Raw genomic sequence first — 115,343 nt, forward strand, 5'->3', positions numbered from 1 at the left:
GTTTTCGGACTCCCGTGCGGCCATGAGAACCCATGACAATCAGATCTGCATTTAAGTCTTGAGCAGCCTGAATGATTTCCTCGTGTACAACAAAGCCTTCCAACAGTTTGGTTTCAACAGTAATGCCTTCGTTGGCAAATTCTTGTTTTGCTTTTTCTAAAATGTCGAGCAAATAAGTTCTTGTACGTTCAATCAACTCATTAGTTTGGCCAGTTTTTACGTAGACATCAGCAATAAATGGATCAAGTGCCATCACTTGTACAACTGTAATTTTACTATTTAACGCTTTTCCCAGCTTAATGGCCTCTTTCATGGCGACCATAGAGGTTTCAGAACCGTCAATTGGTACTAGAATATGTTGATATAACATGAGTATTTTCCTTATTGTAATGATGCTTATTTATTAATACTTTATACCTATTTTTTGACGATTTAAATTCAAGCAAGTAATCATTTGTGATTTTATAACGACAAATTTTGTAGATAAATTTTTATAAATTGCGCAAATTTTCTATATGTGTAGATAAAGCATCAATATCGTCAGTTTGAAGATATTCACGTATTTTCAAAATTTGCTTCTCATCTAAATCATAAAGTTTTAAAGCAAGTAGTTTGTCGATTTGTTCTTGAGGAAAGCGATATTTAATAATTTTCGCAGGCACTCCACCTACAATTGCATAAGGAGGAACATCTTTAGTGACTACGGCTCCAGTGGCGACCACTGCACCTTCACCTAGTTTGACACCTTGCATAATCATGGCACGGCTACCAATCCAGCAGCCATCAGCAATTACAGTATCGCCAGCCACCAAAAAACTTCGAGTATCAAAAGGAAAAGTTGAAATCCAGTCTGGTCTGTGAAGTTGGTTACCACCCATCATGATCACACACTCAGCGCCAAAACAAACAAAATTACCAATATAAAGCTGGTCAATTGGCTTGTCTGGAGTAGAGGGCTTGTCATGTAAATAGCGTACGACACAACGTTCAAAACCCTGATCCCAATAAGCTGAATAGTAAGAATAATTTCCTTTAATATGGATATTTGGATTTCTCACAGTTTTGGAAATAAACTCAAATTCGCACCAATGACGAACAGGGGAGCCAATTAACTTTTCAGCCATAAGGGAAATATAAAAAAGAGAATACGCCATTATACCGAATTGCGATTCAAGCTGAACCCATAATCTCAGCCCAGCCAATGAATCGAATGTTAAAGCGCGTGCTAATTTGAACTAATTATTATGAGGAATACGTGCAATAACTTTAATCTCAAAATCAAAGCCTGCTAACCAAGTTACGCCCACAGCGGTCCAATTAGGATAAGGCTTTTGTGTAAAGATCTGATTTTTAACTTTCATAATGCTTTCAAACTGCCGTTCTGGATCGGTATGAAAGGTGGTGACATCAATAATATCATCGAAAGTACAACCAGCTGCTTTCAGTGTCTCTGCTAAGTTCTTAAAAGCTTGGATCACCTGTTTTTCAAAATCAGGTACAGGTGAGCCATCTTCAAGGCTACCAACCTGTCCTGAAACAAAGAGTAAATCCTTCGATTGAATTGCGGCTGAATAACCATGCTGTTCATATAAGGCATGGCGGTCTTTAGGAAATATTGCAGTTCTCATCAGGTTTGTTCTCCTTCAGTATTTAAATACCAATCAGTAAATGTCGCTCAGGTTTCACATACGCCTCGTATGTAAACATAATTGACATACGAGACGTATGTCAATTAAAATTTTTTGTGATGATGAGCTGGTGAAATACATGTCTGTTCGTGAACAAAAGATGGCGGAAACCCGCAAGAAACTGATTGAAGTAGCACGTCGTGCATTTGCTGAATATGGCTATGCAGATACTTCAATGGATAAACTCACGGCAGAAGCAGGGTTGACCCGTGGGGCGCTGTACCATCATTTTGGTGACAAGCGTGGTTTATTTGCTGCAGTGGTCGATCAAATTGATTCACAGATGGCAGAATATGCCCAGCAGCATTTAGAGCAGCCTGATGATCTTTGGGAAGGATTGCTACTTGAAGGGCAGACCTATATTCAAAGTGCTTTAAATCCTGAGTTTCAGCGTATTGTGTTACGTGATGGACCTGCAGTGCTGGGCGATCCAGCGCATTGGCCAAGTCAAAACAGATGTCTGCAGTCTACTCGTAAGTGCGTTGAACAGCTATTGACAGCAGAACAAATTAAAATTGTAGACCCAGAAGCGGCAGCAGTGCTTTTAAATGGGGCTGCCATGAACGCAGCATTATGGGTAGCTTCTAGTGAATATCCTGAACAGGTACTTCCTGAAGCCTTAAATGCTTTTAAAATCTTTGCATCAGGCTTTTTAAAAATGCATAGTGAACTTTTTTAATAATTGTTTGAAATATAAAAAACCCCTCAATTGAGGGGTTTTATAGTTTCAGTATATCTATTTATAAATTAAAGATATTCTACACTTACGATTTCATATTCCACTTCGCCTTGAGGAGTAACGATTTTTACTTCATCACCTTCACTCTTGCTCAAAAGGCCACGTGCGATTGGTGAGTTCACTGAGATTTTATTGATTTTAAAATCAGCTTCATCATCACCAACAATTTTATAAGTCTTGCGTTCTTCAGTATCAAGGTTTTCAATCGTTACCGTAACACCGAATACAACACGACCGTTTTGTTCTAAGTCCTTAACATCGATGACTTGTGAAGCACCCAATTTTCCTTCGATATCTTGGATGCGTCCTTCACAGAAACCTTGCTGTTCACGAGCAGCATGGTATTCTGCATTTTCTTTTAAGTCCCCATGTTCACGTGCTTCAGCAATTGCTTGAGTAATACGTGGACGTTCAACAGATTTCAGATGTTGTAATTCTTTCTCTAAGGCGATTTTACCTTCAGGGGTCATTGGATAACGTTGCATTTCGGTCCCTCTTAAGTTGAGAAAACACAGTTAAAAAAATGAAAAAATCCCGCCACCGATAAGGTGACGGGACTTATCGGTAAAAAAATTAACCTACAGTTAAATCTTGCAAGCGGTATACATCCATTGGCAATTTCACAGCAAAGGCTTGGCAAACAGCTTCTGCGCCATTGATAGTCGTTGTGTAATACACTTTGCCTTGTAGGGCAGCACGACGAATCATTGCAGAGTCATATTGAGCCTGTTTACCTTCAGTGGTATTGACAATAAGGTGTATTTCACCATTTTTCAAGCGGTCAACAATATGTGGACGACCTTCAGTAACTTTATTTACAGATTCACATTCTAAACCTGCTTCTTTAAGCACTTGGTAAGTACCACCTGTTGCAACAAGCTTGAAGCCATATTCAACTAATTTCTTAGCGATATCAGCGATATATTTCTTGTCAGATTCACGTACTGATAAGAAAGCATGTTTTACTTCGCCTTCAGTTGGTAAACCAGGTAAGCGTTCATTTGAGCCTAAAACAGCTTTATAGAATGCTTCACCAAATGTTTTACCTACGCCCATCACTTCACCTGTAGATTTCATCTCAGGTCCAAGCATAGGGTCTACGCCTTGGAATTTAGCGAATGGGAAAACGGCTTCCTTCACAGCAAAATGAGTTGGAATGATTTCTTTAGTAAATCCTTGAGATTCAAGAGATTGACCTGCCATACAACGCGCAGCAACTTTCGCTAAAGAATCACCAATACACTTCGATACGAATGGAACTGTACGTGAAGCACGTGGGTTAACTTCTAGAACGTAAATATCGTCACCTTTTACAGCGAACTGAACGTTCATCAAGCCAACAACGCCAAGTTCTTTTGCCATCGCAATCGTTTGACGACGCATTTCATCCTGAATTTCTTTTGATAAAGAATAAGGAGGAATCGAACATGCAGAGTCACCTGAGTGAATACCAGCTTGTTCAATATGCTGCATGATACCGCCGATCACAACGTCTTTACCGTCAGATACACAGTCAACATCAACTTCAGTTGCGTCATCTAGGAAACGGTCAAGAAGAACAGGGGCTTCATTAGATGCTTGAACTGCTTCACGAAGGTAACGTTTAAGTTCTTCTTCGTTATATACGATTTCCATTGCACGACCACCTAATACATAAGATGGGCGAACAACAAGCGGATAACCTACTTTTGCAGCTTCAGAGATACCTTCTTCAGCAGATTTTACAATGCTGTTGTTTGGTTGACGAAGCTGTAAACGTTGAATCATTTGTTGGAAACGTTCACGGTCTTCAGCACGGTCAATCGCATCTGGTGATGTACCGATAATTGGAGTACCTGCTTCTTCTAAAGCACGTGCCAATTTAAGCGGAGTTTGACCACCGTACTGTACGATTACGCCTTTAGGCTTCTCTGTACGTACGATTTCAAGTACATCTTCAAGTGTTACAGGCTCGAAGTATAGACGGTCAGATGTGTCATAGTCGGTAGAAACAGTTTCAGGGTTACAGTTCACCATGATTGTTTCGTAACCGTCTTCACGCATAGCTAATGCAGCGTGTACACAGCAGTAGTCAAATTCGATACCTTGACCAATACGGTTTGGACCACCACCAATGACCATGATCTTGTCACGGTTTGATGGATTTGCTTCACATTCTTCATCGTAAGTTGAATACATGTATGCAGTACCAGACTCAAACTCTGCTGCACATGTATCAACACGTTTGTAAACTGGATAAACACCCAAGTTCCAACGTTGTTTACGGAATTGCTTTTGTGAAATGCCCATGAGGTGAGCAATACGAAGGTCAGATAAACCTTTACGCTTGAACGAACGGATGTTGTCAGCGTTTAAGTCACCAAAACCTAAAGTTTTCACTTGAGCTTCAGTTTTAACGATGTCTTGAATCTGAATAAGGAACCAACGGTCAATTTTAGTTGCTTCGAAAACTTCATCTAAAGAGAAACCATGACGGAAAGCGTCCGCTACATACCAGATACGCTCAGGACCCGGAACTTTAAGTTCTTTTAGAATAATTTCTTTTGCATTTGTTGCACCAGCTTCGATTTTTTCATCAAAACCGCTTACACCAACTTCAAGACCACGTAATGCTTTTTGTACAGATTCTTGGAAGTTACGGCCAATTGCCATCACTTCACCAACAGATTTCATCTGAGTGGTAAGAACTGGTTCAGCTTGCGGGAATTTCTCGAAGTTAAAACGAGGAATTTTCGTTACAACATAGTCAATTGATGGTTCGAAGCTTGCAGGAGTTACGCCACCAGTGATGTCATTTTTCAATTCATCAAGAGTATAACCAACAGCAAGTTTTGCTGCGATTTTAGCAATCGGGAAACCTGTTGCTTTAGAAGCAAGTGCAGATGAACGAGATACACGAGGGTTCATCTCGATAACAACCATACGGCCGTCTTTCGGGTTAATACCGAACTGAACGTTAGAACCACCTGTCTCAACACCAATTTCACGAAGAACTGCAACCGAAGCGTTACGCATCAATTGGTATTCTTTGTCAGTTAATGTCTGAGCTGGTGCTACAGTGATTGAGTCACCAGTGTGTACGCCCATTGGGTCGAAGTTTTCGATCGCACATACGATAATACAGTTGTCATTTTTGTCACGAACAACTTCCATTTCGTACTCTTTCCAACCAATTAAAGATTCATCGATCAATAACTGGTGAGTAGGAGAGAGATCAAAACCACGTTCACAAATCTCAAGGAATTCTTCACGGTTATATGCAATACCGCCACCCGAACCACCCATTGTGAATGATGGACGGATAATTACCGGGAAACCAAAGCGTGACTGGATTTCTAAAGCTTCTTCCATTGTTTCAGCAATGGCAGCTTTTGGACATTCCAAGCCAATTTTACGCATAGCGATATCGAAGAGTTTACGATCTTCGGCTTTCTCAATTGCGTCTTTAGTTGCACCAATTAATTCAACATTATATTTCTCAAGAACGCCGTGCTCATCAAGTGCAAGAGCACAGTTCAACGCAGTTTGGCCACCCATAGTTGGCAATACTGCATCTGGACGTTCTTTTTCAATAATCTGTGCAACTGTTTGCCAAGTAATTGGCTCAATATAAGTTGCATCAGCCATTGAAGGGTCTGTCATAATGGTTGCTGGGTTAGAGTTAACCAAAATAACACGGTAGCCTTCTTCACGAAGCGCTTTACACGCTTGAGCACCTGAGTAGTCAAACTCACATGCCTGACCAATCACAATCGGGCCAGCACCAATAATTAAGATGCTTTTAATATCCGTACGTTTAGGCATTATTCGCTCCTTAATTACTGTTTAGATGCTTCGATAAGTTCGATGAAATGATCGAACAATGGGGCACAATCATGTGGACCAGGGCTTGCTTCAGGGTGACCTTGGAAGCTGAAAGCTGGTTTGTCTGTACGATGAATCCCTTGTAAGGTGCCATCGAACAATGATTTATGCGTTGCTTTTAAGTTAGCCGGTAAAGTTTCAGCATCTACAGCGAAACCATGGTTTTGTGAAGTAATCATCACTGTACCATCTTCAAGATTTTGTACAGGGTGGTTAGCACCGTGGTGACCATGGTTCATTTTTACAGTTTTTGCACCAGAAGCGAGTGCCAAGATTTGGTGGCCTAAGCAAATACCAAATACAGGTAATGTTGTGGTTTCAACAATAGTTTTTACAGCTTCGATTGCATAATCACAAGCAGCTGGATCGCCAGGGCCATTTGAAAGGAATACGCCATCCGGATTAAGTGCCAATACTTTTTCAGCCGGAGTTTCTGCAGGTACAACGGTTAATTTGCAACCGCGGTCTGCAAGCATACGCAAGATGTTGGTTTTGACACCGTAATCGTATGCAACTACATGATATTTTAATTCAGGTTGAGAGAAGCCTTGGCCTAGAGTCCATGAACCTTCAGACCATTCAAAACCAGTTGGATCACAACATTCTTTTGCAAGGTCTAAACCGTTTAAGCCACCAAAAGCGCGAGCTTTGGCAATTGCTTCTTCTTCAGTAATATTTTCGCCAGCAAGGATGCAACCATTTTGTGCACCTTTGTCACGCAAAATACGTGTTAATTTACGTGTATCAATATCCGCGATTGCAACAACATTGTGTTCTTGCAAATATTCACTCAAAGACTGCTCAGCACGGAAGTTACTGTGTAGTAGAGGAAGGTCACGAATAATTAAACCATTCGCCCATACTTTATGGATACGACCAGATTCAACGTCTTCTGCGTTGCAGCCAGTGTTTCCGATATGAGGGTAAGTTAATGTCACAATTTGTTGTGCATAACTTGGGTCAGTCAAAATTTCTTGATAGCCTGTCATGGCTGTGTTAAAAACGACTTCTCCAGTCGTACTTCCCGTTGCGCCGATTGACGTTCCTTTAAAGATCGTTCCATCTGCGAGGGCTAAAATGGCGGGGGTGCTCAAACCAAAGCTCCTGAATTTCGGCTGTAAAAAAGCGAGTAGACCCAAAAAAGATAGGCGATGTTGTGATAAAACATGCCCCTCCCTATCGGTCTGCTCGCTTGTAACTTAACAGCGTATTATACGCATGGAACCTTAAAAAGTCTATTTATTTTCTGCTAAAAAACATAATTCATTGCTTGATTTTTACAAAAAAATTATCCGCTCATCCGAATCAGTTACTTTTGATAAATTGTCTAACAATTTGCTGGCTGAATTTTTAGAACTGGATTTATTGTATTGCTAGTTAAAAAATAAACAATATGAGGAAATAGTATGAGTAATGATCAAGTTTCAAAAGATGTAAGGGAGAAAGCTCAAGCAGTTGTTGATTCGGTAAAAGCTGAGGTGAATGAAGTGAAAAAAACCGTAGCAGCTACTACAACTAAAGCAAAAAGAACAGCAACTGCTAAAACTGCGCAAGTAAAAGAAAGTGTTGCCGAGAAAACTGAGCAGATTAAAGAAGTTGCTACAGAAGCGAAAACTCAGGTGAAAGAAGCTATCACTGAAACTCAAGAGCAGGTCAAAGAAGTTTTAAGCGAAACTCAAGAAAAAATTGAAGCTGAAACTCATGAGTTAAACAAGAATATTCAAAATCAATTTGTTCAAATTAAACAAGATATTCTACAACGTCTTGATGTGATTAAAGCTCAGTTTAGCACCTCACAAGAAGGACTATCTGAACTTAAAAATGCTTTGAAAGCAGAAATTAACGCACTTATCGAAGATTTGACTAAAGTCAGTAAAGAACTTAAAGGTGATATTAGCCAGATTTCTTTGAAGCACAAAGATTCTTTAAGTGAAAGTATTAAGCGTACTAAAAATAATGCAGTTGAAGCTTGGAATAAAGCACGAGATAACTAATGATCTTAGCTTTTAGCCAGCTATAAAAAAAGCGAGAATTAATTTCTCGCTTTTTTACTTTTAAAACTGATGTAACCAGTCACGCTTATTATGGAAATCCGCACTTTTTCCACTATGCTGCATTGCATAGTACTGCATACCTTCTTTGGTTTTTAAAACTGCAGTTAAACCTAAATAAAGGTTTGCCCATTTCAAGCGATGCTGTTGCATAAATTGTCCCAAATCAAGACTAACATTTAAGCCATAATGAGTACGCTTGAGATGGTTCAGTTCGATATCGTAAGCAGCAAGGGGAGGCATACTTTCTGGATAGCGATATTCTTCAAACTGATAAGACTGCCATGCTTGAGAAGGGGAAAGGTTAATTTCCCGATAATAATCTTCATCATGCACGCCAACAAAAATTTCGAAACAAGTTTCTTCCCACAAAAAATCCTGACGCGGATGAGCCGCGACTTCTTGGGGCCAGACAATGAGTTGATTTGGATCACGAATCCAAAAACCGACATTTAAGGTGTGCGGTGCTTGCTGTTCAATTGCGCCAACAACAGAAACAGCATGAAAACGATCAAAAGCTGAAAGTTCGTAACTTGCCATAGTTTGTCAAATCAACTTAGTTTGCTAAATGAGCGTGGCGAACAAGATTAGACAAATGCTGGTTTTGCTTAGCTGCTTTTTTGTAAAGTAAAACAATTTTACCAATCTTTTGCACAGCTTCTGCGCCAGTCGCTTCTACAATTGCATCAATTACAGCAGTACGTGCTTCACGGTCTTCACCAGCAACTTTAACTTTGATAAGTTCGTGGTCGTTTAAAGCACGAAGAGTTTCTTCGATAACAGCATCTGTTAAGCCTTGTCCACCAATCATGACAACCGGATTAAGCACATGACCAATTTGACGTAAACGTTTACGTTCATGGATAGATAAAGCGGCCATTAAAAATACCTGATTTTAAAAACGACTTAGTATAGCAAAAAACTTAAATTCAGATGTACGAAAAACTGTATAAATAATCGATCAACATTATTGGAAAAAAACTGTAAAACTTGGTGAGATTACGCTACATCCGTACTGTAATGAGAGTAATTTTCACGTACAATGAACGATCAGAAGTTTTTTTGATATTTAGTGAGTTATGGCAACACGCATTACAAACCAGAAATTGTCGAAAAGTAGTCGTGCGTGGATGAGGGAACATCTAGACGATCCTTTTGTAAAAAAAGCACAAAAGGAAGGGTATCGTGCGCGAGCAGCATATAAACTTCTTGAAATCCAAGAAAAATATAAGTTGATCAAGCCAGGCATGACGGTAGTCGATTTGGGTGCAGCTCCTGGTAGCTGGTCTCAAATTGCTGGAAAACTTGTGGGTAGCAAAGGTTTAGTGATTGCTTCCGATATTTTGCCCATGGATGCTTTGCCTGATGTCACTTTCTTACAAGGCGACTTTAGAGAAGAAGCTGTATTTGAAAAATTGTTAAATATTTTAAATGGGCGACAAGTAGACATTGTAATTTCTGATATGGCCCCCAATACATCAGGTAATAGGGCTGTTGATCAACCTAGACAGATTTACTTATGTGAACTGGCTTTAGATTTTGCTCAAAAGGTTCTTGGTCCTAATGGACAGTTTGTGGTTAAAGTGTTCCAGGGTGCAGGATTTGATGAGTTTCGTAAACAAGTGGTTGATAGTTTTGATGTGTTAAAGACAGCAAAACCAGCAGCTTCTCGGGCGCGCTCTAAAGAAGTTTTTTTGGTTGGACAAGGGCGTAAGAAAGCATTGCAATAAAGTTTACTTGCCAAGCTCCTAAAAATTGTGCATTTTGTACTTTTAGGTTATCCGCAAGCAATACAGTTGCTGTTTTTATGACGATCAGCCAAGATTGGGCATGATCAAATTAGATCGATATGGGAATAAAGCTTTGAGCGATTACTTCAAGAATGCCGTATTGTGGCTAATAATACTTGGTGTTCTGATTTTAATTTTCAGTAATATCAGTGACCGCAATAAGCCTACTGCGATGAAATATTCAGATTTCGTTGCAGCGGTGAATGCTGGCCAAATTAAGCAAGTCACAATTGACGGTTTAAATATTAATGGTGAAAAAACTAACGGATCACAGTTTGAAACTGTTCGTCCGCAAGTTGAAGACACTGAGCTTATGCCGAGCTTAAATAAGCAAAATGTTGTTGTAGAGGGAACAGCTCCTCAACGTCAAGGCATTTTGATGCAACTTCTCATTGCTAGTTTCCCTGTACTGTTAATCATTCTGTTATTCATGTTCTTTATGCGTAACATGGGTGGTGGTGCAGGCGGAAAAAATGGACCGATGAGTTTTGGTAAGTCGAAAGCAAAAATGCTTTCTGAAGACCAAATCAAAGTTAATTTTTCTGACGTTGCCGGCTGTGATGAAGCAAAACAAGAAGTTGTTGAAATTGTAGATTTCTTAAAAGACCCTGCAAAATTCAAACGTTTGGGCGCTACCATTCCTCGTGGCGTACTTATGGTTGGTCCTCCGGGTACTGGTAAAACGTTATTAGCCAAAGCAATTGCTGGTGAAGCTAAAGTTCCTTTCTTCAGCATTTCAGGTTCTGACTTTGTCGAAATGTTCGTGGGTGTGGGTGCGTCCCGTGTCCGTGATATGTTCGAGCAAGCGAAGCGTCATGCGCCTTGTATTATCTTTATTGACGAGATTGATGCAGTAGGACGTCACCGTGGTTCAGGTACAGGTGGTGGTCATGATGAGCGTGAGCAAACCTTGAATCAAATGCTCGTAGAGATGGATGGTTTTGAAGGTAACGAAGGTGTAATCGTAATTGCTGCGACGAACCGTGTTGATGTCTTGGATAAAGCATTATTACGTCCAGGTCGTTTTGACCGTCAAGTAATGGTGGGTTTACCTGACATTCGTGGTCGTGAGCAGATTCTGAATGTACATTTGAAAAAATTACCTTCAGTTACGGGTGTGGATGTTAAAGTTCTATCTCGTGGTACTCCAGGTTTCTCTGGTGCACAGTTGGCAAACCTTGTTAACGAAGCTGCATTATTTGCTGCACGCCGTAATAAGAACACTGTTGACATGCATGACTTTGAAGATGCAAAAGACAAAATCTACATGGGACCAGAGCGTAAATCGATGGTTTTACGTGAAGAAGAACGTCGTGCAACTGCTTATCATGAAGCTGGTCATGCGATTGTTGCTGAGATTTTACCGGGTACAGATCCTGTTCATAAAGTAACGATTATGCCGCGTGGTTGGGCTTTAGGTGTAACTTGGCAGTTACCTGAACAAGACCAAATTAGCCACTATAAAGACAAGATGCTAAACGAAATTGCAATTTTGTTTGGTGGTCGTATTGCTGAAGAAGTATTTATCCAACAGCAATCTACTGGTGCTTCAAATGACTTTGAGCGAGCTACTAAAATGGCACGTGCAATGGTTACGAAGTACGGTATGTCTGACAAAATGGGTGTAATGGTTTACGAAGATGAAAACCAAAATGGTTTCTTTGGTAATGTGGGAAGCCGTACGATTTCTGAAGCAACTCAACAGTTAGTTGATGAAGAAGTACGTCGTATTCTTGATGAGCAATATAAAGTTGCACGTAATATCTTAGAAGGTAATAAAGATATTGCACATGCGATGGTAAAAGCTTTGATGGAATGGGAAACTATTGATCGTGATCAAATCCGTGACATTATGGAAGGCCGTGAGCCACAACCGCCTAAAGTATATGTTGCTGAAAATCCAGTGGCTGCATTTGAACCACCAAAAGATGGTCCATCTACACCACCACCATTGCCAGCAATGAACTAATAATTAGTTAATTAAAAAAGCCACAGTCATGTGGCTTTTTTTATGGGCTTGAGTTTGTTAAAAGCTAAAAACAAATCAACACTATATATAGAGGATAATTGCTAAAATACAGCCTGATTTTAAACTGGAGCTTTTTATGCAACTAATGCCTTTGCCTCAACAGATTTTACAGTGTGGACAGCTTCAGTTGGATCTATCACAGCCTCACGTTATGGGCATATTAAATGTCACACCAGATTCTTTTAGTGATGGTGGAAAGCATAATCAAGTAGATCAAGCGATTGCTTATGCGCTAGCCATGGTAGAGCAAGGCGCTACCATTATTGATATTGGTGGTGAGTCTACCCGTCCAGGAGCATCTGAAGTAAGCGTAGAAGAAGAAATACGAAGAGTTGTGCCCGTAGTTGAAGCTTTAGCTAAACATAATATTGTTCTATCAATTGATACTAGTCAGCCTGATGTTATTCGTGCAGCGAAAGAAGCAGGAGCACATATTTGGAATGATGTACGTGCGCTTACTCGTCCCAATGCTTTAAAAACGGCAGCAGATCTGGATATACCCGTAGTGATCATGCATATGCGTGGTGAGCCGACTACAATGAATCAGTTAGACCAATATACGGACGTAACCTTAGATGTTATAGAGGAGCTCCAGCAGCGCGTGAATGAAGCTTTAAATGCGGGCGTGAAAAAAAATAATATTATTATTGATCCTGGGTTTGGTTTTGCAAAAAATGCTCAGCAAAATTTAAGACTATTAAAAGAATTTTGGAAGCTTGGTGAAATGGGTTATCCGATTTTATCTGGCCTTTCTCGTAAACGTTTTATTGGTGAAGCATTAAAAGGTGCAACTGCAGATCAGCGTGCGGTAGGAAGCGTTACGGGGCATTTGCTTAGTATTCAGCAAGGAGCATCTATTGTTAGAGCGCATGATGTCAAAGCAATGACTGATGCAATTCTAGTTTGGAAGGCGATGATACAAGCTTAACAAAGTAGGCTTTATAAAAATCAGGTAGTAGCTCATTAATTTAATGAGCTAGATGATTGAGTCAGGGAAAAATATCGTTATTCTTTTGAAAATATGTTATAAGCGGCAAGTTTTTGCTGTTGTGTAAACTTTTGTATGTTCGAAGACTTACTTCTCCCGATGTTTGATGATGAATATTATCCAGATATTTTGGTCGCTGAACTCAAGCAGCTCATTGAACAATTTGCTAAAAAAGTTCAGAAGCCTGCCTTAGCTGAGCAGGATATCTATCGATATGCTCATCAAACTGTGATTGAAATTAATGAGATGAAACCTCAGTTCGAAGATCTAGATTCTTCTTTAGATGATAGTGCTGCTGACTATATTGCTGAAGCAATGATGATGGTAGCACAGGAAGCTGGATATTTAGATCTAGAAATGGAAGAGCTGGTGATGAATCGAGAGTGGTGATTACTCTCGATTTTCAATATCTTCAAATGCATCTAATAAGTGGCAAGATGCCTTTAAATGTATTTCGTCTATTTCTTTAATTTTTAAAATTAAAACACCATTCTCTTGATAATCTGCGTCCGCTAACAAACTGACCCAATAAGTTTCTCGTTTTTGTTCCAGCGTTTTAAATTTATCTATTATCTGTTCGGGTGCTTTAACTAAATAATCATCTTTGGTAATAGAGCAACGTGAAAAATACCAATGGTTGTCTTTGAGAGAAAGGGTGCCGGAGAAAAGATCTATGGCGTAAACCTTTGTTATAAAAAGGGTAGTGTAAACGAGTAATAATATTCTTATCATAAAATTCATTTTGATTAGGCATAAAAAAACCAGCATACGCTGGATTCTTTGTAGCACCAAATTCAATATTTGAAAATGGTGCCCGGGGCCGGACTCGAACCGGCACGCTTTGTGGGCGGGGGATTTTAAATCCCCTGTGTCTACCTATTTCACCACCCGGGCATGTGCGCAATAATAGAGGACAAGTGCGCGATTGGCAAGAGAAAATCAGAGTGTTTGCTTTATTTTCAATCAGTTCTTGTTGGTATTTATATAAATTGACCAGTTTATGTCATGATTTGTTCATTAAACTGAGATCAGTTGTTCATCTTATCTACCTAAATTTAAGACACTCATTGCTTAAAACTTAGGTAATTTTATGTCAGAGAAAATTTCACGCCGAGAATTAATTCAAAAAAGTTTATTTGGTTTTGGGGCGCTATCTTTGCCTGTAGCTTTTACGGGGTGTAACGATGGTTCCGATGATGAAAGTCCAGAAGCACAAGCAGATTTCCTTCATGGTGTAGCAAGTGGTGACCCATTGCAGGATAAAGTAATTTTATGGACGCGTTTAACACCAGTAGACCTTAGTGCACCTCTTAAGGTGACTTGGGAAATTGCTACCGATGATCAGTTCAAGCAGAATTTAAAGACTGGTACGGTTCAAACGACTAAAACTGACGATTTTACCGTGAAGGTGGATGCAACAGGTCTACAAGCAGGTACGACTTATTATTATCGCTTTCGATTTGGTAGTAAAGTCTCGCCAATAGGGCAAACTAAAACTTTACCTGTAACTACTAATAAGGTTAGCTTTGCAGTATGTTCTTGTTCTAATTATCCTGCGGGTTATTTTTACGTTTATCGTGAAATGGCAAAACAGAACGTGGATGTAGTGATTCATTTGGGCGATTATATTTATGAATATGGGGCTGATGGCTATGCGACAGAAGATGCTGCAAAGCTGGGCCGTACTTTACCGTCCGATAATAATAAAGAAATTATTGAGTTAGATGGTTATCGCAAGCGTTATGCGCTGTATCGTCAAGATAAAGACTTACAGGCCGCTCATCAGCGTCATCCTTTTATTGTAATTTGGGATGACCATGAGTTAGCAAATGATACTTGGCGTGAAGGGGCTGAGAATCATACGGAAGAAACTCCAAAAGCAAAGAATGAAGGTAAGTTTTTAGAAAGAAAGCTAGCGGCTTTACAAGCTTATTTTGAATGGATGCCTATCCGTCCTATCGATGATCAGCATACTAAGATTTATCGCCGGTTTGATTTTGGGGGGCTTGTCAATTTAATGATGTTAGATACTCGCATTATTGCCCGTGATGAGCAGTTGGATTATGGCAAGTATATAACAGCAAATGGTTTGGATATTGCAAAATTCCAAGCAGATTTGACTAATCCAATGCGGACCTTAATGGGTGAAACTCAGCGTGAGTGGTTATTAGGTAGTAAAGAGAAAAATATAGTAGGTGTCTTACAAAGTTCAACTGCAACATGGAATGTTGTGGGACAGCAAGTCTTAATGAGTAAAATGTGGATTCCTGCTGAGTTGTTGGCATCGCTGGGGCAAATTACTTCAGGCGGAACATCGCCAGATACGTTAGCTAAAATGAATGCGCAAATTACAGAATTAGTCACATTAAAATTACGATTAGAGCAGGGTGATCCAACTTTAACTGTTCAAGAAAAAGCTCGAGTCACAACTTTAGTTCCATATAACCTTGATGCTTGGGATGGTTACTATGCTGAGCGAGAGTTCTTTTACACTAAATTGGCAGAGTTTAATAAGAAAATTATTGTTTTGGCAGGCGATACCCATAATGCGTGGACATCTTACTTATATAGCCAAAAGGGTGAATATGTCGGGGTTGAACTGGCGACAAGTTCGGTTTCTTCACCGGGTCTTGAAAAATATTTAAGTATTCCGCTAGCTCAGTTGCAGCAATTTGAATTTGCCTTTACGACGCTTATCGATGAATTGGCATATTGTAATTTAAATCAGCGGGGTTATTTGATGGTTACACTAGATGATAAGCAGGTGCTGTCGGATTGGATTTTTGTAGATTCAATTAAAAATGCAGAATATAAAGTAGATTCTAGTCGAGGTTATCAATTGGTGTTGGATGCGAATTTAACACCTGAAAAAGATAAGCAAAAAACTGCTTAAATATATGGGGCGAGAAAGGGATGCTAATAAGTATCCTTTTTTTAGACATAAAAAAACCAGCTTTCGCTGGATTCTTTACGACACCAATTTCTGTACTAGAAAATGGTGCCCGGGGCCGGACTCGAACCGGCACGCTTTGTGGGCGGGGGATTTTAAATCCCCTGTGTCTACCTATTTCACCACCCGGGCTTTACCAAATTTGGAGGCGGAGGTCGGAATCGAACCGGCGTCCACGGAGTTGCAGTCCGCTGCATGACCACTCTGCCACCCCGCCTACATTTGGTGATGCACATATTAGCAACCTTTACAAAAAAAACAATACTGTTTTGAGATAAGATGAACATAAAAGCAACATCTAGAATAAATTTGTCCAAATAATCATGTATTATTGGCACATTAAATTCATGTCTACCTTGGAGATGTGCTGTGGCATTGGTTTTAGACGGTCGCGCATTAGCAAAGCAAATTGAAGAAAATTTGTCAGTACGTGTTGAAGCTTTAAAAGCTAAAACAGGTCGTACCCCAATTTTGGCGACTATTTTAGTTGGGGATGATGGTGCATCTGCAACTTATGTACGCATGAAAGGAAATGCTTGCCGTCGAGTAGGCATGGATTCTTTAAAAATTGAATTGCCACAAGAAACGACAACAGAACAATTATTAGCTGAAATTGAAAAACTTAATGCTAACCCAGATGTACATGGCATTCTTTTACAACATCCAGTTCCAGAGCAAATTGATGAGCGTGCATGTTTCGATGCAATCTCATTAGCTAAAGATGTTGATGGTGTAACCTGTCTTGGTTTTGGCCGTATGGCTATGGGTGAAGCGGCATATGGTTCAGCGACTCCTGCTGGCATCATGACCATTTTAAAAGAAAACAATATCGAAATTGCTGGTAAACATGCGGTTGTGGTTGGCCGTTCTGCAATTTTAGGTAAACCAATGGCAATGATGCTTTTGCAAGCCAATGCAACAGTAACGATTTGCCATTCACGCACACAAAACTTACCTGAGCTTGTGAAACAAGCTGACATTATTGTGGGTGCAGTTGGTAAAGCTGAACTTATCCAAAAAAACTGGATTAAACAAGGTGCAGTGGTTGTAGATGCTGGTTTCCATCCTCGTGATGGCGGTGGCGTAGGTGATATTCAATTACAAGGTATTGAAGAAATTGCTTCTGCTTATACACCAGTACCAGGTGGTGTTGGTCCAATGACCATTACAACTTTGATTCGTCAAACTGTAGAAGCTGCTGAAAAAGCTTTAGGTTAATTTAATTAACGCTAGGCTGTTATTTGATACGCGTAACCGTCATCCGCAATTGTTTGAGGCAGAAATACGTTAAAAATTTAATGTTTCTGCGATGCTTTCGATTCTAGAGAGTATCTGCCGAGTTTTGCGGATGACAATGGTTTTGCCTACTTTTCCCGAAAGAAAAGTAGGTCCAACCGAAGGTTATTCTAAAAATTCAAATCATAATGGAATGACTCTGTTATGCTTGTTATAAAAATGAATTAAAAGAAATCTGATGAGCTGCACCTTTCAACTGTCCAAAGCCCCTGAACATTTACTTCAAGCACTGAATGAAGTTATTCCCAATTGTGAGTTGATGGCACAACAGTTGCCTGAAACGCCTATTTCTTTATGGTTAATTCCACCAGTTTTTTCAACTGATCGCTTAGATGATGAAGTTATTCGTCGTATTTGGAATGATACGCCGTATTGGATTTTTTGTTGGGCATCTGGTTTAGCGATGGCGCAGTGGTTACTTGCAGAGCCGGACCATGTTAAGGATAAAGTTGTTTTGGATTTTGGAGCGGGTTCTGGTGTCGTCGCAATTGCTGCAAAAATGGCAGGAGCGAAACGAGTCATCTGCTGTGATATCGATCAAGTTAGTTTGAATGCTTGCCGTGAAAACGCTTTACTTAATAATGTTGAGCTAGAATATTTAGATGATTTATATAAGGCTGAGCAAGTTGATGTTTTATTGGCAGCTGATGTTTTATACGATCAATGTAACCGCTTTTTCTTAGATGAATTTTTAAAGTTTGCGCCAGAAGTCTGGGTGGCTGATAGCCGTGTTAAAAACTTTAGTCATCCCAAATATGAAAAAATTGAAGAAAGAAGTGCTTCTACATGGCCAGATCTAGATGAAGCTAAAGAGTTTAGAAATGTAAGTTTTTATAAGACGCTGTAAAAGAACAGCGTCTTTTTTATTTTATGAACAAGTATAACGAACAACTTTTAGTGTGCTTGGACGTGCTTCAAGCGCTTGGCGAGTCGCATAGTCTTCACCATTATTTAAGCTAGGTGTATTTGATAAGCCAAAAGAAGCACGAGTTTCGCCGAGTTGAATTCCATAATGCTCATCTTTCGCTGGATTAGGAATTTCATTGATACTCAAAATTGATAATTTATAAACTTTCTGAGCACCTAGCACATTCTGACAAGCGCGTTGTAATTTACGTTCATCGAGTTGCTGGTTATTACGACCCGCTAAAGTGTAAGCTAAAGTCGCCGAAGTTTTTGTTTGGTTTTCAATCTGGTATCCAGTTGAACCATTATATTGTCGAGGGGTAGTCTGACAAGCAGTTAAAACAAACATACTACTTAATGCCAAGCATAAAATACTTCTATTCATCAGTATCGTCCTTATTTTCTTATAGCTAGTATCTCATAAAATACAAAGGTTGTTGGGGCTTAATCTCATGATTTGAGCTAACATCGGCGAACGATATTAGCCCTTATTGATAAAATATTAGTGTTCTTTAATTTTTGAGTGATGCTTGGTGTCTTTCATAAAAATATAAATAATGAGAGAAATGAAGATCATGATACTTACATAAATAAAGTACCAAGATTCATGCCCAGCTTCTTTAAAACTTAAAGCAAAGAACTCTGCTGTTCCGCCAAATAATGTATTGGCAATCGCGTAAGGTAATGCAACACCTAGAGCGCGAATGTGTGCAGGGAAGAGCTCGGCTTTAACTACAGCATTAATTGAAGTGTAACCAGTCACCATTACGAGACCCCCAAAACATAACCAGAAAGCTGTCCAGTAATTATGTGTATTTGCAAGTGCATCAAATAAAACGTATGTGAATAAAACACCTGTTATTCCGAAGAAAATCATAAGGGGTTTTCGACCAATGCGATCCGACAGAGCACCCGCTACAGGCTGTAGACACATAAAAATAAATAGCGCTAAAGTTGTAATTTGAGTGGCTTCAGGTTTAGTAAATCCAGAAGTATTGACCAAATATTTTTGCAAATAAGTCGTGTAAGTATAAAAAGCTAAAGTCCCGCCAGCGGTTAAAAACAATACTGTAAAAGCTTCTTTAGGGTAATGTTTAAATAAAGCAAACATGCCTGATTTAGGCTGGTCTGTTTCTGCCTGAGCATTTTTAAAAGATTGAGTTTCTAGTAGGCCACGTCGAATACGGAAAACTACAATAGCAAGTAAAGCCCCAATAAAGAATGGGATACGCCATCCCCAATCATGTAGTTGTTCTTCAGTTAATACCATTTGTAATATTAATAGAACACATAGGGCTGTGAGCTGGCCAGCAATCAATGTTACATATTGGAAGCTAGAGAAAAAACCACGTCGATTTCTTTCAGCCATTTCACTTAAATAGGTAGCACTAGCACCATATTCACCGCCTACACTTAAGCCTTGAATTAAACGGGCGACAACTAAAAGAAGAGGAGCAAATACACCAATACTTTCATAACTTGGCGTCACGGCAATAAGCAGCGAACCTATACACATTAAAGTGACGGAAAGCGTAAGACCCGCTTTGCGTCCTTTACGGTCTGAATAGATTCCCATAATCCATGCGCCGATGGGACGCATTAAAAAGCCTACAGCAAAAATTGCGGCCGCTTGAAGGAGCTGAGCCGTCTGGCTACCTTTCGGGAAAAAAGCATGAGCAAAATAGAGCGTGAATGCTGCATATACATACCAGTCGTACCATTCAACAAGGTTACCGGCAGAACCGCCCAAAATTGATTTTAGACGAGTTTTTGTATCTAAATTAGAATGTGGAGTTGTTGCGGTAGAAGGTTGATCAACCATGAGTCGCTCCATGTTTCGCTTGGGTTGAATGCTAAAAAAGAGAAGATTTATTCCGTTTTTACATATTTTCTAGAGGAGTATTTCACTTTATTTTTTTTATGTCTGTAAAACAATGTTTATTATTTAAGCAAAGGAATAAGTTGAATATTTATGTGATTTCAATTTAGCCGATCAATATATTTTCATCATCTAATTCTCATATGTTGCATATTATTTTTCTCAAGTAGTAAAAAACTGATAAAGAATGAGTAATGTTTGGGCGAAGAATTCCTGTATATCTTAAAAATAATGATATATTCCAAAGAAAATTTTGAATAAATACAGTTAGACATAATGTTTTGGCATTGTGGACTAGATGTGTGTGAATAATGAAAGGGACATTCAGATGTCAAATTGCCCGAAAAAATATATTGTTGCTTTTGATCAGGGAACAACAAGCTCAAGAGCAATTGTTTTAGACCATGATGCTAATGTTGTCAGTATTGCTCAAAAAGAATTTACTCAGATTTATCCTCAGCCTGGCTGGGTCGAGCATGATCCTATGGAAATTTGGGCTACGCAAAGTGCTGTTTGGGTAGAAGCTTTAGCTCAAGCAGGTATTAAGAGTGAACAAGTTGCAGCAATTGGGATTACAAATCAGCGGGAAACCACAGTTGTTTGGGATAAAAAAACGGGCAAGCCGATTTACAATGCGATTGTTTGGCAAAGCCGACAGACGACTGAAATATGCAATCAACTACATAAAGCAGGATGGCAAGAATACATCCGTAAAACAACGGGATTGGTAATTGATCCATATTTTTCAGCCACAAAAATTAAATGGATTTTAGACCATGTTGAAGGAAGTCGTGAACGCGCTGAGCGAGGAGAGTTGTTGTTCGGTACAGTGGACACTTGGTTAATTTGGAAACTCACCAATGGTGCGGTCCATGTTACTGACTTTACCAATGCTTCGCGAACCATGCTTTTTGATATTGAAAAGCTTGAATGGGATGAAAAACTTTTACAAGTTTTAGAGATTCCTCGAGCAATGTTACCCGAAGTACGTAGCTCATCTGAGGTTTATGGATATACACATACCATTAGTGGGCAAGAAGTTGGTATTCCAATCGCAGGAATTGCAGGTGATCAACAAGCCGCACTGTTTGGTCAAATGTGTGTTGAGTCTGGTCAGGCAAAAAATACCTACGGCACAGGCTGTTTTCTATTAATGAATACAGGTAAGAAGATTGTCCGCTCAGAACATGGATTACTAACTACTATTGCATGTGGTGCGAATGGTGAGGTGAACTATGCCTTAGAGGGTGCTGTGTTTAATGGTGGTTCTTGCGTTCAGTGGTTACGCGATGAATTAAAGGTCATTAAGAATGCTAAAGACTCTGAGCTTTATGCAACACGTGTGAAAGACAGTAACGGTGTATATGTTGTACCTGCTTTTACAGGGTTAGGCGCACCGTATTGGGACCCAACAGCGCGTGGAGCTATTTTTGGACTTACGCGTGGGGCTAGTATTGAACATATTATTCGTGCAACTTTAGAGTCTATTGCTTTTCAAACCCGAGATGTTTTAGATGCAATGCAGCAAGATGCAGAAGAAGAGCTCCGTACACTCCGTGTTGATGGGGGAGTGACGGAAAATAATTTCTTAATGCAATTTCAGGCTGATATTTTAGCAACACCAGTAGAACGTCCAATAATGAAAGAAACCACAGCTTTGGGTGCAGCTTTTCTTGCTGGACTGGCGACGGGTTTCTGGCAAGATCTACATGAGTTAAGGAATAAATCTGCTATAGAAAAGGTATTTGAGCCAAAAATGTCTTCTGAACAATCAGAAATTATTTATAAGGGTTGGCTCAAGGCAGTTAAGCGTAGTCAAAGTTGGGCTGAGGATTAATTCGTTCTTTAACTGGTTGAATTCAATAGTAGGGTAATTAATTAACGGTTAAATACTTGGTTATTTAAAATTGATTATTCTACTTTTTTGATTGTTGTTTCTTCAATTTGGTGTTTTAATTTTTATAAGATCAACAATAAAAAGAAAATGAGAAATGAAAATACAGCCTAATGATTATTCAAAAATATATGACATTGCCGTGATCGGTGGCGGTATTAATGGTGTTGGTATCGCTAATGATGCTGCAGGCCGTGGACTATCGGTATTTTTATGTGAAAAAGATGATTTAGCTAGTCACACTTCATCTGCTAGCAGCAAATTAATTCATGGTGGTCTGCGCTATTTAGAACATAAAGAATTTAGATTGGTTAGAGAAGCTCTAGCAGAGCGTGAAGTGCTATTGGTTAAAGCTCCACATATTATTAAACCCATGCGCTTTATTATGCCTCATCGACCACATTTACGCCCTGCATGGTTGATTCGTGCTGGGCTGTTTTTTTATGATCACTTGGGAAAACGAGAAAAATTATTAGGTTCAAATCTTATTTACTTCAAAGAAGATAGTCCTTTAAAACCAGCTATCACACGTGGCTTTGAATATTCTGACTGTACTGTAGATGATGCACGTCTTGTGGTGTTAAATGCATTACAGGCCAAAGAGAAAGGTGCCAAAGTCGTAACCCGTACGCGTTGTATTAAAGCTTATAGGGAACAAGAGTTGTGGCATCTGGAGTTACAAAGCGGAGCAGAGTTTTATCAGGTACGTGCAAGAGCTTTAGTGAATGCAGCTGGTCCTTGGGTTGAAGAAATTATTAGTGAAAATCTGAAGCTAAAATCGCCCTATCGAATTCGGCTGATCCAAGGAAGTCATATTGTTGTGCCAAAATTATATGACTGTCATAAAGCCTTCATTATGCAAAACGAAGATCGACGCATCGTGTTTGCAATTCCATATTTAGAAAAATATACACTGATTGGTACGACAGATCAAGAATATATAGGTGATCCACAAAAGGTAGAGATCACAGAGGTAGAAATTGATTACCTCTTAACAGTGGCCAATTCACATTTTAAAAAGCAGTTAACTCGAACTGATATTGTAAGCCAGTACTCCGGTGTGCGTGCTTTATGTGATGATGAGTCTGATAATCCTTCAGCGATTACACGTGACTACACTTTGGCGCTACAAGCAGAAGAGAGAAAGGTGCCATTATTATCTGTGTTTGGTGGCAAGATCACAACTTACCGAAAATTAGCCGAAGCTGCTTTAGATCATCTGTCTGCATTTTTTAATGATATGGCAGAAGAGTGGACTGCAGATGAGCCATTACCTGGCGCTGAAAACTGGACAACCTTAGAGGATTTAACGCATCAGATTCAGTCACGTATAAGTGGAGTGTCTGAGTCACTTGCCAACCGTTGGGCGCATGCATATGGTACAAGAGTCTGGAATATGCTCCAAGAGAGAAATGCAGTAGAGCAATTAGGTCGGAATTTTGGACATGACTTATTTGAATGCGAAGTCAAATATTTATGTGAATATGAATGGGCAACTACTGCTGAGGATATATTGTGGCGTAGAACAAAACTAGGTCTGGCATTTGATGAAAAACAAGTAAAAGTATTAGAAGCTTATTTATCTGAGCGTCGACAAAAAGATGATGCCGCATAATAAAAAAGGTCGCATATAGCGACCTTTTTTATATATAGCAATTAGAAGCCAGTTTTTACAGCTTCAAGTAAAGCTGCTTGACGTTCTTTTAATGCTTTCGGTAAGCGATCACCGAGTTTATTAAATAAATCAGTGTGGCTTTCAATTTCAGTAATCCACTGATCTTTATCTTGAGCTGTGATTAGGTCAAATTCTTCTTTAGAGAATTCAGTACCTTCCCAGTTCAAGTCGTCATATGTTGGAACAAGACCAATTGGTGTTTCAACAGCGTTTGCACGACCTTCACAACGATCAATGATCCACTCAAGAACACGCATGTTTTGACCGAAACCAGGCCATACGAAGTTGCCTTCAGCATCACGACGGAACCAGTTTACATTGAAGATTTTTGGTAATTTATTACCAGCTGCTTCAGCTTTTGTGCTTACTTGTTGACCAAGGCTTAACCAGTGATCAAAGTAGTCAGCCATGTTATAGCCAGCAAATGGAAGCATCGCGAATGGGTCACGACGAACGATACCTTGTTGACCAACAGCAGCAGCAGTAGTTTCAGAACCCATAGTTGCCGCTTTATATACACCGTCAACCCAGTCGAAAGCTTCAGAAACTAAAGGAACCGTATCTGCACGGCGACCGCCGAAGATAAATGCAGAAATTGGAACGCCTGCTGGATTTTCCCAGTCAGCATCGATAGAAGGGCATTGACCAGCTGCAACAGTGAAGCGAGCATTTGGATGCGCTGCTTTTTCACCATTTACGTGAGGTTGACCTTTCCAGTTAGTTAAGTTTGTTGGAACTTCTTTAGAAAGACCTTCCCACCATACTTGACCATCTTCAGTTACCGCTACGTTTGTATAGATAACATCTTTATGAAGAGTTGCCATACAGTTCGGGTTAGTCTTGGTGTTTGTACCAGGAGCTACACCGAAGAAACCAGCTTCAGGGTTAATCGCATATAAACGACCATCTTCACCTGGTTTGATCCACGCAATATCGTCACCTACAGTTTCGATTTTCCAACCTTCATAACCTGCTGGTGGAATTAACATTGCAAAGTTTGTTTTACCACATGCAGACGGGAATGCTGCAGCGATGTAGTGTTTTTCACCTTGAGGGTTAGTCACACCAAGAATAAGCATGTGTTCAGCTAACCAACCTTGTTCGCGTCCCATGACAGAAGCGATACGAAGAGCTAAACATTTTTTGCCAAGTAATGCGTTACCGCCGTAACCAGAACCGAAAGACCAGATTTCACGAGTTTCTGGGTAATGAACGATATATTTTTCAGGGTTACATGGCCAAGCAACGTCTTTTTGGCCTTCAGCAAGTGGAGCACCTACTGTATGTACACAAGGAACAAACTCGCCGTCTGTACCTAATACGTCATAAACTGCTTTACCCATACGTGCCATTTTACGCATGCTAACAGCAACGTAAGGAGAGTCAGTTAACTCAATGCCGATATGAGCAATATGGCTACCTAAAGGACCCATTGAGAAAGGAACAACGTACATGGTACGGCCTTCCATTGAGCCTTCAAATAAACCATTTAATTTTTCACGCATAACAGCTGGGTTTTCCCAGTTGTTTGTCGCACCAGCATCTTCTTTATTTTGAGAGCAGATGTAAGTACGGTCTTCAACACGTGCAACGTCAGATGGGTCAGAATTTGCAAGATAAGAACCAGGATGTTTTTCTTGGTTTAATTTCTGCATGGTGCCGTTAGCGATCATCAAGTCGATTAGACGTTGATACTCTTCTTCGCTTCCGTCACACCATTCGATTTTTGCTGGTTTGGTTAAGTTTGCAATTTCTTCAACCCATGCGATAAGCTTAGGATGACGAACGAATTCTGGTGCGTTCACTGTGGTCATGGTGAGGCCTATTCAAAATATGTACAACGTACAAGTCATTCATTGAGAGGTACAATGAAAGATCAAATAAAAAAGTGGCTGTATTAAAGCACAAAATCATAAAAAAAATAAGACTAAAGACTAAGAAATAGATATTTTACTTTTTTGAATTTTTCTTATTTAAATCATTAACTTGCAGTTTTTTTGCAATATCTTATACTCAATATTTTTATGTTGTATGTGTGTTATTTATATTATTTATTTCTTTAAAAATCAATATCTTGATTCTTATTTTTTTCTTGAGAATTATTATTGATTAAACAAATGATCTTCATTCAAAATTTACATAAAGAGACTTTTATTAGGTGTTTTTATATACAATATTCAGGATGAATCCCTCTAAGATAATAAAAATGCGGACTTTAAAACCTCTCTCTATCATTTATAACCAAAAGTCGGGTTTTCATGCGTCAAAACATGAAGATATGTATGAACAGTTAATGACCGTGTTCACCGAATTTGGTTTTGAAATACAAGTTTTTGAATTAGCGGAAGATGTTTCTTTTGATGATTTGATGAGTCAAGTAATTCATCGGCATAGCCAAAATGCAAACTTAGGTGTTGTTGTTGCAGCGGGTGGGGATGGAACATTAAATGCGGTAGCATCAAAACTTAGACATACTCATATCCCTATGGGAATATTACCTTTGGGAACTTTTAATTATGTCGCTAAAGTTTTAGATATTCCTTTGGATTTGTTAGAAGCTGCTGAAGTCATCGCTACAGGTACACCACGCTCTGTACATATTGCGACAATTAATGACCATGTTTATTTAAATAATGCAAGTTTAGGACTTTATCCATTATTTATAAAAAAACGTGAGCTTTATAATAAATATTTAGGACGCTTACCTTTACATGCCTATACCTCAGCTCTGGATGTTTTATTAAGAGAAAATAAATCCATGAAACTTTCCGTCACAGTTGATGGGAAGAAATATCCAGTTAAAACCCCTCTAATTTTCTTTGGTAATAACCAGTTGCAGTTGTGTGATATGAAATTAAGAATTGCCGAATGTGCAGCACAAGGTCGAGTCGCTGGAGTGGTCATTACGAAAAGTGATAGGCTTAGTTTATTAAACATGTTGTGGCAGTGGATTCAAGGCAAAGTAGAAGAGACACAAGATGTTTATAGTTTTTGTGCAGATCATGTGGTGGTAGATTGTGCAAAAAGATCAAAACTTACAGTAGCTTTAGATGGTGAAATATTAGAGATGAAAGCACCTTTAAATTTCTCTGTAGAAAAGAATGCTTTAAATATTATGGTGCCAAATGTTGTTACATCTGTCTGATCTGCATTTTGGAACAGAAGTTGAGGCATGTTTAGATGCAATCCGACTTTTTTGCACTCAACATAAACCTGAAGTCATTGTGGTGAGTGGTGATATTACTCAACGTGCCCGATATCAACAGTTTTATAAATGCCGTCAGTTTTTAGATAGCCTTAATATTCCTTATCTTGTTGTTCCTGGTAATCACGATATTCCGTTGTACCATGTCTGGAACCGTTTTTTCTCACCATTTACTCGCTACCAATATTTTTTTGGCCAGCTTGAACCAACTTTAGAAACTGAACATTTTTATATTGTTGGGGTGAATAGTATTCGCCGTCGTTATCATACTCGTGGACATATTTCGATTGAGCAAATTCAAACTACATATGAGCGATTACAGCAAGCGCCAGCGGATAAAATCAAATTAGTTGTTTTCCATCAACCTTTTTATACTCCACCTGATGATGAGCATGGTATTAAAGATTGTCCTGTATTAGGAAAAATGGCACTCGAAAAATGGAGTACAACGGGACTATTTGGAATGTTACACGGTCATTTACATAAAACCGCTGTATATGATTTAACGCAAATTTATCATTTAAAGATAAATCATCCTATTTATGATATTCATGCAGGAACAGCGACTTCTAGCCGTTTGCATTATCATGTTCCAAATAGTTTTAATGTCATTTCAAATGAAGGAAAAATTAATCATTATTGGTTTAATTACGATTTAAAGATTTTTCAATTAATTTAATTTATAAGAATTCTCTAAGACATTTAACTTAAGAGTAGATTGATAAAATTTTATCCATTACAATGCCTAAGCTTCAAATTCTATATATGGGGAATAGGAAAACATTCTAAATGTTTTATCATTTTAAAAATAATATTAATGGATACATAAAAATTTTTAACTATATAAAAAGCCGCGATTTAAAGTAGCTACAATAAGGGTTTAGTGTTTTATGATAGTTAATAGTATTTGATTAAATGAGTATCTATTTATCTTAATATTTTAGAATAACTTAATAATATTTAAAATTTCATGGTGGAAAAATGGTACAAGTATCATTAATGGCAAATAATGCTTCAAAAAATAATACAGTTGATATTAATGTAGGCCAGACAAAAAATATTGTAGTAAATCCTAAAGAAGTCGTAAAAATCGATATAAATCCAGAAAAAATTTCTTCAATAACAAGAGAAGGAAACAGTGCAATTGTTCATCTAAAAGATGGAACTGAAATTGTTTTAGAAAACTATTTTATTAGCGAAAACCCGCAAATTCTTTTAAATGAAGGGCAGAGTTATTGGGCTGCTAATCTGGGAGAAGATGCTAGCGGACAGACCACTGTTAATTATTTAGAATTAAAAGATACGCCAAAGCTTATTGATAGTTCATCTTCTGTACCCCTCTGGTCGTGGGTAGTCAGCGCTTTAGCAGGAGCAGGAACAATTGCTTTATTGTCTCGGAACGATTCTAAAGATACGACGCCTCCTGAGCCAGGTACTTTGAATCTCAAAAATCTTTTGGATTCAGGGGCTTCTACAATCGACCAGATCACTCAAGATAAAAACTTCACTTTAAAGATTGAGGGACAGGAAAGTGGCAGCCGAGTAACGTATTTGGTCTCTACCGATGAAGGAAAAACCTGGCAGGAAACAACTGCCGCTCAAAAAGATTTGGTCGATGGTGTTTATCAATATAAAGCTGTAGTAACCGACGTTGCAGGCAATACATCAGAAACCGCTATACAAAAAGTTGTTGTCGATACAACAGCACCGCAAGCAGGCGAACTGACTTTATCTGCTTTGGCTGATACGGGTATTTCGGCAACTGATCAAATTACGCAAGATAAAACTTTTGATTTAAAGATTAGCGGACAAGAAGTAACTAGCCAAATTACTTACTGGATATCGAAAGATGATGGTAAGACGTGGCAGGAAACAACAGTTGAACAAAAAGATTTAGCTGATGGTATTTTTCTCTATAAAGCTGTAGTAACCGACGTTGCAGGCAACATATCTGAAACCAGCGTGCAAAAAGTCGTTGTGGATACCACAGCGCCGCAAGCAGGTGAACTGACTTTAGCTGCTTTGACTGATACGGGCATTTCAGCAACCGATCAGATTACGCAAGATAAAACTTTTGATTTAAAGATTAGTGGACAAGAAGTAAATAGCCAAATCACTTACTGGATATCTAAAGATGAAGGAAAGACTTGGCAGGAAACAACAGTAGCTCAAAATGATTTGGCGGATGGTGTTTACCAATATAAAGCAGTAATAACAGACGTTGCAGGCAATACATCAGAAACCACTATACAAAAAGTTGTTGTCGATACAACAGCACCGCAAGTAGGTGAACTAACTCTATCTGATTTAAGCGATACGGGTGTTTCGGCAACTGATCAGATTACGCAAGATAAAACTTTTGATTTAAAGATTAGCGGACAAGAAGTAACTAGCCAAATTACTTACTGGATATCGAAAGATGATGGAAAGACGTGGCAGGAAACAACAGTAGCTCAAAAAGATTTAACCGATGGTGTTTACCAATATAAAGCTATAGTTACAGATATTGCAGGCAATACATCAGAAACCGCTATACAAAAAGTCGTTGTAGATATTACCGCACCACAAGCAGGTGAACTAACTTTATCTGATTTGAGTGATACAGGTGTTTCAGCAACCGATCAAATTACGCAAGATAATAATTTTACTTTGAAGCTAGCTCAACCGATTGTAATCGGAGAGCAAGCTGTTTTATTAGACCACTATGAAGTCTCTACCGATGAAGGAAAGACATGGCAGGAGACAACAGCTGATCAAAAAGATTTAGCTGATGGAAGTTACCTCTATAAAGCTGTAGTGACAGACCTCGCAGGCAACACATCAGAAACTGGTGTGGAAAAGGTAATTATAGATAATTCTTTAAATATTGAATCAACTACAGTAACTGTAAAGTCGATTACTGAAGACAATACAATAAGCCTAGTTGAAAAAGACCAAGTTATTTCTATAAGACTGGACGTAGATAATCTACCAACAGACTTAAATAGCTCACTGACCTCAGTAAATACGACTTTAAACGATGTTGTTTATAACTTTCATTTTGATGAAGTCACCCAAGAATGGGTTACTGAAATTCCAGCAGAGTTTTTGTGGTCAGAAGAATCGCAAACCAATATATCAATTGATATTAGTCTTACTGATCAAGCTGGCAATACAGCCATTATTAAACAGACCCAAAATTATAATGTAGATCATACTCCAAATTCGCCAACTCTAGATTCACTAACTTTCAATAATATAGATGGAGCTATCATTTCAGGTAGCGCATATAAAGGAAGTAAAGTTGATATCTACAATAAAAATGGTGATTGGCTTGCAACTACAATAGCTAATGAGGAGGGTAAATTTACTTTAAAAGACCTTTCTATTAGTACTAATCAAGAAATTTATGCGGTCGCTACTTATAATGGATACAGCAGTGAAAATTCGTCAATTAGCCTAGTTACTGAAGTTCCTGCTATTAGTATTACAAGAATTAGTCCAGAAGGTGTGATCACTGGTTATGCGACCGAAGGCAGTCATTTTATTGTAAAAGATCAGAATGGAAATATTCTACAAGAGTTTAACTCCATTGCATTTGAGGGTTCAGGTATTACGCCTTTTAGTGTAATGGCATTAGGTGAGGTCAGACCATTTACTTTGACCCTCAACCAACCTTTAGAGGAAGGTACTCAAATTACTATCTCTACAGATAAAGATAATATTTCAGGCCATCCACAATATATTACCGCAGACTATACTCCAGCAGTATTTTTAGAAACTCCACAATTTGATATTAGTGGTGAAACTTTATCAGTACATGTTAATGAGCCGAACAGCTTTATTCGTGCATTTTCTGGAGAGGGCAATTTAATTGCTACAGGTTTTACCGATGAACAAGGCTTTGCAAGTTTACAGGTGTTCCAATTTTTAAAAGAAGGTGAGTCGGTTACCGTACAAGTAGTAGATAAAAATCAAAATACGAGTGAAGCCCTAATCGAAGTTCCAAACTTTGCTTATATTCCACATGTTGAACGTATTACACAAGAAGGCTTAATTTCTGGGTTTGCTGAAGATAATAGTACAGTAATCGTGCGTGATGCTGACGGTAATGAATTAGGAAAGGTTACATTAGGTGATGACAATAGTTGGAATGAATTTAGTCATTTTAGCTTGAGTGTAAACCGACCTTTAATTGATGGAGAGCAAATTTCCGTTCAAATTATTGATAATAAAGGATTGATAAGTCCTGAGCAGAATATCATTGTAGATCTGACTCCTCCACCTGTCCCAACAGATTTAAATTTCAATGATGCTGGCGATTTAGTTTATGGTCATGCAGAACCTTTCTCTGAAATTTTAGTTAAAGATGGGCAAGGAAACATTCTTAATAAATGGTTCTGGAATAACTGGACCGATGAGAGTGGAAGTTTTTCGATAGAACTAGGTATGTTTTTAACTAATGCTGAGACGGTTTATGTCACGGCTACCGATGTGAATGGAAATGTAAGTTTAGCAGCGCAGATACAGGCGCCTAATTATGCTTTTGCCCCTCATGTAGATAGCTTTACTTCGGATGGAGTGATAAGTGGACAAGCTGAAAATAATAGTACTCTTATTGTTAAAGATGCCAAAGGTGAAGTCGTAGCTGAAATTAAAGTCGGTGAAGATAACGGTTGGAATGGATCAAGTTATTTTAAACTCCAGCTTGACCGCCCTCTTGTTGATGGTGAGCAGTTTTTCTTATCAATTAAGGATGCTCGTGGGCAAGTAAGCACCGATACTGTAATTACCGCTGATACGGTTGCTCCTACACCAGCCAGCAATTTAGTTTTCTCAGAAGATGGTTCATATCTTACAGGCGTAGCAGAACTGAATACTACGATTCAGGTTTTTGATCATAATGGTCAGCTCGTGAATATATGGAATAACACCATTAGCTCTGACGGTACATTTACTATTTACTTAGGTAGCAACAATTTACATGGAGAAGCATTCACGGTCACAGTTAAAGACCAAGCCGGAAATGTGAGTGAAGCTGTTTCAATAAATGCTCCACTTGATGATATTGCACCAGATCCAATTAAAAATATTTTACTTGATGCAAACGGTCAAAACTTTACAGCGCAAGCAGAAGCAAATAGTCAGATCGAAGTTTTTGATTCATTAGGTAATCAGACGGGTTGGGGCTCTACAGATAGTGCTGGTAATGCTTCTGGTTCTTTCAATCAAACTTATTTACACGGTGAGGAACTCACTTTTGTTGTTATAGATCGAGCAGGTAACCGCAGTATCGAATTTAAGCAAAATGCTTTAATTGATACCATTGCACCAAATCCGATTGAAAATATCATCTTCAACGAAGATGGCCAAAGTTTTACAGCTCAGGCAGAAGCTGGAAGCTCTATTGATGTATTCGATCAGGATGGAAATAAGATTGGTTTTGGTTACACCGATAGCTCAGGTAATGTATCTGGTTATTTTCAACAAGTTTACTTACACGGTGAGGAACTTACTTTTGTCGTAATCGATCGAGCAGGTAACCGTAGTGCAGAGGTCACGCAGAGTGCTTTGAATGATGATGTCGCACCAAATCCGATTGAAAATATTGTATTAGATCTCAATGGTCAGAACTTTACAGCTCAGGCAGAAGCAAATAGCCAAATTGAAATCAAAAATAATAACGGTGACGTCGTAGGTTATGGATCAGCAGATAGCGCAGGTAATGTTTCAGGATATTTGTATCAAGTGCATTTACATGGCGAAGAGCTTACTTTTGTTGTCGTTGACCGAGCGGGTAACCGCAGTACAGAGGTCAAGCAGAATGCCTTGATTGATGATACTGCGCCAAATCCGATTGAAAATATTATATTAGATATCAATGGTCAAAACTTTACAGCGCAAGCAGAAGCAAATACTCAAATTGAAGTTAAAAATGCTGTTGGTGAGATTGTTGGTTCAGGTTATGTGGATGGCGCTGGTAACGTGTCAGGTTATTTTAATCAAGTCTATTTACATGGAGAAGAACTCACTTTTGTTGTCGTTGACCGAGCGGGTAACCGTAGTGCAGAGATCAAGCAAAACGCTTTAACTGATGATATTGCACCAAATCCGATTGAAAATATTGTATTAGATATCAATGGACAGAACTTTACAGCTCAGGCAGAAGCAAACACTCAAATTGAAGTCAAAAATGCTACTGGTGAAGTCATAGGATCTGGTTCAACCGATAGCATGGGTAATGTTTCTGGTTACTTCTATCAGGTCTATTTACATGGTGAAGAACTCACTTTTGTTGTAGTTGATCGAGCTGGTAACCGCAGTACAGAGGTCAAGCAGAATGCGTTGATTGATGACATTGCTCCGAATGTGATTGAAAACATTATCTTTAATGAAAATGGTCAAAACTTTACAGCGCAAGCAGAAGCAAATAGCAAAGTTGAAGTTAAAAATACTGTGGGTGAGGTTGTAGGTTTTGGTTATGTGGATGGTGCTGGTAATGTCTCGGGTTACTTGAATCAAGTTTATTTAAAAGGTGAGGAGCTCGCTTTTGTTGTGATTGATCAAGCTGGTAATCGTAGCGTTGAAGTAAAACAAACAGCCTTTCTTGATAATACGGCACCAGAAAATGCGACTAATTTAGTATTTAGCGAAGATGGTTCATATCTAACTGGTATGGCTGAGCCCAATTCTACGATTCAAATATTTGATCAGAATGGTCAATTATTAAATCTTTGGAATAATAATGTTAATTGGGATGGAACATTTAACCTCTATTTAAATAGTAACTACATGCATGGAGAAGTATTTAAAGTAGTTGTAGTTGATCAGGCTGGTAATTTGAGTGACGGAGTTACTGTAAAAGCACCGCTTGATGATATTGCTCCTGTAGCTGCAAGTAATCTGGTCTTTAGTGAAGATGGTTCATCCCTTTCTGGTGTAGCTGAACCAAATACCTTCATCCAGATTTTTGATCAAAATGGTCAGCAGATGAATACGTGGAGTCAGAGTGTAAATGCTGATGGTACATTTACTATTTTTTTCGGTATTTACAATTTACATGGTGAAGAGTTTACAGTCATTGTTAAAGACCTTGCTGGAAATGTCAGTGAAGCTGTTTCAGTTAAGGCGCCGCTTGATGATATTGCGCCTAATCCGATTAAAAATATTGTACTTGATGCGAATGGCCAAAACTTTACAGCACAAGCGGAAGCAAACAGTCAGATCGAAGTTTTTGACTCATTTGGTAACCAGATAGGTTGGGGCTCTACCGATAGCACTGGTAATGTGACGGGTTACTTCTACCAAGTTTATTTACATGGAGAGGAATTAACTTTCGTTGTCATAGATCGAATGGGTAACCGCAGTGTCGAACTTAAGTTAAATGCTTTGGTGGATACCATTGCGCCAGATCCAATTGAAAACATCATCTTTGACGAAAATGGGCAAAATTTTACGGCACAAGCAGAAGCCAATAGTTTTATTGGTGTCAAAAATGCTGCGGGTGAGTTTGTCGGTTATGGTTATGTCGATAGCACTGGTAATGTGTCCGGTCACTTCAATCAGGTTTATTTAAAAGGTGAGGAACTCACTTTTATCGTTATAGATAAAGCAGGTAATCAAAGTATTGAATTTAAGCAAAATGCTTTGATTGATGATATTGCACCAAATCCGATTGAAAACATTGTCTTAAATGAAAATGGTCAAAACTTCACAGCGCAAGCGGAAGCAGATAGTCGAATCGAAGTTAAAAATGCTGTTGGTGAGGTGGTAGGATCTGGTTCAACTGATAACATGGGTAATGTTTCTGGTTACTTCTATCAAGTGTATTTACATGGAGAGGAGCTTACTTTTGTTGTAGTTGATCGAGCTGGTAACCGCAGTACAGAGGTCAAACAGAATGCCTTAATTGATGATATCTCGCCAAATCCGATTGAAAATATTGTGCTCGACTCAAACGGTCAAAACTTTACTGCGCAAGCAGAAGTAAATACTCGGATTGAAGTCAAAAATGCTACGGGTGAGGTTGTAGGCTATGGTTATGTAGATAGTACTGGTAACGTGTCAGGTTATTTTAATCAAGTCTATTTACATGGAGAAGAGCTTATATTTGTTGTAATTGATCAAGCAAGTAACCGAAGTATTGAGGTTAAACATAATGCTTTAATTGATGATGTTGCACCATCAGCTGCTTCAAATATTACATTAACCTCGGACGGATTGCTTTTTGGTGAGGCTGAGCCAAATGCAACGATTGAAATTATTGATCAATATGGTGCAGTTATCGCAACAACTTATGTTTGGTACGATGGCACATTTAATCAATGGATTAATCTGAGTCAATACCAGACACAAAATTTGAGTATTGTTGTCAAAGATATTGCTGGCAACCGAAGCGAAGTTGCTCATGAATTAGTACCAGTATTTACCAACTCACCAATTACTGCAACAGAGCTAAAACTGGATGTAGATGGTCATATTCTAACAGGAAAGGCAACAGCAGGAATGTCGATTGTTGTTACATCTACTGATAGTCAGATCATTAATGGAGGGTGGAATAATGTTGTGAATGAAGATGGTAGTTTTACTATTCAGTTAATTGATTACTATCTACAGGGACAGACATTACAAGTTCGAGTTTATGACCAGAATACGAATCAATACAGCCTAATCTCTGAAATTATTGCGCCTTTAGACAATATTGCTCCAGTAATTAATGATGTGGTGATTAGTAATGACGGTTATGGTATTACCGGACAAACTGATTCAAAAGCAATCATTCAGGTAATGGATGCGGATGGAGATTTACGAGCAGAATTTCAAACGGATGAGACTGGATATTTTAACGCTAGTATTTATCCACCTATATTACGTGGAGAGCAGTTATTCATCACTGCGATAGATTTAGCCAAAAATATAAGTAAGCCATTTAATATTACTTTTAATGCAGATACTAATGCACCGCCATCAGCAGAGCATATTGTGGTATCTGAAAATGGTTTTTTTATTGAGGGAACTGCTTCGCTCAATAGTGAGGTGCGTATTTATGATGTGTATAGTAATTATATTGGTGGTGGTTCTGTAGATGAAACAGGGCATTTTAATATCCAGTTATACTCACCTCAGGCGAATGGGCAAACTTTACGCATTGTTGTGGAGCAAAATGGCTATCAAAGCGCTTACACCGAAATTACCGCACCCATAGACATCGTCGCGCCAAATGCAGCAACTCAGCTTGTTTTAGCAGATGGAAATGTACTTTCAGGACAAGCGGAAGCATATTCAACAGTTAATATTTTTGATGCTAATAATAATTTAGTTGGTCAAACTACTGTCAGAAATGATGGAAGTTTCACAACATACTTATGGTCACAATATTGGCATGGTGAAACATTGACGGTAAAAGTAGTTGATGCCAATCAAAATGTGAGTGTAGGTACAACGATTATTGCTACAAATGATACAACAGCACCGAAAGTGGTCACCCAGCTTGCCATAAATGGATGGGGAGAGCTCACGGGACACGCAGAAAGTAAGGCTACTCTTGAAATTACATATTATTTTGCTGATCAAGAACCTTCCGTAACGAGTACTACGGTCATGGCAGATGGAACTTTCTCTACTTATGTGTATGGGACTGCAATGTCATTTGACCTTACCATTATTGATCGTGCAGGAAATCGTAGTGAAACTATCAGCAAAGCGATTAATGATTTACCTACAATCACTGTCGATCAATTTAAAGGTGATGCTACGGATAATACGTATATAGTTGATCATATAAGTGATTTTGTTGAAGAATATACTGTTGAGCCGTATGCAACATATAAAGATGTTTGGATTGATAATAGCTATATGTATCCAGAATGGATTAATGAAGGGCATTATGAACAGATATGGCTTGTTGATGGATATTATGAACAACAATTAATAACAGATGTATATTATGAAAAGCAGTGGATCATAAGTGGTTATTCGACTATACAAAAAATATATATAAATCAAGATAATATAACTTATATAGATAATGGTACGGCAGAGAGCGACTATAGTCGATATGTAGAACAACATTATGATGCTGTAAATGAACAATGGCAAGAAGGCTACGAACTGACCTATATACGTTCAGAAGAAGGCTGGGTTGATACTAGTCATTTTGAAGATATCTATTTTGATACAAGTCATTATGAAGATGTTTGGGTGGATGCTAGCCGTTATGAAGATGTTTGGGTAGATACTAGCCACTATGAAGATGTTTGGGTAGAAAGTGGCTATTGGGAGAACCAGCTTATCGAATCAGGCTACCGAGATGTCGATTTTGGTGGAAACGATAAAATAGTTAGCTCTGTGAGTTATAGTCTGGTTGGATATTCTGATTGGTCGACAGGTCTAGAAAGTGGTCGTTATGTTGAAGACTTGGAGTTGGTTGGTTCTGCTCATCTAAATGCAACAGGCAATGCTTTAGATAATCTTTTAACAGGTAACTCTGGTAATAACGTTTTGAATGGGCGTGAAGGTAACGATACCTATATGACTAATGAAGGTACTGATTCCATACTGTTCCAATTGCTAAATAGCCAAGATGCGACTGGTGGGAATGGATATGATACGGTGTTAGATTTTACTTTAGGTGATGTAAGAACTGATACTCAAGCAGACAAAATCGATTTAAGTGAACTATTAATTGACTATTCTAAAGACGTGAGCACATTAGCGAAATTTATTACTGTAGAGCAAGATACTGGAAACACGACTATTAGTCTTGACCGAGATGGTGAAGGTACAATGTTTAGTAGTGTTTCATTGATAACTTTAAATCAGGTAAATACAACATTAGATGAATTGTTAAATAACCAGCAACTCTTTGTTTAACATTAATATTTATCTTTATAAAAGAGGCTATGAAAATAGCCTCTTTTATTTTGTGCTTTAAATTTAATAAAAACTCTTCACAACTTGTTAAAAAATGACCAAAAAAGATAAGTTTTTTTCATTTTCCCCTTGAAGCCTTTTTTTTCATCCCCACAAAAGTGACATCTAAATATTTTGTTATTGCTCTGGATTAAAGCAATAACGATTAATCAAAAAGACTTAGTCTGATGGAGTTAATTATGAGCAACATTCGTCCATTACATGATCGCGTTGTAATTCGTCGCGTAGAAGAAGAAACCAAAACTGCTGGTGGTATTTTACTTCCAGGTTCTGCTGCTGAAAAACCATCTCAAGGTGAAGTAATTGCAGTAGGTAATGGTCAAATCACTGAGAATGGCGTACGTGCTTTGGATGTTAAAGTTGGTGACAAAGTATTGTTTGGTACTTATGCAGGTACAACAGTGAAAGTAAGTGGTGAAGAACTCTTAATCATGAAAGAGTCAGACATTTTAGCTGTGTTGGAAGGCTAATCAATCCATAACTCAATTCATTATCAGATTCAGTATTTAAAAAGATTCGGAGTTTAATATGTCAGCTAAAGACGTAAAATTTGGTGATTCAGCTCGTTCAAAAATGATTGCAGGCGTAAACGTACTTGCAGATGCGGTTAAAGTGACTTTAGGCCCTAAAGGTCGTAACGTAGTAATTGACCGTTCTTTCGGTGCTCCGCACATCACTAAAGACGGCGTAACTGTTGCTAAAGAAATTTCATTAAAAGACAAGTTTGAAAACATGGGTGCTCAACTTGTTCGTGAAGTTTCTAGCAAAACTAACGATATCGCTGGTGACGGTACTACAACTGCAACTGTACTTGCTCAAGCAATTTTAAATGAAGGGATCAAATCTGTAACTGCAGGCATGAACCCAATGGATTTAAAACGTGGTATTGATATCGCAGTAAAAACTGTAGTTGAAAATATCCGTTCAAATGCAAAACCAGCTGACGATTTCAAAGCGATCGAGCAAGTAGGTTCTATCTCTGCTAACTCTGACACTACTGTTGGTAAACTTATCGCTCAAGCGATGGAAAAAGTAGGTAAAGAAGGCGTAATTACTGTAGAAGAAGGTTCTGGCTTCGAAGACGCTTTAGACGTTGTAGAAGGTATGCAGTTTGACCGTGGTTATATCTCTCCGTACTTCGCAAACAAACAAGATACTTTAACTGCTGAACTTGAAAATCCGTTCATTCTTCTTGTTGACAAGAAAATCAGCAACATCCGTGAATTGATTTCTGTTTTAGAAGCAGTTGCAAAAACTGGTAAACCACTTCTTATCATCGCTGAAGATGTTGAAGGTGAAGCGCTTGCTACACTTGTTGTAAACAACATGCGCGGTATTATCAAAGTATGTGCTGTTAAAGCTCCTGGTTTCGGTGACCGTCGTAAAGCAATGCTTCAAGACATCGCAATCTTGACTGGTGCAACTGTTATTTCTGAAGAAGTTGGTATGTCTTTAGAGCAAGCAACTCTTCAAGATTTAGGTACTGCGCACAAAATCACTGTTTCTAAAGAAAACACTGTTATTGTTGATGGTGCTGGTGATGCTGCTGGTATTGCTGAGCGTGTTCAACAAATCCGTGCTCAAATTGAAGAATCTACTTCAGAATATGACCGTGAAAAATTACAAGAACGCGTTGCTAAATTAGCAGGCGGTGTTGCTGTAATTAAAATTGGTGCAGCGACTGAAGTTGAAATGAAAGAGAAGAAAGACCGTGTAGATGACGCGCTTCATGCAACTCGTGCAGCAGTTGAAGAAGGTGTTGTTGCTGGTGGTGGTGTTGCTCTAGTACGTGCGGTTAATGCATTAGATGGCTTAAAAGGCGCTAATGAAGATCAAACAGCAGGTATCAACATTTTACGTCGTGCGATCGAAGCTCCACTTCGTCAAATCGTTGCAAATGCTGGTGATGAGCCATCTGTAGTGATCAATGCTGTTAAAGGTGGTGAAGGTAACTTTGGTTACAACGCTGCAACTGGTGAATATGGCGATATGTTAGAAATGGGTATCCTTGACCCAGCTAAAGTAACTCGTTCTGCACTTGAGCATGCAGCTTCTGTTGCTGGCTTAATGTTAACTACAGAATGTATGATTACTGACATTCCTGAAGATAAACCAGCTGTTCCAGATATGGGCGGTATGGGTGGTATGGGCGGCATGATGTAATAACGCATCAACGCTTTAACCAAAAAATCCCTGCTTATGCAGGGATTTTTTATTTTTCACGTAATTTTAAGAAATAATTAAGTTCCATTATTTATATTAAAAACAGGAACAGCAGCTAGAAGTTCCTCTTTTGTTACAACCATGCTTATTTACTTGTAGGCATGGTTTTTTTTTAGCCTAATAAAATAATTAACCATGTAATAGCAATGATAGAGAGTGCAACAAATTGGGCTGCACTTCCCATATCTTTTGCATTTTTAGAAAGCTGATGTTTTTCAAGTGAGACTCGGTCAACCACAGCCTCAATAGCAGAGTTGAATAGCTCAACGATCATTGCAAAAAGACATACAATAATCAGTAACACATGCTCACTACGGCTCACATCAAGAAAAAAACTAACCGGAATCAAAATAATGTTAATCAAAACAATTTGGCGAAAAGCTGCCTCATTTTTATAAGCTGCTTTAAATCCTGAAATAGAGTAGCCCGTTGCATTTAATATGCGCTTAAGACCGCTTTTACCCTTATAGGGAGAATAGCTATTCATATACTTATATTTCTGACACTTTTCATGCATTATATAATTTGGGTCTTAAAAAATTATTAAATCTTTTTTAAAGATTTCGACTTTATAACTCAATAGAGAAGAAAAGATGAAAAAATTATGTGTAGCGTTGGGCCTTGCAATTGGAAGCATCCATGCAAGTTATGCTGAGCCAACAGCAATCCCGCAAGTACCAGGATATTATCACCATCAATTTGGAAACTACCGCGTAACTTCTTTACTTGATGGTACGATTTATTTAAATCCTGATTTATTCAAAAATTTAAATCAGGCCCAGAAAACTAAAATCTTAACCAAATATGCTGCTGTTAATGAGAAAGGGATTCAAACCTCGGTAAATGCATTTTTAGTTGATGATGGAAAAAGTTTAACGCTTGTAGACAGTGGGGCAGCAAGTTGTTTTGGCCCGCAACTTGGCTCGATTGCAAAAAATATTGAATTGGCAGGTTATAAGCTTGCTGATGTAAAAACTGTTTTACTTACTCATCTACACCCAGACCATGTGTGTGGTATTGCTCAAAATGGAAAAGCTGTATTTCCAAATGCAACTGTATATGCACATGAGCGTGAAGCTGATTACTGGTTAAATCCAGCTTCTGAAAAAACAGTGCCAGCAGACAAAAAAGAAAATTATTTGGGCACTGTTAAAAACGTAAAAACTGCTCTTGCTCCATACCAAGCAAAAAAAGCATTCAAGACATTTAAAGATGGCGACGTCATTCAAGGTTTTGAGGTAATCGATACTCGTGGTCATACACCAGGTCATCATAGCTTCCGCTTAAAAAGTAATGATCAGCAAATTATTTTTGTTGGAGACATTGTCCACTCACATTCATTGCAATTTGATGCTCCAAAAACTGGGGTAGATTTTGATGTGAATTCTGAGCAGGCGATTAATACACGTTTAAAAATGTTTGCTGAAATTTCAAATAAGCAACAATGGGTTGCCGCACCACATTTACCATTTCCGGGCATTGGTCATGTTTATAAAGTAAATGCCGAGCAATATCAGTGGATCCCACTTTATTTTGATAATGTTGTAGAGAAATAAAAAAACAGGGCATTTATTGCCCTGTTTTTTTATTAAAAACTTTATTTATTTTGCGGTTTTTTCATAATTAATAACGGCTTCACGGCCAAGTGCCGGGTCATCTGTAAAGACTCCATCAACACCCGCTTTGAAATAGGCTTCGAACTCTTTTAAAGCACCAGATGGACAGCGCTCCGCAGGTTTATCTTGACTGCACTTTAAATGCGTTGGTAAATAATAATTTTCTGGGCGGAAAGTATAAGGATGTACTTTTAAGCCAGCTTTATGCGCATCAGAAATAAACGAAGTTGTTTGAACTGAGCCACTGTCATTAAAGTTAAGAATATAGCCTTTGCTTGGCCCTACACCGTTTGCATATTTAGCCACGTCTTTTAAGCCTTGTGCTGTGGCTAAATCGGCATAAGTTTTAGTTTCTCCCGATTCAACGAAGTCGGCTGGTTGAGAGGTTTTAGCGTCATATAATTGAATGATTTGTGCATATTTAATCGTTTTATGAAGGTCGAGCTGATCTTTTAAATATTTTAGATTACTCACTTCAAAAGACTGTAAATAGACAGGTGCAATATCACGTGTATATTCGTATTTGGCTAAGGTTTTAAGAAGGGTATCTTCCATTGCCAGTTTCTGATTTTTAAAGTAAGTCGGATGTTTGGTTTCAATATATAAACCAATAATTTTTCCCGTTTTCTTATAATTTGCTTCAGCCAGTTCAATCACTTGCTCTAGAGTCGGGACAGGGTAGAGGTCATTATAGGCTGTGTTTGCTGGTCGGAACTCTGGAATACGTTCACGCGCTTTAAGCTGCTGTAATTCACTTAAAGTGAAGTCTTCTGTAAACCAGCCTGTTAAGTCTTTACCATCAATATTTTTTGTTGTTTTACGATCTGCAAACTGGCTTAAAGTGCTTACATTGGTTGTTCCACCAATCTCATTTTCATGGCGAGTAACCAATACGCCATCTTTTGTAGAGACTAGATCAGGTTCAATGAAATCTGCGCCATCATCAATCGCTTTTTGATATGAAGCTAACGTGTGTTCAGGACGTAAAGCGCTCGCACCGCGGTGTCCTACCACTAAAATTTTAGGAAGTTGATATTCTGGTGTGGTTGGTGAGTTTTCAGTTTTATCGTCATCATTACAACCAACCAAGCTAATTAAACTTAAGCATAAAAGTGCTCTTTTAAACATAATTCTACTCATATTGTTTTAGTCGAAACGTATTTAGTCTGATGATTGAACTTGACGTGATCATGAAGAATTCATGAATTTTCAGTGACACTTGTTAAAACCTTGTTTATGGGTTTGTAGGAAATGCCAGTTCTTGCTTTGTTTTTGTTCTAATTGCATTTATTGTGTTAATTCTACTTGTCTTTTTTATATCGCTCGTTGATGATCAAGAGGGCAAATTTGGTATTGCCATCTATTAATTGACGACCTAATTCTGAGCAGCCATGCTATCTAAATTTTTTATTCAGCGTCCCATTTTTGCCAGTGTACTCGCAATTATTGTTATGGCATTTGGTATTTTCTCGGTGCTGAATTTACCCGTAGAGCGCTATCCTGATATTGCCCCTCCTAAAATTACAGTATCGGCAAGTTATAGTGGTGCGGATGCGCAAACGGTTGAGCAAAGTGTTACTCAGATTTTAGAACAACAAATACAAGGTATTGATAATTTACTTTATTTCAGCTCTACCAGTGATTCATCAGGACGTAGCCGAATTACCATTAGCTTTGATAATGGCACAAATCCAGATACAGCACAGGTCCAAGTACAAAATAGTATTAGCGGCGTCATAAGACGTTTACCCGATGAAGTACAACGCCAAGGGGTGACCGTGAGTAAGTCACTCGGCGATACTTTTATGGTGGTAGGCTTATATGACTCAACTGGTAAATCGGGCAATATTGAGCTATCGGACTATTTAACTACGCATGTGGTAGATGACCTGAACCGTATTGAAGGGGTGGGTGAGTCTGATGTTTTCGGTTCGCAATATGCTATGCGAATCTGGCTAAATCCAGAGAAATTAAAACAATATAATTTAATGCCAAGTGATGTAGCGAATGCAATCACTGCTCAAAATACACAAGTTGCCGCAGGTGCAATCGGTGATTTACCCGTCATTGATGGACAATATTTAAATACGAAAGTCACCGCAGGATCTCGACTAAAAACAGTCGAAGATTTTAAAAATATTGTAGTGAAAGCAAATCAAACAGCGAGCTATGTCTACTTAAAAGATATTGCTAGAGTGGAGTTGGGTGCAGAAAATTATCAGTCTTTTAATACTATTAATGGCTATCCAGCCGCTGGTTTAGGCATTTCACTATCTTCTGGTGCAAACGCGATTCAGACCTCGAAACTCATCCATCAAACTCTAGATCAGCTTACAACTAAGCTACCTGCGGGCTATATAATTGTTTATCCACGAGATAATACGCCGTTTGTTCAAGAGTCTATTAAGGAAGTTGTAAAGACGCTTATTGAAGCTATTATTTTAGTTATTTTGGTGATGTTCCTGTTCTTGCAAAGCTGGCGCGCCACACTCATTCCAAGTATTACCGTTCCTGTTGTTATTTTAGGAACTTTTGCTGTTTTATATGTGCTCGGTTTTAGTATTAACACCTTGACGCTGTTTGCATTGGTGCTCGCCATTGGTTTGCTGGTAGATGATGCGATTGTGGTCGTTGAGAATGTTGAACGGCTCATGCATGAACAGCATTTAACGCCGAAAGAAGCAGCCATTGAGTCGATGGGAGAAATTAGTGGTGCCTTAGTCGGAATTACATTGGTTTTAACTGCTGTTTTTATTCCAATGTCGTTTTTAGGTGGTTCAATTGGCGTGATTTACCGTCAGTTTTCCATTACTTTGGTTGCCGCTATGGCGTTATCACTCGTCGTGGCATTAGTCTTAACACCGGCTTTATGTGCCTTAATTTTAAAACCCAATCCAGAGCCTATGCGCTGGGCAGTTTGGTTTAACAGAAAAATTGATCAACTTAAAAATCAATATATAAAAATCGTCCAAACAAGCATTCGGTACAGTAAATCGGTTATCGTGATTTTTGTGGCTTTGATTGCTGTTTTTGCACTGTTCTATAGTGGTTTGAAAAGTGGATTTATTCCTAAAGAAGACCAAGGCATTTTAAGTGTTCAAATTAAACTTGTTGATAGCGCTCCAATCTCGCAAAGTCAGAAAATTGGAGAACAAGTCCGCCAATATTTCTTAACTCAAGAAGATAAGAATGTGGATCTGGTTTTGATTCGCTATGGCCGAAATTATTCTGGTACAGGCCAGAACTTGGCTCAAGGATTTATTGCCTTAAAACCTTGGGATGTACGTACAGGTAAAGAAAATTCGGCTGACGCTATTCAAAAGCGTGCGATGAAGTATTTTAGTCAATTTAGTAATGCACAAATTAATGTGACATTGCCTGCTTCGGTCAATGGTTTGGGCCAAACTGATGGGTTGGATTTATGGATTCAAGATTTAAATGGGCAAGGGCAAGATTTTCTAGATAACACTTTCCTCCAGTTGCAAACACAGAGCAAAAACTATTCAAGTTTTGAAAACTTTGATAAGCAATCCACTAACAGTAAAGCAAACCTCAATATCAAAATTGATCAGAAACAAGCATTAGCAAATGGATTAGAACTACCCGCGATTAACAACACTTTGTCGAGTGCATGGGGTGGAACCTATGTGAATGACTTTATTGACCGTGGTCGTATCAAGCGCGTTATGATTCAAGGTGATGCCCAGTTCAGATCAAAACCGGAAGATTTATATAATTGGTCTGTGCGTAACAACCAAAATGAAATGGTGCCTTTTAGTTCATTTGCTAACTTTAGCTGGGGCGGCGCTCCTGAAATCGTAAAGCGCTATATGGGTTATAGTGCCTTGCAGTTACAGGCAGATGTTGCGAGTGGCAGCAGTTCAGGTCAGGCAATGAAAGATGTTGAACAACTTGTAAATCAGCAAAAGGATGTTGGCTTGGCGTGGACAGGTCTATCTTTTGAAGAGCAGAAGTCGACAAATCAGGCCGTCTGGTTATATTTAATTTCGGCAGGCTTTATTTTCTTATGTTTAGCTGCTCTATATGAAAGCTTGAGTATTCCAGCCGCTGTAATGACCTCTATTCCGTTAGGTGTTGGAGGAAGTGTCATTTTCTCTTATATTTTCGGACTACCCAATGATGTGTATTTCCAGATCGCACTGTTAACCACGATTGGCTTGTCATGTAAAAATGCAATTTTAATTGTTGAGTTTGCTGCTTTGGCTCAGGAAAAAGGTAAGAGTGCAATTGAAGCAGCTTTAGAAGGGGCGAGCTTACGTTTAAGACCGATTTTAATGACATCTTTGGCTTTTGGTGCAGGAGTGATTCCTCTTGTATTTGCACAAGGTGCAGGAGCTGTAAGCCGTCAAGAAATCGGTATTAGTATTTTAGGTGGGGTTATGTTTGGTACAGTACTGGTTCTTTTCTTTATTCCCGTCATGTACGTGTTGCTGCGTTCATTGTTTAGATCGAAAACTACTAGTTAAAAGTAAACGATTTAAAAAGAGGTATTAAATCAAGTATATTAAGATTAACTTTCTCTTTATATATTTGATTTAGATGCCTCAAGAAAAAAAATTAACAGAGCAACAGGTCATCGCACTAGAACGAGATCTGGCTAAGTTTGCAACCATGATGGATAGTGCGGTTCGCATTCCTTTTACAAAGCAAGGTATTGGTGCCGATGCTGCGCTCAGTACTATTCCAATTGCAGGTGATGTCGCTGGTTTCGCATTGACCTGTTATGCCATCTATAAAGCCAAACAAATTGGTGTGCCTCAACATAAGTTGACTCCAGTCATCAAACTAGCAGTTGTAGATGCTGTAGTCGGATTTGTTCCAGTGGCTGGGACTATTTTTGATATTTTTATAAGACCAAGTCGAAAAGCACTAGATGTAGTTCATACGCATATACGCGAAGAATATGCGATTCAAAGTGATATTCATGTCGTTCATCCGTACTTACATGAAAAGCTCGAAAAGAAGCAACAGAACTCAGCTTTCTGGCGCAATCCTGTTGTCAGTTGGTTATGGTTGCATATACCCGATTTAGTAGGTGCGCTTGTACTGCTTTTAATTGGTTTAGCTGTTTGGTGGGGAGCAAGCTATCTTTGGAGTCTCTATCAAACCATGCAATAAAAAATAAAGCCTCCATTTGGAGGCTTTATTTTTACATTAAACGTTTTATGGGCAATCTAATTGATGTAAAGCTGCCACACGTTGTTCAATTGTTGGGTGGGTTTGGAACAAAGCAGCTAAGCTGAAACCTTGTTCTTTACCTTCCGCAATTGCGAAGGCTTTCATTTCTTTTGGCATTTGATCTGGCATTTCTGTCTCAGCTTGGAGACGTAATAATGCAGAAATCATTGCTTGTTTACCTGCTAAACGTGCACCTGCTTCATCAGCACGGTATTCACGATAACGAGAGAACCACATCACAATGGCAGAAGCGAGAATACCAAAGACGATATCCAATACCATGGTAATAATGAAGTAACCCATACCTGGGGCTTCATCGTCTTGACGACCAAAGACATTACGGTCGATAAAGTCACCAACTACACGAGCAAAGAACATAACAAAGGCGTTCACAACACCTTGGATGAGCGCTAGGGTAACCATGTCACCATTCGCAACGTGACCAATCTCGTGCGCAAGCACAGCACGTAGCTCATCTTTGTTCATACGTTCAAGTAGACCAGATGAAACGGCAACTAAGGCATCATTTTTGTTCCAGCCTGTTGCAAAGGCATTGGATTGATATGATGGAAAAATACCAACCTCTGGCATGTTGATACCAGCACGTTGAGAAAGTTCAGCGACTGTTTGCAATAACCAGCTTTCAGCTTGGTTACGAGGAGCATTCGGGTCGATCAGTTCTGTACCGGTCGTTTTCTTAGCCATCCATTTTGACATGAATAACGAGATTAAAGATCCCACCATACCAAACACAAAACAGATCACTAAAAGGTTGCCTAGATTCAAGCCACCCGCGCCATGGTAACTACCGACACCGAAGAGTGACAAAATAATGCCAGCTACAACCAGTACCGCGAGGTTGGTAAGCAAAAACAAACCAATCCGCATCATTGAGAAAATCCTCTTATAAATAAAATGTTATCTGATTTAAAAATTCGAAATCATGAAGCTAATATGCGGGGCTTGGGGGAAAAATTCAAGAAAAAAATAAGGAATTGATACATTCTTTCATTTAGCAGAATGTGCCTAAATTTAAAGAATAATTGGCTAAATTCGTCAAAATGGTAAAGATCAGGTAATAGATCATTACAATTTAAAACATCTGAACTTACCTAAATAGAACTGCGAGCCGCCGTTCTTCTTTACTGTTTATTCAATTCGTATATGGGCAATTGCGGTGGCATTATTGGTGACATAAGTGCCTGTTGGTGCATCGGTATAGGTACCGTCAGATAAAGTCACGATTTGACGAGAAGATGAATATTTAGGTGATTGAGTCGTAATTTGAGCTGTTGTGTTTTCTGCCAAATTAGAAGGATGTGAAACGGTTTGTACTGAAGCATTAGTAAAAGATGAAAAACCTGAACCCGATGCATATAGGTTTTGGTATCGACTTGTTACACGGCGCACATAATCTTGTGTTTCACGAAAAGGGGGAATACCGCCATATTTGTCGACATTACCTTCACCGGCATTGTAAGCCGCAAGCGCCATTTGTGTGTTTCCATTAAAACGCTTGAGTAACCAGCTTAAATATTTAGCGCCTGCAAAAATATTTTGTTGCGGGTCATAGGCGTTAGAGACATTAAAACGACGTGCAGTCGCAGGCATTAACTGCATTAAGCCTTGAGCACCTACTGGCGAACGAGCTCTTACGTTAAATCCTGACTCGGTGTGCATAACGGCTTTAATTAAACCTTCTGAAACACCATGTTGTTGTGCAGCTTGTCTAATAATGTGGTCGAAAGCATTCTTATTTTTATTGTAGCTTGGCAGAACAGAAGCTTCTGATGCTCCCCAGTTTGTATAACTGTGAATATTACTATCAGGATAATAGGTCACTTTTACTTTTTTAAGAGAGTGGTCATAGCTTTTTCGGTTGGTGAGTAATGTACTACCGTTTTTATCTTGGTAAATATACATTTGACCCGCTGAACTCGAAGTTGTACCGACCGTAAAAGTGGTCATCCCCAGCAAACAAGAAACAAGAAATTGAACCGAATTTTTCATTTTATGTTATTCACAATTTTTAGGTACTCAAAACTTGGAAAAGAGTTTATCAAAAAATATTACTTAAAGAAGATTTGTGTAATTTTTTTATTTCGACTCTTTCAAAAAATCAAGCTGATTTGTTCGAATGCTCATCAAAAAAATTAAAAATTTTTTTTAAAATGATTCTATTGACATGGTTAACATGTTGATTATTAATAATAAAAAACATTGGTTAAAAAATGATCAATTTAAATAAAACCCTTAATAGAAGGCCAAAACAGTTTGTCAAGTAGGAAGAAATCCACAATTTTATCCACAGGTTTTGTGGAAAACTGTGGAAAAGTCCAAAAAGTAAGCATTTTGCACAAATTTTGAACGCTTCAGTCAAAATAGAGCATGTGTTTTGCATCATGCACGAGCAATGTGACGACTTCAAGAATTGAAACTATTCTTTTGATGCGATTCTCTTCTGAATCATATAAAATTGCGCGGTATTTTTATTTATGGGTATATCTCGTCTATGTACGCGCCAGTTGAGTCCAATCAGGGATTTAATTTTAAGCCTGAACTTCCAACAAGCTCGGCCTATTACCGTTTGCTCAAGAAGCTTCGCCGTCAAGTTGGGCATGCTATTCGTGACTTCAATATGATTGAAGATGGCGATAAGGTCATGGTGTGTGTGTCTGGTGGTAAAGACAGTTATACCTTGCTCGATATTTTGTTGCAGTTTAAGCGTATTGCACCAATCAATTTTGAGGTGGTTGCGGTTAACCTCGACCAAAAACAACCAGGCTTTCCTGAAGATGTTTTGCCTCGTTATATGGAAGAGAACAACATTCCATATTACATTTTAGAAAAAGACACCTATACCATTACTAAACGCTTAACGCCGGAAGGTAAAACCTACTGTGCAGTATGTTCACGTTTACGCCGTGGTTCTTTATATGGCTTTGCACAAGAGATTGGTGCCACTAAAGTTGCTTTAGGTCACCACCGTGATGACATCATTGCAACATTCTTCTTGAATTTGTTCCATGGCGGTAGCTTAAAGGCGATGCCTCCAAAGCTTTTATCGTCAGATAAAAAGAACATTTTGATTCGTCCTTTGGCATATGTTGAAGAAAAAGACATTATTAAATATGCCGAGATTCGTCAGTTCCCAATCATTCCATGTAACCTTTGTGGTTCGCAGGAAAACCTACAGCGTGCCATGCTTAATGAAATGCTACGTGAATGGGATAAACAATATCCGAAGCGCTTACACAGCATTTTCGGGGCATTACAAAACGTATCGCCGTCTCAGTTAGCAGACCGCGAATTATTTGATTTCGAGGCTCTAGATTCTCAGCGCGAGTTGGATATTAAAGATCCGGAAGAGCTTAAGAACCGTTTAGATGTCGTGAACTTAAGCTTCGCTGCTGAATAAACGCTAGCATAAAGAATGTTAAAGGCACTTTATAAACAAGTGCCTTTAATGTATCAAAATACTAAAAAATGAATGTTCCGTACAAAAAGTCATAGCCCAAAATTTAAATTACATGCTATAACAAGCCACAAGCAGAATTGCTTCACATGATGTTGTCTGGATAGACAACCAGAGAAATTGAACAAATAAATTTGAGGAAGAATCATGCCTGCATTTTTAACTGAAGATTGGTTTGCGACTGTCGAAAAATTAACTGCTGAAGCAGGTGATCTTAATTTGCCGCCCGCTCTTGCGAACTTGGCAATTAATTTAGTAGTTACAGATGCTTCTGGAAATACCGAATTAGCTTTAGATGGGGGTAAAATCCAAAAAGGTTTGTCTTCAAATGCCAAAACAACTTTAAATATGGATGCTGAAACTTTACGTAAAGTATTCTTAGAGTTTGATATGGCTGCTGCTATGCAGGCATTCATGACTGGTAAAATTAAAGTTCAAGGCGACATGTCTCAATTAATGGCTTTACAAACAGCTAAGCCAAGCCAAGAACAAAAAGATTTGTTTAAGAAAGTATTAGAGCATACTGCTTAAATCTAAAAGAATTCATATAAAAAGCTTACCCAAAGAGGTAAGCTTTTTATTTGTACAAACAATGAATTTATCAACTTTTAAAAATAAAAATTAGATATTGATTCGTGTTTGCGCCGTTTTGATATGTTCAAGATAAGCACGGATACGAGTGACATATTGAACTGCTTGCTTATATCGACCATTTCGCGTTTTATTACTTTGCAAATAGTCATAGAGATTGACCCATTTGTTCGGATCTTTTCCTTGAGATTGCAAGCGCTTCTGAATCTGACTTACCGCACCCGGTCCCATGTTATATGCTACCAGCGCATACCAGTTTCGATCAGGGAACGGAATATTATCAAATTCAGTTAGCATCAGATCGTAATACTTCGCGCCGCCCTGAATACTCTGAGCAGGATCGCTACGATTGCTTACACCCATTGCTCGAGCAGTGCTATTGGTTAGCATCATTAAGCCACGCACACCTGTGGGAGAAACAGATTCTGGCTTTAAATATGATTCTTGATAACCAATTGCAGCAAGTAAATGCCAATCTAGATCATACTTCGCTGCGCTTTGTTTAAAGCTCGCTTTGTAAATCGGTAAACGTGTGCTTAAGTCACGTTGAATGGTTGACCATGCTTCTGGTTTCACCACATTGCGGTTATAAAAAGAGGCAAGCTGTTGGGTCACACCATTTTGCTTACTTTGGCATACAAAGCCGCTGGCGGTCTGTGTGAGTGGGTCATCAGCCTGTTTAAATACCCAACTTAACTCAGGATTTAAGCCATTTTTTTGCAAATTTGCTGTGTCACCACAACTTGCAGAAAACGACATTAAACCTTTGTTTTCGATTGTGCTTAAACCTGCTGTAGTCATCGCAAAGTTTGCTTTACCTTGCTGAACCCATCTAAGTGCAGTGGCATTGTCTGCCACGATTTTAAAGTCCAGCTTTACATTTAGGTTCTGTGCATAGTTACGTGCTAGGTCATAACCAAAACCGTGTAAAAACTGATCTTCTTTGAAAACGGTTGTCGGGCTTTCTACCGCAACAACAGTTAAAGTGTTTGTGTTAACTACAGTATTGTACTGTAGGGTTTTTCCTGCATTAAGACTATGAAATGGGAGAAATATAGTACTGAGTGCAAGAGCTTTTAACGGGAGAGAAGAAAATAAAGAGTTAAGGCAAAGCCTCGACCCAGAACTTGAATTACTGTGCATGTTGTCTCCGCTACAGATAATTTATGCCCTAAAAGTCAGACAAAAAGCTGCCATAACTTCTAAAAGTTGATAAATTCAATAAGGGGTGGGCAGTCATGACGTCATTCAAAATGACATGAAATGAAAAAAACAAACTGTGTAGAAAATCTACATAGTTTTCGAGTGGGTTAAAAAATGCTCAACATTTAAACTGCGCGCATCATAATATTGAAAAAAAGTAATGTCAAATTTTGTACAATTAAAACTTCGATATATCATCATAAACACATGAATTTCTTAAGGAAGAAAATTTATACACTTCTGATGTGAGAAAATAGGGTATAAAATGCTACATCTTGTAAGCGATATGTTGTTGAACAGTGGTTTTTTATCATGAAATCTAACTTAATCACTCGGTCAGGGCATGACAAATTAGTTGCTGAATTAAAACAACTTTGGCATGAAGAACGACCGGAAATCACCAAAAAAGTAAACTGGGCTGCAAGCTTAGGTGACCGCAGTGAAAACGCGGATTATCAATATAATAAGCAGCTCCTCAGAAAAATTGATCGACGCGTACGCTATTTAGGAAAACGCTTAGAAGAATTAAAAATTGTTGATTACTCTCCTGAGCAAGACGGCAAAGTTTATTTTGGCGCTTGGGTCGAGATTGAAAACGAAGAAGGTGAGCAAAAAACTTTACGTATTGTTGGAATTGATGAAATTTATGATCATCACCCGCAGCATATCTCGATTGAGTCACCTATGGCTCGCGCATTGCTCGGCAAAGAAGTTGATGATGAGATTGAAGTACACACGCCATCTGGAAAAAAGCTGTGGTATATCAATACAATTCGCTATGAAAAGACAGAAAACTCAGAAATTTAAATAGATTTGTGTTTATTTTGAGCGGTTGAATTAAAAATTAAATAAAAGATTTGCCAACTTCAATTTTTATTTATATTATAGCGCTCGTTGGAAGCGTGGCAGAGCGGTTTAATGCACCGGTCTTGAAAACCGACGAGGGTGTGAGTCCTCCGTGAGTTCGAATCTCACCGCTTCCGCCAGATTCTTAAAAGGCCCTTGTTAATGACAAGGGCCTTTTTTTACCTATAATTTTAAACTGCTCAAGTGAAGAAAAAATATAATATGGCGTGATTCAACATAACTATTAAACAGTAGGAATTGTTCCACCATCAATCACATATTCAGTACCTGTAATTGCAGATGCACGCGATGATGCCAAAAACGCGATAAGATTTGCTATTTCATCTGGTTTAGCTGGTCGTCCCATAGGAATTCCTCCGATTGAATCCATAACTATCTGTTTACCACCTTCATAATCTGTGCCAGCTTGTAAAGCCAGTCGCTCTGCAAGAGGAATAGACGCCTCTGTTTCAATCCATCCTGGCGAGACTTGAACAACCCGAATACCTTTGGGGGATATTTCTTTTGACAGGCTTTTACTATAAGTCGCTAGTGCTGCTTTTGTAGCAGCATAAGCTGTCGTGGCTTCAGGTAAAGGAAGTGAGCGTTGTATAGACGTAACGTGGATTACTACACCTTGGCTTTGCTGAATCATATCGGGAATTAATTGACGATCAATACGTATTGCAGGCATCAGATTTAGGTGAAGCTCTTTGTACCATTCTTCATCGGTCAATGCTGCAAATCCTCCCGCTGGTGCAGATGATCCACCAAGCATGTGTACAATGATATCTACACCACCTAATAACTCTTGTACTGCTTGAACGACAGCTTCACAACCTTCTCGAGTTGTGAGATCAGCAGAAACAAAATGTACATTATTCGGTAAATAATCTGGTTGAGTTCTAGCAGTGGTTAGTACTGTTGCGCCAAGCTCATTGAATAATTTAACGGTGGCAGCACCAGTACCCTTTGTACCCGCCGTGATTAAGGCACGTTTTCCTTTTAAAGTAATAAAATCTTCCATTAATAAATACTCAATTTAACAACTTTGTCATTTTCAAGTGTGAACTGAAAATTAAGTTTCACAGGACTATTTGGAAAGTTGCCACTCCCTTGTGTTAAAACCGTGCTGATATGACCCGTATTAGAAACATCAATAATTTCAAGTGAGTACTGGTATTTTTCTTTCATTGCCAGCAACCATGTACGAATTTCCACAATTCCTCTGTATAGACTGCCATCGTCTTCAACAATGGCAGATTCAGAAAAAATATGGTTCAAAGCATCTACGTCGTTCGCTTGATCAGCATCAAAGTATGCGCTAACCACTTCTGGTATATTTTTCATGAGTCTCTCTTTTTGAATGATCCTAATCGATGTTTAAAATTTTATAATTTGACGATTGTCCTAACAATCCGTATAAAATGGGATGTTTAGTTGAATAAATCAGGATAATGGAACGAGCAAATCTAAATGATTTAAAAGCAGTAATGGCAATCGCTAAGCGAGGAACTTTTCGTGGAGCTGCGATCGAACTCGGTATGTCAACAACCGCATTAAGTCATGCAATCGGAAAGTTAGAGGGAAATCTGGGTGTTCGCCTGTTTAATCGGACAACACGTAGTGTCTCATTGACAGAGGCTGGCAGACTTTTTGTGGAACAAGTGGGGCCTGCACTTCAGAATATTCATAGCGCGTTAGATATTGTACGTTCGCAGAGAGAATCGCCGTCAGGTACATTAAGAATCAATGCAGCTGCATTTGCAGCGAGAGAAATTATTTCTCCTGTGATTATCGAATTTCTTCGACGTTACCCAGAAATGAATATTGATTTGGTCACTGAGGGTAAACTTGTTGACATTATTGCTGATGGTTTTGATTTAGGCATTCGGGTCGCACATCTTGTTCCAAGTGATATGATTGCAGTGTCCCTTGGTAAACTTCAGAAATATGTAGTTGTTGGTTCACCTGAATATTTTGAGCGTTATGGGAAGCCACAAATACCAACAGATCTTTTTAGACATAAATGTATTCGTGTACGTTTACCTGGTGGTGCACTATTTCGCTGGAAATTTGAAAAAAATGGAGAAATTATTCAAATTGATGTGCAAGGACCAATTACCCTTGATGAAGCAAGCTTATCAAGAGCAGCAGTATTAGAGAGCATTGGCCTAGGATACTTTATGGAACAGGATGTTCGTACTGAAATTGAGTCAGGTCAACTTGTTTCTGTATTGGACGATTGGATGCCTTGTATGTCTGGTCTTTGTTTATATTATTCAGGAAGACGTAATCAATCTGCTGGTTTAAAAGCCTTCCTTGCCCTAGTTCGTGAAGTAGCCCTGAATAATGAGTAATTTGTTGTATATGAATTTTGAGTATTAGAATTATAAAAAGCTAGATTGTGCAGGATGAAGTTGGATGATTTTTAATTTAATTTTTTGAAATATATAATTTTATTTTTGAGCCATATCAGAAGAGTTACATAAAAAAACTGCTTCCGCCAGATTCTTAAAAGCCCTTGTTAATGACAAGGGCTTTTTTTATACCTAGTGTCTACATTACAGTAAGATTTAGCTTAAATACTGCTAACAAATCCTGAAAATTTCATATAAATCAAATAAGTATATATTTTAATCAAAATTACTATATTTATATAATATATTTTTTATTTTCAATATCTTACCAATTAAGCTTCTATATATCAGAATCGAACAAGTTATTTGTAGAATATTCATTTATTGATATATGATGAGCCAATATTTAGAAACTGTTTCAAAACATAATTCTATTGTTCAGCGAGCAAGTTCAAGGAAGGAATGATGCTGAATTCAGTTTTCTAAACCCGATATCTGGAAATTATTTCCGCCCCAAAATTGTATTTTGACCCATTGGTTGGCAATGCCTGACTCTTTTGTAAGATAGGCGTTTCCTATTTTAGGATGTATCTATGAAAAAATTATTTAGTGTTTTGTTCAGCGCATCTGTTCTAACACTGACGGCATGTAATAAAGAACCTGCAAAAACTGAAAATACAGCATCAGCTAAAGACAAAACTGAGTCAGTACGAACTATTAAACTGGTTTCTACAGGTTCAGACACTGACGTATGGAAATATGTTGCAACGCTTCCTGAAACTGCTCAAGCGGGCATTAAACTCGAAGTGACTAACCTGACAGACTATGTTGTATTGAATACATCTGTAGCAAGTGGCGAACAAGACGTAAATGCGTTCCAGTCATTTAACTATTTGGCAGCTTATAACTCTTCAAATACAGCTAAAGTTGCTGCTGTTGCGACAACTTACTTAGAGCCAATGGGTATTTATGCAAATAAAGTTAAATCTGTTGAAGAGTTCCCACAAGGCGCAACTATCGCGATTCCAAACGATACTGCCAATGAAGCGCGCGCTTTAACATTATTACAGTCTGCTAAACTGATTAAACTCAAACCAGACTTTGACCCTGTAAAAGGGACGACCAATGACGTCGTTGAAAATCCTAAAAACTTACAATTAAAACCAATTCAAATGACTACAGCCGTTCGTGTTAAAAACGATGTAGACGCGATTGTGTTGGGTAATACATTGGCACTTGAGGGTGGCCTCAATGTAATGAAAGATTCTATCTTCCGTGAGCCTATTGACCAATCTACAAAGCTTTATGTGAATTTGTTGGGTGTTGCTGAAGCAAACAAAAACGACCCGATCTATACAAAACTTGGTGAACTTTACCACTTACCTAAAGTTCAAAAGTTTGTGAGCGAAAAATTCGGTGGCACAAAAGTTGAAGTGAACAAACCTGTTTCTGAATTTGCAGACATCAAATAAGTAATTTTTTAATTTAAAATTATTTTTAAAAGCTAAGTCTCGGTAATAGGGGCTTAGCTTTTGTTTTATTTATTTTTAAAGGAAATCCAAAGTTATCGGAACTAGATTTATATTAATTTTAGAAGACTAGCTATCAAATAATTCTTAGCATACTTAACTTATTGTCTCTTTATCTGAAAAATTTCTAAACCTTAAATTTTTACCATACAATCAAAAATCACAATAAAATTAAGGTGAAATAATGAAAAAAAATATATTGATTCTTAGCTTATTAATTATCAGTGTAGAGAGTTGGGCCGAATGTAAAATTGGTGATTTAGAGATTGATCCAAGCGCTTCACAAACACCAGAAGGGACACCAAATCCAAGCAACTATATAACAATAACTGGACAGAAAGTGTTAACTAAGGCTTTGGCTAATATAAACATAGGAACACTGATAAAAACTAAAACTGATACCAATATTGCTCAGTCTAATGTGATTGCTTTTGAATATATTTTCAAGAAACCAATAAATCTAAACTCAAATGAACTAGCTTCAGGATTTATCACAGGAACAAGTAATTATGACGGTATTGTTTTTGCCGCGCCAAGTTTTGGAAGTGCGTATGGTTCACAGCAAAATTTGTTCATGAGCTCTATTTCTGGAAACATAACCCCAAATCAGACACAAAATGAAGTTTTAGCAAATGAAACAGTTAGAGTGGGGATTTATTACAATCAAATCAGCAAGAAAATTGGTTATATCGTAAATGGGGTCGATAGGGGATACACATGGAGTTATACGACCCCATTAAGCAAAATGAAATTTGGTATTGCTATTGAAGAAGGGTTTTATACTTCCAATTCTAGTTCCCTTGGAAAAGAAATATCATATGAAATAATATCTGATCATTCAAAACTACAATTTACTTATCCAACAGGCACCACAGATATTTGTGGAACACCTCTTTAAAATAAATTACATATCAAATATGCTGCCTCACTACTTTAGTTAGGCAGTTTTAAGGGGCTATTGAGTAATCTATTTTTTTTCAAAAAGCATCCATTCAAGCTCTACGGTCATCCATATTGGTATTACCATTTATACTCAATAAATAGTTAAACTCTTGCAAATATTCATAGATTTCAGGAGTGAGAGTATATTTTTAGAGTAGTGGTACTGATGTCTGCTGTGTTCGTAAATCTGAAAATATCTCGGCTAAATCTACTTGGATTGGTTCACTGGTCGTGCCTTGGGTTTATAAATAATTTAATTGAAAATGCTTCTATAGAACAGGGGCTTTTTATAGCTAAATTATAATAATTTATACATTAATTAATATCTAATATATTAAATACATAATAAGATATTGTTATAAAATTATGAAAATTGGAAAGCTATAGGAAAAAATTTTAAGAATGTATTTAATGCATATTTGGACATTTAAGTCTATGAAAGAAGGGGAATCTCTATTCGCCTACCAAATACAAAAAGAATTTGCAGATATTTTAGTTTCAATTTTTGATCAGGAAACACTTCCACTTATTTCTGATCTTTCATATGTAGATTACGATTTATATAGTGACAGACAGCTTTATCAATTAATTAACGAATTTAAAAAACTAATTGAAATTTATACAGCTTTTATAGATGAAATTTCTAAAATAATAAGCTTTTTAGAAAAAGCTATTGAGTGTAATGAAAAAATTCTTTTTGATCCCTTTAGAGAATCTATCTTGGGCCTAAATATTTTTGAATTTTCCTAAAAAATCAATACACCTCGTATGAAATGAATTAAGTATCTATAATAATGGGTGCATATAAAAATATATGAAGTTAAAGATTTAAAAATTATGATACCGGTACAGCCATTCTCTTTTTTCACAATTTTTCTGTTGTTTATTGTTCCATTAATTGGTGTTGTACTAACACTAGGCTTGTTGGTGAAAGCACTATTCTTTTGGCGAAATAAGGCTCAAAAGCCTGTTAGGTTTTTTTCTCGAAAGACATTATTCATTACCGTATTGGCACTAATATGTGACCTATGGGCAGGTTATTTATTTTATATGATTGCATCGGTAGGGTATGAGTTTGCACTTAAAGAGCATTATAAAGAAAGTCGCAGCCATTTCATTTTATCTCAAGATGCGCAATATGGAGAACTGGTGATTCCCAAAGGGAGCTTAATCAGTCGTTATGATGCTTTTGACAACGGTGAGCCTCAATTACCCTTGAGTTTACGGGGGTTACAAGCTGTACGTTTTCCTCATCCTGTACAAGTCGCTGGAATGTGGGTAACTGCGATGGAACCTCCTCGAATGGAATTGGCGTGGGATCAGCAAATAGGTCCAGTTATGCGCTTTGACCCTAATGAGGAAAATGGTTATGGTAAATGGGTTTACGATACGAAGCGTCCCACCATCACCTGTTCTCGTGGAGACATCGTGTTACTTGAAATTCCATCCATTCATTATGATATTGCAAAAGAATTTGGTAAACCTGAACCCGATGGACCCAATGCACGTTTTCGCCCGAGTGAATGGGGTGTTCAACAATGCGAAAAAGGTCAGGGGCCAATTAAAGTTAGTCCTGCATATACTGGGACTGCACCAAAGAAACCTTGGTTTCAACCTTACTGAAAAGCTCTATTCGACCTCTTTAAAGATTAGGTCAGTAATCTTATGCATTTACATGATCAATTTTAGGTAGTTGTGAACAGAGTGCTTGAGCTTGTTTATGTCCATGTTCACTTAAAGCAATCAAAGCATGCGAAAGGGTTTTTCCATTAATATTGGCTTCACTCTCAGCATGTCGGATCAGAAAAATACTCATATTATTTTATTGTTCAGTTGCACGTATAGCACCTAAAGCAGCTACTTTTCTTCCCGCTTTTACTTTTGATATGTCGCAATCTTGCCAAAGCTCAGGAAGGCAGTTTTCTTTAGCAGACTTTAAAGCTGCGTCTAAATAACCGGGTAATTCTATCGTTCCTCCTCCTATTACTAATTGCGATGGGTTTAAAAGATTAATAACAGTTGCTATTCCAAGACCTAAAGCTGTGCCTGCCTCTTTTATAACAGTTAAGGTTGGTTGATCTCCATTGTTAGCCATCAATGCTAGATTAGATGGACTGAGTGCACATTGCTTGGTAATTGCTGAGCCACTTGCAACTTCATCTAAACGCTTAATTCCTTCATTACTTTTTACTGGTAAGTAACCTAGCTCACCAGCCCAACCACTAGCTCCCAGTAAGGGTTTTCCATTTATTATGAATGCAGCCCCAATACCTGTCCCAATCATAATAATGCCGCTTGCAGCATGAACCGATGAATCATTTAGTTCCGCATGCATGGCAGCTTTTACATCATTTAAGATAATTGTTTTACTACATAATAATTTTAATGCTTCATTTCCCTGCCAACCTATAAATGCAGGGAGGACATCACAATTAACAATGTGTCCATATTCGTTAACTAGACCCGGCACTGCTAGGCTTATACTTTCGGGTTTAATTCCATGTTTTAAAATAAAAGATTGTAGGTGTGATATTAATTCTTCTGGGGTGAATGAAATTCCTGTACTAAATATCTCCTCAATTTCATCACATAATATTAATAATTTAGTACCTCCAAGATCTACACCAATTTTCTGTCTGTTCATCCGATGCCTTATGTAAAAATCATTTTTTAAAATTCTAGCGCGTCTAGAGGATTGTGTTTTATAATTATCAGTGTTTATGTAATAACTTTTAAATTTAATTCAAATGAAGATCTATTATTTTCCTTACACTGAATATTCGCGTAAATATAACAAATAGTTGTTTACTAATTTTTCTGTTTTTCTCTCCTTTATAAACCCCCATTTAACAATAATCATCTCATTATTTATCCTTACTTTTTAATGATCTAATTTAAAACAAATGTCATTTTGTGTGCTTGACTGTAAAAGGACAGGGCACTATTCTTTGCCTGCTGGCCACATTGCCAGCCGGTTTTAGCAGACCGTGCTCAAGAACATTGAAAAAATTCATTTTTTTGATGTAGACCCGTTCGTCTCCCTTTTTGTAGCGGTAGGACGGAAGGGGGACACCTTCGGGTGTGCTGGGTCTTGAGCCAGTCTGCTAACCCCCTTTCGTTCTGCCACCATAATTCTATAAATGTCTGGCAGAACTCCCAATAAAAAGGAGTTGGCTTTGCACATTCTTAATTTCTTGGCAGCGACTGCCAAAGTCTATATCGACACGACTTAAATTTATAAGCAACTTGATAGCGATTAGCGCTTTCAGGCTTTAATTCGTCGCGACCAAAAACTTAATCAACAATAAAACTTGAGATGTGCAAAACACAGTCTTAACGGCTTTGCTATGCCTTTTTTCTCCCAAAAAAGTATCTCGTTTACATACAACAAGAATTTTTATAACGGTAAAACTATGCCACATTTAGTGATCTCCCCACGTGCCATACAAGTCGTAAATAAATCAATTGATCTGTTTCACCATCACGGATTTCATACGGTTGGAATCGACAGAATCGTGAAAGAGTCTCAAATTCCAAAAGCGACTTTTTATCATTATTTTCACTCTAAAGAGCGGTTTATCGAAATCTGCATGATCGTGCAAAAAGAACGTTTAAAAGAAAAAGTAGTTTTAATGGTTGAGTACACCAGTCAAACAAGTGTGGTGGATAAACTTAAGAAATTTTATGTCTTACACACCGATTTGGAGGGGCTTTACTATCTATTATTTAAAGCAATTTTTGAAACCAAACTGACCTATCCAAAAGCCTATATCACCGCAATGAGATATAGAACATGGTTGCTTAATGAAATCTATAGTCAGTTAATAAAACTAAAAAAAGATGCTTCCTTTCAGGACGCCAAATTATTTTTATATATGATTGAAGGAACCATTATTCAGCTTTTAAGCTCGGGTCAAGTAGGAGATAAAGAGATGATATTAGACTGTTTTTTGAAGCAGTTTAAATAAAGTGAGTAAAGCAAAAATATTCCTGTTAAATCTGCTTAAGTGAGTTTGCCAGATGTTTCTTTAAGTTATTAATAATTGATACGATGTTTAAATGTCTAATTTAAAAAGCCCTTTTATAACAAGGGCTTTTGTTGTGGGGCTATTCTCTATATTGCCATGCTTTTAAAAAGGTTTGGCAAACTTCTTGATTTAACCGCTGTAGTTCTTCTGGAGTTGGAATATTTCCACTAATGAGTGTAGCTGGATATGAATATCCCATTACAGCACCGAGGAAAGCTTTAGTTGCTTCTTCAGGCTGATCAATTTTGACTATGCCAGCATTGTGTGCAGTTGCAAGAATATCGATTAAAGACCTTTTAATATTTCCTTGAGTACGTTGCTGAATTTTAGGAAGAATTTCCTTCATTTCAACTAAAGCAATAATCAGCAATCTTTGCAGGCGAATGACGTCAATATGATAAAAATGATTTTGTACAGACTGTCCAATTTCTAACAATAATTGATCTAGACGCTTATTTTTCAATTCATGCTGTTCAATGAAAGGTGCTTCCATTTCTGCTTTTAAATGATCAAAAACTTCAATAAGTAGAGCTGTCTTGGTCGGGAAGTGATTATATAAAGTTTGTCGATTTGTACCGGCTTTTGCAGCAACAGTTTCTAAGCGGACTTCTAACCCATGCTCAAGGAATAGTTCACGGGCTGCTGCCACAATAATAGGGCGAATTCGAGACGGACGACCTGGTGATTTTTTTAGCATATCAGTTTTCTTGCACATCATATTTATTTACTTTACAGTAAAGTAAATAAATTGTCTATAAGTCTAGGGTGCCAAAATATGTTTGGTTCGGTTTTTTTTAATCATAAGTACTTGTGGTTATTACCTTTGCTACTTTTTCTTAATGGATGTGATTCTGATCCGCCTGCCCCTAAAAATATTCAGCAGGTAGGCACGATCACTATAAAACCAGAGACGATTGAATCTACCTATCAATTGGCTGGAAGAACGGTGGCCTCTGAAATTTCTCAGGTCCGCCCACAAGTCAATGGAGTAGTAATAGAGCAATTATTTAAAGAAGGTACGCAAGTAAGCAAAGGCCAACCACTTTATAAAATTGATTCATCACTCTATCGGGATGGGGTGGATGAAGCCGCTGGTAATCTTGCATTAGCAAAAGCCACTGTAAATTCGGCTCGCCTTCAAGCCGAGCGTTATAAAGAATTAATAAAGGTGAATGGCGTGAGTCAACAGGAGCTTGATAATGCTCAAAGTACATATGAGCAAGCGAAAGCGACTGTTGCCGTAAATGAAGCTGTACTGAAAACAGCACGAACCAATTTACGTTACACACAAGTTAGTGCGCCAATTTCAGGACGAATAGGGCTTTCATCCATTACACGTGGGGCTTTAGTCACCTCTGCTCAAACAGATCCTTTAGCAACGATTCAAAAACTGGACCCCATGTATGTCGATTTGACTCAGTCGAGTGATGAATACATGGCACTGCGTAAACAACTTGCTGAAAATGGAATAAAACCGACTGAACTTTCAGTACGTTTGAAGCTTGAGAATGGCACTGCCTATGCAGAACAGGGGACTTTTAAGTTTAGTGATGTTGCTGTAGATGAGGCGACAGGAAGTGTCACCTTACGTGCAGCATTTCCCAATCCCAATAATGCGTTATTGCCCGGCCTGTATGTGCGGGCAGAACTTGGAACGGGAACACGTCCTAACAGCGTCTTAATTCCTCAAGGTGCGCTGTTCCGAGACGCAGAAGGAAATCCACTTGTTTGGATTGTTGGAAAAGAGAATAAAGCCGAGCAACGAAAAATTACTCTAGGCGATGCAATTGATAATCGTTGGTTAGTGACCTCTGGCTTGAAAGCAGGAGATCAAGTCATTGTTGAGGGTCTGCAAGGCTTAAGTGCCGGCATGACGATTGAACCTACCCCAATGAGTTGAGGATTGCGTATGTTGTCGAGTTTTTTTATTGCACGACCTATTTTTGCTTGGGTCCTCTCTATTTGTATTATGGCGTTGGGGACGATTTCGATTTTAACGTTACCCATTGAGCAATATCCTGACATTGCGCCACCGGGTGTAAATGTTACTGCAAATTATCCGGGCGCATCGGCCAAAACTGTTGAAGACAGTGTTACCCAGATTTTGGAGCAACAAATTAAAGGGATTGATGGTCTACTTTATTTTTCATCGAGTAGTAGTTCGGCGGGTCAAGCACGCATAAGTCTTAGTTTTGATCAAAATACCAATCCTGACACTGCTCAGGTGCAGGTGCAAAATGCTGTGAATCAGGCACTGAGTCGATTGCCTCAAGAGGTTCAGCAGCAAGGGATCACTGTGACAAAGTCACAAGGCGATAGTTTACTGGTCTTTGCGCTTTACGATGAAAGTGGGACTAGATCTTCTGTCGACATATCTGACTATATGGTGAGTACACTGCAAGACCCATTAAGTCGGGTCGATGGAGTGGGTGAAATCACCGTATTTGGTGCCCAATATGCAATGCGCATCTGGCTTGATCCTCATAAATTAAACAGTTATGGATTAATGCCATCAGATGTTAGAACCGCAATTGAAGCACAAAACACTCAAATTACAGCAGGAGAATTGGGCGCATTACCCACGCGTGATGGGCAAGCGCTAAATGCAACAGTAACAGCATTATCTCGGCTACAAACCGTGAGCCAATTTGAAAATATTATTTTGCGGACACAAACAAATGGTGCGGTTGTATTACTTAAAGATGTTGCCCGAGTCGAGCGTGGTGCAGAGAGTTATCAGACTTCTACACGTCTGAATGGAAAGTCAGCTTCGGGTATGTCTATTCAGCTTGCATCTGGTGCCAATGCATTAGAAACGGCTGAACGAGTTAAAGCTGAAGTCACACGGTTAACTGCCTCTATGCCAGCGGGTTTAAAAGTTGCATACCCACGCGACAGTACGCCATTTGTAGAAGCTTCGGTAAATGGGGTGATTAAAACTTTAGCTGAAGCGATTGTTCTCGTCATTATTGTCATGTTCTTATTTTTGCAGAGCTGGCGTGCGACTTTAATTCCGGCAATTGCAGTTCCGGTCGTATTGTTAGGTACATTTGGTGTGTTGAGCGTACTTGGCTATAGCATTAATACACTGACTTTGTTTGCGATGGTACTCGCAATTGGTTTACTGGTAGATGACGCAATTGTCGTTGTAGAAAATGTCGAGCGAGTTATGCATGAGCAAAATGTTGATGCTCGGCAAGCCACCATAATTTCAATGCAGGAGATATCAGGTGCGCTCGTGGGTATTGCCATGGTACTCGCAGCGGTATTTTTACCTATGGCATTTTTTGGTGGTTCTGTCGGGATTATCTATCGCCAGTTCTCGGTAACGCTCGTATCGGCTATGGTACTTTCTGCAATTGTTGCTTTAACACTTTCACCTGCGCTATGTGCAACATTACTCAAACCTGCAAATGAAAAACATAAGCAGAGAAAATTCTTTACTTGGTTCAATCGTAAAGTCGAACAAGGGCAGTCAGGCTACCGCACAAAGCTAGTTGCTGTTTTAGGTAAACCCAAAGTCTTTATGGTCATATTCGTAGGTATTACAGCTTTGTTAGGTTGGCAATATACGCGTATGAATACAGGTTTTTTACCCCAAGAAGACCAAGGCTCGGTTATGGTTCAATTTAGTACGCCTGTAGGCACGACACTAGCTGAAACAGAGCGGGTTGGCAACCAGATTGCAGACTACTTTTTGACGAAAGAAAAGAATAATCTCAATGTGATTTTCATGGTGATGGGTAGAAATAACGCAGGCAGTGGGCAAAATGTGGGAATGGCATTTGCCGGACTCAAACATTGGGATGACCGAGAAGGTAGTGAAAATACAGCCGAAGCTGTGATTGCTCGTGCAAATGCACATTTTAAGTCACTACGTAACGCACGTGTTCAGGTACTTTCACCTGCTGCTGTAAGAGGCCTTGGGCAATCTAGTGGCTTTGAGTTTTGGTTGCAAGATGCTGAAAATAAAGGACGAGATGCTTTACTCGCAGCACAAAATGATGTGTTAAAAGGAGCAAATGCTGATTCTGGCCTAGCTGCAGTACGTTTGAATAGCTTAGAAGATAAAGCCCAGTTACAAGTCAATATCGATCAAAGAAAAGCCAGTGCTCTTGGATTAGCCCAAGCAGATATTAGTAATACGCTGTCATCGGCCTGGGGCGGATCTTATATTAACGATTTCATAGATCAGGGACGTGTTAAGCGAGTTTATTTGCAAGGAGAGGCAATCTATCGTTCCTTACCCCAAGATATTGGGCAATGGTATGTTCGCGGTGCTACTGGTGAGATGACGCCATTTTCTAGCTTCTCTTCTGTGAAATGGCAGATGGGCCCTCAAATGCTGCAACGCTTTAACGGTCTTTCAGCCGTTCAAATACAAGGCTCTGCGGCAGCTGGTGAGAGTTCTGGTGGGGCTATGGATAAGATGCAGGAGTTAGTAGACCAGCAACAAGGTTTTAATCTTCAGTGGAGTGGGTTGTCTTATCAAGAGAAACTAGCGGGTGGCCAAACAATCTGGTTATATTTAGCCTCAATCATCTTTATCTTTTTATGTTTGGCAGCACTTTATGAAAGTTGGTCTATTCCTGTCTCTGTCATGCTAGTAATTCCTTTAGGTCTTATTGGCGCTGTAGTGGCTGCAAGTCTGGCAGGCTTTGTTAACGATATTTACTTTCAGGTCGCTATGCTCACCACCATTGGGCTTTCTGCCAAAAATGCCATTTTGATTGTTGAATTTGCGGCAGCCAAGTTAGAGGCTGGTCAGGCATTAATGGACGCCATTATTGAAGGTGCTGGTCAGCGATTACGGCCAATTATTATGACATCTCTGGCTTTTGTTGCAGGTGTTCTTCCATTAGCTGTATCTACAGGAGCAGGAGCTGTTAGCCGAAAAGAAATTGGTATCGCCGTAACTGGTGGGATGATTTCGGGAACTCTACTTTCTATTTTCTTTGTGCCTTTATTTTTTCTTTTAGTTCGTCGTTTAACTAATAAGTTAAATACCAAAAAAGCCAAATGATTTTACAAAACAGAATGTCATTAACAATTAGGCCCTCATGCTATAAATAGCATGAGGGCCTAAAATCTGACTAAAAACTTAGAATGTATTTTGAATAATTACATCGTCGTAAGGAAGTTTGCCTACACGTGGGTAAGGCTGAGATGCTGACTTACCAACTGCAATCATTAAACATACTACGTGATCTTCAGGTAAGTTAATGAGCTTTGCCATCGCATCAAAGTCAAAACCATCCATAGGACAACTGTCTAAACCATGCTCTTGAGCAAGTAACATTAAAGTTTGAGCAAAAATACCCGCACTACGCATCACTTCGTCACGTTGGGTCTGTGGACGGTCACGGTAATATTGGTCAATTGCGCCAACCATAATATTTTGAACTTCCGGAGAAGCTCCATCCCATACACGCTTAGCATCAACTTCCCATGTATTTACTTTTGCACACAACACAATCAGTAATGATGACTCTGTAACTTGTGGTTGATCCCAAGCAATGGTGCGAATTTTTTGTCTTAACTCAGTATCTTCAATGATGACTGGACGCCAATGTTGTAAGTTAAAAGCGCTTGGCGCATTGGCTAAAACTTCTTGTAATAACTGCTTTTTGTTATCTTCAGAAAGTTGAAAAGCAGGGTCGAAGCGTTTAACTGCGCGGCGGTTACGGATGGCATCAATAACATTCATAAGATTTTCCTACTTAAGAGTTGGGTAGCGGTACTCGTTAGTTTTTATAACGTTGGGCTACATCAGCCGAAGAAAAGTTTGGTAGTAATGTGATACGTGATTTTTCAAAATTATTCCATTGATTTTCGTCTTTTAGCACAGGAATTGTGATTGTTTCTTTACGGTCGAAGCCAATCAGGGCTGCATCGACCAAATCATTGACATCCATTAATGGTGGAACTTGGCTTAAGTCGATGCCAGAACGTTCCCAAATTTCGGTTTTAGTAGCAGAAGGCAATACGGCTTGAACATGCACGCCATGATCTTTTAATTCTAAATATAAGCCTTGGCTAAAAAATTGGATGAAAGATTTACTTGCGCCATAAATGGTAGAACCTAATTCAGGGGCTAATCCAAGCACAGAACCTAAATTAATAATGGCACCTTTACCTTTATGTATAAGTGATTGCGAAATTGCATGAGACAAACGAACAACCGCAGTCATATTTAAAGTAATGAGTTTTTCAATATCTTTAATATTTTGAGTTAAAAAGGTTCCGTTTAGTGCAATGCCTGCGTTATTTACCAAAATTTCAATATCAGCATCATTTTTGAGTACATCTTCAATTTTACTAATGTCTTGATCGTTTGATAGATCGGCTTGAATGAACTCGACTTGTACGCCGTATTTTTCTTGAAGATCTTTTGAGATTTTATCTAGGCGGTTTGTGTCTCGTGCAACCAAGATTAAGTTATGGCCACGTTGAGCAAATCGGTCTGCATAAACAGAACCAATCCCTGACGAAGCTCCTGTAATAAGTACTTTTGATTGAGCTGACATGTGATGTCTCCACGCTTTAATTTTTAGATGATGATCATAATCTAAAATATATATTTTTTGATGTCAATCATAATCAATGTATAATTGTGACGAGTAGGGTGAGTAAAAGTGGGTAGGCCAACATGAAAGTCAGTAAAACTCAGGTAAAAGAAAACCGAGAAAAAATTGTCGAGAAGGCGACTCAACTGTTTCGTAACAAAGGCTACGATGGTGTCGGCATTGCTGAATTAATGTCTAGCGCAGGCTTTACCCACGGTGGGTTTTATAAACATTTCAGCTCGAAAACAGACCTTGTCTCAATTACCGTTAAACATGGGCTTGAGCAGGTTTTAAAAAGAATAGAAGGCTTAAATTTAACTCAATTTATTCAGCTTTATGTGTCCCGCACTCATCGCGATAACCGAGATTTGGGCTGCACCTTAACAGCGCTATCTTGTGATGCCGCAAGACAACCAGACGAAGTAAAAGTCGAATTTGAAGAGGGCATTGAGCAACTTATTCAGTTCATTATGAATGAACGAGCAAAACAAGTTTCTTTGGAAGCGCCAGAGTTGAGAAAGCAAGCTATTAATATTCTTGCTCAATCCGTAGGGGCAATTGCCTTGTCTCGCGCATGCCCAGACCAATCTGTGCTTAGCGATGAAATATTGGAAAGCTGTAAAGAGAGTCTTTTAAAGTTAGGCGGTTAAACTTTTTTATCTCTCAAACTGGTTTGGCTAAGCTGAATTAATCTCGCAATATCGACTGTTCTTTCATAAATAAGTTTGGCTGCATGTTCACAGGCTTGTTCTAATGTGATCGGGCCATTTGCTAATGAGAAAGCAGCCGTAACGCCATGCTCATAAAGCGCTTGATAGCCTTGGCCTAAAGAGCCTGCAATCACAATGACAGGGGTGCCATGAGCTTTTGCAATTTGGCTTACCCCAAAAACTGTTTTGCCGCTTAAGGTTTGCTGGTCAAATTTACCTTCCCCTGTAATAACCCAATCTGCATGAGCAATTTTATGTTCAAGTTGATTCAGTTCACCTACGACTTTAACGCCAGCTTTAAAATCTGCATCTAAATAACTTTTGGCTGCAAAGCCCAAACCACCAGCAGCACCAGAACCTGCTTCCTCTCGTTTGTCGAAACCTAAAATTTGCGCAGAGACATCGGCAAAATGAGCAAGCGCTCGATCAAGTAACTTTACTTGAGTAGGGGAAGCCCCTTTTTGTGGGCCAAAAATATGTGATGAGCCATTTGGGCCACAAAGCGGATTGGTTACATCGGCAGCCAGTAAAAACCGTGTATGCTGAATACGTGTGTCAAAGTGTGTTAAATCAATTTTTGATAGGTTGCCTAGAGCGAGGCCACCTGCGGGTAAAACCTTTTGGTTGGCATCGAGCAAAACAGCACCCAAAGCACTCAGTAATCCTGTGCCGCCATCGTTAGTCGCACTACCGCCCACAGTTAAAATAATGTCTTTTGCACCTGCGTCTAAAGCATCCAAAATGAGCTGGCCTGTTCCAAACGTTGTGCTGTGGCAAGCATCACGCTCAGCCGGTGGGATTAACTGTATACCGCTGGCTTGAGCCATTTCAATGATGGCGATTTTTTGTTTTTCTAACCAGCCCCATTTTGCCTGAACAGGCTGACTTAATGGCCCAACCACAGTTTTTTCACGCCATTGCCCCTCGCAGACTTCTAAAACAGCTTCAATGGTTCCTTCGCCGCCATCGGCCATAGGGCATAAAATCGTTTCTGCATGAGGAAAAACTTCTTGCCATCCTTTGGCAATGGCCTGAGCTACGTTTAAAGCAGATAAGCTGTCTTTAAATGAGTCAGGAGCGATCACAACCTTCATAAGTGCTCTAATGTGGATAGATTTTTAATTGTTTTATACTGCTTAATCCAAAAAAACCATACATAAAGACATGTAAGCATCAATTTTAAAGAGTTTCTCTTCTGTTAAGAATGAAAACTAATAATGTTTTGATCTGTAAAAGGCGGAGTTTCTATCTTTTTAACTCATTGTTTTATATATTTTTCTATAAATAGCGTGGTTGGCTTGAATGATTGTAATTGTAAAAAATATGGCACATATTATAAGAACAGTTGAGCCAGCTTTTTAAAATATGGTGAATAATATACCAAGTGGACTCTACCCCCAAGCTAGACAGCAGCGATTCTTAATATAAGCATAATTAAATTTGTGGTTTTATTGGATTTGTTGAATGCCTAAGAAGAATTAAGAGGATGACAAAGTGGATAATTCAGAAGAACAAAAGCACATACAGGAAAATAACGGTTTTGCGCGAATTGAGCCATACACTCATCCTGCTGGCGGGTGGGGTGCACTGCTAAGTGTTGCTCGAAACTTAAAGCGACAAGATATTTTAGGTAAAGGTTCAATTACCTTACTCAATATTAACCAGCCTACAGGTTTTGACTGTCCCGGCTGTGCATGGCCAGAAAAGAAAGATGCTCATGCCTTTAACTTCTGTGAAAATGGTGCAAAAGCAGTTGCCTTTGAAGCAACCAGTAAAACAGTGACTCCTGAATATTTCGCAGGACATACCGTTAGTTGGCTGTCAGAGCAAAGTGACTTTTTCCTCGAAGACTTAGGTCGCTTAACAGACCCAGTTCGCTACGATGCTGCAACCGATAAATATTTGCCTATTTCATGGGACGATGCGTTTAAACTCATTGCTGAACATTTACATGCGCTAGACAACCCAGACCAAGCGGCATTTTATACCTCTGGCCGTGCCAGTAACGAAGCAGCATTTTTATATCAATTATTTGTGCGAAGCTTTGGTACAAATAACTTTCCAGACTGCTCGAACATGTGCCATGAAACCACAAGTGTTGGTTTGCTTGACTCGATTGGTTTAGGAAAAGGCACAGTCACCCTAGAAGATTTTGACTTAGCCGATGCTATTTTTAGTTTTGGGCACAACCCCGGCACCAACCATCCACGTATGTTAGGTACTTTACGTGAAGTATCTAAACGCGGCGGTAACATTATTGCGATTAACCCAATTAAAGAAAGAGGTCTTGAGCGTTTCCAAGATCCGCAAGCACCGCTTGAAATGATGACTAACGGCAGTACACCAATTAGTCGCTATTATTTCCAACCTAAAATTGGTGGTGACTATGCACTCATGTTAGGGATGTTAAAACACTTAAATGAGTGGGATAAAAAAGCACTTGCCTCAGGTAAACCAAGCGTTTTTGACCGAAACTTTATTGCGGTGAATACTGTTGGTTTCGATGAAATGATTGCTGAGATTGAAAGAACTGAATGGGCAGATCTTTATAAACACTCAGGGTTATCGCCTGAACACTTAGAAAAACTCGCCAAACTCTTTTTAGAATCAGAGCGTTCAATTTTCTGTTGGGGAATGGGCATCACTCAACACCGCCACGGAACAGCCAATGTACACATGCTGGCAAATTTATTGTTGGCGCGTGGTCAAATTGGCAGACCGGGCGCAGGGCTATGTCCAGTTCGTGGGCACAGTAATGTGCAAGGCGACCGAACCATGGGTATTAATGAACTGCCTAGCCCTAAATTACTCGACAACATTGACCGCGTATTTGGAATTAAATCACCGAGAAAAAATGGGCATGGTGTTGTTGAGACCATTAAAGCTATGGCTGAGGGCGAGGTCAAAGTCTTTATTGGTTTGGGTGGGAACTTTGCAGTTGCAACGCCTGATACACCATATACCCAAGAAGCACTTAGAAAGTGTAATTTAACCGTTCATGTCGCAACCAAGTTAAATCGTAGCCATTTGGTGTGTGGTAAAGATGCATTAATTTTGCCATGTTTGGGCCGTACCGAAATTGATGAGCAGCTTCATGGCCCACAGGCAATTTCAGTCGAAGATTCAATGAGTAATATTCATTTGTCAGCAGGGCGTAACGCTCCAATTTCTGACAATATTTTGTCTGAACCTGATATTGTCGCCCGAATGGCCGAAGCAGTGCTTCCAGACAGCCAAATTAAGTGGAAGTGGTATATCGAAAGTTATGATCGTATTCGTGACTCAATTGCCGATGTCTTTGATGAGTTCCATGACTTTAATTTACGTGTCTATAAACCGGGTGGATTCCATCTAGAGCATCCAGCCAATCAGCACATCTGGAATACAAAAAGTGGTAAAGCGCAGTTTATGATTACACCGCTGAGTGAAGTCTATGCCGATAAAGAAAATCAGTACGCTGCCGCATATACCGACAGTAAAGTTTATACCTTAATGACCACGCGTTCTCATGACCAATACAACACTACTCTATATGGTCTAGATGACCGTTACCGTGGGGTGTTCGGTCAGCGCCGTGTTTTGTTTATGAACCAAGCTGATATTGATGAAGCTGGTTTTGAAGCAAACCAGTGGGTCGATATTGAAAGTGTTTTTTCAGATGGTATGAAACGTATTGTGCATAGTTTCCGTATTGTGCCGTACAACATTCCGCGAGGCAGCTTAGCCGCTTACTATCCGGAAACTAATCCTTTGGTGGCCTTAAGCAGTCATGATAAATATGCCAAGATTCCGGCTTCTAAAAGTGTTCCTGTGATTTTACATCCGGGAAATGCGCCAGAGCATTTTAACTTGGCCACGGCAGTAGCTCCTGAAGATGCCGATAAGAAAGTAAGCAGCCTTTAAATCAAAGGCAACATTAAAAAATGGCGCTCTAAACAAGCGCCATTTTGAAATAAAGGAAATAATTTTGACACCACATTCCTATGGCGTTGAAACATTACCAGTACAGCGGTTTAACAAAACCGACTCTGAAAATGTTTTAGATCATATTGTACAAGAGTACCCAATTGCCTTGGTGTATAACGACATTTCGCATGCGGTGATGATGGCGACACCGACCGATGTAGAATTATTTGCCAAAGGCTTTAGTCTCTCCGAAGGAATTTTAACCAGCTTAAAAGAGCTATATGCGCTTGATGTACATCAAAATGAATTGGGCATTACGGTTGAAATGACCATTTCATCTAGAGCGTTTGCTGCATTAAAAGAACATCGCCGCATGATGGTAGGCCGTACAGGCTGTGGTTTATGTGGAATTGAAAGCTTAGAGCAGTTTCAGTTAGACGTGCCCAAAATTACAACGCATGCATCAAAAATATGGCTTGAGCAAATTCCGAGTGCCATTTCCCACTTAAAAGCCCAACAGGAAATTACCGCTTTAACGGGTGGCGCACATGCCGCAGCTTGGGTGGTTGATGGGCACATTGTCGCTTTATTTGAAGATGTTGGCCGCCATAATGCTTTAGATAAATTAATCGGTTATTTAGCACAAGAAAACTACGACACCAGTTTAGGTTTTGTTGTGATGACCAGTCGGGCAAGTTATGAACTGATACGAAAATGTGCCCAACTGAATATAAGTCTACTGGCGTCAATTTCAGCGCCTACCAGCATGGCTATTCAATTAGCCAAACAATCTGGCCTGACTTTGGCGAGTTTTTGTAGGGGAGACAGATTTGTTTTATATACAGAAATTTAAAATATATTGTTCAAGGTGATGGACTAAAATGAAGCTCATCTGACATTTCTTTGGCTTTTAAGCTAAGGATAGGTTTTATGGATTATTATAAAACTCTAAAGGTTCAGAGTCTGTCCAAATGTCTTGGTTACAATCACTAAAAGAATGGGCAAAACGTCTAAAAAAACAAATTATTATGCTTTGGTTTGCGTCAAAGCATCCTCAAATGCCATGGTTCCCAAAAGTTATTGCTGTGGTGGCTGTGGCTTATGCCTTTAGTCCAATCGATTTAATTCCAGATTTTATTCCTATTTTAGGCCTTTTAGATGAGGCCATCATTCTACCGATGCTGATTTGGTTAGCTGTTCGTTTTACACCTCAACAAGTCATTTTCGATGCAGAACAGCAAGCTAATGAATGGCTAGAAGAACATGAAAAAGGACCACGAAATTATTTGGTTGCTGTACTTATTATTTTAATGTGGCTCACTCTTGCGGTGATGACTTATTTTTATTTCGGTGGTGGTTTGTAGGTGAACTACGCTTAGAAACCTTATCGTAATTTAACGCCCTGAACATTGTGCTTTGCTACAACTCAAAGGATAATAACGTTTTTATAAGCTTTGAGTTGCAGATAATGAAAATCGTCGCAGATGAAAACTTGGCATTTACCGATTACTTTTTTTCTGAGTTTGGCGATATTCAACACCATGCAGGACGCACCTTAACGCACGCAGATGTAAAAGATGCTGAAGCTTTATTGGTTCGCTCAGTCACCGCAGTAAACGAAAGTTTAATTCAAAACACCGCTTTAAAATATGTGGGTAGTGCCACAATCGGCACCGATCATTTAGATATTTCTGCTTTAGAAAAACAAGGAATTACATGGGCGAATGCAGCAGGTTGTAATGCGCAAGCGGTTGCTGAATATGTCATTACTGCTTTACTGCATTTAGATGCGGACCTTTTAGAACAACAAGAAAAATTTACCCTAGGCATTGTTGGCCTTGGCAACGTCGGTAAGCGTTTGGTCTATATGGCTCAGTTACTTGGCTGGAATGTAATTGGCTTCGACCCATATGTGAAACTAGACACAATTGAAAATGTAAGCTTAGAAATTCTGTTGCAACAAGCCAATGCCATTTCAATTCATGTCCCGCTTACAAAAAACGGTGAACATCCGACATATCATTTGTTTGATGAAAAAGCTTTTGCAGCGCTTCAACCTGACACGATTTTAATTAATAGTGCACGTGGTCCAGTCGTGAAAGAAACCGCTTTAATGGAAGATATTCAGCGTACCCAGCGTAAAGTGGTGCTTGATGTATTTGAGCATGAACCAGTCATATCAGAAGAACTCATAGACATGTTGGCTTTAGCAACACCGCATATTGCTGGTTATAGCCTTGAAGGAAAAGCCCGTGGTACACAAATGATTTATGAAGCGTTTTGCCAAAAATTTGGATACGACATTAATAAGCGTTTTGAAACTCAGCTACCTGCATGCGAAGACTATTTTTCGGGGCATGATTTAAAAGCTGTATTAAAGCAAAAACTATCTCAAATTTATGATATTGCTCAAGATGATGCCAACATCCGTGCCTGTGTTAAAGACGGCAAAGTAGAGCAAAAAGCATTTGATTTATTACGTAAGAATTATCCGCTGCGCCGTGAATGGGCAGCACATGGGGGACCACAGGCATGAGTTTAAGTTATCAACCTACTTGTTCAATTGATGCCTTAAAAGCACGTGCCAAGCTCTACACCCAAATTCGTCAGTTTTTTGCTGAACGTGGTGTTATGGAAGTCGAAACACCAATCGTTTCACAAGCAGGTGTCACCGATGTACATTTAGCTTCGGTTCTGGCTTTGCGTCATATTAATGGCAAATTGCAAACACAATATTTACAGACTTCACCAGAGTTTGCCATGAAACGTTTATTGGCGAGCGGTAGTGGGCCGATTTATCAAATCTGTAAGGTTTTTCGAGATGATGAACACGGGCGTAAACACAACAGTGAATTTACCATGCTTGAATGGTATCGCCCCGGTCTAGACTTAAAAGCGTTAATGCATGAAACAGCCGATTTATTGCAGACTTGTTTGCAGCATCGTTTTGGTGAAGTTCGTCCGTTTATTTTAAGTTATAAACATGCCTTTCAAGATCGTCTTGATATTAACCCGTTGCAAGCAACTTTAAAGCAACTCAAAGATACCGCAAATCGTGTGGGGTTAAACCTTGATTTGGGCGATGATCGTCTAGCTTACATGGATTTGTTGTTTTCTCATTTTGTTGAACCAAGTTTGGGTTTTGATGCTCCAGTTTTTTTAACAGACTTTCCACCAGAAATGGCCTCTTTGGCAAAAGTGAAAGTAGATGAAGATGGGGAAGAGGTCGCGGCGCGTTTCGAGGTTTATATTGAAGGCTTAGAACTGGCAAATGCTTACGATGAATTACTCGATGCAGATGTGTTACGTTCTCGCTTTGAAGCAGATAATGCAGAGCGGGCTAAGCAAGGGCTTCATGTTATGCCTTTAGATGAGCATCTGTTAGCAGCATTGCCTCATATGCCGGAATGCTCAGGTATTGCTTTAGGTGTAGACCGTTTACTTATGGTTGCAATGGATCAGGTCAAAATTGAAAAAGTAGTGACCTTTCCAGCAGAAATTGCTTAAACGCTGACAAATAAAAAAGCCACTATATTGTGGCTTTTTTATTTAGGATTTATTTAGCTTAAGCTTGTTGAATACCTGCAACAACCCAGTCTTGCTGAGAGCCAGCAGGTTTAACAAAGTGCCAGATTTCGGTAAACGGTTGTGGCAAGCTGTTTAAGTCTTCGCTTACTGTACCAGTGAAACGTACGCTTACTACGTATTGACCATTTTCAGTTGCACTATCTACAACCATCGCATTCAAGTTGCTAAATTCAGCAACGTCTTGATCTTGGTTTTCCATGATGTCGTTATACATAGAACTATAAAGTTCTGGTGTTAAGTAACGGCGAATTTCTTCAATGTTACTTGCAGTATTCATCGATTGGATATGATTAAAACGTTGACGTGCAATACGTAAGAACGCAGCTGGTTCACTACCATCTGGAAGTTGATTGCCATTGCTCGTGGTTACACCACCAAAAGGCGCTTGCGTTGCTGCACCGCCACCCACAGATTGACCAAAGATATTTGTATTATCGCCAGCATTACGTGGAGCTGCTTGTGGTGCAGCAGAACGACCAAATGGGTTTTGACCGTTGCTATTTGGTGCGTAAGGGTTGTTACCCGCTAATTTTTTTTTTGATCCCAATTTACGGAATACAAAGAAAGCAAGAGCTGCGGCAAGCAATACCCAAATCCAACCTGGGATTCCACCTTTTTTCTCTTCTTGAGCTTGAGCCTGAGTGGCTTGCTGTTCAGTTGATGTCGGTTTGTCATCAGCTAAAGCATTTGCTGCAACAGCACCTACGGCAGCACCAGCGACACCAGCTGCAACCATTGAACCAACGCCTGGACCAGATTTCTGAGGCGCTGTAGTGGTTTGTTGAACTGGAGTCACTTGACGAGGTTGTTGATAAGACTGGCTTGAAGTAGTCGAACGTGCCATACCGTGGCTTTTACCACCACCTGCACGTTTAGCTTCAGCAAGAGGCGAAATTGCTAAAGCAGCCATTAAAATACCGGTAATCAAGCCACGCTGGTGTACTTCCATAGGAAATTCCTGTTTAGAGTTAATTTGTAATAGTATTTATGCAGGCTTTTACTCTAAATTTCAACTATAAAAGTATGTTTTTTTATGTCAATTCATCACTGAGCTGCATAGCTTCTGTCAATGCTTCATGCAAGCGCGCAACAGCAATAACTTGTACGCCCGGAATTGCCTTTTGAGGAGCGTTTCCTCTTGGTAAAATGACATATTTAAAGCCATGTTTTGCTGCTTCTTTTAAGCGCTCCTGACCGTTAGGAACAGGGCGAATTTCACCAGAAAGACCAACTTCCCCAAAAACTGCAAGTTGTTGGGGCAAGGCTTTAGTACGTAAACTTGAAGCACATGCGAGTAAAACAGCCAAATCAGAACCTGTTTCGGTAATTTTTAAGCCACCTACAATGTTGACATATACATCTTGTCCAGTGGTTTGCACGCCGCCATGACGATGCATTACAGCAAGCAACATGTTCAAACGGTTTTGTTCAAGACCAAGTGCAACACGTCGTGGTTGTCCTTGAGCATCATCAACTAAAGCTTGCACTTCGACCAAAAGAGGGCGAGTTCCTTCACGGCTAATCATGACAATTGAACCGGGAATCGCTTCATCATAACGACTTAAGAAAATAGCAGAAGGATTGGCCACTTCACGTAAGCCTTTATCAGTCATGCCAAATACGCCAAGCTCATTCACTGCACCAAAACGGTTTTTAACAGCACGAATCATGCGATAGCGAGAGTCTGATTGACCTTCAAAGTAAAGTACGCAGTCCACCATATGCTCTAAAACACGTGGACCTGCCAGTGCACCTTCTTTGGTCACGTGACCAACAATGAATAGTGCTGTGCCACTATTTTTTGCATAACGGGTTAATAAAGCAGCAGATTCACGAATTTGTGAAACACCACCCGGAGCAGATTGGAGGGTTTCTGTATAAAGTGTTTGAATCGAATCTAGAATAGCGACTACAGGTTTTTCTTGTTCTAAAACTTCACAAATGCGTTCTACACAGGTTTCAGCCATGACTTTTAATTGGTCGGTTGGCAGGTCAAGACGTTGCGCACGAAGCGCCACCTGAGATAAAGATTCCTCACCCGTAATATAAAGTGCAGAGCTTTTTTCGCTTGCCATATGGGTCGCAGTTTGCAAAAGAATGGTTGATTTACCAATACCGGGGTCACCACCAATCAGCACCACAGAACCTGTCACCAAACCGCCGCCAAGCACTCGGTCAAATTCGCTAATGCCTGTAGGTAAGCGGGTTTCATGAGAAACGGAAACTTTATTTAGCGTTGTAATGTTAGCAACTTGACCCGCATAGCCCCCGATTTTAGGACGTGCGCGGTGAGCAGTGGTTGGCTCAAGTTTAACTTCAGTCAGAGAATTCCATTCACCACACTCTGAGCATTGACCAGCCCATTTAAGATGATCGGTACCACATTGCTCGCAACGGTAAACAGTTTTGACTTTGCTCATAAAAAATTGAAATTTTGCTCGATATTATATAAATATAGTTCTTAGGAAGTTCTTCGTTCTTGTTTCCAAAAATTATCATAAAAGATATTGAGGAAATTTGAAGGGATCTTCTAAGGAACTAATAAGGGAAAGACACCAAAAATAACACGATATTGGATTTTTACAAGTCAGATAAAGTTTGTTTTCAGTGGATATAAAAAATCTAATCTATTCCCCAAGGACGGTGTTTTTACTGGAGTATGTATCTAGCTGTTTATTATAGATATGGCATGGATATTGCTGAAGTGAAAACGAACAAAATAATATGAGTATTGTATTTTAAAAATACAAAAGGTTGATATCTATGAGTGCAGCAGAAATTGTTGATTGGATTAATGGCATTATTTGGAGTAAGGCACTTATTTACCTGTGCTTAGGCGCGGGTTTATTTTTTTCTATTTTGACAAGATTTGTGCAAGTACGTCAAATGAAGGAAATGGCCAGACTATTAATAAAAGGTACTTCTTCAGAACAGGGGATTTCATCATTTCAAGCCTTAGCTGTTTCATTATCGGGACGAGTAGGTGTAGGTAATATTGCGGGTGTAGCGGCAGCAATTGGCTTTGGTGGGCCGGGTGCTGTCTTTTGGATGTGGTTGGTTGCATTTTTAGGAGCAAGCACGGCATATGTAGAATCAACTTTAGGTCAAATCTATAAAGTCGAATATCAAGGGCAATATCGTGGTGGTCCTGCTTTTTATTTTGACAGAGGGCTAGGACAGCGTTGGTTAGGCATCGTATTTGCTATAGCAGCAATTATTTCTTGTGGTTTGTTCTTACCTGGTATTCAAGCAAATGCGGTAGGTAAGGCATTTACACAGATTACAGGTGAAGGGGCAATTATTTTTGGTGATATTGGCCTGTTTAAAATTGTAGCACTTGTGGTGATTGTTGGTTTACTCGCTATCATTATTTTTGGTGGTATTAAACGGATTGCACGTTTTGCTGAATTCGTTGTTCCTTTTATGGCAGCTGGTTATATTCTAATGGCTGTTGTTATTGTGATTGCGAATATTCACGAGCTACCTGGTGTAATCAAATTAATTTTTGAAGATGCTTTTTCTCCTATGGCGGGTCTTGGTGCTGCAATCGGTTGGGGGGTAAAACGTGGTGTTTATTCAAATGAGGCAGGGCAAGGAACAGGGCCACACGCAGCAGCTGCAGCAGAAGTTCAACACCCAGCTCAACAAGGTTTTGTACAGGCATTCTCGATTTATGTCGATACATTATTCGTCTGCTCTGCAACAGCATTTATGATTTTAATTACAGGTATGTATAACGTACAAGGTACATTAGAAGCTGGTCAATTTATTGTACAAAATGTTGGAGCTACTGTAGAAATAGGTTCTCCTGCTTTTACCCAAATGGCAGTGAGTACAATGTTTGGTAATTTTGGCCAAATCTTTGTGGCATTGGCTGTGTTCTTCTTCGCTTTTACAACGATTGTTGCGTATTACTATATTGCTGAAACTAACATTACTTATCTAAGCTATATTACTAAATCTCCATCGTTATTATTTGTGACGAAGTGCTTTATTATTCTCTCTGTATCTTATGGGGTTTTAAGTGCAACCGGTTATATATGGGGTATTGGTGATATTGGTGTCGGTCTAATGGCATGGATTAATATTGTCGGAATTATTGTGACTTATTTTGTATGGAAGCCAACAATTAAAGCTCTTAAAGATTATGAAGCTCAGCAAAAAGCTGGAGTAACAGAGTACACATTTGACCCTGTTAAATTAGGAATTAAAAATGCGACATTCTGGGAAGAAAGATTGAAGAATAAACAAAAGTAAATTTTTCAAAAGATAAATTTATTTCCTGATCCTTAATCGAAAAGGCTACCTCACTGGTAGCCTTTTTATATATGCGAAAGTTAAGCAAGTACGACAAAAGTTGACTTGAGAGTCCGTTGTATTGCAATAGGCTTGTGCGTATTATCGGCCATAATTGTATGTAGCTTGGAATCATCAGCAATACAGACAAAATTGGTTAGCTGAAAAGTTGTCAAAAAATATACATTTAAAAGATACCTGCAAATGGTGCGATATCGTCTTTTTGATTTGAATTTAGCTAACGGACTAAAAAAATTACTGGAGTGTATTTATCAAATGTCGAATCAAAATCTGAGCGAGCCTCATGAACAAGGTGAGCTCCATCGAAGCCTCTCCAATCGGCATTTACAGCTGATCGCGATTGGTGGTGCAATTGGTACCGGATTATTTATGGGATCAGGCAAAACAATTAGCCTTGCTGGTCCATCAATCTTATTCATTTATTTGATTATTGGTGTGATGGTGTTTTTTGTCATGCGTGCGCTTGGCGAATTACTTCTTTCAAACCTTGCCTATAAATCATTTATTGACTTCACAACAGATTTAATCGGTCCATGGGCGGGTTACTTTGTAGGGTGGACATACTGGTTATGTTGGATCACGATTGGTATCGCTGACCTTTCTGCAATTATCTACTACTTACAATTCTTCAATAATGGTCTACCTTTCTCGCCTGTCGAAGGGGCGATGATCAGTGTTGCCGCGATTGTATTTATTATGGGTTTAAACCTGTTAACAGTTCGCTTGTTTGGTGAGTTAGAGTTCTGGTTTGCGCTCATTAAGATTCTTGCGATTATTATTTTAATCGCTGTGGGGCTATGGATGATCTTTACAGGCTTTACCTCAAGTAAAGGTGAAGTTGCATCATTTACTCATCTCTGGGCTAACGGTGGTTTCTTCCCAACAGGTGTACATGGTTTCTTGGCAGGCTTCCAGATTGCAATCTTTGCTTTTGTTGGTGTGGAACTTGTGGGAACAACGGCTGCGGAAACGAAAGATCCAGCACGTAACTTACCAAAAGCAATTAACTCAATTCCAATCCGTATCATTATTTTCTACGTATTGGCATTGTTGATCGTAATGTCTGTAACGCCTTGGAATAAAATTGATCCTGCGATTAGTCCATTTGTAAACTTGTTCAGTCAAGCAGGTGTGGCAGCAGCAGCGATTTTGATGAACTTGGTGGTATTGTCATCAGTTATGTCGTCAATGAATAGTGGTGTCTTCTCAACAAGCCGTATGTTATTTGGTTTATCTCGTGAAGATCAAGGTCCAAAAGCTTTTGGTAAATTGAATAGACGTGCGGTGCCGGCAAATGCATTGTATTTCTCTGCTGCGTGTTTATTGTTAGGTGCGGCATTACAGTATTTTGTTCCAAATACAGTTGAGGCATTTACGCTTGCAACGACGCTTTCAACGATTCTGTTCATTTGCGTGTGGTTACTCATTATCTGGAGTTATATCCGTTACTACACTACGCGTCCTGAGCTACATGCAAAATCAACATTTAAATTACCGGGTGGTCTATTTACATGTTGGATCACGATTATTTTCTTTATTGGCATGATTTATGTGCTGTCTTTAGAACCAGATACGTTCAAAGCGCTTAAAGTCAGCCCAATTTGGTTTGTTATCTTGATCATTGGTTATTTCTTCTTCTATAAACCACGTCATAAAAAGTAATTAAATTTATTTGGTTATGATCAAACGCTGGCTGAAAAGCTGGCGTTTTTTATGCATATTGTTTTTCTCTTTAAGTTTACTCTTTAGCCGCCTGCATGATCACGGTATACTGCATCGAATTGTTTAAATCAGGTGCTCAGATGCGTCGTGTCATTTGCCTCATCAGTTTATTGAGCAGCAGTATTTTGCTTAGCGCTTGTGGTCAGTCAGGAGCATTACAGCTACCTTCTGATCCGAATTATGACAAACGCGCGAAATACTTGCTCTATCGTAATAAAGAACAGAAACAAGTTGTTCAACAGGATGAGCAGGCTGAACAGCCAGTTGAATCATCAGCCCCAACCCAAACAACTTCACCTTAAGCTTTGAAATAAGGACACATTCATGAGTTTCACTCGCATTAATGGAGTATTGCATGCAGAGCAATGTTCTATGGAGCAGCTTGCGCAGCAATTTGGCACACCTTTGTATGTTTATTCAAAAGCAGCTTTTGAAAAACATTACTTAGATATGGACCGTGCTTTTGATTTTATTGATCATCAAATCTGTTTTGCGGTGAAATCTAACTCAAATATAGCTGTTCTTAATGTGTTGGCAAAACTTGGTGCTGGTTTTGATATCGTATCAGGTGGTGAACTTGCACGCGTTTTAAAAGCGGGTGGAGATGCATCTAAAGTTGTTTTTTCTGGTTTAGGTAAAACCGAAGCTGATATTGAAACATCGTTAAATGTAGGCATTGCTTGCTTTAACGTAGAGTCTTATGCAGAACTAGACCGTCTTCAGAAAGTTGCAGCTCGTCTAGGCAAAAAAGCGCCGATTTCTTTACGTGTAAATCCAGACGTAGATGCAAAAACTCATCCTTATATTTCAACAGGTTTAAAAGAAAATAAATTTGGTATTCCAAGTGATACCGTTTATGAAACCTATCAATATGCTGCATCTTTGCCAAACCTTGAAATTATTGGCATTGACTGCCACATTGGTTCGCAGTTGACCGAGACTAAACCGTTTGTTGACGCTTTAGATCGTGTCATGTTGATGATCGAAGAATTGAAAAAACTTGGTATTACTCTTAAACACATCGATATCGGTGGCGGGTTAGGTGTTTGTTATAAAGATGAAACACCGCCAAGTGTTGAAGAATATGCCAACTCAATGAAACCTGCTTTAGAAAAATTAGGTCTCAAGGTTTATATGGAACCGGGTCGTAGCATTAGTGCAAATGCAGGTGTGCTTTTAACCAAAGTTGATTTGCTCAAGCCAACGAGCCACCGTAACTTTGCCATTATTGATGCAGCAATGAATGATTTAATTCGCCCTGCTTTATATGAAGCGTGGATGGATATCCAACCTGTAGTGCCAAGTTCAGATACTGAAGAAAAAACTTGGGATCTTGTGGGTGCAATCTGTGAGACGGGTGATTTCATTGGTAAAGATCGTTCATTGGCTTTAAAAGAAAATGACTTGTTAGCTGTTCTTGGCGCTGGCGCTTATGGTTTTGTAATGAGTTCAAATTACAACACACGTGGACGTGCCGCAGAAGTGATGGTGTCAGGCGATAAAGCCCATTTGATTCGTGAGCGTGAAACGGTTGAATCCCTGTGGGAAAATGAACGCTTGTTGCCTGAGGAGTAAATGAAATGTTGTTAGAATTTACTAAAATGCATGGCCTAGGCAACGACTTTATGGTGGTTGATCTAATCAGCCAACGTGCCTATTTGGATACAGAAACAATTCAACGCTTAGCCGATCGTCATTTTGGCATCGGTTTTGATCAGCTTTTAATTGTTGAACCACCAGATTTACCGGAAGCAGATTTTAAATATCGTATTTTTAATGCTGATGGTTCTGAAGTTGAACAATGTGGTAATGGTGTACGCTGTTTTGCTCGTTTTGTACATGAGCGCCATTTAACGACCAAAACAAGTATTACTGTCCAAACCAAAGCAGGTATTGTAAAACCTGAATTGGGACAAAATGGTTGGGTTCGCGTCAATATGGGGTACCCGAAGTTCTTACCGAATGAAATTCCATTCATTGCAGAACAACCAGAAGCTTTATATACACTTGAGTTAGCTAACGACCAGACCATTAATATTGATGTGGTTAATATGGGCAATCCTCACGCTGTCACTATTGTTCCAGATGTATTAACTGCAGATGTTGCTGGCATTGGTCCACAAGTTGAGTCACATAAACGTTTCCCTGAACGTGTTAATGCTGGCTTTATGCAAGTAATTGATGAAAAACATATTCGCTTACGTGTATTTGAGCGTGGCGTAGGTGAAACACTTGCATGCGGTACAGGGGCTTGTGCTGCTGCTGTAAGTGGTATGCGCCGTGGCTTACTTGCGAACTCAGTTGAAGTTGAGCTTGCTGGTGGTAAGTTACAAATCGAATGGCAAGAAGGCGATGTGGTCTGGATGACTGGTCCAACAACTCATGTTTATGATGGGCGTTTGGATTTACGTTATTTCCAAGGTTAATAGCATTACCTAAATAGAAGCCTCTTTTCATCAGCTAAAGTGATAAAAGAGGCTTTCTTTTATATGTATAATAATATTTGATTTAATTATCTTTTACTCAAAGCTAATTTCAAAGCAAACAACACAAAAATACTGCCAGTAATTCGGTCCATATATTTCACAAATTTAGGTTGCTTAAGATAACGTGACAGTGGTTGCATAGTCAAAATTAATAAAGTTGACCATAACATTCCAATCACCACATGAATCATTACCAGTCCCATCACCCAAGTAACTGCTGATGCTTGTGGTGGAATAAACTGTGGAAGAAATGAAATATAAAAAATACCAACTTTGGGATTAAGTAAATTACCCAAAAAGCCTTTAATAAACCAATTTTGTGAAGGAGAGGTATTTGAACTATTCTCTTGAATATCTGCAAGTTGGCTACGTGGTTTTAAAATCATATTTAAACCTAACCATGCTAGATAAGCTGCTCCCATCCATTTTAGAATATTAAAAGCGAGATCAGATGCCATGAGCAAAGCACCTAGACCACAGGCAACCACAATTCCCCATACAATACAGCCAAGGCTAATGCCGACAGCTGCTTGAAACGCTTTCGATTTACCTTCAAGTGTTGCTGTACGAATAATTAAAGTCGTATCTAAACCAGGGGTCAGTGTAAGTAAGGTAATCGCAATTAAATAAGGAATGAGTATGGTGGTCATGGCAGCAAGGTCCAATGAATACTTGGTTTAAATTGTAATATATAAATTAGATCAGCATTAGGTTGTGCGGTATCAAATTTTCATGATCACATAGTTTTTGATACACTCAAAAAAATGAGCAAATAAATGGAGAGCAATTTGGATTTTGCATTACAACTGCTCTCAATGTGGTTAAAAGAAAGAAAAATACAGAATCAATCTGAGCACACGATTACTGCTTATGAACGGGATGTTAAAAGCTTTCTTGAGTTCTGCGAGCACAAACAACTAGATTTGAGAAATATTGAAGCTTCAGATTTAAGAGAGTACTTAGCGCAGCGTGTCGAACAGGACCAGTTAAGTTCAAGTAGCATGCAACGTCATCTCACCTCAATTCGTCAATTTATGAAGTGGGCTGAACAAGGTAAATATCTAGAAATTAATCCTACCGACGATTTTAAGTTAAAACGCCAACCTAGACCTTTGCCCGGCATGATCGACATAGAAACGGTTAATCAAATTTTGGATCAACCTATGCCAGAAAAACCGGTTGATCAGCAATTGTGGTTAAGAGATAAAGCCATGCTTGAGTTACTTTACTCAAGTGGTTTACGTTTGGCTGAATTACAGGGTTTAACAGTTAAGGATGTAGATTTTAATCGCCAACTTGTTCGTATTACAGGTAAAGGAAATAAAACACGTATAGTACCATTTGGGAAAAAAGCAAAAGAAAGCCTATTGAACTGGTTGAAAGTTTATAAAATTTGGAAAGGACATTTTGATCAAAATGATTCTGTCTTTATTTCCTTACGAGGAGGGGCGCTCACTCCAAGGCAAATTGAAAAACGAGTGAAGCTTCAGGCACAAAGAGCAGGTGTAAATGTCGATTTACATCCACATTTACTCAGACATTGTTTTGCTAGCCATATGCTATCGAGTAGCGGTGACTTGCGTTCAGTACAAGAAATGCTAGGCCATAGTAATTTATCTACAACACAAATTTATACCCATATTGATTTCGATCATTTGGCTCAAGTGTATGATCAAGCCCATCCAAGGGCACATAAAAGCTAAAAGTTAAAAAATAGACTCAATCAAAGATAATTAAATTGAGATGTTTTAGGTGAATGTAGAGATCATTTGGATTTTTTTACAAATTTGTTTAAGAGAAATAAGGGAAACTACCCAATTGACAATTTTGATCTTTGAGTATTTTGTGGACGACTGGGTCTAAAAAACGTCGGATTTATGGTGTTTAAAAGTAATGTTATGTTTCTAGCTAATATGCTAAATAAGATAAAAAGATAATAAAAATCAATGTATAAAATAGAGTTTAAAAAGAATAAAATAGGCCCTCATAGCAGTCTAAAATTTTTTTATGAACTGATGATTTCATTTTTTTTGTGCTGTTCCAGAAAATTGTGACTTGACCGAAATGCCAAACACATTGCAAGATAGGGTACCTAAAAAATTTTAATTGAAGAGTTAATATACTTTTCTCAACATTTACTTTTGCTAGAACAGCCGAGGATTACATGAAGGCTCTTGTTGCTGTAAAACGCGTGGTTGATGCCAACGTTAAAGTTCGTGTTAAGCCGGACAATAGTGGGGTTGACCTTACCAACGTAAAAATGTCAATTAACCCATTTTGTGAAATCGCAGTGGAAGAAGCGGTTCGCTTAAAAGAAAAAGGAACAGTATCAGAAATCGTTGTTGTTTCTGTTGGTCCTAAAGAAGCTCAAGAACAAATCCGTTCTGCAATGGCTCTAGGCGCAGACCGTGGTATTTTGGTTGAAACTACTGATGAAATTGGCGCTTTAGAAGTTGCTAAAATTTTAAAAGGTGTTGTTGAAGCTGAAAAACCAGAACTTATCCTTCTTGGTAAACAAGCAATTGATGATGACTCTAACCAAGTAGGTCAAATGCTTGGTGCATTATTAGGTGCTGGTCAAGGTACATTCGCTTCTGAAGTGAAAGTTGATGGCGGTAAAGTACAAGTGACTCGTGAAGTTGACGGTGGTTTACAAACTGTTGAACTTACACTTCCTGCAATCATCACGACTGACTTGCGTTTGAACGAGCCACGTTATGCAGCATTGCCTAACATCATGAAAGCTCGTAAGAAGCCACTTGATACAAAATCTCCTGCGGATTATGGCGTTACAGCTGGTACTAAGCTTAAAACTGTTAAAGTTGAAGCTCCAGCAGAACGTAAAGCTGGCGTACAAGTGAAATCTGTAGATGAGCTTGTTGAAAAATTGAAAAATGAAGCGAAAGTGATCTAATACGGAAGGATAAAATCATGAGTATTTTAGTTATCGCTGACCACAACAACCAAGTACTTAACGGTGCTACTTTAAACGTTGTTGCTGCAGCACAAAAAATCGGTGGTGATATTACTGTATTAGTTGCTGGTTCTGGTGCTCAAGCAGTTGCTGATGCTGCTGCTAAAGTTGCTGGTGTAAGCAAAGTTTTACTTGCTGACAACGCTGCTTATGCAAACCAATTAGCTGAAAACGTAGCTGGCTTAGTTGCTGACTTGGCTAAAGGTTACAAATACGTTTTAGCTGCTTCTACAACAACTGGTAAGAACATTCTTCCACGTGTTGCTGCTCTTCTTGATGTAAGCATGATCACAGATATTATTTCTGTTGAATCTGCGAACACATTCAAGCGTCCTATCTACGCTGGTAACGCGATTGCAACTGTTCAATCTGACGAAGCAATCATTGTGGGTACTGTTCGTGGTACAGCATTTGATCCAGTTGCTGCGGAAGGCGGTTCAGCTGCTGTTGAAACAGTTGGCGAAGTAAAAGATGCGGGTATTTCTCACTTCGTATCTGAAGAAATCGTTAAGCTTGATCGTCCAGAATTAACTGCGGCTCGCATCGTAGTTTCTGGTGGTCGTGGTGTAGGTTCTGGTGAGAACTACCATAAAGTACTTGATCCATTAGCTGACAAGCTTGGTGCAGCACAAGGTGCTTCACGTGCAGCAGTTGATGCAGGCTTTGTACCTAACGATTTCCAAGTTGGTCAAACTGGTAAAATCGTTGCGCCTGAGCTTTATGTTGCTGTAGGTATTTCTGGTGCGATCCAGCATTTAGCTGGTATGAAAGATTCTAAAGTTATTGTTGCAATCAACAAAGACGAAGAAGCGCCAATCAACAGTGTTGCTGACTACTGGTTAGTTGGTGATTTGAACACTGTAGTACCTGAATTGGTATCTAAACTTTAATCTTTACCGATTAAAGCTAAAAAACCCTTAGTTTTTACTAGGGGTTTTTTTATTATGGATAATGTCCTGAAATATATAACTGAGACTTTTATCTCATTTGAGGTTTGATTTTTATAGAATAAAAATCACATAGTTTTATTAAGAATAGAACGTGCTCGTTATAGCGATGTGATAAGAATAATATGCAATTAAATTATACAAATATCACCAGATTAGCGGTGTAGATTCCGCACATTACAAAGTGCTTTTATGCTATAGTATACAGCTATATTTTTTTCGATTTTAGTTCAGTTTCCGGAACTAAATTTTTTGCAAGATCAAGACATATAAGCAGATGGAAATTTCTATCTGTAAGAAGGAGTATGCATGAGCGTATCGGAAATCCGACCGATTGCCATTGAGGACGAACTCAAGCATTCATATTTAGATTACGCGATGAGTGTAATCGTATCTCGTGCATTGCCGGATGTGAGAGACGGTCTTAAACCTGTTCACCGTCGTGTGCTTTATGCCATGCACGAATTGGGCAATGACTATAACAAAGCCTACAAGAAATCTGCGCGTGTTGTTGGGGACGTAATCGGTAAATATCACCCTCATGGTGACTCAGCTGTTTATGAAACCATTGTACGTATGGCTCAGGACTTTAGCTTACGTTATTTATTGGTAGATGGTCAGGGTAACTTCGGTTCGATTGATGGTGATAGCGCAGCTGCGATGCGTTATACCGAAGTCCGTATGACCAAGCTTGCACACGAGCTTCTTGCAGATCTAGAAAAAGACACGGTTGACTGGGAAGATAACTACGACGGATCTGAGCGTATTCCTGAAGTACTTCCGACACGTGTTCCTAACTTGTTAATTAATGGCGCTGCTGGTATTGCCGTAGGTATGGCAACCAACATGGCACCGCATAACATGACAGAAGTTGTGAATGCGTGCTTAGCCTATGCTGACAATCCGAATATCTCGATTGAAGGATTGATGGAATACATTACGGGTCCTGACTTTCCTACAGGCGGTATTATTTACGGTAAATCAGGTATTGTTGATGCCTACCGTACAGGTAAAGGCCGCTTACATATTCGTGGTAAGTACCATTTCGAAGAAGATGAAAAGACAGGCCGTACAACTATCGTCTTTACTGAAATTCCATATCAAGTAAACAAAGCAAGAGTTATTGAACGTATTGCCGAGTTAGTGAAAGAGAAAAAACTTGAAGGTATTTCAGAACTTCGTGATGAGTCTGACAAAGAAGGTATGCGTATTGCAATTGACTTAAAACGCGGTGAAAACGCTGAAGTCGTTGTAAATAACTTATTCTTAAATACCCAACTTGAGAACTCATTCAGCATCAACATGGTTTGTCTTGATAACGGACAACCAAAATTGATGAATCTGAAAGATATTATTGCGGCATTTATCCGTCACCGCCAAGAAGTTGTGACACGTCGTACCATGTTCGAACTGCGTAAAGCACGTGAACGTGGTCATATCTTAGAAGGCTTAACAGTTGCTTTAGCCAATATCGATGAAATTATCGAGACGATTAAAACTTCTGCTAACCCTGCTGAAGCGCGTGAGCGTTTACTTGCAGGTGAGTGGGCAGGTGGTGGTGTCGTTTCATTGCTTGAAAAAGCTGGCGCAATTTCTGTTCGTCCAGATGAAATCGAAGGTGAAGATCCAAATCGTCCATTTGGTCTAACTGAATCGATTTACCGTTTATCACCAACACAAGTAGGCGCAATTTTAGAATTACGCTTACACCGTTTAACAGGTCTTGAACAAGACAAATTACATGCAGAATATACTGAGATCTTAGGTCAAATCGCTGAACTTACTGCGATTTTGAATGATTTCAATTTATTGATGGCTGTAATTCGCGAAGAGTTGGCACTAGTACTACAACAGTATGGTGATGGACGTCGCACTGAAATTATTGAATCACGTATTGATTTTAGCCGTGAAGATTTAATTCCTGAAGAGCAAGTTGTATTAACGGTTTCACAAACAGGTTATGCAAAAACTCAACCACTTTCAGATTATCAGGCTCAGCGCCGTGGTGGACGTGGTAAGTCTGCAACTTCAATGAAAGATGATGACTTTATTCAACATCTCATTGTAGCTTCAAACCATGCGACTGTGCTGTGCTTTACCAACGTAGGTAAAGTATATCGTCTTCGTGTGTTTGAAGTGCCTCAAGCATCACGTGGTGCCAAAGGTCGTCCGATTGTGAACTTGTTACCTTTAGATGCGAATGAAACAGTAACAGCTATCTTGCCGTTGACTGAGTTCCCAGAAAACCATTACGTATTTATGGCGACAGCATCAGGTACGGTTAAACGTGTTGATTTAGAGCAATTCGCTAATATCCGTTCAAATGGTTTACGCGCAATTGAACTCAATGAAGAAGATACCTTAATTGGTGTTGCGATTACTGATGGTAATCAGCAAATCATGTTGTTCTCGAACGAAGGTAAGGCAATCCGTTTTGCTGAGACTGACGTACGTGCAATGGGTCGTACTGCGAAAGGTGTTCGTGGTATGCGCGTGAGCTTTGCAAGCAGTACTTTAAGTGAAGAAGATGCAGATGTTGAAAATGATGAATCAGATGACAATGACGATTCAGCAGATTCAAATTTAGTAAGCCGTATCGTATCGCTTGTAGTTGTACCTGAAACAGGTGAAGTGCTGTGTGCAAGTGCCAACGGTTACGGTAAGCGTACACCAGTAAATGACTTCCCGACCAAGAAACGTGGCGGTAAGGGTGTAATTGCGATTAAGACAAGCGAACGTAATGGTGAGCTTGTTGGTGCAGTGTCTATTGACGAAACCAAAGAATTGTTACTTATTTCTGATGGCGGTACATTAGTTCGTACACGTGCAGCAGAGGTTGCAATGACTGGTCGTAATGCACAAGGTGTACGTCTAATTCGCTTAAGCGAAGAAGAAACTCTAGTGGGCGTTGTGTCTATTGAAGCTGTCGAAGATGAAGAAGAGTTTCTCGAAGGCGAAGTAGATACTACTGAAACTGATAGCGAAGAAGTTGTATCAAATAATGAAGATGCTTCTGAAGAGTAAGTAAAACTTTAATAAAAAAGGAAGCATAAGCTTCCTTTTTTATTTTATGAAGAAGATTTTTTAACAAGCCGATAATAAGATAAACTCACCAATATTAATCCAAGGGTTCCAAGAAAAATCAGTTTTGGTACAACCGTGGCTAGTGGAACACCCATCTGATTAAGTTGCACAAACATTTGTACCGCATGTGTTGAGGGTAAACACCACGCAAACCATTGTAGCCATTCAGGCATGGCTTGATGAGGCCAAGCAGCTCCGGTTAATAAGAATAAAGGTACTGAGCTAAATACAATAATATGTCCGGCACGTTCCGGCATATCTAAAAGTGAACCGATCAACATGCCTAGTCCAATAATACAACTAATAAAAATTGGAACGGCAATGAGGAGACCTATAAAATTTCCACCGTGTGGATAGTCATTGAACCACAAGGTAAAACCAAAAAGATAAAAACTGCTTAAACAACCAATAGTAAACAGGCTGGCAAAAATTCCAGCGAAGCGAATAGCTGTAATTTTTTGGTGTTGTTCACGGTAGCTTGCAATCAGCATCGCTAAACCTAACACAATGGTTTGATGGATAATTAAAGAGGCAACAGCCGGAAAAATATAACTTCCATAGCCTGAAAGGGGGTTAAATAAAGGAACCTGATGAATAGAAAGTGCGGGTTGGAAATGAGTGCGCTCTCCAAATTTTTCAATATATTCTTTTAAGGTCGCTTCGATGGATGTAGCTAAGCCTAAACCAATTTCTTTAGTTTTTAAAAAGTTGGTAGTACTTAAATATAAGCCAATTCCGCCTGTTTCTCCGCGGCGTAGGCTCTGTGTTAAGTTATTGGGTAAAAGCAAAATACCATCTGCTTTTTGTTCACGGACCATTTGTTCTGCTTGTAAGAAATTGCTGGTAACAGTAACAATATGAACATGGGGACTATTTGCACTTTGGCCAATCAATTGAGAAGTTAAGAGGCTTTGTTCTTCATCAACAATCACAATAGGAATAGATTCTGCACGCTCAGCTTTATAGGCGGTCGGGTAAAAAAAACTATAAAGAATGACCGATAAAATCAGAGTTGTGAAAACTGAACTATTCCCTACAATATCTTTAAAAGTTTGCAAATATGCATTTAAAAACTCTTTCATTGTGTTACCCCTCGAACTAATTTTTTAAGCAATAGACAACTTAAAAAGAAGTAAATCAGGCAATAACCGATGAGTATTAAAAAAGGAATCATTGAAATGAAAATTGGACTGCCGATCACCCATTGTTCGGTTTGAAGCTTGGCATAAGGGGTATACGGAATAATGAGTGACCAAAATTTGGTGAAAATCGGTGCATTATTTAAAGGTAGCGTAACGCCTGCGAAACTTAAAGATGACCCACCATAGACAGCGATAAAGCCAAAAGTTTTGCTTAAATTTTTGGTTGCTAAAATAACTGTGCTGCTAATCAAAGCATAGGCAAAATAAAGTAGGAACTGTGCGCATAGCAATAAACTAAGAGAACCCGCTACGAACCAGCCACGAATTTCGACTAGCCAAAACATCCATAGCCATGTCCATGCACAAAATATAAGGCTATAAAGCAAATTTTTAGCCAATAAACCTTGTATAAAACTTTCTCGGTTTACCCATGTTGTTAACGTGCCACGTTTCAGTTCTTGTCCAATAGCAAAGGCAACACAGCAACATAACAATAAGTGCAATACAGCAGGAACCATGAAAGGTTCTAAATAAAACTCATAGCTCATACTTGGATTATAAAGCGTTGAGATTTTTACATGAGCTGTAGGAACATCTAAATAGGGAATACTATTTACAAGATAACTTTGACCAGCATAGTCTGCTAAAGCATTGAGAGTACTGACCAGCATTGCTGAAGAAATCGTATTTCCGACACTAAAAAAAGACTGGTTAAATGCAATGCTGATTTGAGCATCTTGCGCTTTCACAAAGCGTTTTTCAGCCCCGTCTGGAATGAAAACATAGCCCCATATTTTGGTTTCATTGAGTAGTTGTTCCGCTTCTGTGGAGCTTGCCGTAATTGTTTTAATATCTACCGTATGATTCAACGAAAGATACTTTTCAATATTACGGCTAAGTTCACTTTGGTCTTGATCAATAATCGCAATTGGTAAGTGTTCAGCTTTACCTGTGTAAAACATGCTGCTAAACATGAAAATGATAAAAGCAGGGATAAGTGTCACCATACACAAATCCCATTTATTGCTTTTTAGATAGTTTAGTTCCCGTAATATACTGGCAAACATGCTTTATTTTTCTTCTTTAATTTTAAATAGAACGCTCATGCCAACCTTTAAATCTTTGACAGGACGTTCAGGCACCAGATGTAATTTAAAGCTACGAATATCATAGCCCCCAGTTTGGCGAGTCGTTTTTATAGTGGCAAATTCACCTTCCGCATCAATATTCTTGATTTTAAAATTCACGTTCTGATTAAGAGCAGGTATGAATCCTTCAAGGGTTTTATTTTTATAAACGGATGCATATTGATTTTCACCGACGTTTAAACTCACCCATAAATCATCATCTTCTAAAATGCTAACAACAGGCACGCCCATAGCGACTAACTCAGAAGGCTTACCATAAGTTTTTGAAACCGTACCTGAAATAGGTGAGAGTAAACGTGTCTCTGCTTCCAGTGCTTTTGCTTCGCTTACCGCTGCTTTTGCAATTTCAACTTGTGCATCTGCTGTAGATTTTTGCTGGCTAGTACTTCCACGTTTTGCACGAGCATATTGTTGATAAGAGGCCTCACTTAATTCTTGAGCAGAAGTTTGAGCTGCAAGCATTTCATCTCGTCTTTGACGCGAAATGACACCTTGTCTATATAAATTTTCACCACGTTGGTAAGTGGTTTTTGCAAGGTTTGCTTGTGCTTTTGTGCTTTGCCAGTTGGCATAGAGAGTATCGATATTTTCTTGTTGCGAACCGCGGTCTACCGTAGATTGAAATGCTAAAGCCGATTGTAAGGTAGCCAAGGCTTGTTGCTTTTTAGCTTCTATTTCCGGGCTAACCAAACGAACAAGGGGCTGACCTTTGGAAATTTTCTGGCCTTCTTGTACATAAATTTCTTCAATACGACTCGGAACTTTTGTGCTTACGTGAATAGTTTCGGCTTCAACTCGGCCTTGTAGTTCAATAGGCTTTGGCTGATAACTTTTCCACAAACCAAAAATAATTAAACCCAATATGGCAATAATGATTACACCAATGATCAGTTTGATTTTTGAATTTTTAGGTGGTTTGGAGTCACTTTTATTTGTGCTTGATTCTTGACGATTGCTAGCTTGTTCATCTTTTTGAACTTGGTTTGTTTCTGCTGTATCCGCAACAGGAGCATCTTGTTCTGAATGAGCTGAGTCTTGATTCATTTTATACTCCTATTAACGGATATAGTCGGTATGTGGTTGATTAACGTAAGCTTTAAATTGATCTATTGAACCGTGACTTTGCAATAGCGTTGCGAGTGACATGACATATTTATAAGCATTTAAAGCCATTTCAGTTTTTAACGCGCTTAATGCATTTTGCGCATCAATCACTTGGGTTGCTGTACCCATTCCTTCACGAAAAGAAAGTTCTTGGATACGTAGGTTTTCTTGAGCAGCATTTACGTTTCTTTGTAAGAGCTGATGACTTTGTTGAGCAGAGTTAAGCTCGTTATATGATTTATTCAAAAGTGCTTCAATCTCTTGTTTAGTTCGTTCAGTCATGAGCTCAGAAGCGTAGCGCTTCAATTCGGCAGCATGAATATTCTTATTTTTATCTACCCCAGAGAATAGGTTGTATTTTGCCATTACACCGACAATCCAGTTTTCATTTTCATCAAGCGCATATTCACCAAATGCAAATAAACTTGGTTTTTTTGCGGCTTGTTGAGCTTGAATATTTACGTTAGCCAGTTGAGTATCCATCTGCATTTTTTGTACAAGGCTAGACTTTTGTGAATAACTGGTTAAAAGTGATTCTAGAGACTGGCTGGGAGTGTTATTTACAAATAACGGTGTACTTAAATCGACATTATTTTGTTGATGTAAAAGATTATTAAGGCTAAAGCGGCTGGCATTTAAGTTGGCTTGAGTATTTTGTAAAGTTCGTTCCGCATTATTACGCGCGACTTCAAATTGCATGCGTTGCCCTTTACTAATAAATCCTTGTTGTTCCAGCTTTAGGGCATTGCTGTAATGTTTTTGCATCGCATTAAAGTTAAATAAGCTACTTGCGACCAGTTGCTGCTGTAATTGCACATTAAAGTAACTTTGTACAACTTCAAATCGCTGTATATCTTGTTGTTGTTGGCTTGAAAGTTCAGAGCGCTGTGCTTGTATATTTGCTATTTTTTTAGCGCTGCTAGTTAAGCCCCCTGTATAGAGAGGCATTACGACTGAAATGGAAGGGCGTACGACCTGATCTTCTATGGTTAGATTCGCATAATCGGGAAAGCGATTTATACCATCATGTATGGTTTGGTTTGCGCCTTCTTGAACTTGTCCCAGCACATCTGATGGAATGACATTGTTCCACTGTGAAAGTTTATCGTTTAGTCCTTGGCTTAAATCATTCTCAAGTTTTTGTTTAAAAGAGCCAAGAGGTACATCTGTTTCACTATGAAAAGCATATGCTCTGACATTTAAATCAACTCGAGGTAATCCGAGGCCCTTTACTGCTTCAGCTTCTAATTGAGATGCTTGCTGTAATGCTTGGTTGGCTTGAGTACTATATGAACTTTTCAAAGCTTGTTGTTCTGCTTCAGCATAACTTAAGCTTCCGGCGTATAAATGATTAGTGAAAAAAAAGCCTAAAGCCAAAGCAAGATGTTTTGGTTTAAATGAAAAGGGAAAAATAGACTGTCTATATCGATGTGTTGGCATTTTAAATAACAATTTTTGGCATCCCTTATAGTTTAAATTTCTTGTTATTAAATTCAATTATCATCTTGTTTATTATACATTTGTATAAAAATATAGTGGTTTTTAGCTCCTTTAATTATTGAATTTACTAAGCCAATATTTTTGTAATAGCTATCAAGGTATGTGAAATTATAATCACAAGTCAAGTTGATCTTTTTGCTTAAAAATTTTTTTAAATGAGGAAGCTGGTCATTAAAACTAAAGAAATAACGACAACAATAATTGAAAAAATAAACCTAAATACAGTCCAGCATTGAAATATTTACTTGAGAAGCTGCTGCAAGCTTAAGCAATCTGTGGTTAAATGCCATTTTTATTGTGTTTGACTTTATACAAGGGAAAAATCATGCGCGCGTACAATTTCTGTGCTGGTCCTGCTGCATTACCTACTGCCGTTTTAGAAAAAGCTCAACAAGAATTGTTGGATTGGCAAGGTAAAGGTCTATCCATCATGGAAATGAGTCACCGTAGTGCTGACTATGTTGCGGTGGCTGAAAAAGCTGAAGCAGATTTACGCAAGTTAATGAATATTCCAGAAAACTATAAAGTACTGTTTTTACAAGGTGGTGCGTCATTACAATTTTCTGCTATCCCTTTAAACCTTTTAGGTAAGAACAGTAAAGCCGATTATATTCACACCGGTATCTGGTCTGAAAAAGCTTTAAAAGAAGCGAAACGTTATGGTGACATTAATGTTGTAGAAGCTGGCATTAAAGTAGATGGCAAGTTCGCAATTTCTGAACAAAGCGAATGGAATTTATCTGACGATGCAGCATATGTACATTATGCGGATAATGAAACGATTGGCGGCTTACAATTCGCAGGAATTCCTGATGTAAAAGCACCACTTGTTTGTGACTATTCATCAAGTATTTTATCTGCTCCATTAGATGTGACCAAGTTTGGTTTAATCTATGCTGGCGCACAGAAAAATATTGGTCCTGCTGGTTTAACAATTGTCATTATTCGTGATGACTTACTTGATCAGGCTAAACCAGAAATTCCAAGTATTTTAAAATATGGCGACCAAGCCAAAAATGGTTCTATGGTAAATACACCATCGACTTACGCATGGTACTTGTCTGGTTTGGTATTTGAATGGTTGCTAGAGCAGGGTGGGGTAGAGGCTATTCATAAAGTGAACCTTGAAAAAGCTCAGTTGTTATATGGTTATATCGACTCAAGCGATTTCTACAATAATCCGATCGCAATTCCAAACCGTTCAATTATGAATGTACCGTTTACCTTGGCAGACGAAGCTTTAGAAAAGCAATTCTTAAAAGAAGCGGAAGCTAATCACTTGTTGAATTTAGCTGGCCACCGTTCTGTCGGCGGTATGCGTGCAAGTATTTATAATGCCGTACCATTAGAAGGCGTACAGGCTTTAATCAACTTTATGGATGATTTTGCAAAGCGTAATGGTTAAGCAAATCAAATAAATAAAGCCCTCAAATGAGGGCTTTATTTATTGAATAAGTTATAAATTAAAAAGGCACTAAACCAAACTGGTGCATGAATATGGCAGCTAAGAACATACCCAAGACAAAAAAGCAAAACGCACCAGTATCGACCTTTACGCGCAGGCTACTGGATTGAATGAGGCTGGTAGTTTGTTCGGGTATAATCTTCATTCAATAACCTAATTATTAAAATATTAGTGAAATTCAATTAGTTTCACCCTTTTTAGCACAAATAGTCGCCTGAATCCAGATATTACCGCGAATATATTCGCCAATATTAAAGTTTTTATACAAATCGTTTTTGGTCGCAATGCGCACTAATATGGCAGGAAGATCATCTTCTAAAACCAAAGTGACATCATAAAGGGTATATTCTGCCCCCATAAATGTCATAGAAGTTTTACCAACAATATTACCTTGGAACCATGCTTCGTCTTCTTGACCAAGATTTTCACCATATAAATAGGCGACCATTTTAGAAAAATCAACGGTTACAGGTTCTTGATCTTCTGGAGTTTTTGGTTGCCATTCATTAATGAGTTCCTGTAAGTTTTCAGGAGCAACACCATTATGTTCAGTTAAAATTGCATTTAATGCACGGTGATGTTTAATAGAAGCGGGGTCATCAACAATGATTTTTTCACCTGCTGGAACAGATTCTAATTCATAAGCCCATGCATTAAATTGGACTTGATAGTTTTGATTTTTATCATATTGACAATAGTTAACACTAAATAAATTATCAAATGCATAAACAGTTGTATTTTTATTTAGTCTTAAACTTAACACGGCTTGTGTAGCAGAGTCGCAAGTAATGATGCGTTCAATTTTCGCATTATATTGATATGGACTTTCAAAACTTGGGAAGGCTGTTTTAAGCGCACGAGGTTTTTGGTTTTCAACAGCAATAATTTGATTGATCGTAACTTTTTGATCTTGTGGACCTTGAATGAGCCAAAAAGATTGGTCCATGTCTTCTTCATGCTCACACAAACCCATTGGCATTACAGGTGCATCAAGTGCCAGTCCTAACCATTTTGGTACATCTGTTTCGGGATGGGACGTCAATAGATTCCAATGTTCTCCATGACTACCAAAATTTTGGTCATTTACTTTAATAACTTCTGGACTGTTTTGATTTTTCATAAGCACGATGCTGTTGGGTTCACATTACTTGTTATATTAAATCGAGGGTGTTTGCTATTTTTCAAGTCACCATATGTAAATTCTCTTGTAAAAGCGCGTATTTAGTCATTTAAAAAGAAGCGCCGTTTCTATTTATAAGTTAAAAGTACGTTTAACTTATAAAAAATTTAAATGTTGAAATTAAAAATTAGTTTAATGGTTATTTTTACTCACCTTAGAAAAGCATCTGTTAGACTAATATTTTTAGTGGAAATAGAGAATAACGTGCTGCCATTTAAGCTATGGGTAGACGCAGACGCCTTACCGAAAATTTTACGTGAAGTGATTTTACGTGCATCAGATCGTTATCAATTAGAAGTCATTTTTGTAGCCAATCAAAATGTTGGGATTACGCCTTCAGTACGAATCAAATCAATACAGGTTCTAAGTGGTGCCGACCAAGCAGATAAAGAAATAGTTGATCGTATGGTTGAAAATGACATTGTCATTACGCAGGATATTCCACTGGCAGCTCAGGTGATTGAGAAAGGTGGCGTTGCTATTCATCCCCGTGGTGAAGTCTATACAACGGCGAATGTTAAAGCGCGTTTACATCTACGTGATTTCATGGATACGCTCCGTGGTGCAGGTGTGCAAACTGGTGGACCGCCTCCTATTTCCGAGCGAGATAAACGTGAATTTTCAAGTTCATTAGATCAAACGATTTTAAAGCAAAAACGTAAAACAGCTAAGTGAGCATCGCATGCCATCGCAAACCAATTTGGCTCTAACCTATGCCTTGTTAGTGTTTATCTGGGCAACAACTCCGTTGGCAATTGTCTGGAGTGTGTCTGATTTGCATCTGATGTGGGCATTGTTATTACGCTTTTTTATTGCACTGCCTTTGGCTGTCATCATATTGCTAATTTTGAGAACACCTTTTCCAACGCATCGACAAGCAGTTCATAGCTACATTGCTGGATCTTTTAGCTTAATTGGTTCTCAAATTTTCACTTATGCCGCAACCCAATATTTAAGTTCAGGCATGATTGCGCTTATGTTTGGCTTAGCACCGATTATGGCGGGGCTTATTGGTCGGTTTGCTTTTGGCCAACAACTTTATAAGCTGCAATGGTTGGGTATGGCAATTGCGGTCTGTGGGTTAGCTATTATTTGTCTGAGCGGTGCGAATCAGCATGTACACCCGTTTGGTATTGTTCTTATGCTGATCAGTGTGTTTGTTTATTCATTTTCAATTTTCTGGGTTAAGAAAGTTAATGCACAGATCCAGCCGATGGCTCAGGCAACAGGCTCTATTTTAGTGTCTTCTATTTTTGCTAGTTGTTTTATTCCATTTATTTGGCAATATGCACCAACACATTTGCCGGAAGCCAAATCTTTATTTGCCTTAATTTATACGGTACTTATGGCTTCACTCGTTGCCATGTTCTGTTATTTCAAACTTATACAAAATATTCAGGCAACGACTTTATCTTTAACGACAGTTATTACACCTATGTTAGCAATGATAATTGGAGCTGCTTTAAACCATGAACAACTTTCAATTATGGTTTTCGTTGGCGCTTTCATTATCTTATCTGGACTCTTTTTATATTTCTATAAAGACATTCAGGCAAACCGGAACTTTGCTCAACATATGAAGTCTAAATAGGAGAAGATTTGGGTAATTTGTTGAGCTTATTCATTAAATTGTTCTAATTCGTAGCGAAATGCACGATCAAATTGATCTCCCAACTCAACTAGTAGAAAATAGCGCAGCAATATAATATTAGGATTATTAAGGATAAGTCAGAACTTACTGATTTTTAAACCTTAATACAGCATCTAACGGTATGGCCAAATAGTAGATGTGGGTGCAATTTGACATCAACATCTTATATTTTCCATCAATGACCTTGGATTTAGAAGGTATGTTTAAACCAATCTCACTGTATATAGGGTTGAGATATACTCGCGCAAGACGCAGTAATCATTTTATTTCTTTTATTGCATTGGTTTCGATGGTCGGTTTGACACTAGGTGTCGCTGTGCTGATTACAGTACTTTCTGTCATGAACGGTTTCGATCGCGAATTGAAAAACCGTGTGTTAGGAATGGTGCCGCAAGCAACAGTTTCATCTACACAAATCCTCACGGATTGGCCTGAACTCGTGAAGCGAGTTGAACATCATCCACATGTAACAGGGGTTGCACCTTTTACGCAATTGCAAGGTATGTTAACTGCGCAAGGGCAAGTCGCTGGTATTATGGTGACGGGTATTGACCCAAAATATGAAAAGAATGTCTCTATTATTCAAAATCATATTGTTGCCGGGAGTTTAGATTCACTTAAAAAGGGTGAATTTGGTATTGTGCTTGGTAAAGATATGGCTGATTCATTGGGCTTACGTCTAAATGACAGCGTGACATTGGTTTTACCTGAAGCAACGCCATCTCCAGCAGGTGTTGTACCTCGTTTCAAGCGTTTTAAAGTGGTTGGTATTTTTAGTGTAGGCGCTGAAGTCGACTCTATGGTGGGTTATATCGCCCTATACGATGCTTCAACCTTATTACGCTTACCAGATGGTGCCCAAGGTGTCCGTTTAAAACTAGATGATATTTTTGCAGCGCCGCAAGTTGCTGACGACTTAGTAAAAAGTTTACCAAGCAATTTCTACGCGACGAACTGGACCTATACGCATGGTAATTTATTTAATGCCATTCAAATGGAAAAAACTCTAGTCGGTTTATTGCTTGTCCTTATTATTGTGGTTGCAGCATTTAATATTGTTTCATCATTGGTCATGGTGGTGACTGATAAAAAATCTGATATCGCAATTTTGCGTACATTAGGCGCTTCGCCGTCGATGATCACTAAAATATTTATGGTTCAAGGTACCGTGATTGGGGTGATTGGTACAGTTGCAGGTACGGTTTTAGGTGTAATTTTAGCTTTAACCATTAGCGATATCATTTCATGGTTTAACAATGTGTTGGGCTTAAATCTATTTGATGCTTACTTTGTACATTACCTTCCTTCTTATTTAAGATGGCAAGATGTGACGATTATCGTGATTGTTTCTTTACTTTTAAGCTTCTTGGCGACTATTTATCCGGCACTTCGTGCTGCCAAAGTTCAACCTGCTGAGGCACTGCGCTATGAGTAAAATTGTTTTAGAAGCGAAAGAAATATATAAACATTTTGATGACGGAAAATCTAAAGTTGAAGTCATTAAAGGTCTTTCTTTACAAGTTGAAGCAGGGCAGTTTGTTTCTATTGTCGGTGCGAGTGGTTCAGGTAAAAGTACTTTGCTTCATGTGCTAGGTGGTTTAGAGCAGCCAACTCAAGGGCAAGTATTTTTAAATGGTCAACGTTTTGATAATTTAGGTGAAGCTGAACGTGGTTTTCAGCGTAACCAATACCTAGGTTTTGTTTATCAATTTCATCATTTATTACCTGAGTTTTCTGCGCTTGAAAATGTGGCGATGCCTTTAATGCTTCGTGCAGATAGCCAATTTAAATCGGTAAAAGCGCAAGCTGAATATTTACTTGATCGAGTTGGGTTATCTCATCGTATGGATCATAAGCCAGGTGAGCTTTCGGGTGGTGAGCGCCAACGTGTGGCTTTAGCGCGTGCTTTAGTCACTAAACCTGCGGTTGTTCTGGCTGATGAACCTACAGGTAATTTAGATCGTAAAACAGCTCTAGGTATTTTTGAATTACTGACCGATCTTAAGAAAGAACTCAATATGGCAATGTTAATTGTGACCCATGATGAGCATTTAGCTCAGGCTGCTGATTCTATTTTGCACATGCAAGATGGACTCTGGGTGAGTGGTTCTTAAAAATTGTCATTAAATCACATTGTTAAAGCCCACTGAGTTGGGCTTTAATTTTGCCCCTAAAAAGATAACGATATGATTTTAAATGTTAAAGCTTATTTTAATGGGGTGGGTTGTAGGTATTGCATTTATGGGGATAGATATCCCTTTAATAATGCAATATGGGTGGTTAGGTAAAGTCTTGCTTGTTATCGGCTTTATTTTTTATATTTTTAAGAGAAATTTATTCTTAAATCGCCCCATATTAAAAACCATTTACTGTTTAGTCTGCGCTATTAGTTTTTTTACTATAGGACATCAATATGCTCAGTATGCCTTAAATGAAAGATTAGAACTGCGACAAATGCAGCCTAAATCTTTAGATATTATTGTGTATGTCGACCGTATAAGTGAAGAAAAAGAAGATAAGACACAGCAACCCGTTCAGGTATTAGGGCAGTCCTTACATCCCGTCAATTGGCTATTATATTTAAAAAATCAAAAAGTAAACTCAGCCATAGATGAGCCAAAATTAAAATTAGGTCATTATTATCGAATTTCTGGCAAAACCAAACCTGCTCATAGTTACGCAGTGGCTGGTGTTTTTGACCAAGAACAGTGGTTCATTCAACGAAATATAATGTCTGGTTTTAGTGTTCAGCATATTGAGCCTTTAAGCTCTGATGAAATTTATCAGTTGGGTTATCAACATCATTTAAAAGAGCAACAAAAATTCTTTAACAGACAAAAGTTAAATGTAGAAAAGCTGCGCCTAACATTTAGATTAATGTTAAAACAATCTCCTTTGCAAAATAAAGGTCTGTTATTAGCTTTGTTAACAGGGGACGAAAGTCTCTTAAATGATGAGATTAAAAATCAATTTAAGGAATTAGGAATCTCTCATTTGTTAGCCATTTCAGGGCCTCATGTACTCATTTTTGCCATCATGTTATCTTGGGTATTACATCAATTAATAAGACGTTATTATCCGCAGCTTTATTTGCGTCAACCTAAACAAATTTGGACCATGATTCCATTATGTTTTGGTGTTTTGATTTATACGGCATTTGTTGGTTTTGAAATTCCTGCCTTAAGAACTTTACTCTCAGTATTTTTATTTGCTTCTTTGGTATTAATTAAACTGCCTGTTAAGCCATTTTCACTCTTGGTTTATAGTGCAAGTCTACTTTTACTTTTCGATCCCTTCAGTGTTTTATCCGCAGGATTTTGGCTGTCTTATGGTTCTTGCTTTATTTTATTACGGATTTATCAAACTATAGAGCAGGCTCCAAATGTTATTTCAACTAGTCTGCTATCTAGAATCATTCTTTTCAGTAAAATTTTAATTGAATCTCAAGGCAAAATATTTATTGCCTTATGTCCTCTAATGTTGATTTTCTTTCAACAGATTTCATGGGTTGCTCCTTTTACAAATATTATTGCAGTTCCTTTACTCGGAGGAGTGATTGTTCCTTTAAATATTTTTGCAGCTTGTGTATGGCTTATTTTTAAATCATTCGGAAATTTACTTTTTCAAATTAATGACGTCCTGATTAGTATAGTACTGTCATGTTTTAATCTTTTAGAAAAGTTATCTCTACCATTACAAGGTTTTAGCCTCACACCACTTGATTTAGTGTGCCTTAGCTTCGTTATTATTATCTTATTTTTACCGTGTGGGGTTTTACCCAAATCTTGGGGGCTAATATGCTGTTTACCCTTGATCATTCCAGATAAGTCGTCCCAGCAAATTCAATTAAATATTATAGATGTAGGACAGGGGCAATCTATATTCTTGCAGCACACGCAGCAGACATGGCTCATCGATACGGGTGGGTCTTATGATGAGAAAGCTTTTAGTATTGGTCAAAATGTGGTGATTCCATATTTACGTCAAAAGGAAATTAAACAACTGGATCACGTCGTACTGTCTCATCTTGATCAAGATCATAGCGGAGCATTTCCTTCAATCGCTCAGGCTTTTCCTATTAAACAAGTCATATCAAATGAATTATGGGCAGAGCAAATTAAAGAACCATTTACCTATTGTCATCAAGGTCAAAAATGGCAATATCCACAATTAGATATTGAAATTCTTTGGCCTAAAGAAAAAGATTTAAACTTAGTTTCTTCAAATCAAAATCAATATTCTTGTGTGGTTTATATTCATTTAAAACAGATAAATGGCTATCAAAATTATTTAATTATGGGCGATGCAGGGTGGGAAGCAGAATATCAACTCATGAAAGAATATCCTGATTTAAAGGTAGATGTTTTGGTATTAGGACATCATGGGAGTAAGCATAGTTCAGCTTACGACTTTTTAGCGACTCTAAAACCAAAGCTTGTTATTGCTTCAGCTGGCTTCAATAATCGTTATGGTCATCCAAGCAAAGAGGTTTTAGCGAGAATACAAGAGCTTAATATTCCATTTAAAAGCACAGTTGAGCAAGGAACATTAAGCTTTGTATCTCGCAATCAAGAGATGGTTTTATACACTCGACGTTTCGAGCGTATTTGGCTTCACAGGAGTTTGTGAAGCTTCTGCTTTAAGTCTATCTACAATTTGAAGTGCTTCATTCGGATCAATATTGTAAATATTATCTAAAGCGGGATTTGCTTTAAAACGTTTATAACTCCAGTGATAGTGTTCTGGATAATGTTGGATCAGTTGTTCAATGGCTTGATGAATAACAAAGGTTCCATCATCGGCACTACCTTCGTAAATCTTCTCATCCATAGGTTCAATATGCATCGTAAAACCGTCGTGTTCATTACGAATCGCATAAAGAAATAATGCTTTGGCTTTTGTTTTTTGGATGAGCTTGGCGCTTAAATTACTTGAGGCAAGTGGTACACCAAAATAATTGATCATATCCCCACCAACATTAGGTGTATGGTCGGGTAAAATTACAGTGGTTTCGCCTTGTTTGAGTGCTTTAAAAATTTGTCGAACACCAGTCTCATCGGTAGGTACCAAGTTGGCTTGTTCACGACTACGTGCTTCTCGAACAAAACGGTCTGCATCTTCATTTTTTACAGGCTTGTATAAAATAGTCATGGAAGTGAACTGAGCACACCAAGCATTCATGATTTCCCATGTACCAAAATGTGGAACAATCAAAACCACACCTTTTTTTGCTGCCAGTGCTTCATGAAAGTAATGTTCACCTTCAATATGGTGAATACGTGAAATATTCTTACTATTTGATGAGCCCCAAATACTTAAAAACTCGAAGTATGAGGTTAACTCGTTACGAATAGCTTGTTGTGTAATATCTATTCGTTGCTGTGGTGTTAAGTGGGGAAGAGCAATTTGTAAGTTAAGTTCTATACTTTTTGATGTTCTAGTAATTTTTAAAGTATTGACTAACCCTGCCAACATACGGGCAATAAAACGTCCAAATTGAATGGGTTGACGGCTAAAAGTTTTGAGTAAGTAATAGTTCATGCTTTTTACATCTAGTTTGGTCATCTATCGCGGTAAAAAGGAGGCAACAAGTAAAAAAAGATAAAAATATTATAAATGAAATCATATAATTTAGACAGTTTTTATCAAATCAACGTATATAATGACATCATTTTAGATTGATTTGGATTGGAATTTTATGTCCGATTGGCCACCAAAACCACAAAATGAACCTATAATCCCTAAACAAAATGGACCAGAATGGCAAATTCTTGAGAAGGCTGTACTCGCTTCAGTAGAAGAGCAACGCCGTAGTCGTCGTTGGGGTATCTTCTTTAAAACATTAACTTTTATTTATTTACTATTCATTATTGTACTCATGGGCAAAGGCTGTTCAACCAGCAAAGAAGGCTCTGCTGTAAGTAGCAGTAGTGCTCATTTGGCAGTGGTGGATATTATTGGAACAATTGATGCTTCGAGTAATCAAGCGGTAAATAGTGAAGATACGAATAAAGCGCTTAAACGTGCTTTTGAAGCCTCAAATAGTAAGGCTGTTGCACTTAACATTAATTCACCTGGCGGTTCTCCAGTTCAGTCTGATGAAATCTGGCAGGAAATTCGTTATTTAAAAAAACAGCACCCTGATAAGAAAGTTTATGCCGTTATTGGTGATATGGGAGCATCGGGTGCGTACTATATCGCTTCTGCTGCGGATGAGATTATTGTCAACCCATCAAGTTTAGTGGGCTCAATTGGTGTAATCATGCCTAACTATGGTATTACTGGTTTAGCTCAGAAGCTCGGTATTGAAGACCGCACTTTAACTGCCGGAACGAATAAAGACATTTTAAGTATGACAAAACCGATTGATCCTGCTCAAAAGCAACATATTCAATCTGTTCTTGATAATGTTCATACTCACTTTATTACCGCAGTGAAAGAAGGGCGTGGAAAGCGTTTGAAATCGAATGATCCAGCTATTTTTTCTGGTTTATTCTGGACGGGTGAACAAGCAATTCAATTAGGTGTTGCTGACCGTTCAGGTAATATTACGAGCTTGATGCGTGAACTAAACCTTGATAATAAAGTTGACTACACAATTGAGCGTAACCCACTACAATCCATTTTGGGTCGTATGGGGGCACAAATCGGGCAAGGAGTAAGTGAATCTATTGCTCAAGAGGTGCAGACTAGTCAAAGCGCAAAATTACAATAAATCTGTATTTTTAGGATAACGGTATGTCAATGAAACCGGTTATACACTTTGCGCATGCCAATGGTGTGCCATCTATGGTGTATCAAAAATTGTTTGATCAATTAAAAGATGAGTATGACGTAATTTATGTTCCACTCATTGGTCCCGACAAACGTTATCCTGTGACTAACCATTGGCCTGCTTTGGTTGATCAAGTTATTGATAGTATTGTGCATCAGGCGAAAGGGCGTAAAGTCATCGGATTAGGTCATTCTCTTGGTTCGGTTTTAACATTGATGGCATCTTTTCGACGTCCTGAACTGTTTTCTCAAATCATTATGTTAGATCCGCCTCTTATTTTAGGGCGATATTCGTTTGCTTTTCATATGGCAAAGTTATTTCGCCCTAAATTGGTTGATGCGATGACACCGGCGGGCTTATCTGCACGTCGTCGTGAACATTGGGAATCCAGAGAGCAGGCGGCTGAGTTACTTCGTCCTAAAGGATTTTATAAAGATTTTGATGAAGATTGTTTTCAGGCTTATATTGATTATGCTTTGAAAGAAGATTCGATTCGCGGTGGAGTAACTTTAACGATTTCTCGTGAAGATGAAGTTGCAATTTTCCGTAAAAATCCTTCTTGGTGGTGGCTGCCTATGCCAAAACCTAAGATGCCTGTGCATTTAGTTGTGGGTAAAGGAAGTGACTTCTTAAAAAGAGGCTTTCCTCAAATGGCAAAGCGAAAAATGGGAATCCCATTTACTGTGGTTGAAGGGGGCCATATGTTCCCTCTAGAGCATCCTATTGATACAGTAAATTCTATAAAGAAATTGATTCATCATTAATTAAATTAATTTAAAGCTTATAAAAAAGGACATGCCAGCATGTCCTTTTTTAATTTTGTTTGCTAGTAAATACTTTACCAACTTGCAAAACGAATAGGGTCTTTTAGAACTTGATTACGGAAATAGGCTTGCCCATCTTTCCATGTAAGTTGACCGTTACACAGCCACTCTGCAACTTGTGGGTAGATAAAGTGCTCAAGTGTGTGCACTCGATCTGCTAATGAAGCGGCAGTATCATGTTCTTGAACTGATATAGCTGATTGGGCAATAGATTGACCAGAATCCAGTTCAGCAGTTACAAAGTGTACGGTACAACCATGCAAACGATCACCTGTGTTTAAAACACGTTGATGAGTATTCACACCTTTGTAAGCTGGAAGAAGCGAGGGATGTATATTCAGCATTTTCCCTTGCCATTTGTTGACAAAGGTGGGTGTTAAGATACGCATGAAGCCAGCTAAAATAACTACATCTACTTCCCAAGCTAAGAGTTGCTGATGCATTGCCTCATCAAAAACTTCGCGCGTTGGAAAGTCTTTATGGGAGATAACAGCGGTAGCAATATTGGCTTTTTGAGCACGCTCTAGGGCATAAGCATCTGCTTTATTAGACAGTACACCTACAATTTGCCCTGATAGATTTGCATCTATCAAGGCCTGTAAATTACTGCCATTCCCAGAGACTAGAACAGCAATTTTTATCATGCAAAGATCACACGAATTTTTTCGTCTGCACCTTCCACTGACTCAGCATTTTCTTGGATATGTCCAATTTTCCAAGCTTTTTCACCTTGAGCATTAAGTACTTCAATTGTTTTTTCAGCATCATTTGCATCAACAGCAATAACCATACCTACGCCACAGTTAAACGTACGGTACATTTCAAAGCGTTCTACATTGCCTTCGCGTTGTAGAAGTTGGAACAATTCAGGCCATTCCCAAGAAGATTCATCAATAACTGCTTGTGCACCATTTGGTAATACACGAGGTAAGTTACCTGGTAAACCACCACCAGTAATGTGTGCCATAGCATGAACATCAACTTGTTTGCAGAGTTCAAGAACCGGTTTTACATAAATACGAGTTGGTTCCATTGCTACGTCAGCAAGAGGACGACCATCAATCGTTTGAGTTAAATCAACGTTTTTAACGTCTAAAATTTTACGTAGTAATGAGTAACCATTCGAGTGAGCACCACTTGATGCAACACCGATAAGTACGTCACCAGACTTTACTTTAGAGCCATCAATAATTTTGCTTTGCTCAACAACACCAACTGCAAAACCAGCAAGATCGTAATCTTCACCTTCGTACATGCCTGGCATTTCCGCGGTTTCACCACCTACAAGTGCGCAACCTGCAAGCTCACAACCTTTACCAATACCAGTAACAACATTTGCAGCAACGTCAACATTTAAGTGACCAGTCGCGTAATAATCAAGGAAGAATAATGGTTCTGCGCCACAAACTAAAAGGTCGTTTACGCACATAGCCACAAGGTCTTGGCCGATTGTGTCATGACGATTGAGATTAAGGGCCAAACGTAATTTAGTTCCTACACCATCGGTTCCAGAAACTAAAACAGGCTCTTCATAACCTTTAGGAATTTTGCATAGTGCACCAAAGCCACCAAGCCCGCCCATTACTTCAGGACGACTTGTACGTTTAGCGACTGACTTGATACGATCGACCAGTGCGTCGCCCGCTTCAATGTCGACACCCGCATCTTTGTAGCTTAAACCGGTATTTGGGGTAGAAGTTGAGTTGCTCATAAATGAAGTCTCCGCATTGGCGGCAGATTATAACCTGAATATACGAAACTCTTATGTTATTTATGCTCGAAAATGCTATCTTTAATAAAAATATTTTTTCATTTATAACGATTAAATCAAAAAAGGCTAGATTTTATGCAAGATCGTATACTGCGCCGTATTTTTTTACTCGCAGGTATTGTATTGCTGGTATGGGTGTTGTACTTACTCAAGCCTGTAGTCATTCCTTTTATCGGTGCTTTTTTCCTGGCTTATTTATTCAGTCCACTTGTTGATGTGCTGGTAAAAATGAAATTGCCTCGCTGGTTAGCAATTAGCGTGGTATTCGTCGGAATAGGTGTAACCTTAACTATTGCACTCTGGTATTTAGTTCCACTGATTTGGAAACAATTAGTTTATGCCCGAGATAGTATTCCAGCAGGTATTCACTGGATTAACGCTACCTTTTTACCTTGGGTGTCTTCAACATTTAATGTCCAGCAAATGGAAATTGACACAGAGCAGTTGTCTAAAGCTGTCATGGAATATGTCCAAACAAACTATAGCGCAGACAGCATTCAGGCAGTGTTATTAAAACTGGCTCAATCTGGTTTGAATTTTATTCAGATTGGTGGAACAGTTGTTTTAATTCCAATTATTGCTTTCTATTTCTTGCTTGATTGGGAGCGTATGTTACAAAACTTACGCCGTCTCATTCCGCGTCCATATGAAGCAACTACTTTACAGATCGTTGGTGAATGTCATAGCGTTTTAGGGGCATTTGTTAAAGGTCAGTTTCTGGTCATGCTATTGCTTGGCGTAGTGTATGCAGTTGGTTTACAACTCATCGGTTTGGAAGTTGGCCTGATTATTGGTATGGTGGCAGGGCTTGCTAGTATTATTCCTTATTTAGGTTTTGCCGTAGGTATTATTGCTGCTGTTATTGCCAGCCTGTTCCAGTTTGGCTTGGATTGGATGCATCTATTACTGGTTGGTATCGTCTTTATGATTGGTCAAGCGGTAGAAGGCTATATCCTACAGCCATTCCTACTAGGTGATAAAATTGGTTTGTCTCCTGTAGCAGTTGTTTTTGCAGTATTGGCAGGTGCACAGCTTGCAGGCTTCTTGGGAATGTTAATTGCATTGCCTGTTGCTGCGGTTATTGTAGTGTTGTTGAAGCATTTAAGAGAGAATTACGAAAGAAGCTCACTTTATGCTCCACCATCTACATTAGTGATCCAACATGGCGATATTGAGCAAATTCATGTACAAACGGAAAGTACTAAGCTTGATCTTGAAGTTAAAACACAGCAAGATACAGATGAACTAAAATCTCCTAACCAGAAATAATTTCAAGGTTAATTCAATATATGCGTCAACTCCAACTGGATATAGAACCTCAACTTGATGCCCGAATCAGTGATTTTTCGGGACCGGGTTGGGGGCATGTAGTCGATGCCGTGCGTCAACTACATGCTGGTCTGGTGAGTAGGTTCTATATTTACGGTGGAGCGGGGACGGGGAAAAGTCATTTACTTTCCGCAATTTGTGATTCTTATTTAGAAATAGGTAAATCTGCGATTAAAGTATCTTTGCTCGAACTGCTTGATGCACCTATTGAGGCAATTACGTCTTTAGAACATTATGATCTTGTTGCTTTGGATGATATTGAATCGATTGGTGGTGTGCCTCACTGGCAAAAAGCTGTTTTTCATTTAATGAATAATCATGAGGGACAACTCATATTCTCTTCGCGTGTAGCACCGATTGAATTAAAGCTGGAATTACCAGATTTACAATCACGACTTACACAAGCCGTTAGTGTAAAAGTGCCGAGTGGAAGTTTATATGCAGACCGCTATGCTTTGGTGACATCTGTAATGGCTAGACGGGGTATTCACTTTGACCAACAAATTGTTGACTACTTATTATTACATGGTCCTCATCAAGCATCTCTTTTACTGCAAACTGTTGCTCAGTTAGAAAAACTGCTCAAAGGCGAAAAAACAAAACTTTCTAATGCGACTTTAAGACAAATTTACGCTTTGATTGATGAATATCAACAGTAGACTTTCTAACTTAAGTTTGCTGTTTTGCTTAAATTAAACTCATACAATTAAAAAATGGCTTTCCCTACATAAATTTTTTATTTCAGAATAGTTATATTTATATCTTCTAAATTTTCTTTTAATTTTTTAATACGCCACTTTTTTGTATTTAAAAAACTTTTTTAGATCTACGAAGCTTTTTGTAATCTAGCTCAAAAATGACTCTACAGACCGACCAAAATGTCTTGAGAAATTCTACTTCCTGTGACAAAGTACGCACAAAGGATGCGATTGCAAAAGCGGAAATTTTGCAATATTGACAAAGAAAAATGAAAAAAGATGTAAGGAGATGGGTATGCTCAAACGGAGCATTGCTTTTGCTTTATTGGCTGCTGCTGGACACGCTTATTCTGCCGATATTCAAGTCACAACTACAACTGATGAAGACATTGATAACACGGTCTGTTCATTACGCGAGGCTGTCGAACTTTTAAATAAACTTAATTCAAGCGATTCTAAGATTGTTGCGTCTGTAAAAGATGGTTATCGTGGCTGTGCTAGTGGTGACTCAAATAATATTATTTTGCAAAGAGATAAAGAGTACACACTTAATGAAAAAATAAAGATAACAGCTCCTCTGACAATTAGTACTGCTAAAAATGATTCTACGCTAGTTGATACCGATCAACCAGGTTCGCATAACGCTACAATAAAAATGATTGGTACTGATCAGTTATTTAAAATTGATGATGAAAGTATTGAAAAAGCATCAATTTCTGTTTCGCTAACTGATCTTAATTTACAAGGTGCGGGTTTAAAATTTAAAGCCGTCACTGGTGGTTTGATTGATAATCATGAAATATTGAAAATTCAAAACTCTCGTTTAATTGATGGATACGCAGCTCAAGGGGGAGCAATTTATAATAGAGGATTGGTCACGAAAAGTGGCCAGACCTATGGGTTCGTCACAATTACCAATACTCTTATTCAAAATAATAAAGCAACACAAGGTGGAGTAATTTATAGTGAGCAGCCTTTGTATTTGATCACGCAGTCTGTGATTCGAGACAATGAAGTTAGTTCTGCTGCTGGATCACTTTTCTTCAGTGCAAATAAATTTGATGATGAAAGTACAGGGGGATATTTAAGCCAGCGTTCTACCGGTCTGAGTAACAGTACTTTTTTTCATAATAAAGTAGGTTTTATCGCAAATGTTCAAGATGGGATGTTTGTTAATAATATTACGATGATTAAAAATGATAAAGGATTATTTCTAGATGCTCCCCAAGGTAATGCTTCTATTTCAAATAGTGTTTTAGTTGGAAATACGATCAACTGCCAGGCTACTAGTGCCGATAAAGCAGTTATACAAAGTAATTTGGTGACAACAGAATGTAATAGAAATGCGACCTCTAAGCTCCCTAATATTCTTTATCCTGCTAATGAAAAATTAATAGCAGGTAGTACAGATGAGGGAGTATGCGATGTAACAGCGAAAGAAGGTTTATTTTGTCCTTTTAACACTCCTAAAGATAGTTTTTTAGGTTTTTTTAAACCTCGACTTTTAGAAAGTTATAATACTTTAGCTGACTCCTTAATTATTAATAAAGGTCGTTTATATAGTGACGGCACTTCAGTCGGATTAGCAAGCTGTGAAAGTGTTGATCAACGTGGGAAAAAACGTAGCGGTTATGATGAGCTATGTGATCTTGGCGCGATTGAATATATTTTAGATACTGAGATATCCTCAGTAGGTCAAGATATTAGATATGGCCAAGTTGCAAAATTTAATATTCTTGGTTCTCTAAGTGAAGCAGATTTAGTGACTCCAGCTACGTGTAAGCGATTGTTTGGCGAGCGAGCTGATGGAAAAGAATGGCAACCGGGATGCCTTAGAATTAAACAAAGTACAGACACACCAGTTTCTAAAGGCAGTATAACTTTAGATCAAAATGGAAATGTAATTTATACGCCAAATGGGAACTGGCATGGCGCGGATATTTTTAGTATTCAGGTTGTTACGAGTGTGTCTCGATTTAATGAAGGCGTAGAGTTTCAATATATCACTATCCCGACAAGAATTGTTCAGGATCCTTTATCTGGAATTGAAGACAAATCTGTCAGTACCGGAGGTGGAGGTAGTGTTGGTGGGGCCTTTATTTTAGGTTTATTAGGTTTAATTGCTTTACGCCGTTTCAAGTCATAATCAGGGATGAGACTATGAAAAATTATAAGAAGGCATTATTAGCGTTAGCTGTGCTTGCAAATATGCCACTTTTTGCTGATACCACAAATAAAAGAATTGAGGTCACAACTTTTGCTGATGAAGATGGTGAAAATACGAACGCATGTTCATTAAGAGAAGCTATTAAAGTTGCAGAAACTCGTAAATCCGCTTATGGGTGTACTGTATTTAGCCTCGATACTGATCAGGTAATTCAGTTAAAAGCTGGAACTTATACTTTAAATAAAGAATTGGTGCCCAATGCTAATATTTCTATTTATGGCTATGGTGAACGTGAAGAAGATAAAATTTGGTCAGAAAAGAATGTTTTAACAAATGACTATCCTGCTCTACCAGAACTTAAAACACGTATTAATGCTGCGGGCAAGTCGCGTATATTTAACACAGCGGAAAA

At 38.7% G+C, this 115,343-nt stretch carries 92 protein-coding genes, 4 tRNA genes and 3 pseudogenes (2 of these 99 only partly in view); 59 read left to right on the forward strand and 40 right to left on the reverse strand.

Annotation, left to right across the window (positions count from 1 at the left end; all coding sequences use genetic code 11):
- The 3 genes from H7R46_RS04100 to H7R46_RS04110 form a co-directional block, all read right to left on the reverse strand.
- Nucleotides 1–370: the 5' portion of a universal stress protein gene (locus H7R46_RS04100; RefSeq protein ID WP_004790445.1), read on the reverse strand. It extends 68 nt beyond the left edge of the window; only the first 370 of its 438 coding nucleotides appear in the window; the start codon lies at nucleotides 368–370; its stop codon lies off the left edge, out of view.
- A gap of 121 nt (nucleotides 371–491) precedes the next feature.
- Nucleotides 492–1,124 (reverse strand): CatB-related O-acetyltransferase, encoded by a 633-nt coding sequence (locus H7R46_RS04105; RefSeq protein ID WP_005067587.1) that lies wholly within the window; start codon nucleotides 1,122–1,124, stop codon nucleotides 492–494.
- 111 nt (nucleotides 1,125–1,235) lie between these two features.
- Nucleotides 1,236–1,628, reverse strand: coding sequence for a RidA family protein (locus tag H7R46_RS04110; protein ID WP_005067589.1), 393 nt, complete (start codon nucleotides 1,626–1,628; stop codon nucleotides 1,236–1,238).
- A 139-nt stretch (nucleotides 1,629–1,767) separates the two neighbouring features.
- Here H7R46_RS04110 and H7R46_RS04115 point away from each other — a divergent pair, with 139 nt between their 5' ends.
- Nucleotides 1,768–2,367: a TetR/AcrR family transcriptional regulator gene (locus H7R46_RS04115; RefSeq protein WP_005067592.1), complete on the forward strand. Its 600-nt coding sequence runs from the start codon at nucleotides 1,768–1,770 to the stop codon at nucleotides 2,365–2,367.
- A 68-nt stretch (nucleotides 2,368–2,435) separates the two neighbouring features.
- Here the strand turns inward: H7R46_RS04115 and greA are convergent, their stop codons facing one another.
- The 3 genes from greA to carA form a co-directional block, all read right to left on the reverse strand.
- Nucleotides 2,436–2,912, reverse strand: coding sequence for a transcription elongation factor GreA (greA, locus tag H7R46_RS04120; RefSeq protein ID WP_002115570.1), 477 nt, complete (start codon nucleotides 2,910–2,912; stop codon nucleotides 2,436–2,438).
- Between the two features lie 88 nt (nucleotides 2,913–3,000).
- Nucleotides 3,001–6,231 (reverse strand): carbamoyl-phosphate synthase large subunit, encoded by a 3,231-nt coding sequence (carB, locus tag H7R46_RS04125; RefSeq protein ID WP_005067595.1) that lies wholly within the window; start codon nucleotides 6,229–6,231, stop codon nucleotides 3,001–3,003.
- A gap of 14 nt (nucleotides 6,232–6,245) precedes the next feature.
- On the reverse strand, nucleotides 6,246–7,385 hold the full coding sequence (gene carA / locus H7R46_RS04130) for a glutamine-hydrolyzing carbamoyl-phosphate synthase small subunit (protein WP_005067597.1): 1,140 nt from the start codon (nucleotides 7,383–7,385) through the stop codon (nucleotides 6,246–6,248).
- Between the two features lie 136 nt (nucleotides 7,386–7,521).
- On the opposite strand from carA, the pseudogene H7R46_RS04135 reads away from it, so the two are divergent.
- Both H7R46_RS04135 and H7R46_RS04140 read left to right on the forward strand, forming a co-directional pair.
- Nucleotides 7,522–7,668: pseudogene (locus H7R46_RS04135) on the forward strand (hypothetical protein); the annotation flags it as partial.
- A 29-nt stretch (nucleotides 7,669–7,697) separates the two neighbouring features.
- Nucleotides 7,698–8,285 (forward strand): hypothetical protein, encoded by a 588-nt coding sequence (locus H7R46_RS04140; protein WP_005067600.1) that lies wholly within the window; start codon nucleotides 7,698–7,700, stop codon nucleotides 8,283–8,285.
- 60 nt (nucleotides 8,286–8,345) lie between these two features.
- Here H7R46_RS04140 and H7R46_RS04145 read toward each other — a convergent pair whose 3' ends face one another.
- A complete protein-coding gene (locus H7R46_RS04145; RefSeq protein ID WP_002115550.1) occupies nucleotides 8,346–8,882 on the reverse strand; it encodes a DOMON-like domain-containing protein in 537 nt (178 codons plus the stop codon).
- Between the two features lie 16 nt (nucleotides 8,883–8,898).
- Complete coding sequence (gene yhbY / locus H7R46_RS04150) at nucleotides 8,899–9,222, reverse strand: ribosome assembly RNA-binding protein YhbY (RefSeq protein WP_002115576.1); 324 nt, start codon at nucleotides 9,220–9,222, stop codon at nucleotides 8,899–8,901.
- Between the two features lie 199 nt (nucleotides 9,223–9,421).
- Between yhbY and rlmE the strand changes: the two genes are divergently transcribed.
- From rlmE to H7R46_RS04170, 4 genes are all read left to right on the forward strand, one after another.
- A complete protein-coding gene (gene rlmE, locus H7R46_RS04155; protein WP_000235573.1) occupies nucleotides 9,422–10,072 on the forward strand; it encodes a 23S rRNA (uridine(2552)-2'-O)-methyltransferase RlmE in 651 nt (216 codons plus the stop codon).
- 133 nt (nucleotides 10,073–10,205) lie between these two features.
- The gene (gene ftsH / locus H7R46_RS04160) at nucleotides 10,206–12,101 is read left to right on the forward strand and encodes an ATP-dependent zinc metalloprotease FtsH (RefSeq protein ID WP_005803954.1); all 1,896 of its coding nucleotides are present in this window, start codon (nucleotides 10,206–10,208) and stop codon (nucleotides 12,099–12,101) included.
- A 136-nt stretch (nucleotides 12,102–12,237) separates the two neighbouring features.
- On the forward strand, nucleotides 12,238–13,089 hold the full coding sequence (gene folP / locus H7R46_RS04165) for a dihydropteroate synthase (RefSeq protein ID WP_005067606.1): 852 nt from the start codon (nucleotides 12,238–12,240) through the stop codon (nucleotides 13,087–13,089).
- Between the two features lie 135 nt (nucleotides 13,090–13,224).
- A complete protein-coding gene (locus H7R46_RS04170) occupies nucleotides 13,225–13,539 on the forward strand; it encodes a DUF5713 family protein (protein ID WP_005067609.1) in 315 nt (104 codons plus the stop codon).
- Here the strand turns inward: H7R46_RS04170 and H7R46_RS04175 are convergent, their stop codons facing one another.
- On the reverse strand, nucleotides 13,540–13,917 hold the full coding sequence (locus tag H7R46_RS04175; protein WP_016802917.1) for a hypothetical protein: 378 nt from the start codon (nucleotides 13,915–13,917) through the stop codon (nucleotides 13,540–13,542). It abuts the gene before it with no gap.
- Between the two features lie 40 nt (nucleotides 13,918–13,957).
- Nucleotides 13,958–14,043, reverse strand: a tRNA-Leu gene (locus tag H7R46_RS04180).
- Between the two features lie 196 nt (nucleotides 14,044–14,239).
- Here H7R46_RS04180 and H7R46_RS04185 point away from each other — a divergent pair.
- Complete coding sequence (locus tag H7R46_RS04185) at nucleotides 14,240–16,042, forward strand: alkaline phosphatase D family protein (protein ID WP_002115536.1); 1,803 nt, start codon at nucleotides 14,240–14,242, stop codon at nucleotides 16,040–16,042.
- Between the two features lie 103 nt (nucleotides 16,043–16,145).
- Here H7R46_RS04185 and H7R46_RS04190 read toward each other — a convergent pair.
- A tRNA-Leu gene (locus H7R46_RS04190) sits at nucleotides 16,146–16,231 on the reverse strand.
- Between the two features lie 11 nt (nucleotides 16,232–16,242).
- Nucleotides 16,243–16,316: transfer RNA gene (locus H7R46_RS04195), tRNA-Cys, on the reverse strand.
- A 152-nt stretch (nucleotides 16,317–16,468) separates the two neighbouring features.
- Between H7R46_RS04195 and folD the strand changes: the two genes are divergently transcribed.
- Entirely contained in the window at nucleotides 16,469–17,317 is an 849-nt protein-coding gene (folD, locus tag H7R46_RS04200) for a bifunctional methylenetetrahydrofolate dehydrogenase/methenyltetrahydrofolate cyclohydrolase FolD (RefSeq protein WP_086260899.1), read from the forward strand.
- 256 nt (nucleotides 17,318–17,573) lie between these two features.
- Nucleotides 17,574–18,242: a class I SAM-dependent methyltransferase gene (locus H7R46_RS04205; RefSeq protein WP_005067614.1), complete on the forward strand. Its 669-nt coding sequence runs from the start codon at nucleotides 17,574–17,576 to the stop codon at nucleotides 18,240–18,242.
- Between the two features lie 21 nt (nucleotides 18,243–18,263).
- Here H7R46_RS04205 and H7R46_RS04210 read toward each other — a convergent pair whose 3' ends face one another.
- Both H7R46_RS04210 and H7R46_RS04215 read right to left on the reverse strand, forming a co-directional pair.
- On the reverse strand, nucleotides 18,264–18,686 hold the full coding sequence (locus H7R46_RS04210) for a hypothetical protein (protein ID WP_002115580.1): 423 nt from the start codon (nucleotides 18,684–18,686) through the stop codon (nucleotides 18,264–18,266).
- 117 nt (nucleotides 18,687–18,803) lie between these two features.
- The gene (locus H7R46_RS04215) at nucleotides 18,804–20,135 is read right to left on the reverse strand and encodes an MFS transporter (RefSeq protein WP_005803945.1); all 1,332 of its coding nucleotides are present in this window, start codon (nucleotides 20,133–20,135) and stop codon (nucleotides 18,804–18,806) included.
- A gap of 373 nt (nucleotides 20,136–20,508) precedes the next feature.
- On the opposite strand from H7R46_RS04215, the gene glpK reads away from it, so the two are divergent.
- Nucleotides 20,509–22,017, forward strand: coding sequence for a glycerol kinase GlpK (glpK, locus tag H7R46_RS04220; RefSeq protein WP_005067618.1), 1,509 nt, complete (start codon nucleotides 20,509–20,511; stop codon nucleotides 22,015–22,017).
- Nucleotides 22,018–22,171: 154 nt separating this feature from the next.
- On the forward strand, nucleotides 22,172–23,689 hold the full coding sequence (gene glpD / locus H7R46_RS04225; protein ID WP_005067619.1) for a glycerol-3-phosphate dehydrogenase: 1,518 nt from the start codon (nucleotides 22,172–22,174) through the stop codon (nucleotides 23,687–23,689).
- Nucleotides 23,690–23,730: 41 nt separating this feature from the next.
- On the opposite strand, the gene H7R46_RS04230 is transcribed toward glpD, so the two are convergent.
- Nucleotides 23,731–25,563, reverse strand: a complete 1,833-nt coding sequence (locus H7R46_RS04230; protein WP_005067621.1) for a phosphoenolpyruvate carboxykinase (GTP) — start codon at nucleotides 25,561–25,563, stop codon at nucleotides 23,731–23,733.
- 392 nt (nucleotides 25,564–25,955) lie between these two features.
- On the opposite strand from H7R46_RS04230, the gene H7R46_RS04235 reads away from it, so the two are divergent.
- The 5 genes from H7R46_RS04235 (at nucleotide 25,956) to groL (ending at nucleotide 40,028) form a co-directional block, all read left to right on the forward strand.
- Nucleotides 25,956–26,894 (forward strand): diacylglycerol/lipid kinase family protein, encoded by a 939-nt coding sequence (locus H7R46_RS04235; RefSeq protein WP_002115559.1) that lies wholly within the window; start codon nucleotides 25,956–25,958, stop codon nucleotides 26,892–26,894.
- A complete protein-coding gene (locus tag H7R46_RS04240; protein ID WP_005067625.1) occupies nucleotides 26,875–27,633 on the forward strand; it encodes a metallophosphoesterase family protein in 759 nt (252 codons plus the stop codon). The genes H7R46_RS04235 and H7R46_RS04240 overlap by 20 nt, the downstream gene beginning before the upstream one ends.
- A 302-nt stretch (nucleotides 27,634–27,935) precedes the next feature.
- Nucleotides 27,936–37,805, forward strand: coding sequence for a biofilm-associated Ig-like repeat protein Blp1 (blp1, locus tag H7R46_RS04245; protein WP_005067626.1), 9,870 nt, complete (start codon nucleotides 27,936–27,938; stop codon nucleotides 37,803–37,805).
- A gap of 239 nt (nucleotides 37,806–38,044) precedes the next feature.
- Nucleotides 38,045–38,335 (forward strand): co-chaperone GroES, encoded by a 291-nt coding sequence (gene groES / locus H7R46_RS04250; protein ID WP_002120604.1) that lies wholly within the window; start codon nucleotides 38,045–38,047, stop codon nucleotides 38,333–38,335.
- A gap of 58 nt (nucleotides 38,336–38,393) precedes the next feature.
- Nucleotides 38,394–40,028 carry a chaperonin GroEL gene (groL, locus tag H7R46_RS04255; RefSeq protein ID WP_002120607.1) on the forward strand — a complete coding sequence of 545 codons (1,635 nt, stop codon included), beginning with the start codon at nucleotides 38,394–38,396 and terminating at the stop codon, nucleotides 40,026–40,028.
- 172 nt (nucleotides 40,029–40,200) lie between these two features.
- Here groL and H7R46_RS04260 read toward each other — a convergent pair whose 3' ends face one another.
- Entirely contained in the window at nucleotides 40,201–40,575 is a 375-nt protein-coding gene (locus tag H7R46_RS04260; protein ID WP_002118962.1) for a diacylglycerol kinase, read from the reverse strand.
- Between the two features lie 106 nt (nucleotides 40,576–40,681).
- Between H7R46_RS04260 and H7R46_RS04265 the strand changes: the two genes are divergently transcribed.
- Entirely contained in the window at nucleotides 40,682–41,644 is a 963-nt protein-coding gene (locus tag H7R46_RS04265) for an MBL fold metallo-hydrolase (RefSeq protein WP_005067630.1), read from the forward strand.
- A gap of 45 nt (nucleotides 41,645–41,689) precedes the next feature.
- Here the strand turns inward: H7R46_RS04265 and H7R46_RS04270 are convergent, their stop codons facing one another.
- Nucleotides 41,690–42,832 carry a glycerophosphodiester phosphodiesterase gene (locus H7R46_RS04270; RefSeq protein ID WP_005067633.1) on the reverse strand — a complete coding sequence of 381 codons (1,143 nt, stop codon included), beginning with the start codon at nucleotides 42,830–42,832 and terminating at the stop codon, nucleotides 41,690–41,692.
- 263 nt (nucleotides 42,833–43,095) lie between these two features.
- Between H7R46_RS04270 and H7R46_RS04275 the strand changes: the two genes are divergently transcribed.
- Nucleotides 43,096–46,191: a multidrug efflux RND transporter permease subunit gene (locus tag H7R46_RS04275; RefSeq protein ID WP_005067635.1), complete on the forward strand. Its 3,096-nt coding sequence runs from the start codon at nucleotides 43,096–43,098 to the stop codon at nucleotides 46,189–46,191.
- Between the two features lie 73 nt (nucleotides 46,192–46,264).
- On the forward strand, nucleotides 46,265–46,843 hold the full coding sequence (locus H7R46_RS04280; protein WP_005067637.1) for a DUF4112 domain-containing protein: 579 nt from the start codon (nucleotides 46,265–46,267) through the stop codon (nucleotides 46,841–46,843).
- Between the two features lie 45 nt (nucleotides 46,844–46,888).
- Here the strand turns inward: H7R46_RS04280 and htpX are convergent, their stop codons facing one another.
- Both htpX and H7R46_RS04290 read right to left on the reverse strand, forming a co-directional pair.
- Nucleotides 46,889–47,794: a protease HtpX gene (htpX, locus tag H7R46_RS04285; protein ID WP_002118851.1), complete on the reverse strand. Its 906-nt coding sequence runs from the start codon at nucleotides 47,792–47,794 to the stop codon at nucleotides 46,889–46,891.
- Nucleotides 47,795–48,237: 443 nt separating this feature from the next.
- Nucleotides 48,238–48,913 (reverse strand): annotated as a pseudogene (locus tag H7R46_RS04290) (lytic transglycosylase domain-containing protein); the annotation flags it as partial.
- A gap of 502 nt (nucleotides 48,914–49,415) precedes the next feature.
- On the opposite strand from H7R46_RS04290, the gene ttcA reads away from it, so the two are divergent.
- Together ttcA and H7R46_RS04300 are read left to right on the forward strand one after the other, a co-directional pair.
- Complete coding sequence (gene ttcA, locus H7R46_RS04295; RefSeq protein WP_002118895.1) at nucleotides 49,416–50,321, forward strand: tRNA 2-thiocytidine(32) synthetase TtcA; 906 nt, start codon at nucleotides 49,416–49,418, stop codon at nucleotides 50,319–50,321.
- 204 nt (nucleotides 50,322–50,525) lie between these two features.
- Nucleotides 50,526–50,909: an SCP2 sterol-binding domain-containing protein gene (locus tag H7R46_RS04300; protein ID WP_002118641.1), complete on the forward strand. Its 384-nt coding sequence runs from the start codon at nucleotides 50,526–50,528 to the stop codon at nucleotides 50,907–50,909.
- A gap of 90 nt (nucleotides 50,910–50,999) precedes the next feature.
- Here H7R46_RS04300 and H7R46_RS04305 read toward each other — a convergent pair whose 3' ends face one another.
- Nucleotides 51,000–52,112 (reverse strand): transglycosylase SLT domain-containing protein, encoded by a 1,113-nt coding sequence (locus H7R46_RS04305; RefSeq protein ID WP_005067642.1) that lies wholly within the window; start codon nucleotides 52,110–52,112, stop codon nucleotides 51,000–51,002.
- A 372-nt stretch (nucleotides 52,113–52,484) separates the two neighbouring features.
- On the opposite strand from H7R46_RS04305, the gene greB reads away from it, so the two are divergent.
- Nucleotides 52,485–52,979, forward strand: a complete 495-nt coding sequence (gene greB / locus H7R46_RS04310; protein ID WP_002118865.1) for a transcription elongation factor GreB — start codon at nucleotides 52,485–52,487, stop codon at nucleotides 52,977–52,979.
- Between the two features lie 89 nt (nucleotides 52,980–53,068).
- Nucleotides 53,069–53,158: transfer RNA gene (locus H7R46_RS04315), tRNA-Ser, on the forward strand.
- A 104-nt stretch (nucleotides 53,159–53,262) separates the two neighbouring features.
- Here H7R46_RS04315 and H7R46_RS04320 read toward each other — a convergent pair.
- Both H7R46_RS04320 and H7R46_RS04325 read right to left on the reverse strand, forming a co-directional pair.
- Nucleotides 53,263–54,045 (reverse strand): SDR family oxidoreductase, encoded by a 783-nt coding sequence (locus H7R46_RS04320; protein WP_005067653.1) that lies wholly within the window; start codon nucleotides 54,043–54,045, stop codon nucleotides 53,263–53,265.
- A complete protein-coding gene (locus H7R46_RS04325) occupies nucleotides 54,045–54,368 on the reverse strand; it encodes a nuclear transport factor 2 family protein (RefSeq protein ID WP_005067656.1) in 324 nt (107 codons plus the stop codon). Before H7R46_RS04325 ends, H7R46_RS04320 begins: the two co-directional genes overlap by 1 nt.
- Before the next feature lie 107 nt (nucleotides 54,369–54,475).
- On the opposite strand from H7R46_RS04325, the gene H7R46_RS04330 reads away from it, so the two are divergent.
- The 5 genes from H7R46_RS04330 to H7R46_RS04350 all read left to right on the forward strand — a co-directional run bounded on the left by H7R46_RS04330 (nucleotide 54,476) and on the right by H7R46_RS04350 (nucleotide 59,472).
- Nucleotides 54,476–55,378: a LysR family transcriptional regulator gene (locus H7R46_RS04330; protein WP_005067657.1), complete on the forward strand. Its 903-nt coding sequence runs from the start codon at nucleotides 54,476–54,478 to the stop codon at nucleotides 55,376–55,378.
- A gap of 593 nt (nucleotides 55,379–55,971) precedes the next feature.
- Nucleotides 55,972–56,850 (forward strand): MetQ/NlpA family ABC transporter substrate-binding protein, encoded by an 879-nt coding sequence (locus H7R46_RS04335; protein ID WP_002118503.1) that lies wholly within the window; start codon nucleotides 55,972–55,974, stop codon nucleotides 56,848–56,850.
- A 241-nt stretch (nucleotides 56,851–57,091) separates the two neighbouring features.
- A complete protein-coding gene (locus tag H7R46_RS04340; RefSeq protein ID WP_005067660.1) occupies nucleotides 57,092–57,805 on the forward strand; it encodes a DUF4882 family protein in 714 nt (237 codons plus the stop codon).
- A gap of 455 nt (nucleotides 57,806–58,260) precedes the next feature.
- Nucleotides 58,261–58,599 (forward strand): hypothetical protein, encoded by a 339-nt coding sequence (locus H7R46_RS04345; protein WP_080631159.1) that lies wholly within the window; start codon nucleotides 58,261–58,263, stop codon nucleotides 58,597–58,599.
- A gap of 129 nt (nucleotides 58,600–58,728) precedes the next feature.
- Nucleotides 58,729–59,472 (forward strand): hypothetical protein, encoded by a 744-nt coding sequence (locus tag H7R46_RS04350; protein WP_080631161.1) that lies wholly within the window; start codon nucleotides 58,729–58,731, stop codon nucleotides 59,470–59,472.
- A gap of 40 nt (nucleotides 59,473–59,512) precedes the next feature.
- Here the strand turns inward: H7R46_RS04350 and H7R46_RS04355 are convergent, their stop codons facing one another.
- Nucleotides 59,513–59,665 (reverse strand): phosphoglycerate mutase family protein, encoded by a 153-nt coding sequence (locus tag H7R46_RS04355; RefSeq protein WP_005067665.1) that lies wholly within the window; start codon nucleotides 59,663–59,665, stop codon nucleotides 59,513–59,515.
- A 6-nt stretch (nucleotides 59,666–59,671) separates the two neighbouring features.
- Complete coding sequence (locus H7R46_RS04360) at nucleotides 59,672–60,493, reverse strand: ROK family protein (RefSeq protein ID WP_005067667.1); 822 nt, start codon at nucleotides 60,491–60,493, stop codon at nucleotides 59,672–59,674.
- A gap of 769 nt (nucleotides 60,494–61,262) precedes the next feature.
- Between H7R46_RS04360 and H7R46_RS04365 the strand changes: the two genes are divergently transcribed.
- Nucleotides 61,263–61,817, forward strand: coding sequence for a TetR/AcrR family transcriptional regulator (locus tag H7R46_RS04365; protein ID WP_005067669.1), 555 nt, complete (start codon nucleotides 61,263–61,265; stop codon nucleotides 61,815–61,817).
- 139 nt (nucleotides 61,818–61,956) lie between these two features.
- Here H7R46_RS04365 and H7R46_RS04370 read toward each other — a convergent pair whose 3' ends face one another.
- Nucleotides 61,957–62,574, reverse strand: coding sequence for a TetR/AcrR family transcriptional regulator (locus H7R46_RS04370; protein ID WP_005067671.1), 618 nt, complete (start codon nucleotides 62,572–62,574; stop codon nucleotides 61,957–61,959).
- Between the two features lie 78 nt (nucleotides 62,575–62,652).
- On the opposite strand from H7R46_RS04370, the gene adeD reads away from it, so the two are divergent.
- Entirely contained in the window at nucleotides 62,653–63,777 is a 1,125-nt protein-coding gene (gene adeD, locus H7R46_RS04375) for a multidrug efflux RND transporter periplasmic adaptor subunit AdeD (RefSeq protein WP_005067674.1), read from the forward strand.
- Nucleotides 63,778–63,786: 9 nt separating this feature from the next.
- Nucleotides 63,787–66,900, forward strand: coding sequence for a multidrug efflux RND transporter permease subunit AdeE (gene adeE / locus H7R46_RS04380; RefSeq protein ID WP_005067677.1), 3,114 nt, complete (start codon nucleotides 63,787–63,789; stop codon nucleotides 66,898–66,900).
- Between the two features lie 78 nt (nucleotides 66,901–66,978).
- Here the strand turns inward: adeE and H7R46_RS04385 are convergent, their stop codons facing one another.
- A complete protein-coding gene (locus H7R46_RS04385; RefSeq protein ID WP_005067678.1) occupies nucleotides 66,979–67,584 on the reverse strand; it encodes a nitroreductase family protein in 606 nt (201 codons plus the stop codon).
- Nucleotides 67,585–67,621: 37 nt separating this feature from the next.
- Complete coding sequence (locus H7R46_RS04390) at nucleotides 67,622–68,404, reverse strand: SDR family NAD(P)-dependent oxidoreductase (RefSeq protein WP_005067681.1); 783 nt, start codon at nucleotides 68,402–68,404, stop codon at nucleotides 67,622–67,624.
- A gap of 122 nt (nucleotides 68,405–68,526) precedes the next feature.
- On the opposite strand from H7R46_RS04390, the gene H7R46_RS04395 reads away from it, so the two are divergent.
- Nucleotides 68,527–69,093, forward strand: a complete 567-nt coding sequence (locus tag H7R46_RS04395) for a TetR/AcrR family transcriptional regulator (RefSeq protein WP_005067685.1) — start codon at nucleotides 68,527–68,529, stop codon at nucleotides 69,091–69,093.
- On the opposite strand, the gene H7R46_RS04400 is transcribed toward H7R46_RS04395, so the two are convergent.
- Nucleotides 69,090–70,247 carry a glycerate kinase gene (locus H7R46_RS04400; protein WP_005067688.1) on the reverse strand — a complete coding sequence of 386 codons (1,158 nt, stop codon included), beginning with the start codon at nucleotides 70,245–70,247 and terminating at the stop codon, nucleotides 69,090–69,092. The genes H7R46_RS04395 and H7R46_RS04400 overlap by 4 nt on opposite strands.
- Nucleotides 70,248–70,647: 400 nt before the next feature.
- Here H7R46_RS04400 and H7R46_RS04405 point away from each other — a divergent pair, with 400 nt between their 5' ends.
- The 5 genes from H7R46_RS04405 (at nucleotide 70,648) to epmA (ending at nucleotide 76,566) form a co-directional block, all read left to right on the forward strand.
- Nucleotides 70,648–73,056, forward strand: a complete 2,409-nt coding sequence (locus tag H7R46_RS04405) for an FdhF/YdeP family oxidoreductase (protein WP_005067692.1) — start codon at nucleotides 70,648–70,650, stop codon at nucleotides 73,054–73,056.
- A gap of 64 nt (nucleotides 73,057–73,120) precedes the next feature.
- Nucleotides 73,121–73,912: a formate dehydrogenase accessory sulfurtransferase FdhD gene (gene fdhD / locus H7R46_RS04410; protein ID WP_005067694.1), complete on the forward strand. Its 792-nt coding sequence runs from the start codon at nucleotides 73,121–73,123 to the stop codon at nucleotides 73,910–73,912.
- Between the two features lie 118 nt (nucleotides 73,913–74,030).
- Nucleotides 74,031–74,423, forward strand: a complete 393-nt coding sequence (locus H7R46_RS04415; protein WP_005067697.1) for a YkvA family protein — start codon at nucleotides 74,031–74,033, stop codon at nucleotides 74,421–74,423.
- A gap of 104 nt (nucleotides 74,424–74,527) precedes the next feature.
- Nucleotides 74,528–75,595, forward strand: a complete 1,068-nt coding sequence (locus tag H7R46_RS04420) for a 4-phosphoerythronate dehydrogenase (RefSeq protein ID WP_005067698.1) — start codon at nucleotides 74,528–74,530, stop codon at nucleotides 75,593–75,595.
- Nucleotides 75,592–76,566 (forward strand): EF-P lysine aminoacylase EpmA, encoded by a 975-nt coding sequence (gene epmA, locus H7R46_RS04425; protein ID WP_005067700.1) that lies wholly within the window; start codon nucleotides 75,592–75,594, stop codon nucleotides 76,564–76,566. The genes H7R46_RS04420 and epmA overlap by 4 nt, the downstream gene beginning before the upstream one ends.
- A 58-nt stretch (nucleotides 76,567–76,624) precedes the next feature.
- Here epmA and H7R46_RS04430 read toward each other — a convergent pair whose 3' ends face one another.
- The gene (locus H7R46_RS04430) at nucleotides 76,625–77,596 is read right to left on the reverse strand and encodes a Tim44 domain-containing protein (RefSeq protein WP_002118912.1); all 972 of its coding nucleotides are present in this window, start codon (nucleotides 77,594–77,596) and stop codon (nucleotides 76,625–76,627) included.
- Between the two features lie 82 nt (nucleotides 77,597–77,678).
- A complete protein-coding gene (gene radA, locus H7R46_RS04435) occupies nucleotides 77,679–79,067 on the reverse strand; it encodes a DNA repair protein RadA (RefSeq protein WP_005067703.1) in 1,389 nt (462 codons plus the stop codon).
- Nucleotides 79,068–79,410: 343 nt separating this feature from the next.
- Here radA and H7R46_RS04440 point away from each other — a divergent pair, with 343 nt between their 5' ends.
- From H7R46_RS04440 to dapF, 5 genes are all read left to right on the forward strand, one after another.
- Nucleotides 79,411–80,904: an alanine/glycine:cation symporter family protein gene (locus H7R46_RS04440; protein WP_005067705.1), complete on the forward strand. Its 1,494-nt coding sequence runs from the start codon at nucleotides 79,411–79,413 to the stop codon at nucleotides 80,902–80,904.
- A 315-nt stretch (nucleotides 80,905–81,219) separates the two neighbouring features.
- Nucleotides 81,220–82,626, forward strand: coding sequence for an amino acid permease (locus H7R46_RS04445; RefSeq protein ID WP_031945280.1), 1,407 nt, complete (start codon nucleotides 81,220–81,222; stop codon nucleotides 82,624–82,626).
- Nucleotides 82,627–82,766: 140 nt separating this feature from the next.
- On the forward strand, nucleotides 82,767–82,988 hold the full coding sequence (gene lptM / locus H7R46_RS04450; protein ID WP_002118887.1) for an LPS translocon maturation chaperone LptM: 222 nt from the start codon (nucleotides 82,767–82,769) through the stop codon (nucleotides 82,986–82,988).
- A gap of 22 nt (nucleotides 82,989–83,010) precedes the next feature.
- On the forward strand, nucleotides 83,011–84,261 hold the full coding sequence (gene lysA, locus H7R46_RS04455; protein ID WP_005067709.1) for a diaminopimelate decarboxylase: 1,251 nt from the start codon (nucleotides 83,011–83,013) through the stop codon (nucleotides 84,259–84,261).
- A 5-nt stretch (nucleotides 84,262–84,266) separates the two neighbouring features.
- Entirely contained in the window at nucleotides 84,267–85,112 is an 846-nt protein-coding gene (gene dapF / locus H7R46_RS04460) for a diaminopimelate epimerase (protein ID WP_005067711.1), read from the forward strand.
- 86 nt (nucleotides 85,113–85,198) lie between these two features.
- On the opposite strand, the gene H7R46_RS04465 is transcribed toward dapF, so the two are convergent.
- Complete coding sequence (locus tag H7R46_RS04465) at nucleotides 85,199–85,822, reverse strand: LysE family translocator (RefSeq protein ID WP_005067713.1); 624 nt, start codon at nucleotides 85,820–85,822, stop codon at nucleotides 85,199–85,201.
- Between the two features lie 165 nt (nucleotides 85,823–85,987).
- On the opposite strand from H7R46_RS04465, the gene xerA reads away from it, so the two are divergent.
- The 4 genes from xerA to gyrA all read left to right on the forward strand — a co-directional run bounded on the left by xerA (nucleotide 85,988) and on the right by gyrA (nucleotide 92,117).
- The gene (xerA, locus tag H7R46_RS04470) at nucleotides 85,988–86,875 is read left to right on the forward strand and encodes a site-specific tyrosine recombinase/integron integrase (protein ID WP_080631163.1); all 888 of its coding nucleotides are present in this window, start codon (nucleotides 85,988–85,990) and stop codon (nucleotides 86,873–86,875) included.
- A gap of 461 nt (nucleotides 86,876–87,336) precedes the next feature.
- Nucleotides 87,337–88,086: an electron transfer flavoprotein subunit beta/FixA family protein gene (locus H7R46_RS04475; protein WP_002118903.1), complete on the forward strand. Its 750-nt coding sequence runs from the start codon at nucleotides 87,337–87,339 to the stop codon at nucleotides 88,084–88,086.
- Between the two features lie 17 nt (nucleotides 88,087–88,103).
- Nucleotides 88,104–89,036, forward strand: coding sequence for an electron transfer flavoprotein subunit alpha/FixB family protein (locus tag H7R46_RS04480; protein WP_002118921.1), 933 nt, complete (start codon nucleotides 88,104–88,106; stop codon nucleotides 89,034–89,036).
- 366 nt (nucleotides 89,037–89,402) lie between these two features.
- Nucleotides 89,403–92,117, forward strand: a complete 2,715-nt coding sequence (gene gyrA, locus H7R46_RS04485) for a DNA gyrase subunit A (RefSeq protein WP_032012328.1) — start codon at nucleotides 89,403–89,405, stop codon at nucleotides 92,115–92,117.
- Between the two features lie 44 nt (nucleotides 92,118–92,161).
- On the opposite strand, the gene H7R46_RS04490 is transcribed toward gyrA, so the two are convergent.
- The 4 genes from H7R46_RS04490 to H7R46_RS04505 are packed head-to-tail and all read right to left on the reverse strand — an operon-like array spanning nucleotide 92,162 to nucleotide 97,011.
- A complete protein-coding gene (locus H7R46_RS04490) occupies nucleotides 92,162–93,259 on the reverse strand; it encodes an ABC transporter permease (RefSeq protein WP_005067719.1) in 1,098 nt (365 codons plus the stop codon).
- On the reverse strand, nucleotides 93,256–94,386 hold the full coding sequence (locus H7R46_RS04495) for an ABC transporter permease (RefSeq protein ID WP_182924244.1): 1,131 nt from the start codon (nucleotides 94,384–94,386) through the stop codon (nucleotides 93,256–93,258). The genes H7R46_RS04490 and H7R46_RS04495 overlap by 4 nt, the downstream gene beginning before the upstream one ends.
- 3 nt (nucleotides 94,387–94,389) lie before the next feature.
- Nucleotides 94,390–95,511 carry an HlyD family secretion protein gene (locus H7R46_RS04500; protein WP_005067723.1) on the reverse strand — a complete coding sequence of 374 codons (1,122 nt, stop codon included), beginning with the start codon at nucleotides 95,509–95,511 and terminating at the stop codon, nucleotides 94,390–94,392.
- A 12-nt stretch (nucleotides 95,512–95,523) separates the two neighbouring features.
- The gene (locus H7R46_RS04505; protein ID WP_005067726.1) at nucleotides 95,524–97,011 is read right to left on the reverse strand and encodes a TolC family protein; all 1,488 of its coding nucleotides are present in this window, start codon (nucleotides 97,009–97,011) and stop codon (nucleotides 95,524–95,526) included.
- A 385-nt stretch (nucleotides 97,012–97,396) separates the two neighbouring features.
- Between H7R46_RS04505 and serC the strand changes: the two genes are divergently transcribed.
- Nucleotides 97,397–98,476, forward strand: a complete 1,080-nt coding sequence (serC, locus tag H7R46_RS04510) for a 3-phosphoserine/phosphohydroxythreonine transaminase (RefSeq protein ID WP_005067728.1) — start codon at nucleotides 97,397–97,399, stop codon at nucleotides 98,474–98,476.
- Nucleotides 98,477–98,714: 238 nt separating this feature from the next.
- Here the strand turns inward: serC and H7R46_RS04515 are convergent, their stop codons facing one another.
- On the reverse strand, nucleotides 98,715–99,656 hold the full coding sequence (locus tag H7R46_RS04515; RefSeq protein WP_005067729.1) for a hypothetical protein: 942 nt from the start codon (nucleotides 99,654–99,656) through the stop codon (nucleotides 98,715–98,717).
- A gap of 246 nt (nucleotides 99,657–99,902) precedes the next feature.
- Between H7R46_RS04515 and H7R46_RS04520 the strand changes: the two genes are divergently transcribed.
- Nucleotides 99,903–100,391, forward strand: a complete 489-nt coding sequence (locus H7R46_RS04520) for a YaiI/YqxD family protein (protein WP_078210287.1) — start codon at nucleotides 99,903–99,905, stop codon at nucleotides 100,389–100,391.
- A 7-nt stretch (nucleotides 100,392–100,398) separates the two neighbouring features.
- The gene (locus H7R46_RS04525) at nucleotides 100,399–101,307 is read left to right on the forward strand and encodes a DMT family transporter (RefSeq protein WP_005067734.1); all 909 of its coding nucleotides are present in this window, start codon (nucleotides 100,399–100,401) and stop codon (nucleotides 101,305–101,307) included.
- A 29-nt stretch (nucleotides 101,308–101,336) separates the two neighbouring features.
- On the opposite strand, the pseudogene H7R46_RS19485 reads toward H7R46_RS04525, so the two are convergent.
- Nucleotides 101,337–101,438 (reverse strand): annotated as a pseudogene (locus tag H7R46_RS19485) (PilZ domain-containing protein); the annotation flags it as partial.
- Between the two features lie 128 nt (nucleotides 101,439–101,566).
- On the opposite strand from H7R46_RS19485, the gene H7R46_RS04530 reads away from it, so the two are divergent.
- From H7R46_RS04530 to H7R46_RS04540, 3 genes are all read left to right on the forward strand, one after another.
- Nucleotides 101,567–102,802, forward strand: a complete 1,236-nt coding sequence (locus H7R46_RS04530; protein WP_004790618.1) for a lipoprotein-releasing ABC transporter permease subunit — start codon at nucleotides 101,567–101,569, stop codon at nucleotides 102,800–102,802.
- Complete coding sequence (gene lolD / locus H7R46_RS04535; RefSeq protein WP_002118798.1) at nucleotides 102,795–103,481, forward strand: lipoprotein-releasing ABC transporter ATP-binding protein LolD; 687 nt, start codon at nucleotides 102,795–102,797, stop codon at nucleotides 103,479–103,481. Before H7R46_RS04530 ends, lolD begins: the two co-directional genes overlap by 8 nt.
- An 82-nt stretch (nucleotides 103,482–103,563) precedes the next feature.
- Complete coding sequence (locus H7R46_RS04540; RefSeq protein ID WP_005067740.1) at nucleotides 103,564–105,996, forward strand: DNA internalization-related competence protein ComEC/Rec2; 2,433 nt, start codon at nucleotides 103,564–103,566, stop codon at nucleotides 105,994–105,996.
- On the opposite strand, the gene H7R46_RS04545 is transcribed toward H7R46_RS04540, so the two are convergent.
- On the reverse strand, nucleotides 105,949–106,932 hold the full coding sequence (locus H7R46_RS04545; protein WP_005067743.1) for a lysophospholipid acyltransferase family protein: 984 nt from the start codon (nucleotides 106,930–106,932) through the stop codon (nucleotides 105,949–105,951). The genes H7R46_RS04540 and H7R46_RS04545 overlap by 48 nt on opposite strands.
- Nucleotides 106,933–107,065: 133 nt before the next feature.
- Here H7R46_RS04545 and sppA point away from each other — a divergent pair, with 133 nt between their 5' ends.
- Nucleotides 107,066–108,082, forward strand: coding sequence for a signal peptide peptidase SppA (sppA, locus tag H7R46_RS04550; protein WP_005067744.1), 1,017 nt, complete (start codon nucleotides 107,066–107,068; stop codon nucleotides 108,080–108,082).
- A gap of 23 nt (nucleotides 108,083–108,105) precedes the next feature.
- Nucleotides 108,106–108,906, forward strand: coding sequence for an alpha/beta fold hydrolase (locus H7R46_RS04555; protein WP_005067745.1), 801 nt, complete (start codon nucleotides 108,106–108,108; stop codon nucleotides 108,904–108,906).
- 74 nt (nucleotides 108,907–108,980) lie between these two features.
- On the opposite strand, the gene purN is transcribed toward H7R46_RS04555, so the two are convergent.
- On the reverse strand, nucleotides 108,981–109,610 hold the full coding sequence (purN, locus tag H7R46_RS04560; RefSeq protein ID WP_005067747.1) for a phosphoribosylglycinamide formyltransferase: 630 nt from the start codon (nucleotides 109,608–109,610) through the stop codon (nucleotides 108,981–108,983).
- Nucleotides 109,607–110,677: a phosphoribosylformylglycinamidine cyclo-ligase gene (gene purM / locus H7R46_RS04565; RefSeq protein ID WP_017385817.1), complete on the reverse strand. Its 1,071-nt coding sequence runs from the start codon at nucleotides 110,675–110,677 to the stop codon at nucleotides 109,607–109,609. Before purM ends, purN begins: the two co-directional genes overlap by 4 nt.
- 135 nt (nucleotides 110,678–110,812) lie before the next feature.
- Here purM and cxpE point away from each other — a divergent pair, with 135 nt between their 5' ends.
- The 4 genes from cxpE to H7R46_RS04585 form a co-directional block, all read left to right on the forward strand.
- Nucleotides 110,813–112,006, forward strand: coding sequence for a chloramphenicol efflux transporter CxpE (cxpE, locus tag H7R46_RS04570; protein WP_002118385.1), 1,194 nt, complete (start codon nucleotides 110,813–110,815; stop codon nucleotides 112,004–112,006).
- A gap of 20 nt (nucleotides 112,007–112,026) precedes the next feature.
- Nucleotides 112,027–112,725, forward strand: a complete 699-nt coding sequence (gene hda, locus H7R46_RS04575) for a DnaA regulatory inactivator Hda (RefSeq protein WP_005067752.1) — start codon at nucleotides 112,027–112,029, stop codon at nucleotides 112,723–112,725.
- A gap of 334 nt (nucleotides 112,726–113,059) precedes the next feature.
- Nucleotides 113,060–114,910, forward strand: coding sequence for a rhombotarget A (gene rbtA / locus H7R46_RS04580; RefSeq protein WP_005067754.1), 1,851 nt, complete (start codon nucleotides 113,060–113,062; stop codon nucleotides 114,908–114,910).
- 14 nt (nucleotides 114,911–114,924) lie between these two features.
- On the forward strand, nucleotides 114,925–115,343 hold the 5' portion of the coding sequence (locus tag H7R46_RS04585) for a CSLREA domain-containing protein (protein ID WP_005067756.1). Its footprint extends 1,999 nt past the window's final position; the window shows 419 of its 2,418 coding nt (coding positions 1–419); it begins with the start codon at nucleotides 114,925–114,927; its stop codon lies beyond the right edge, outside the window.

It is taken from the genome of Acinetobacter sp. BEC1-S18-ESBL-01 (genome assembly GCF_014169935.1).
Lineage (GTDB): Bacteria > Pseudomonadota > Gammaproteobacteria > Pseudomonadales > Moraxellaceae > Acinetobacter > Acinetobacter pittii.

Coding starts and splice junctions, on each gene's coding strand:
- H7R46_RS04105 (WP_005067587.1), bottom strand. CDS start 1,124: ATGGCTGAAAAGTTAATTGGCTCCCCTGTTCGTCATTGGTGCGAATTT.
- H7R46_RS04110 (WP_005067589.1), bottom strand. CDS start 1,628: ATGAGAACTGCAATATTTCCTAAAGACCGCCATGCCTTATATGAACAG.
- H7R46_RS04115 (WP_005067592.1), top strand. CDS start 1,768: ATGTCTGTTCGTGAACAAAAGATGGCGGAAACCCGCAAGAAACTGATT.
- greA (WP_002115570.1), bottom strand. CDS start 2,912: ATGCAACGTTATCCAATGACCCCTGAAGGTAAAATCGCCTTAGAGAAA.
- carB (WP_005067595.1), bottom strand. CDS start 6,231: ATGCCTAAACGTACGGATATTAAAAGCATCTTAATTATTGGTGCTGGC.
- H7R46_RS04140 (WP_005067600.1), top strand. CDS start 7,698: ATGAGTAATGATCAAGTTTCAAAAGATGTAAGGGAGAAAGCTCAAGCA.
- H7R46_RS04145 (WP_002115550.1), bottom strand. CDS start 8,882: ATGGCAAGTTACGAACTTTCAGCTTTTGATCGTTTTCATGCTGTTTCT.
- yhbY (WP_002115576.1), bottom strand. CDS start 9,222: ATGGCCGCTTTATCTATCCATGAACGTAAACGTTTACGTCAAATTGGT.
- rlmE (WP_000235573.1), top strand. CDS start 9,422: ATGGCAACACGCATTACAAACCAGAAATTGTCGAAAAGTAGTCGTGCG.
- folP (WP_005067606.1), top strand. CDS start 12,238: ATGCAACTAATGCCTTTGCCTCAACAGATTTTACAGTGTGGACAGCTT.
- H7R46_RS04170 (WP_005067609.1), top strand. CDS start 13,225: ATGTTCGAAGACTTACTTCTCCCGATGTTTGATGATGAATATTATCCA.
- H7R46_RS04175 (WP_016802917.1), bottom strand. CDS start 13,917: ATGCTGGTTTTTTTATGCCTAATCAAAATGAATTTTATGATAAGAATA.
- H7R46_RS04185 (WP_002115536.1), top strand. CDS start 14,240: ATGTCAGAGAAAATTTCACGCCGAGAATTAATTCAAAAAAGTTTATTT.
- H7R46_RS04205 (WP_005067614.1), top strand. CDS start 17,574: ATGAGCTGCACCTTTCAACTGTCCAAAGCCCCTGAACATTTACTTCAA.
- H7R46_RS04210 (WP_002115580.1), bottom strand. CDS start 18,686: ATGAATAGAAGTATTTTATGCTTGGCATTAAGTAGTATGTTTGTTTTA.
- H7R46_RS04215 (WP_005803945.1), bottom strand. CDS start 20,135: ATGGAGCGACTCATGGTTGATCAACCTTCTACCGCAACAACTCCACAT.
- glpK (WP_005067618.1), top strand. CDS start 20,509: ATGTCAAATTGCCCGAAAAAATATATTGTTGCTTTTGATCAGGGAACA.
- glpD (WP_005067619.1), top strand. CDS start 22,172: ATGAAAATACAGCCTAATGATTATTCAAAAATATATGACATTGCCGTG.
- H7R46_RS04230 (WP_005067621.1), bottom strand. CDS start 25,563: ATGACCACAGTGAACGCACCAGAATTCGTTCGTCATCCTAAGCTTATC.
- H7R46_RS04235 (WP_002115559.1), top strand. CDS start 25,956: ATGCGGACTTTAAAACCTCTCTCTATCATTTATAACCAAAAGTCGGGT.
- H7R46_RS04240 (WP_005067625.1), top strand. CDS start 26,875: ATGTTGTTACATCTGTCTGATCTGCATTTTGGAACAGAAGTTGAGGCA.
- blp1 (WP_005067626.1), top strand. CDS start 27,936: ATGGTACAAGTATCATTAATGGCAAATAATGCTTCAAAAAATAATACA.
- groES (WP_002120604.1), top strand. CDS start 38,045: ATGAGCAACATTCGTCCATTACATGATCGCGTTGTAATTCGTCGCGTA.
- groL (WP_002120607.1), top strand. CDS start 38,394: ATGTCAGCTAAAGACGTAAAATTTGGTGATTCAGCTCGTTCAAAAATG.
- H7R46_RS04260 (WP_002118962.1), bottom strand. CDS start 40,575: ATGAATAGCTATTCTCCCTATAAGGGTAAAAGCGGTCTTAAGCGCATA.
- H7R46_RS04265 (WP_005067630.1), top strand. CDS start 40,682: ATGAAAAAATTATGTGTAGCGTTGGGCCTTGCAATTGGAAGCATCCAT.
- H7R46_RS04270 (WP_005067633.1), bottom strand. CDS start 42,832: ATGTTTAAAAGAGCACTTTTATGCTTAAGTTTAATTAGCTTGGTTGGT.
- H7R46_RS04275 (WP_005067635.1), top strand. CDS start 43,096: ATGCTATCTAAATTTTTTATTCAGCGTCCCATTTTTGCCAGTGTACTC.
- H7R46_RS04280 (WP_005067637.1), top strand. CDS start 46,265: ATGCCTCAAGAAAAAAAATTAACAGAGCAACAGGTCATCGCACTAGAA.
- htpX (WP_002118851.1), bottom strand. CDS start 47,794: ATGATGCGGATTGGTTTGTTTTTGCTTACCAACCTCGCGGTACTGGTT.
- ttcA (WP_002118895.1), top strand. CDS start 49,416: ATGTACGCGCCAGTTGAGTCCAATCAGGGATTTAATTTTAAGCCTGAA.
- H7R46_RS04300 (WP_002118641.1), top strand. CDS start 50,526: ATGCCTGCATTTTTAACTGAAGATTGGTTTGCGACTGTCGAAAAATTA.
- H7R46_RS04305 (WP_005067642.1), bottom strand. CDS start 52,112: ATGCACAGTAATTCAAGTTCTGGGTCGAGGCTTTGCCTTAACTCTTTA.
- greB (WP_002118865.1), top strand. CDS start 52,485: ATGAAATCTAACTTAATCACTCGGTCAGGGCATGACAAATTAGTTGCT.
- H7R46_RS04320 (WP_005067653.1), bottom strand. CDS start 54,045: ATGGAAGATTTTATTACTTTAAAAGGAAAACGTGCCTTAATCACGGCG.
- H7R46_RS04325 (WP_005067656.1), bottom strand. CDS start 54,368: ATGAAAAATATACCAGAAGTGGTTAGCGCATACTTTGATGCTGATCAA.
- H7R46_RS04330 (WP_005067657.1), top strand. CDS start 54,476: ATGGAACGAGCAAATCTAAATGATTTAAAAGCAGTAATGGCAATCGCT.
- H7R46_RS04335 (WP_002118503.1), top strand. CDS start 55,972: ATGAAAAAATTATTTAGTGTTTTGTTCAGCGCATCTGTTCTAACACTG.
- H7R46_RS04340 (WP_005067660.1), top strand. CDS start 57,092: ATGAAAAAAAATATATTGATTCTTAGCTTATTAATTATCAGTGTAGAG.
- H7R46_RS04345 (WP_080631159.1), top strand. CDS start 58,261: ATGCATATTTGGACATTTAAGTCTATGAAAGAAGGGGAATCTCTATTC.
- H7R46_RS04355 (WP_005067665.1), bottom strand. CDS start 59,665: ATGAGTATTTTTCTGATCCGACATGCTGAGAGTGAAGCCAATATTAAT.
- H7R46_RS04360 (WP_005067667.1), bottom strand. CDS start 60,493: ATGAACAGACAGAAAATTGGTGTAGATCTTGGAGGTACTAAATTATTA.
- H7R46_RS04365 (WP_005067669.1), top strand. CDS start 61,263: ATGCCACATTTAGTGATCTCCCCACGTGCCATACAAGTCGTAAATAAA.
- H7R46_RS04370 (WP_005067671.1), bottom strand. CDS start 62,574: ATGCTAAAAAAATCACCAGGTCGTCCGTCTCGAATTCGCCCTATTATT.
- adeD (WP_005067674.1), top strand. CDS start 62,653: ATGTTTGGTTCGGTTTTTTTTAATCATAAGTACTTGTGGTTATTACCT.
- adeE (WP_005067677.1), top strand. CDS start 63,787: ATGTTGTCGAGTTTTTTTATTGCACGACCTATTTTTGCTTGGGTCCTC.
- H7R46_RS04385 (WP_005067678.1), bottom strand. CDS start 67,584: ATGAATGTTATTGATGCCATCCGTAACCGCCGCGCAGTTAAACGCTTC.
- H7R46_RS04390 (WP_005067681.1), bottom strand. CDS start 68,404: ATGTCAGCTCAATCAAAAGTACTTATTACAGGAGCTTCGTCAGGGATT.
- H7R46_RS04395 (WP_005067685.1), top strand. CDS start 68,527: ATGAAAGTCAGTAAAACTCAGGTAAAAGAAAACCGAGAAAAAATTGTC.
- H7R46_RS04400 (WP_005067688.1), bottom strand. CDS start 70,247: ATGAAGGTTGTGATCGCTCCTGACTCATTTAAAGACAGCTTATCTGCT.
- H7R46_RS04415 (WP_005067697.1), top strand. CDS start 74,031: ATGTCTTGGTTACAATCACTAAAAGAATGGGCAAAACGTCTAAAAAAA.
- H7R46_RS04420 (WP_005067698.1), top strand. CDS start 74,528: ATGAAAATCGTCGCAGATGAAAACTTGGCATTTACCGATTACTTTTTT.
- epmA (WP_005067700.1), top strand. CDS start 75,592: ATGAGTTTAAGTTATCAACCTACTTGTTCAATTGATGCCTTAAAAGCA.
- H7R46_RS04430 (WP_002118912.1), bottom strand. CDS start 77,596: ATGGAAGTACACCAGCGTGGCTTGATTACCGGTATTTTAATGGCTGCT.
- radA (WP_005067703.1), bottom strand. CDS start 79,067: ATGAGCAAAGTCAAAACTGTTTACCGTTGCGAGCAATGTGGTACCGAT.
- H7R46_RS04440 (WP_005067705.1), top strand. CDS start 79,411: ATGAGTGCAGCAGAAATTGTTGATTGGATTAATGGCATTATTTGGAGT.
- H7R46_RS04445 (WP_031945280.1), top strand. CDS start 81,220: ATGTCGAATCAAAATCTGAGCGAGCCTCATGAACAAGGTGAGCTCCAT.
- lptM (WP_002118887.1), top strand. CDS start 82,767: ATGCGTCGTGTCATTTGCCTCATCAGTTTATTGAGCAGCAGTATTTTG.
- lysA (WP_005067709.1), top strand. CDS start 83,011: ATGAGTTTCACTCGCATTAATGGAGTATTGCATGCAGAGCAATGTTCT.
- dapF (WP_005067711.1), top strand. CDS start 84,267: ATGTTGTTAGAATTTACTAAAATGCATGGCCTAGGCAACGACTTTATG.
- H7R46_RS04465 (WP_005067713.1), bottom strand. CDS start 85,822: ATGACCACCATACTCATTCCTTATTTAATTGCGATTACCTTACTTACA.
- xerA (WP_080631163.1), top strand. CDS start 85,988: ATGTGGTTAAAAGAAAGAAAAATACAGAATCAATCTGAGCACACGATT.
- H7R46_RS04475 (WP_002118903.1), top strand. CDS start 87,337: ATGAAGGCTCTTGTTGCTGTAAAACGCGTGGTTGATGCCAACGTTAAA.
- H7R46_RS04480 (WP_002118921.1), top strand. CDS start 88,104: ATGAGTATTTTAGTTATCGCTGACCACAACAACCAAGTACTTAACGGT.
- gyrA (WP_032012328.1), top strand. CDS start 89,403: ATGAGCGTATCGGAAATCCGACCGATTGCCATTGAGGACGAACTCAAG.
- H7R46_RS04490 (WP_005067719.1), bottom strand. CDS start 93,259: ATGAAAGAGTTTTTAAATGCATATTTGCAAACTTTTAAAGATATTGTA.
- H7R46_RS04495 (WP_182924244.1), bottom strand. CDS start 94,386: ATGTTTGCCAGTATATTACGGGAACTAAACTATCTAAAAAGCAATAAA.
- H7R46_RS04500 (WP_005067723.1), bottom strand. CDS start 95,511: ATGAATCAAGACTCAGCTCATTCAGAACAAGATGCTCCTGTTGCGGAT.
- H7R46_RS04505 (WP_005067726.1), bottom strand. CDS start 97,011: ATGCCAACACATCGATATAGACAGTCTATTTTTCCCTTTTCATTTAAA.
- serC (WP_005067728.1), top strand. CDS start 97,397: ATGCGCGCGTACAATTTCTGTGCTGGTCCTGCTGCATTACCTACTGCC.
- H7R46_RS04515 (WP_005067729.1), bottom strand. CDS start 99,656: ATGAAAAATCAAAACAGTCCAGAAGTTATTAAAGTAAATGACCAAAAT.
- H7R46_RS04525 (WP_005067734.1), top strand. CDS start 100,399: ATGCCATCGCAAACCAATTTGGCTCTAACCTATGCCTTGTTAGTGTTT.
- H7R46_RS04530 (WP_004790618.1), top strand. CDS start 101,567: ATGTTTAAACCAATCTCACTGTATATAGGGTTGAGATATACTCGCGCA.
- lolD (WP_002118798.1), top strand. CDS start 102,795: ATGAGTAAAATTGTTTTAGAAGCGAAAGAAATATATAAACATTTTGAT.
- H7R46_RS04540 (WP_005067740.1), top strand. CDS start 103,564: ATGTTAAAGCTTATTTTAATGGGGTGGGTTGTAGGTATTGCATTTATG.
- H7R46_RS04545 (WP_005067743.1), bottom strand. CDS start 106,932: ATGACCAAACTAGATGTAAAAAGCATGAACTATTACTTACTCAAAACT.
- sppA (WP_005067744.1), top strand. CDS start 107,066: ATGTCCGATTGGCCACCAAAACCACAAAATGAACCTATAATCCCTAAA.
- H7R46_RS04555 (WP_005067745.1), top strand. CDS start 108,106: ATGTCAATGAAACCGGTTATACACTTTGCGCATGCCAATGGTGTGCCA.
- purN (WP_005067747.1), bottom strand. CDS start 109,610: ATGATAAAAATTGCTGTTCTAGTCTCTGGGAATGGCAGTAATTTACAG.
- purM (WP_017385817.1), bottom strand. CDS start 110,677: ATGAGCAACTCAACTTCTACCCCAAATACCGGTTTAAGCTACAAAGAT.
- cxpE (WP_002118385.1), top strand. CDS start 110,813: ATGCAAGATCGTATACTGCGCCGTATTTTTTTACTCGCAGGTATTGTA.
- hda (WP_005067752.1), top strand. CDS start 112,027: ATGCGTCAACTCCAACTGGATATAGAACCTCAACTTGATGCCCGAATC.
- rbtA (WP_005067754.1), top strand. CDS start 113,060: ATGCTCAAACGGAGCATTGCTTTTGCTTTATTGGCTGCTGCTGGACAC.